At 72.7% G+C, this 81,546-nt stretch carries 81 protein-coding genes and 5 tRNA genes (1 of these 86 only partly in view); 34 read left to right on the forward strand and 52 right to left on the reverse strand.

Annotation, left to right across the window (positions count from 1 at the left end; genetic code table 11):
• Positions 1-230 precede the first annotated feature (230 nt).
• From H9640_RS03205 to H9640_RS03215, 3 genes are all read left to right on the forward strand, one after another.
• The gene (locus H9640_RS03205; protein ID WP_191789288.1) at positions 231-398 is read left to right on the forward strand and encodes a hypothetical protein; all 168 of its coding nucleotides are present in this window, start codon (positions 231-233) and stop codon (positions 396-398) included.
• 7 nt (positions 399-405) lie between these two features.
• Positions 406-1,518 carry a PH domain-containing protein gene (locus H9640_RS03210; RefSeq protein WP_318243620.1) on the forward strand — a complete coding sequence of 371 codons (1,113 nt, stop codon included), beginning with the start codon at positions 406-408 and terminating at the stop codon, positions 1,516-1,518.
• A gap of 212 nt (positions 1,519-1,730) precedes the next feature.
• Positions 1,731-3,200, forward strand: a complete 1,470-nt coding sequence (locus tag H9640_RS03215) for a beta/alpha barrel domain-containing protein (protein ID WP_318243621.1) — start codon at positions 1,731-1,733, stop codon at positions 3,198-3,200.
• A 5-nt stretch (positions 3,201-3,205) separates the two neighbouring features.
• Here H9640_RS03215 and H9640_RS03220 read toward each other — a convergent pair whose 3' ends face one another.
• The 4 genes from H9640_RS03220 to H9640_RS03235 form a co-directional block, all read right to left on the reverse strand.
• Positions 3,206-3,481 (reverse strand): hypothetical protein, encoded by a 276-nt coding sequence (locus tag H9640_RS03220; protein WP_191789289.1) that lies wholly within the window; start codon positions 3,479-3,481, stop codon positions 3,206-3,208.
• 108 nt (positions 3,482-3,589) lie between these two features.
• A tRNA-Glu gene (locus H9640_RS03225) sits at positions 3,590-3,665 on the reverse strand.
• A gap of 78 nt (positions 3,666-3,743) precedes the next feature.
• Positions 3,744-3,816 (reverse strand) — tRNA-Glu (locus H9640_RS03230).
• Between the two features lie 94 nt (positions 3,817-3,910).
• Positions 3,911-3,982, reverse strand: a tRNA-Gln gene (locus H9640_RS03235).
• A 286-nt stretch (positions 3,983-4,268) separates the two neighbouring features.
• On the opposite strand from H9640_RS03235, the gene H9640_RS03240 reads away from it, so the two are divergent.
• Both H9640_RS03240 and H9640_RS03245 read left to right on the forward strand, forming a co-directional pair.
• Positions 4,269-5,078 carry a class I SAM-dependent methyltransferase gene (locus tag H9640_RS03240; RefSeq protein WP_191789290.1) on the forward strand — a complete coding sequence of 270 codons (810 nt, stop codon included), beginning with the start codon at positions 4,269-4,271 and terminating at the stop codon, positions 5,076-5,078.
• A complete protein-coding gene (locus H9640_RS03245; RefSeq protein WP_191789291.1) occupies positions 5,075-5,731 on the forward strand; it encodes a hypothetical protein in 657 nt (218 codons plus the stop codon). The genes H9640_RS03240 and H9640_RS03245 overlap by 4 nt, the downstream gene beginning before the upstream one ends.
• A gap of 45 nt (positions 5,732-5,776) precedes the next feature.
• Here H9640_RS03245 and H9640_RS03250 read toward each other — a convergent pair whose 3' ends face one another.
• A complete protein-coding gene (locus H9640_RS03250; protein ID WP_191789292.1) occupies positions 5,777-6,979 on the reverse strand; it encodes a YeiH family protein in 1,203 nt (400 codons plus the stop codon).
• Between the two features lie 69 nt (positions 6,980-7,048).
• Here H9640_RS03250 and H9640_RS03255 point away from each other — a divergent pair, with 69 nt between their 5' ends.
• Entirely contained in the window at positions 7,049-8,056 is a 1,008-nt protein-coding gene (locus H9640_RS03255) for a LysR family transcriptional regulator (RefSeq protein WP_191789293.1), read from the forward strand.
• A 75-nt stretch (positions 8,057-8,131) separates the two neighbouring features.
• Here the strand turns inward: H9640_RS03255 and H9640_RS03260 are convergent, their stop codons facing one another.
• The 3 genes from H9640_RS03260 to pdxR are packed head-to-tail and all read right to left on the reverse strand — an operon-like array spanning position 8,132 to position 11,878.
• Positions 8,132-8,938 (reverse strand): HAD family hydrolase, encoded by an 807-nt coding sequence (locus H9640_RS03260; protein ID WP_318243622.1) that lies wholly within the window; start codon positions 8,936-8,938, stop codon positions 8,132-8,134.
• Positions 8,935-10,434 (reverse strand): glutamate--tRNA ligase, encoded by a 1,500-nt coding sequence (gltX, locus tag H9640_RS03265; protein WP_191789294.1) that lies wholly within the window; start codon positions 10,432-10,434, stop codon positions 8,935-8,937. The genes H9640_RS03260 and gltX overlap by 4 nt, the downstream gene beginning before the upstream one ends.
• Positions 10,435-10,444: 10 nt before the next feature.
• Complete coding sequence (pdxR, locus tag H9640_RS03270) at positions 10,445-11,878, reverse strand: MocR-like pyridoxine biosynthesis transcription factor PdxR (RefSeq protein ID WP_318243623.1); 1,434 nt, start codon at positions 11,876-11,878, stop codon at positions 10,445-10,447.
• A 74-nt stretch (positions 11,879-11,952) separates the two neighbouring features.
• Between pdxR and H9640_RS03275 the strand changes: the two genes are divergently transcribed.
• Together H9640_RS03275 and glsA are read left to right on the forward strand one after the other, a co-directional pair.
• The gene (locus H9640_RS03275) at positions 11,953-12,456 is read left to right on the forward strand and encodes a carboxymuconolactone decarboxylase family protein (RefSeq protein WP_191789296.1); all 504 of its coding nucleotides are present in this window, start codon (positions 11,953-11,955) and stop codon (positions 12,454-12,456) included.
• Between the two features lie 66 nt (positions 12,457-12,522).
• A complete protein-coding gene (gene glsA, locus H9640_RS03280; RefSeq protein WP_191789297.1) occupies positions 12,523-13,971 on the forward strand; it encodes a glutaminase A in 1,449 nt (482 codons plus the stop codon).
• Between the two features lie 11 nt (positions 13,972-13,982).
• On the opposite strand, the gene H9640_RS03285 is transcribed toward glsA, so the two are convergent.
• Together H9640_RS03285 and H9640_RS03290 are read right to left on the reverse strand one after the other, a co-directional pair.
• Positions 13,983-14,765, reverse strand: coding sequence for a fumarylacetoacetate hydrolase family protein (locus tag H9640_RS03285; RefSeq protein ID WP_030150808.1), 783 nt, complete (start codon positions 14,763-14,765; stop codon positions 13,983-13,985).
• A gap of 99 nt (positions 14,766-14,864) precedes the next feature.
• Positions 14,865-15,674 carry a methyltransferase domain-containing protein gene (locus tag H9640_RS03290; RefSeq protein WP_225226688.1) on the reverse strand — a complete coding sequence of 270 codons (810 nt, stop codon included), beginning with the start codon at positions 15,672-15,674 and terminating at the stop codon, positions 14,865-14,867.
• A gap of 237 nt (positions 15,675-15,911) precedes the next feature.
• On the opposite strand from H9640_RS03290, the gene H9640_RS03295 reads away from it, so the two are divergent.
• The 5 genes from H9640_RS03295 (at position 15,912) to crcB (ending at position 19,654) form a co-directional block, all read left to right on the forward strand.
• Complete coding sequence (locus H9640_RS03295; protein ID WP_318243624.1) at positions 15,912-17,237, forward strand: heparan-alpha-glucosaminide N-acetyltransferase domain-containing protein; 1,326 nt, start codon at positions 15,912-15,914, stop codon at positions 17,235-17,237.
• Positions 17,234-18,241 carry an aldo/keto reductase gene (locus H9640_RS03300; RefSeq protein WP_191789300.1) on the forward strand — a complete coding sequence of 336 codons (1,008 nt, stop codon included), beginning with the start codon at positions 17,234-17,236 and terminating at the stop codon, positions 18,239-18,241. The genes H9640_RS03295 and H9640_RS03300 overlap by 4 nt, the downstream gene beginning before the upstream one ends.
• A 71-nt stretch (positions 18,242-18,312) precedes the next feature.
• The gene (locus H9640_RS03305; protein ID WP_191789301.1) at positions 18,313-18,831 is read left to right on the forward strand and encodes a universal stress protein; all 519 of its coding nucleotides are present in this window, start codon (positions 18,313-18,315) and stop codon (positions 18,829-18,831) included.
• Positions 18,831-19,280 carry a fluoride efflux transporter FluC gene (locus H9640_RS03310; RefSeq protein WP_191789302.1) on the forward strand — a complete coding sequence of 150 codons (450 nt, stop codon included), beginning with the start codon at positions 18,831-18,833 and terminating at the stop codon, positions 19,278-19,280. Before H9640_RS03305 ends, H9640_RS03310 begins: the two co-directional genes overlap by 1 nt.
• Complete coding sequence (gene crcB, locus H9640_RS03315; protein ID WP_191789303.1) at positions 19,277-19,654, forward strand: fluoride efflux transporter CrcB; 378 nt, start codon at positions 19,277-19,279, stop codon at positions 19,652-19,654. The genes H9640_RS03310 and crcB overlap by 4 nt, the downstream gene beginning before the upstream one ends.
• 134 nt (positions 19,655-19,788) lie before the next feature.
• Here the strand turns inward: crcB and H9640_RS03320 are convergent, their stop codons facing one another.
• The 9 genes from H9640_RS03320 to H9640_RS03360 all read right to left on the reverse strand — a co-directional run bounded on the left by H9640_RS03320 (position 19,789) and on the right by H9640_RS03360 (position 27,993).
• A complete protein-coding gene (locus tag H9640_RS03320) occupies positions 19,789-20,724 on the reverse strand; it encodes an urea transporter (RefSeq protein ID WP_191789304.1) in 936 nt (311 codons plus the stop codon).
• Position 20,725: 1 nt separating this feature from the next.
• A complete protein-coding gene (locus H9640_RS03325) occupies positions 20,726-21,937 on the reverse strand; it encodes a HoxN/HupN/NixA family nickel/cobalt transporter (protein ID WP_191789305.1) in 1,212 nt (403 codons plus the stop codon).
• 5 nt (positions 21,938-21,942) lie between these two features.
• A complete protein-coding gene (locus tag H9640_RS03330; RefSeq protein ID WP_191789306.1) occupies positions 21,943-23,046 on the reverse strand; it encodes an urease accessory protein UreD in 1,104 nt (367 codons plus the stop codon).
• Complete coding sequence (gene ureG / locus H9640_RS03335) at positions 23,043-23,678, reverse strand: urease accessory protein UreG (RefSeq protein ID WP_191789307.1); 636 nt, start codon at positions 23,676-23,678, stop codon at positions 23,043-23,045. Before ureG ends, H9640_RS03330 begins: the two co-directional genes overlap by 4 nt.
• 66 nt (positions 23,679-23,744) lie before the next feature.
• On the reverse strand, positions 23,745-24,455 hold the full coding sequence (locus H9640_RS03340) for an urease accessory protein UreF (protein WP_191789308.1): 711 nt from the start codon (positions 24,453-24,455) through the stop codon (positions 23,745-23,747).
• 8 nt (positions 24,456-24,463) lie between these two features.
• The gene (gene ureC / locus H9640_RS03345) at positions 24,464-26,188 is read right to left on the reverse strand and encodes an urease subunit alpha (RefSeq protein ID WP_191789309.1); all 1,725 of its coding nucleotides are present in this window, start codon (positions 26,186-26,188) and stop codon (positions 24,464-24,466) included.
• On the reverse strand, positions 26,188-26,604 hold the full coding sequence (locus H9640_RS03350; RefSeq protein WP_191789310.1) for an urease subunit beta: 417 nt from the start codon (positions 26,602-26,604) through the stop codon (positions 26,188-26,190). Before H9640_RS03350 ends, ureC begins: the two co-directional genes overlap by 1 nt.
• A gap of 69 nt (positions 26,605-26,673) precedes the next feature.
• Entirely contained in the window at positions 26,674-27,684 is a 1,011-nt protein-coding gene (locus H9640_RS03355; RefSeq protein WP_191789311.1) for a sirohydrochlorin chelatase, read from the reverse strand.
• 3 nt (positions 27,685-27,687) lie between these two features.
• Positions 27,688-27,993 (reverse strand): urease subunit gamma, encoded by a 306-nt coding sequence (locus H9640_RS03360; RefSeq protein ID WP_191789312.1) that lies wholly within the window; start codon positions 27,991-27,993, stop codon positions 27,688-27,690.
• A 274-nt stretch (positions 27,994-28,267) separates the two neighbouring features.
• Between H9640_RS03360 and H9640_RS03365 the strand changes: the two genes are divergently transcribed.
• On the forward strand, positions 28,268-31,735 hold the full coding sequence (locus H9640_RS03365) for an FUSC family protein (protein WP_191789313.1): 3,468 nt from the start codon (positions 28,268-28,270) through the stop codon (positions 31,733-31,735).
• Positions 31,736-31,773: 38 nt separating this feature from the next.
• On the forward strand, positions 31,774-32,154 hold the full coding sequence (locus tag H9640_RS03370) for an MmcQ/YjbR family DNA-binding protein (protein ID WP_191789314.1): 381 nt from the start codon (positions 31,774-31,776) through the stop codon (positions 32,152-32,154).
• A gap of 12 nt (positions 32,155-32,166) precedes the next feature.
• Here H9640_RS03370 and H9640_RS03375 read toward each other — a convergent pair whose 3' ends face one another.
• Positions 32,167-32,469: a helix-turn-helix transcriptional regulator gene (locus tag H9640_RS03375; RefSeq protein ID WP_191789315.1), complete on the reverse strand. Its 303-nt coding sequence runs from the start codon at positions 32,467-32,469 to the stop codon at positions 32,167-32,169.
• 66 nt (positions 32,470-32,535) lie between these two features.
• Between H9640_RS03375 and map the strand changes: the two genes are divergently transcribed.
• Together map and H9640_RS03385 are read left to right on the forward strand one after the other, a co-directional pair.
• Positions 32,536-33,312: a type I methionyl aminopeptidase gene (map, locus tag H9640_RS03380; protein ID WP_191789316.1), complete on the forward strand. Its 777-nt coding sequence runs from the start codon at positions 32,536-32,538 to the stop codon at positions 33,310-33,312.
• An 89-nt stretch (positions 33,313-33,401) separates the two neighbouring features.
• Positions 33,402-33,785, forward strand: a complete 384-nt coding sequence (locus H9640_RS03385) for a DUF1622 domain-containing protein (RefSeq protein ID WP_191789317.1) — start codon at positions 33,402-33,404, stop codon at positions 33,783-33,785.
• A 19-nt stretch (positions 33,786-33,804) separates the two neighbouring features.
• On the opposite strand, the gene H9640_RS03390 is transcribed toward H9640_RS03385, so the two are convergent.
• Positions 33,805-34,749, reverse strand: a complete 945-nt coding sequence (locus tag H9640_RS03390; protein WP_191789318.1) for a DUF4190 domain-containing protein — start codon at positions 34,747-34,749, stop codon at positions 33,805-33,807.
• A 201-nt stretch (positions 34,750-34,950) separates the two neighbouring features.
• Here H9640_RS03390 and H9640_RS03395 point away from each other — a divergent pair, with 201 nt between their 5' ends.
• The 3 genes from H9640_RS03395 to H9640_RS03405 all read left to right on the forward strand — a co-directional run bounded on the left by H9640_RS03395 (position 34,951) and on the right by H9640_RS03405 (position 37,207).
• Entirely contained in the window at positions 34,951-35,907 is a 957-nt protein-coding gene (locus tag H9640_RS03395; RefSeq protein ID WP_225226644.1) for a 3-methyladenine DNA glycosylase, read from the forward strand.
• A gap of 20 nt (positions 35,908-35,927) precedes the next feature.
• Positions 35,928-36,266, forward strand: a complete 339-nt coding sequence (locus H9640_RS03400; protein ID WP_204808237.1) for a hypothetical protein — start codon at positions 35,928-35,930, stop codon at positions 36,264-36,266.
• A 131-nt stretch (positions 36,267-36,397) separates the two neighbouring features.
• Positions 36,398-37,207 carry an aminoglycoside 3'-phosphotransferase gene (locus tag H9640_RS03405; protein WP_191789319.1) on the forward strand — a complete coding sequence of 270 codons (810 nt, stop codon included), beginning with the start codon at positions 36,398-36,400 and terminating at the stop codon, positions 37,205-37,207.
• A gap of 40 nt (positions 37,208-37,247) precedes the next feature.
• Here the strand turns inward: H9640_RS03405 and H9640_RS03410 are convergent, their stop codons facing one another.
• The gene (locus tag H9640_RS03410) at positions 37,248-38,699 is read right to left on the reverse strand and encodes an alanine/glycine:cation symporter family protein (RefSeq protein ID WP_191789320.1); all 1,452 of its coding nucleotides are present in this window, start codon (positions 38,697-38,699) and stop codon (positions 37,248-37,250) included.
• Positions 38,700-38,780: 81 nt separating this feature from the next.
• Positions 38,781-39,377 (reverse strand): YdeI/OmpD-associated family protein, encoded by a 597-nt coding sequence (locus H9640_RS03415; RefSeq protein WP_191789321.1) that lies wholly within the window; start codon positions 39,375-39,377, stop codon positions 38,781-38,783.
• 97 nt (positions 39,378-39,474) lie between these two features.
• On the opposite strand from H9640_RS03415, the gene H9640_RS03420 reads away from it, so the two are divergent.
• Entirely contained in the window at positions 39,475-42,129 is a 2,655-nt protein-coding gene (locus tag H9640_RS03420; protein WP_191789322.1) for a DEAD/DEAH box helicase, read from the forward strand.
• A 6-nt stretch (positions 42,130-42,135) separates the two neighbouring features.
• On the opposite strand, the gene H9640_RS03425 is transcribed toward H9640_RS03420, so the two are convergent.
• Entirely contained in the window at positions 42,136-43,086 is a 951-nt protein-coding gene (locus tag H9640_RS03425) for an Acg family FMN-binding oxidoreductase (protein ID WP_191789323.1), read from the reverse strand.
• Between the two features lie 219 nt (positions 43,087-43,305).
• On the opposite strand from H9640_RS03425, the gene H9640_RS03430 reads away from it, so the two are divergent.
• The 3 genes from H9640_RS03430 to H9640_RS03440 all read left to right on the forward strand — a co-directional run bounded on the left by H9640_RS03430 (position 43,306) and on the right by H9640_RS03440 (position 45,682).
• Positions 43,306-44,034, forward strand: coding sequence for a VIT1/CCC1 transporter family protein (locus tag H9640_RS03430; protein ID WP_191789324.1), 729 nt, complete (start codon positions 43,306-43,308; stop codon positions 44,032-44,034).
• Positions 44,035-44,049: 15 nt separating this feature from the next.
• Complete coding sequence (gene ybaK, locus H9640_RS03435) at positions 44,050-44,553, forward strand: Cys-tRNA(Pro) deacylase (protein ID WP_191789325.1); 504 nt, start codon at positions 44,050-44,052, stop codon at positions 44,551-44,553.
• A gap of 220 nt (positions 44,554-44,773) precedes the next feature.
• Positions 44,774-45,682: a sulfurtransferase gene (locus H9640_RS03440; RefSeq protein WP_191789326.1), complete on the forward strand. Its 909-nt coding sequence runs from the start codon at positions 44,774-44,776 to the stop codon at positions 45,680-45,682.
• A gap of 110 nt (positions 45,683-45,792) precedes the next feature.
• Here the strand turns inward: H9640_RS03440 and H9640_RS03445 are convergent, their stop codons facing one another.
• The gene (locus tag H9640_RS03445; RefSeq protein WP_191789327.1) at positions 45,793-47,121 is read right to left on the reverse strand and encodes a DUF1254 domain-containing protein; all 1,329 of its coding nucleotides are present in this window, start codon (positions 47,119-47,121) and stop codon (positions 45,793-45,795) included.
• 209 nt (positions 47,122-47,330) lie between these two features.
• On the opposite strand from H9640_RS03445, the gene H9640_RS03450 reads away from it, so the two are divergent.
• Positions 47,331-47,789, forward strand: a complete 459-nt coding sequence (locus tag H9640_RS03450) for a SufE family protein (protein WP_191789328.1) — start codon at positions 47,331-47,333, stop codon at positions 47,787-47,789.
• Positions 47,790-47,959: 170 nt separating this feature from the next.
• On the opposite strand, the gene H9640_RS03455 is transcribed toward H9640_RS03450, so the two are convergent.
• From H9640_RS03455 to eda, 13 genes are all read right to left on the reverse strand, one after another.
• Positions 47,960-48,928 (reverse strand): bile acid:sodium symporter family protein, encoded by a 969-nt coding sequence (locus tag H9640_RS03455; protein WP_191789329.1) that lies wholly within the window; start codon positions 48,926-48,928, stop codon positions 47,960-47,962.
• A gap of 111 nt (positions 48,929-49,039) precedes the next feature.
• Complete coding sequence (locus tag H9640_RS03460) at positions 49,040-50,065, reverse strand: multicopper oxidase domain-containing protein (RefSeq protein ID WP_225226645.1); 1,026 nt, start codon at positions 50,063-50,065, stop codon at positions 49,040-49,042.
• Positions 50,066-50,427: 362 nt separating this feature from the next.
• Positions 50,428-51,198, reverse strand: coding sequence for an SDR family NAD(P)-dependent oxidoreductase (locus H9640_RS03465; protein ID WP_191789330.1), 771 nt, complete (start codon positions 51,196-51,198; stop codon positions 50,428-50,430).
• Between the two features lie 106 nt (positions 51,199-51,304).
• Complete coding sequence (locus H9640_RS03470) at positions 51,305-51,745, reverse strand: TFIIB-type zinc ribbon-containing protein (protein ID WP_191789331.1); 441 nt, start codon at positions 51,743-51,745, stop codon at positions 51,305-51,307.
• Positions 51,746-51,856: 111 nt separating this feature from the next.
• On the reverse strand, positions 51,857-52,546 hold the full coding sequence (locus H9640_RS03475) for a response regulator (RefSeq protein WP_191789332.1): 690 nt from the start codon (positions 52,544-52,546) through the stop codon (positions 51,857-51,859).
• Complete coding sequence (locus H9640_RS03480) at positions 52,543-55,197, reverse strand: DUF4118 domain-containing protein (RefSeq protein WP_318243635.1); 2,655 nt, start codon at positions 55,195-55,197, stop codon at positions 52,543-52,545. Before H9640_RS03480 ends, H9640_RS03475 begins: the two co-directional genes overlap by 4 nt.
• 138 nt (positions 55,198-55,335) lie before the next feature.
• Positions 55,336-56,058 carry a potassium-transporting ATPase subunit KdpC gene (gene kdpC, locus H9640_RS03485; protein ID WP_191789333.1) on the reverse strand — a complete coding sequence of 241 codons (723 nt, stop codon included), beginning with the start codon at positions 56,056-56,058 and terminating at the stop codon, positions 55,336-55,338.
• A gap of 1 nt (position 56,059) precedes the next feature.
• On the reverse strand, positions 56,060-58,282 hold the full coding sequence (gene kdpB, locus H9640_RS03490) for a potassium-transporting ATPase subunit KdpB (protein ID WP_404821881.1): 2,223 nt from the start codon (positions 58,280-58,282) through the stop codon (positions 56,060-56,062).
• A gap of 152 nt (positions 58,283-58,434) precedes the next feature.
• Positions 58,435-60,090 (reverse strand): potassium-transporting ATPase subunit KdpA, encoded by a 1,656-nt coding sequence (kdpA, locus tag H9640_RS03495; RefSeq protein WP_191789472.1) that lies wholly within the window; start codon positions 60,088-60,090, stop codon positions 58,435-58,437.
• Between the two features lie 89 nt (positions 60,091-60,179).
• Positions 60,180-60,272, reverse strand: a complete 93-nt coding sequence (locus H9640_RS03500) for a potassium-transporting ATPase subunit F (protein WP_129429396.1) — start codon at positions 60,270-60,272, stop codon at positions 60,180-60,182.
• 309 nt (positions 60,273-60,581) lie between these two features.
• Positions 60,582-60,950: a hypothetical protein gene (locus H9640_RS03505; protein WP_138825193.1), complete on the reverse strand. Its 369-nt coding sequence runs from the start codon at positions 60,948-60,950 to the stop codon at positions 60,582-60,584.
• A gap of 240 nt (positions 60,951-61,190) precedes the next feature.
• Positions 61,191-62,306, reverse strand: coding sequence for a sugar kinase (locus H9640_RS03510; RefSeq protein WP_191789335.1), 1,116 nt, complete (start codon positions 62,304-62,306; stop codon positions 61,191-61,193).
• A 6-nt stretch (positions 62,307-62,312) separates the two neighbouring features.
• Positions 62,313-63,011: a bifunctional 4-hydroxy-2-oxoglutarate aldolase/2-dehydro-3-deoxy-phosphogluconate aldolase gene (eda, locus tag H9640_RS03515; protein ID WP_191789336.1), complete on the reverse strand. Its 699-nt coding sequence runs from the start codon at positions 63,009-63,011 to the stop codon at positions 62,313-62,315.
• 73 nt (positions 63,012-63,084) lie between these two features.
• Between eda and H9640_RS03520 the strand changes: the two genes are divergently transcribed.
• From H9640_RS03520 to H9640_RS03530, 3 genes are all read left to right on the forward strand, one after another.
• Entirely contained in the window at positions 63,085-63,915 is an 831-nt protein-coding gene (locus H9640_RS03520) for an IclR family transcriptional regulator (RefSeq protein WP_191789337.1), read from the forward strand.
• Between the two features lie 161 nt (positions 63,916-64,076).
• The gene (locus H9640_RS03525) at positions 64,077-64,472 is read left to right on the forward strand and encodes a universal stress protein (RefSeq protein WP_191789338.1); all 396 of its coding nucleotides are present in this window, start codon (positions 64,077-64,079) and stop codon (positions 64,470-64,472) included.
• Positions 64,473-64,496: 24 nt separating this feature from the next.
• Positions 64,497-65,096 (forward strand): DUF4203 domain-containing protein, encoded by a 600-nt coding sequence (locus H9640_RS03530; RefSeq protein WP_191789339.1) that lies wholly within the window; start codon positions 64,497-64,499, stop codon positions 65,094-65,096.
• Between the two features lie 73 nt (positions 65,097-65,169).
• Here the strand turns inward: H9640_RS03530 and H9640_RS03535 are convergent, their stop codons facing one another.
• Together H9640_RS03535 and H9640_RS03540 are read right to left on the reverse strand one after the other, a co-directional pair.
• On the reverse strand, positions 65,170-66,138 hold the full coding sequence (locus H9640_RS03535) for a VOC family protein (protein ID WP_191789340.1): 969 nt from the start codon (positions 66,136-66,138) through the stop codon (positions 65,170-65,172).
• Between the two features lie 186 nt (positions 66,139-66,324).
• Entirely contained in the window at positions 66,325-67,206 is an 882-nt protein-coding gene (locus H9640_RS03540; RefSeq protein WP_191789341.1) for an SDR family oxidoreductase, read from the reverse strand.
• Between the two features lie 127 nt (positions 67,207-67,333).
• Between H9640_RS03540 and H9640_RS03545 the strand changes: the two genes are divergently transcribed.
• From H9640_RS03545 to H9640_RS03555, 3 genes are all read left to right on the forward strand, one after another.
• Positions 67,334-67,744 carry a winged helix-turn-helix transcriptional regulator gene (locus H9640_RS03545; protein ID WP_307824017.1) on the forward strand — a complete coding sequence of 137 codons (411 nt, stop codon included), beginning with the start codon at positions 67,334-67,336 and terminating at the stop codon, positions 67,742-67,744.
• Positions 67,745-67,813: 69 nt separating this feature from the next.
• Positions 67,814-68,980, forward strand: a complete 1,167-nt coding sequence (moaA, locus tag H9640_RS03550; protein WP_191789342.1) for a GTP 3',8-cyclase MoaA — start codon at positions 67,814-67,816, stop codon at positions 68,978-68,980.
• Positions 68,981-69,099: 119 nt separating this feature from the next.
• On the forward strand, positions 69,100-69,336 hold the full coding sequence (locus H9640_RS03555) for a hypothetical protein (protein ID WP_191789343.1): 237 nt from the start codon (positions 69,100-69,102) through the stop codon (positions 69,334-69,336).
• An 18-nt stretch (positions 69,337-69,354) separates the two neighbouring features.
• Here the strand turns inward: H9640_RS03555 and H9640_RS03560 are convergent, their stop codons facing one another.
• The gene (locus H9640_RS03560; RefSeq protein WP_191789344.1) at positions 69,355-69,807 is read right to left on the reverse strand and encodes a molybdenum cofactor biosynthesis protein MoaE; all 453 of its coding nucleotides are present in this window, start codon (positions 69,805-69,807) and stop codon (positions 69,355-69,357) included.
• Positions 69,808-69,836: 29 nt separating this feature from the next.
• Positions 69,837-71,186, reverse strand: coding sequence for a molybdopterin molybdotransferase MoeA (locus H9640_RS19545; RefSeq protein ID WP_318243625.1), 1,350 nt, complete (start codon positions 71,184-71,186; stop codon positions 69,837-69,839).
• A gap of 131 nt (positions 71,187-71,317) precedes the next feature.
• Here H9640_RS19545 and nhaA point away from each other — a divergent pair, with 131 nt between their 5' ends.
• Together nhaA and H9640_RS03575 are read left to right on the forward strand one after the other, a co-directional pair.
• Positions 71,318-72,766: a Na+/H+ antiporter NhaA gene (gene nhaA, locus H9640_RS03570; RefSeq protein ID WP_191789345.1), complete on the forward strand. Its 1,449-nt coding sequence runs from the start codon at positions 71,318-71,320 to the stop codon at positions 72,764-72,766.
• A gap of 129 nt (positions 72,767-72,895) precedes the next feature.
• Positions 72,896-74,536 (forward strand): MFS transporter, encoded by a 1,641-nt coding sequence (locus H9640_RS03575; protein ID WP_307824015.1) that lies wholly within the window; start codon positions 72,896-72,898, stop codon positions 74,534-74,536.
• On the opposite strand, the gene H9640_RS03580 is transcribed toward H9640_RS03575, so the two are convergent.
• The 8 genes from H9640_RS03580 to H9640_RS03615 form a co-directional block, all read right to left on the reverse strand.
• Entirely contained in the window at positions 74,524-75,120 is a 597-nt protein-coding gene (locus H9640_RS03580; protein ID WP_191789347.1) for a DsbA family protein, read from the reverse strand. The genes H9640_RS03575 and H9640_RS03580 overlap by 13 nt on opposite strands.
• A gap of 10 nt (positions 75,121-75,130) precedes the next feature.
• Complete coding sequence (locus H9640_RS03585; protein ID WP_204808194.1) at positions 75,131-75,415, reverse strand: acylphosphatase; 285 nt, start codon at positions 75,413-75,415, stop codon at positions 75,131-75,133.
• On the reverse strand, positions 75,412-76,551 hold the full coding sequence (locus H9640_RS03590) for a DUF2235 domain-containing protein (RefSeq protein ID WP_191789348.1): 1,140 nt from the start codon (positions 76,549-76,551) through the stop codon (positions 75,412-75,414). The genes H9640_RS03585 and H9640_RS03590 overlap by 4 nt, the downstream gene beginning before the upstream one ends.
• Before the next feature lie 113 nt (positions 76,552-76,664).
• Positions 76,665-77,150: a dsRBD fold-containing protein gene (locus H9640_RS03595; protein WP_191789349.1), complete on the reverse strand. Its 486-nt coding sequence runs from the start codon at positions 77,148-77,150 to the stop codon at positions 76,665-76,667.
• Between the two features lie 92 nt (positions 77,151-77,242).
• Positions 77,243-77,974, reverse strand: coding sequence for an amino acid ABC transporter ATP-binding protein (locus H9640_RS03600; protein WP_191789350.1), 732 nt, complete (start codon positions 77,972-77,974; stop codon positions 77,243-77,245).
• Positions 77,971-78,909: an amino acid ABC transporter permease gene (locus tag H9640_RS03605; protein WP_191789351.1), complete on the reverse strand. Its 939-nt coding sequence runs from the start codon at positions 78,907-78,909 to the stop codon at positions 77,971-77,973. Before H9640_RS03605 ends, H9640_RS03600 begins: the two co-directional genes overlap by 4 nt.
• 1 nt (position 78,910) lies before the next feature.
• The gene (locus H9640_RS03610) at positions 78,911-79,765 is read right to left on the reverse strand and encodes an ABC transporter substrate-binding protein (RefSeq protein WP_191789352.1); all 855 of its coding nucleotides are present in this window, start codon (positions 79,763-79,765) and stop codon (positions 78,911-78,913) included.
• A gap of 175 nt (positions 79,766-79,940) precedes the next feature.
• Entirely contained in the window at positions 79,941-80,435 is a 495-nt protein-coding gene (locus H9640_RS03615; protein ID WP_191789353.1) for a MarR family winged helix-turn-helix transcriptional regulator, read from the reverse strand.
• Positions 80,436-80,453: 18 nt separating this feature from the next.
• Between H9640_RS03615 and H9640_RS03620 the strand changes: the two genes are divergently transcribed.
• Complete coding sequence (locus H9640_RS03620) at positions 80,454-81,170, forward strand: NADPH-dependent F420 reductase (RefSeq protein WP_318243626.1); 717 nt, start codon at positions 80,454-80,456, stop codon at positions 81,168-81,170.
• A gap of 82 nt (positions 81,171-81,252) precedes the next feature.
• Here the strand turns inward: H9640_RS03620 and H9640_RS03625 are convergent.
• Together H9640_RS03625 and H9640_RS03630 are read right to left on the reverse strand one after the other, a co-directional pair.
• Positions 81,253-81,326 (reverse strand) — tRNA-Met (locus H9640_RS03625).
• 166 nt (positions 81,327-81,492) lie between these two features.
• Positions 81,493-81,546, reverse strand: a tRNA-Met gene (locus H9640_RS03630) (it continues 120 nt past the right edge of the window).

Below are 81,546 nucleotides of genomic sequence, written 5' to 3' on the forward strand. Positions count from 1 at the left end.
CCCCCCCCCCCCCCCCCCCCCCCCCCCCCCGCGTCCGGCGTCCAACCACTCCCCGGCGCACTCGCGGGACGCCGCGCCCGACCCGCCATGTCCGGACACGGGACCCACGACCGATTCGGGCGAAACGCTAGACTCGGCCGCGGCGCGCCTCCGACGGCGCTCCGCCTGTTCGCTCCACCATGGCGGGCAGAGCCGAGAACCGCCCCGATCGACGACGTGAGGACCACACGATGCCCGGCAAGGCCAAGACCATCCTGATGTGGGTCGTCATCGTCTTCCTGCTGTACGCGGTCGTCCAGAGCCCCGACCGCGCAGCGGACATCGTCCAGGCGATCTGGGACGTCATCCTGGGCGCCTTCAAGAGCTTCGGGCAGTTCGTCCAGTCGCTCATGAAGTAGGCGCACGGTGGCGCAGGACCTCCCCTCGCAGGCGTACGAGACCGCGCCGCGCCTGAGCGCGCGCCACCTGCGGCGCTACATCCTGCCCGGCGAGCGCGTGGTCCTGGCCACGCGTGCCCACTGGGGCAAGCTCGCCGAGCCCGTCGCCACGACGTTCGCCGCGTTCCTGCTCGCGGCCTGGCTCGTCAGCGTCCTGGCTCCGGCCGTGGGCGAGGGCTCGCTGCTGCTCTGGTGGGCGTGGGTGCTGGTCGCGCTCCGCCTGCTGTGGAAGGTGCTCGACTGGCGCAACGAGTGGTTCGTCGCGACCGACAAGCGCATGCTCCTGATGTTCGGGCTCGTGACCCACAAGGTCGCGATGATGCCCCTCGGCAAGGTCACCGACATGAGCTACAGCCGCTCGATCCTCGGGCGGATCCTCGGCTACGGCCAGTTCATCCTCGAGTCGGCCGGGCAGGACCAGGCCATGAGCCGGATCAACTGGGTCGCCAACCCGGACGTCACGTACCGCAGGCTGTGCGACACGATCTTCATCCCCGGCGGGCGCGGCGGGCCGTGGGGTCAGCAGCCGCAGGGCGGCGCACCCCTGGGTGGCGCGGCTCCCCCACCCGCCGCCCAGGCCGAGTTCATGGCACCACAGGCACCCACGCCCGTCCCCGGCCGGTTGGCCTGGGCACCGACGGCCGACGGGCCGGAGGGCGACCTGTCGGCCGCCGCGACGCAGCCCATCGCCGTGCGCTCGGTGCAGGCGGGCGGGCAGGGACACCTGTTCGTCGCGCCTCGCGGCAGCTCGCCCCGGCTGGCGGGGGCGGACCGGCCGGTCATGGCTCCGCCGCCCGCGTCCTCCACGTCCACGTCCACGGACCGGCCGGCGGGGCCGGGCGGGCCCCAGGAGCAGGCCAGCGAGCGGCCGGGTGGGACCGACAAGGGTCTCGACGACGGGACCGAGGGCGAGTCCGACGGTCCGGCCTGGGAGGTCTCCCACGACGACCGTGGCCGGTTCGTGCCCGTCACACCGTGGGACCCGCAGACCGGGTGGCAGGCCACGGACCCGTGGTCGCGCCCCGAGGACCCCGCGGGCTCGTCGACGGCAGGTCCGCCCGTCCCGCCGCCGCCGGGCTGACACGCCGCCCGGCCGACCTGCGGGCCGCGCCCGGCCGCACCCTGCTCGGCCCTGGCGCACCCTGCTCGGCCCAGCCGAACCCGGGTGAGCCCCACGCCGGGGGAACCGTCCCACGCCCCCCGTGATCTTCGGGCCCTTCGACCCTGTCGCGGACGCGCTCGCCAACCTACGGTGCAGTAACCACCCGCACCAGGCCTGAGAAGGGTCCACCTGTGACCACGCTGTCCCTGCCCGTCTCGTCGTTCCCGCCTCTCCCTCGTGTCATCCAGGGCGGGATGGGGATGGCGGTCTCGTCCTGGCGTCTCGCCTCGGCCGTCGCCCGCACCGGGCAGCTCGGCCTGGTCTCCGGTACCGCGCTGGACCTGGTGCTGGCGCGCAGGCTGCAGAACGGCGACCGCGACGGCGCGGTCCGCAGGGCGCTCGACGCCTTCCCGGTGCCCCGCTTCGCCCACCGGGTGCTCACGCGCTACTTCCGCCCCGAGGGGCGCGGCGAGGGCCAGCCCTACGCTCCCGTCCCGCGGCTCGCCCTGCGCCAGACCCGTCTCGCGCAGGAGCTCATGATCCTGGGCAGCTTCGTCGAGGTGTGGCTCGCCAAGGAGGGCCACGAGGGGCGGGTGGGCATCAACTTCCTCGAGAAGATCCAGATGGCTGCGCCCGCGGCCGCGTACGGGTCGATGCTCGCCGGGGCCGACTACGTCGTGACCGGGGCGGGTATCCCGCGCGACATCCCGCACCTGCTGGACCGGCTCGCGGTGCACGAGGCGGTCCAGTTCCCCGTCACGGTGGTGGGCGGCAGCCACCACACGGTCGATCTCGACCCCGACACGCTCCTCGGCGAGTCGCTGCCACCCGTCGCGCGGCCGACGTTCCTTGCCGTCGTCTCCGCGCACGCCCTGGCCGAGCACCTGGTGCGCGAGGACCGCACGCGGCCCGACGGCTTCGTGGTCGAAGGACCGCCCGCGGGCGGCCACAACGCCCCTCCCCGCGGGCGCCTGACGCTCGACGACGCCGGGCAGCCGGTGTTCGGCCCGCGCGACGAGGCCGACCTGTCGAAGGTCGCCGCGATCGGCCTGCCGTTCTGGCTCGCGGGGGCGCAGGGCACCCCCGAGTCCCTGGCTGCCGCGCGCGAGGCCGGGGCGACCGGCGTGCAGGTGGGCACGCTCTTCGCGCTCTCGACCGACTCGGGGCTCGATCCCACCCTGCGCGAGGACGTCCTGGCGCGGCTGCGCGCCGGGACCCTCGACGTCCGTACCGAGGCGCTCACCTCACCGACGGGCTTCCCGTTCAAGGTCGCCCAGCTTCCGGGCACCCTCGCGGACGTGGGCGTCGCGGCGGCGCGGCCCCGGCTGTGCGATCTGGGCTATCTCCGCACGCCGGTCGAGAAGGACGACGGCAAGGTCACCTATCGCTGCCCGGCGGAACCCGCCCACATGTTCGAGCGCAAGGGCGGGCAGGAGGCCGACACGCAGGGTCGGCTCTGCCTGTGCAACTCGCTCGCGGCCGACGTCGGGCTCGGTCAGACGCGCGCGGACGGGTACGTCGAGCTGCCGCTCGTCACGCTCGGGGCGGACGTCGCCGGGGCCGCACGGCTCGCGGCGAGGCACGACGGCGCGTGGTCGGCCGGCGACGTGCTCGACTGGCTCCTCGACGAGGGGACGACGACCGCCACGGAGAGAGCCTGAGGGGCTCAGCCCACGTCCGGGTGACGGCGGGACCTGACGCGCTGGAGCTGCGCCACGAGGTCCCAGTCCGCCGGGCGCGCTTCGGGGGCGAACCAGCGTGCGCCCTCGTTGACCCAGGCCTTGCGGGCGCGCAGGGCGGTGCGCCAGGAGACGTCCTCCACGCCGCTCTCGGATCCGCAGCAGTCGCAGATGGCGCGGAGAGGGACTCCCCCGTGCCAGTATTCCTCGGTGCCTGCCGGGTCGGACCAGCCGCAGACCCTGCACGTCTCGTCGATGAGCATCGCAGGAAACTAGCATCTTCGTCCGCCGCTCGTCGGACGGGTCGCTGACCGGATACTCCCCCGGAGACGACGAGAGCTCGATCATCTTCCGATGATCGAGCTCTGCGTTGGTACCCCCAACGGGATTTGAACCCGTGTTACCGCCGTGAGAGGGCGGCGTCCTAGGCCGCTAGACGATGGGGGCCAGGACCGCTCACCCACCCCGAAGAGCGAGAGAGCGTCATCGAGGCCCGGCCATCTGACGATGGCCAGGCCTCGTACGTACCCCCAACGGGATTTGAACCCGTGTTACCGCCGTGAGAGGGCGGCGTCCTAGGCCGCTAGACGATGGGGGCCTAAGCTCGTCACCCCGAGGGGCGCCGTGCCGTTGAGAACTCTACTGCACGTTTCGTATCGGTTTGACCGACTCGATGCGCTGCATGCTCTGCGCTGGGGTACCAGGACTCGAACCTAGAATGACGGTACCAGAAACCGTTGTGTTGCCAATTACACCATACCCCAAGGAGGTATCAGCGCCGCGCCCTCGTCCCGTTCCCGGGCCGCGGGTGAGCGCCTCACCGAGAGAAAACACTACCGGACAGTTCCGGCCCGGCCAAATCGCCTCCGACGCCCGCCTCACACCGCCCTCGACGCCCCCTCGACCGGTCCGCGCCCGCCCGACCCCACCCGGCCCCGCCAGAGCCCCACCCGACGTCCCGACGTCCCGACGGTGTGACCGCACGCCGACCAGGAACACGGCGCGCACCAGGTGTGGACCTCGCTGCCCGCACGTGGCACCGTCGGAGAGATGAGCACCGACGACGCCTCGCCCCCCGACACCCTGCGCGCCTCGCACGCCGAACGCGCCTCCTCGTTCGGCGCCGGAGCGGGCGAGTACCGCGCCGTCCGGCCGTCCTACCCGGACGCGGCGATCGACTGGATGCTCCCCGCGGGTGCACGACACGTGCTCGACCTCGCAGCGGGCACCGGCAAGCTCACCGAGCGGCTCGTGGCGCGCGGGCTCCACGTGACCGCCGTCGAGCCCTCCGCGGGCATGCGTGCAGAGCTCCAGGACGCCGTGCCGGGGGCCCACGTCCTGCCCGGCACCGCCGAGCGCATCCCGCTCGAGGACGGGAGCGTCGACGCGGTCCTCGTCGGGCAGGCGTGGCACTGGTTCGACGTCGAGACGGCAGTCCCGGAGATCGCACGCGTCCTGCGCCCCGGAGGACGCCTGGGTGTCGTGTGGAACGTCCGGGACCACAGGGTCGACTGGGTCGAGAGCTTCACCGAGATCATCCATCGGGGCGACTCGCTCGAGCCGGTCCACCGGACCCCTGTCGTCGACGGGGCCGACGGGGCCTTCACGCCGCTCGAGCACGCGACGTTCTCGTGGGAGGACCGCCTGCCGGCCACGTCGCTCCGTACGCTCGCGTCCACGCGTAGCCACCTCCTGACCCTGCCCCCGGCCGTGCGTGACGAGCTTCTCGACGCCGTCGACCGGCTCGTGGCCACGCACCCGGCCCTCGCCGGCCGCTCCGAGATCGACCTCCCGTACCGCGCCGAGTGCTGGCGCGCGGACCGCGTCCGCGGCACCGACCTCGACGCGGTCGACGCATGAGCGCCCAGCCGGAGGACGTCGCGACCACGCTGGCACCGGGCCCCGTCACGCCCGACGACGTCCGGACGGCCTCCCGTTGGCTCGCCGACGGCGTCGCCGGGCACCCCGACGCGGCCTTCGACGCGCAGGCGGGCCCGGTGCGGTGGTCGTGCTGGGCGACCGCCGAGCACGTCGTCGACGACCTGCTGGCCTACGCGCTCCAGGTCGCGGGTCTCCCGCTGCTCGACTACCTGCCGCTGGCGGGCCCCAAGGGCGAGGACGAGATCGCGCACGTCAAGCGCGAGGCAGGCCCGGCGGGCCTGGCCGAGGTGATCATCGCGGGGGGCGAGCTGCTCGCCGCCCAGGTCTCGGTCCGCCCGCCCACGGCCCGCGCCTATCACCCGTACGGGCTCTCGGACCCCGAGGGGTTCGCGGCCATGGGCGTCGTGGAGATCCTCGTCCACGGCCGGGACGTCTTCCAGGGGCTCACGGGCACGTCTCCGACGCTGCCCCAGGGCCTGAGCGCCCGGGTGCTCGCCCGGCTCTTCCCCGACCTGCCGTCGGTCGCGCTCGACCTTCCCCCGGACGACGCCCTCGTGTGGGCGACGGGCCGCAGCGACCTGCCCGGGCTGCCGCGACGGACCCGGTGGCGCTGGGACGCGAGCGTCCGGTAGCCGCACGGCTCGTGAGCCCGCTCGTCGGCGGGCCCACGAGCACGGTCACGTCAGGAGCAGCACCGCGACGAGCGAGGTCCCGGTCACGACCGCGGCCGACGCGGTGCCGAGCACGAGCGCGCGCCGCCCCGTACGGACCAGGTGCGCGGCGTCGACGCCGAGGCCCATCGCGAACATCGCGGCGGTGAACAGCAGCGTGGTGACCATGGTCGTCACCTCGACGACGGATGCGGGCAGCAGCCCGGTGCTGCGCACCAGCACGGCCACGAGGAAGCCCACGACGAACAGCGGCACGGGCGGGGTCCGACGGGTCCCCGGGGCCACCGAGGCCCCGGCGGCGACCTCGACGTCCGCGGGCCGCGCCACGCGCTCACGCCGAGCCTTCAGCACCCCGGCCCCGGCCACGAGCGGGGCGAGGAGCACGACGCGGGCCAGCTTGCTCACGGTCGCGGTCGCGAGCGCGGCGGCCGAGACGGCGCCACCTGCGGTCACGACCTGCGCGACCTCCTGGACGCTCGCGCCGACCCACAGCCCGGCGCGGTCGTCGGCGAGCCCCAGCAGCCCGGCGAGCCACGGCAGCACGAAGATCGCGAGCGACCCGAAGATCGTCACGAGGGCGAGCGCGGTCGCCACGGCGTCGTCGGCCTCGCGGCGCGACTCCTCGTCGTCGCCGCTCCCGACGACTCCCTGCATCGCGGAGATGGCGGCGGCACCGCAGATCGAGAACCCGGTCGCGACGAGCAGCGAGGTCACGCGCGGCACGCGCAGGGCCCGTCCGAGCGCGAGCGTCGCGCTGAACGTCACGGCGACCGTGATCCCGACGACCGCGAGCCCGCGCCACCCGAGCGCGAGGACCTCGGGAAGCGAGAGCTGGAGCCCCAGCAGCACGACTCCGGCGCGCAGGACGCGCGTCGCGGTCCACCGCGCGCCCTCCTGGGTGCGGGAGGTGAGCGCCGTGGCCCACCGTGCGGCACTCGTCCCCTGCCCGACGGCGTCGCTCGCCCCGCCCGCGCGCCGCAGGCTCCCGAGCAGCGAGCCGACGACGGCCCCCACCAGGAGGGAGAGCACGAGCGGCGAGAGCGGGATCACCTGCGCGAGCAGGTAGGCGACGACGGTCGCGACGGCACAGAAGGCGAGCCCGGGGGCGGCGCGCCGGATCCACGGCGTGGGAGGGGCGCCCGGTCCGGGTCGGTCGGGGGCGCGCGTCGCGCCCGGGGTGGGGGCTGCGAGGTCGTTGGTGGGGGTCATGCTTCCACCATGCCGCGGCCGTCCCCGCGCCAGAAGGCCCACTTCCCGACCTAGCCATAGGATGAGGCTATGACTGAGGCCGACCGGCTCGCTTCCACGAGCACCCCGACCCCGCGCCGTGAACGCACCTCGCTGGCCCTGCTCGAGCTGCTCGTCGCGACCGACCGGCACGGGTCCATCAGCGCGGCCGCACGAGCGCTGGGGGTGTCGCAGCCCAGTGCCTCGGCGGGGATGCGGCGGCTCGAGACGCACCTGGACCTCGAGCTCGTGACCCGCTCGACCCGCGGGGCCCGCCTGACCGAGACGGGGCGCGCGACCGCGACCTGGGCCCGGGAGGTCATCGAGGCCTCGGACCGGTTCGAGACCTCGGCCGCGGCGCTGCGCGAGGCCCCCTCGGCCCGCATCCGGATCGCGGCCAGCCTCACGATCGCCGAGTACCTCGCGCCCCGGTGGCTCGCGACGCTCGCGGCGTCGGCCCCGTCGGCCTCGCTGGGGCGACCGGGCGCGCCAGGCAACCCCGGCGGGGTCGGTACCAGGACGCCGCCCCCCGACGTCGAGCTGCTCGTGCGCAACTCGCGCACCGTCATGGACCTCGTGCTCGCGGACGAGGCGGACCTGGGGTTCATCGAGAGCTCGACCATGCGGCGGGGGCTGCGCAGCCGCACCCTCGCCCGCGACGAGCTGCTCGTCGTCGTCGCCCCCGCGCACCCGTGGGCGTCCCGCAGGCGGCGCACCGCGACCGTCGACGAGCTCCTGGGCGGCGGCCTCGTGGTCCGCGAACGCGGGTCGGGCACGCGCGAGACGCTCGAGAAGTCGCTGGTGGCGGCAGGCGCCCGGTTGCCCGAGCACCTGCCCTACCTGGGGTCGACCGCGTCGCTCAAGACCGCCGTGCAGTACGGCGGGGCCGTCGCGGTGCTGTCCCGGCTCACCGTGGCGGACGACCTCGCACGAGGGTCGCTCGTGCAGGTCGACGTCCCCGGCCTGGACCTGTCCCGGCGACTGCGCATGGTGTGGAAGGACGGCACGGACCTGCCCGCCGCGGCACGGCGCATCGCGGCCGTCGCGACCGCGAGGTAGAACGGACTGCGCGAGGTAGGACGCGCCGCGCACTACCTCGATGCGGCACGTTCTACCTCACCGACCACCGAGCGGTCAGCGACCGTCGAGCACCAGGTCCCCGACCTCGTCGAGGCTCGCCACGACGTGCACCCCGGCCGCGCGAGCCGCCTCGGGGTCCTCCTCCGCCGGACCGCCGCGCCGGGTCCCCGGCCGGTCGATCCACACGCCCGTCAACCCTGCCGCGGCCGCGGCCCGGGCGTCGACGTCGAGCTCGTCGCCCACGTAGACCGTACGGGCCGGGTCGGTGCCCAGGCGCGCGCACGCCTCGACGAAGACCCGCGGGTCCGGCTTGCCGAAGCCCAGGGTGTCGACGCCCACGAGCATGGGCACCTCGGACAGCCCCGAACGGGACAGCTTGTCCGTCTGGAGCGCGACGGCCGCGTTCGACAGGGCGCCCACCCGTACCCCCGCGGCAGCGAGCCGCTTGAGGACCGGAGCGGCGTCGTCGTGCGCGCGCCAACCCTCCTCGAACGTGCCCCAGAAGACCGACCTCCAGCCCGCGTAGCCGTCCTCGTCGAGGACCGCACCGCCGAACGTCTCCTGGAGCTCGTTCGCGCGCAGCATGCGCTGCCCGTCGAACGTCAGCTCGCCGCGCGTGTACGCCCGGTACCAGCCGTGCGGGTCGCTGCGCCACAGCGCCAGGACCTCGCCGTACCGCTCGACCGGCAGGTGCGGCAGGTACACCGCGCACACCGCGTCGATCGCGAGCGAGAACGCGCCGCGCGTGTCGACGAGCGTGTCGTCGACGTCGAACAGCACCCCGTCGACGGCACCGCCGGGCGCCGCTCCCCCGCCGGGGTGAGCCGCGCCGTCGGGCAGGAAGGGCTCAGGGGTGCTCACAGCGACGCGCGCAGCGCACGCAGGCGCGCGAGGGTCGACTCCTTGCCGAGGATCTCCATCGACTCGAACAGCGGCGGCGACACGCGACGGCCCGTCACGGCCACGCGCAGCGGCGTGAACGCGAAGCGCGGCTTGATACCCATCTCCTCGACCAGGACGGCCTTGAGGGCCTCCTGGACCGGGTCGGTCGAGAAGTCGTCCAGGGCGTCGAGCACGCGGATCGCGGCGTCGAGCACGGCCGGGGCCTCCTCGCGCAGCGCGGCGCGCGCCTCGTCCTCGACGGGCACGGCGTCGTCGGCCACGAACAGGAAGCCCAGCATGCCCTTGGCCTCGCCGAGCAGGACCATGCGCTCCTGCACGAGCGGGGCACCCGCCGTGACGAGCGCCTGGTGCTCGGCCGACAGGTCCGCGAACGAGTCCGCCGGGACGAAACCGCCCTGGTGCAGGTACGGGACCAGGCGGTCGCGGAAGTCCTCCGGAGCCAGCATGCGCAGGTGCGTCGCGTTGATCGCCTCGGCCTTCTTCAGGTCGAAGCGGGCCGGGTTCGGGTTGACGTCGGCGACGTCGAACGCCGCGACCATCTCCTCGACCGTGAAGATGTCGTTGTCCGCGGAGATGCTCCAGCCCAGCAGCGCGAGGTAGTTCAGCAGGCCCTCGGGCGTGAAGCCCCGCTCCTTGTGCAGGAACAGGTTGGACTCGGGGTCGCGCTTGGAGAGCTTCTTGTTGCCCTCGCCCATGACGTACGGCAGGTGACCGAACTCGGGCATGACCTGCGCGACACCCAGCTCGAGCAGCGCGCGGTACAGCACGACCTGGCGCGGCGTCGAGGACAGCAGGTCCTCGCCACGCAGCACGTGCGTGATGCCCATGAGTGCGTCGTCGACCGGGTTGACGAGCGTGTACAGGGGCTGGCCGTTGCCGCGCACGATCACGTAGTCCGGGACCGAGCCCGCGCCGAACGAGATCTCGCCGCGCACCAGGTCCGTGAACGACACGTCGGTGTCGGGCATGCGCATGCGCAGCACGGGCTCGCGGCCCTCGGCGCGGAACGCGGCCTTCTGCTCGTCCGTCAGGGTGCGGTCGAACCCGTCGTAGCCCATGGCCTTGGGACGACCGGCCGCGACGTTGCGCGCCTCGATCTCCTCGGGCGTCGAGAACGACTCGTACGCGTACCCGCCCTCGACGAGCCGGCGGATGACGTCCTGGTAGATGTCACCGCGCTGCGACTGACGGTAGGGCTCGTGCGGGCCACCGACCTCGACGCCCTCGTCCCAGTCCATGCCGAGCCAGCGCAGCGCCTCGAGGAGCTGCTGGTAGCTCTCCTCGGAGTCGCGCGCGGCGTCCGTGTCCTCGATGCGGAAGACGAACGTCCCGCCCACGTGCCGGGCGTAGGCCCAGTTGAACAGGGCCGTGCGGATGAGGCCGACGTGCGGCGTCCCCGTGGGCGAGGGGCAGAAGCGGACGCGGACGGGCGAGGAACCAGGTGCAGGGATCACGTCCCACAGCCTATCGCCGCTCGGTCGGGCGGGCCGTGCGCGGTTTCCCGGCGGGACCCGTGTCGGACAGGGCACGGCTCAGTGCGGCGAGAGCCCGGGGGTACTCGGCCTCGCTGGGCGTGCCGAACCCGACGACGATCCCGGGCTCCCCGTCCGCCGGTACGTGCCGATGCTCGCCGAGCCCCGTGACCTCCAGGCCGAGGGCGGCCGCGCGCCGGATCACCGCGGCCTCGTCCGCCTCCGCTCCGCGCAACCCGACCAGCGCGTGCAGCCCGGCGGAGACGCCCGTGACCTCGACGGCGCCGCGCGCCACGGCAGCGGCGAGCCGGTCGACCAGCAGGTCCCGGCGACGGCGGTACCTGGCCCGCACCGCCCGGACGTGCCGGTCGTATCCGTGGGACGCGACCAGGTGCGCCAGCGCGAGCTGGTCGACGGTCCCGGTCCGGTGGTCCGCGTACGTCTTGGCCGCCACGACGGGGTCCAGCCAGCGCTCGGGCAGGACCATCCACCCCAGGCGCACGCCCGGACCGATCGTCTTGGACACGCTGCCCACGTACACCACCTCGTCGGGCCCGATCCCCTGCACGGCGCCGACCGGCTGCCGGTCGTAGCGGAACTCGCCGTCGTAGTCGTCCTCGACCACGAGCGCGCCGTTCGCGCGCGCCCAGTCGAGCAGGGCGCGCCGGCGGCCGGGCGCGAGCGTCGCTCCGGTCGGGTACTGGTGCGCCGGGGTCACGACGACGGCGCTCACGTCAGCGAGCCCCGCGCCTCCCAGCAGGTCGGTGCGAGCCCCGTCCCGGTCGACCGGGAGGGGGACGACGTCGAGCCCCGTCCGGCGGACGATCTCGCGGTGGAACCCGAGGCCCGGGTCCTCCATCGCCACCCGGCGCGCCCCCGCGGCGTGCAGGGCCTGCGCGACGAGCGCGAGCGCCTGGGCGTACCCGCTCGTGACGACGATGCGTGCCGGGTCGGCGAGGACGCCTCGGGTGCGGGCGAGGTGCTCGGCGAGGGCGGTGCGCAGCTCCAGGAGCCCGCGCGGGTCGCCGTAGCCGAACGCCGCGACCGGTGCCGCCGCGAGCGCCGCGCGCGACGCCCGGGACCAGGCCGCGACGGGGAAGGTCGTGACGTCGGGGCTGCCCGGCACGAGCCGCAGCGTGGGGCCAGGACGGGACGCCGGCTCCCGGCCGGGGACCGCGACCGCGGCGCCGGTGGCCGCGACCAGGGTGCCCGAGCCGGGACGCGCCTCCAGGTACCCCTCCGCGACGAGCTGGTCGTACGTCGCGGTGACCGTGCCGCGCGCCAGCCCGAGGTCCGTCGCCAGGGCGCGCGTCGACGGCAGCCGCGTGCCCGCCACGAGGCGTCCCGCACGGATGGCTTCCCGGAGGGCACCCTCGAGCCTGGCGCGGCGGCCGGCACCGGCACCGGTCTCCAGATGCAGGTCCACCCCAGAAGTGGACCAGTCAGGGGTCATGCGACTGGACCTTACCGGTGGTCCGACCAGTCCGTAGCGTCGATCGCATGACGACTCCAGCCGCCGCACCCACCACGACCGCCCCCACCACCGAGACCCCCGCCCAGACCGTCGCCGTCCGGGTCGCGGTCGACGACCTCGCTCCCGCCATGAGCCGCGCGATGGCCTCTTTCGCCGCCGCGACCCGGCGGTCCTCGATCGAGGCCTCCCTGCTCGACCTGGTCAGCGCACGCGTCTCGCAGGTCAACGGCTGCGCCTACTGCGTCGACACGCACAGCGCCGACGCCCTCGCCGAAGGCGAGGACACCCGGCGCGTCCTGAGCCTGTCCGTGTGGCGGGAGACCCCGTTCTTCACGCCCCGCGAGCGCGCAGCGCTCGCGCTGGCCGAGGCTGCCACGCGCTGCGCGCTGGGCCCGGTGCCCGCCGAGGTCGTCGAGGAGGCCGCCGCGCACTTCTCCCCGACCGAGCTCGCCGAGCTCCTCTGGGTCGTCGCGGCGATCAACGCGTGGAACGTGGTCGGGGCAACCGCCCACCCCTGGCCGCTGGACTGACCGGCCCGCCTGCCGGAGCCAAGGCTCGCCGGGCACCGGGCGCACCGCGCGGGCACAATCACGTACATGGCAGGTTTCTCGCAGCCCCCGACCACGGCCCCCGGCGACCCGAACCTCCCGGGCCCCCCTGTCGGTACGGCCAGCACCGGCCGCACCGGTGCGAGCGAGCTCATCGCGGACGCCCTCGCCGCGGTGCACGCGGCGTTCCGCGACCTCGACGAGGGCACGGTCGCGACCTACATCCCCGAGCTCGCGACGGCCGACCGCTCGTTGTTCGGCGTCGCGCTCGCGGGCGTCACGGGCAGCATCTACACCGCGGGCGACGCCGACGTCCCGTTCACCATCCAGTCCTTGTCGAAGCCGTTCGTGTTCGCTCTGGCGCTCATGGACCGGGGGCTCGCCGAGGTGCTGGCGAGCGTCGGCGCCGAGCCCAGCGGCGAGGGCTTCAGCTCGATCCGCCTCGACCCCGTCACGGGGCGGCCACCGAACCCCATGGTCAACGCGGGCGCGATCGTCACGACGTCGCTCGTGCGCGGGGACTCCGAGGAGGAACGGTTCGCGCGCATCCTGCATCTGCTCGGCGCGTTCGCGGGGCGCCCGCTCGAGGTCGACGGCCGGGTCTACGTGAGCGAGTCGGAGACCGGGGACCGCAACCGTGCGATCGCCCACCTCATGCACAGCACGGGGGCCCTGACCGCCGACGTCGAGGGCACGCTCGACACGTACTTCCGCCAGTGCTCGGTCCTCGTCACGGCCCGTGACCTCGCGCGCATGTCGGCGACGCTCGCGAACGGCGGCGTCAACCCCGTCACGGGCGAGCGCGTGGTCGACGAGGTCGTGACCGAGTGGGTGCTCGCGGTCATGGCGACGAGCGGCATGTACGACTACGCGGGCGAATGGCTCCTGCGTGCGGGGCTGCCCGCGAAGAGCGGCGTCTCGGGCGGCCTGGTCTCGGTGGGCGTGGGCCAGTTCGGCCTGGGCCTGTTCAGCCCGCCGCTCGACGCGCGCGGCAACAGCGTGCGCTCGGTCGCGGCCGCGCAGGAGATCTCGCGACAGTTCGACCTGCACCTCATGCACCGCCCCGACCGCGACGTGCCCACGCTCTACCGCTCGACGCGCGCCGACCGCCTGCGCCACCTCGCGCACCGGACGCCCGCCCAGCTCCTGCGGCTGCGGGAGCTGGGCGCGGCGATCTCGGTGCGCGCGGTGCAGGGCACGGTCGAGTTCGCGGCCGCGGAGACGATCCTGCGCTCGGTCGACGACCTTCCCTCGCCGCTGCCGAGCGGTGAGCGGTGGCTGATCCTCGACCTGCACCGCACGTCGCGCGTGGTGACGCTCGGGGCCCAGCTCCTGCGCGGCCTGGTGTCACGCCTGCGGGGTCAGGGGGTGCACGTGGTCGTCGTCGACCCGTTCGAGCGTCGACTGATCGCGGGCGTCGACCACGAGTTCACGACGTTCGAGAACGCGCAGCGCTGGTGCGAGGACCGCCTGCTGGAGGCGGCCCAACGCGGCTGACCCGGGCGGCGTCAGCCCCGGCGGACGACCGGGTTCGCCAAGACGCCCAGACCCTCGACCTCGCACTCGACGCGGTCGCCCGCGTCGATGCGTCCCACGCCCGCGGGCGTGCCCGTGAGGATGACGTCGCCGGGCAGCAGCGTGAACGCCTCGGAGATGTACGACACCAGGTACGGGACGTCGAAGATCATGTCGCGCGTGCGCCCGTCCTGGCGGGTCTCGCCGTTGACGCGCGAGGTCACGGCGAGGTCGTCGACGTCGAGGTCGGTGTCGATCCACGGGCCCAGCGGGCACGCGGAGTCGAAGCCCTTGGCGCGGGCCCACTGGCCGTCGGTGCGCTGGGCGTCACGGGCGGTCACGTCGTTGGCCACGGTGTACCCGAGGATGTAGGACGCCGCGTCCTCGGGACGCACGTCCTTGGCGATGCGCCCGATCACGACCGCGAGCTCGGCCTCGTAGCTGACCTCCTCGGTGAAGTCGGGCAGCACGATGGGGTCGTCCGGGCCCACGACCGAGGTGTTGGGCTTGAAGAAGATGAGCGGCGTCGTCGGGACGTCGTTGCCCATCTCCGCGGCGTGGGCCGCGTAGTTGCGGCCGACCGCGACGACCTTGGAACGCGGGATCACGGGGGCGAGGAGGCGGACGCCGTCCCCGAGCTCGATCCGCTCGCCCGTCGGCAGGACGGGCATGTAGAGGGGGTCGCCGTTGAGGACGGCGAGATAGGTCTTGCCCGCCTCCTCCTGCACGAGGGCGTAGCGGGGGTCTTCTCCGGTGGTGAATCTGGCGATGCGCACGGGACCAGCCTACCGACGCGCGAGGCCGCGGCCCCCTGGGCAGGGGGCCGCGGCCTCGTCTCGAGCAGCGCCGGGCTCACCTTCAGCCCGACGGCGGCGCTAGGCCCGGGCGAGCACCTCGCCGTTGAGGACGGCGAACCATCCGGCGGGCTCCTCGGCCCAGCGCAGCCACTCCTGCGCGAGCTGTTCGAGCGCGACGTCGTCCGCGAGCGCCGACTCCTTGGCCTGGACGGCGAAGTTGGACGCGATGCAGCGCTCGGCCCAGAGCCCGCCCCACCAGGCGCGGTCGGCGGGGGTCGAGTAGCACCAGACCCCGGCCGAGGGCACGATCTGGGCGGGGTCGAAGCCTGCTTCCTGGACCCAGGCGAGGAGGCGTCGGCCGGCGTCGGCCTGGTAGCCGTAGGCGTGCGTGACCTCGTGGTAGAGCTCGTTCCACTCGGCGAGGCCCGCGGACTCGGGGTACCAGGTCATGGCGGCGTAGTCGGCGTCGCGCACGGCGACGATGCCGCCGGGCTTGGCGACGCGCTTCATCTCGCGCAGCGCGGCGAGGGGGTCGGACAGGTGTTGGAGGAGCTGGTGCGCGAACACGACGTCGAACGTGTCGTCGGCGAAGGGCAGCTCGTAGGCGTTGGCCTGCTGGAACGAGACGTTGCTCAGGCCCGAGCCTGCGGCGAGCTCGCGCGCGCTCTCGAGCACGGCGGCCGAGGCGTCGACCCCGATCACGGTGCCCCCGGGCACGTGGCGGGCCAGGTCGACCGTGAGGGTCGCGGGCCCGCAGCCGACGTCGAGGACCTGGTGGTCGCTGCGGAGGTGCGGCAGGAGGAAGCCTGCGGAGTTCTCCGCGGTGCGCCACCGGTGCGAGCGGAGGACGGACTCGTGGTGGCCGTGGGTGTACGACTCGGACTCCATGCTGGGCGTGCTGCCCAGGGCCCCGGTGGGGGCGTCGGGCGCATGGGCGTCGGGCGTGGCGTCGGCGGTGACGTCCTGGTCCGGCGTGGGGGTGTGGGTCATGCTTGCACGGTAGAACGCTTCCACCCTTCCCACAGCCCCGTTCTCACATCATGGGCGGGGAAGGGTCGGGGTGCGGTTCGTCTCGGCGCGCGCGCCGTGCGGCCGGGGTGCGCGTGCACCCGGGACAATCGCTGCGTGACCACCGCCCCGGCCGCCCCTGCCCGCCCTGCCCCTGCGACGTCGTCGGGCGGGTTCTGGCGACGGCACGCCGCGCTGCTGCTGCCCGCGGGCGACCGTGTGCCCGGCGTCGACCTGGCCCGGGGGCTCGCGATCCTGGGCATGTTCGCCGCGCACGTCGGCGTGACGTCGGACGACTTCTCGACGGGGGACGGCTGGCTCTCGCTCGTGCACGGGCGGTCCTCGATCCTGTTCGCGGTGATCGCGGGGGTCTCGCTCGCGCTCGTCTCGGGGCGCCACACTCCCCTGACGGGCGTCCCGGCTCTCCAGGCGCGCACGCGCATCCTGGTGCGGGCCGTGCTGCTGCTCGCGCTCGCGGGTGTGCTGGACCTGCTCGGCACGCCAGTGGCCCTGATCCTCGGCTTCTACGCGGCGTACTTCGTGCTCGCGCTGCCGTTCCTGCGGTGGGCGCCGCGGCGGCTGTTCGGGCTGGCGCTCGTGATCGCGGTCGTGGGGCCGGTCCTGGTGCACTGGTTGCCCGAGGTCCTGCTGCGGGCCGAGCTCTCGATCCCCTTCGACGGTTCGGGGGCGCTCACGGACTTCCTGCTCACGGGGCACTACCCGGCGCTCGTGTGGATGGCGTACGTGCTCGTGGGGCTCGGGGTGGGGCGGCTCGACCTGACGTCGCAGCGTCTCCAGCGCCGTCTCCTCGGGCTCGGCGCGGGGCTCGCCCTGGGCGCATACCTGCTCTCCGCGCTGTTCACGGGCACGACGCTGACCCAGGTCCTCGCCGGGTCCGGTCGGGCCGCGCTGATCCAGGAGCGGGCCATGGACGCGTCGGGCCTCTACCAGCTCGAGCCGTTGCCGTGGACGGCTCCGCTGCCGACGTCGGACTACCTGTGGCTCGCCGGGCCGCACACCGACACGACGCTCGAGGTGCTGGGCTCGGGCGGGTTCGCGCTCGCGGTCCTGGGGCTGTGCCTGCTGCTGGGCGCTCGGCGCCCCGTCCTGCGGGTGCTGGCCCCGCTCGCGGCCGTGGGGTCCATGGCGCTGACGGTCTACTGCCTGCAGATCGTCGCGATCTGGGCCTGGGAGGACCCGCTCATGACGGGCACGGGCAACGGGGAGGTGCTGCTGCTCGTCGTGGCGAGCCTGGTGTTCGCGACGGTGTGGCGGTGGTCGTTCGGACGCGGTCCGCTCGAACGGTTCGTGGGCTGGGTCGCGGGTCGTGCGGCGTCGATCACGCCGTCCGCCGCACCTCCGGACGACCCGTCGCCCACCAGGCGAGACGCCGCCCCGACGGCGCAGCCCACCCCGGGCGGGGACGTACAGTCGGGCGCATGACGACTTCTTCACCCTCCGCCCCCGTCCGCCCCGAGGTCCGTCGCCTGGGTTCGTCCGGCCTCGCGGTGTCCGCGATCGGCCTGGGCTGCAACAACCTGGGGCGCCCGCGCACCGCGACCGAGTCCCTCGACGGGACCCGCGCGCTGATCGACGCCGCGCTCGACGCCGGCATCACGTTCTTCGACGTCGCGGACGTGTACGGCGCCCGGCCCGGCCTGAGCGAGGAGCTGCTCGGCAAGGCGCTGGGCTCGCGCCGCGACGACGTCGTGGTCGCCACGAAGTTCGGCATGCCCCTGCACGGCGCGAACGGCGAGGACTTCCGTGCCCGCGGCTCGCGCCGCTACGTCGTCAAGGCGGTCGAGGCGTCGCTGCGTCGCCTCGGGACCGACTGGATCGACCTCTACCAGTTCCACACCCCGGACAGGCGCACCCCGGTCGAGGAGACGCTGTCCGCGCTCGACGACCTGGTCCGCGCGGGCAAGGTCCGCTACGTGGGTCACTCGAACCGTGCGGGCTGGCAGATCGCCGACGCCGAGTACCAGGCGCGTCTGAGCGGCACCGTCCGCTTCGTGTCGGCGCAGAACCAGTACAACCTGATCGACCGCGAGGCCGAGCTCGAGGTCCTGCCCGCGGCGAAGGCCTACGGGCTGGGCGTGCTGCCCTTCTTCCCGCTCGCGAACGGCCTGCTCACGGGCAAGTACGCGGACGGGAAGGGCCCCGACGACGGTCGCCTGGTCCACTCCAAGCCGCACCTCCTCGAGTCCGCGCCCTGGCACGCGCTGACGGCGCTCCACACGTTCGCGCGCGAGCGCGGGGTGACCGAGGTCGAGGTCGCGTTCGGGTGGCTGCTCGCCCAGCCGCAGGTGTCGAGCGTCATCGCGGGCGCCACGAGGCCCGAGCAGATCCGCCAGAACGCCGCGGCCGGGGCCTGGGTGCCGACCACCGAGGACCTCGCGGCCCTGGACGAGATCTTCCCGCCGGCACGCAAGGTCGCCCCGTTCTGACCTGACTGCCCTGGACCTGGCCTGACCCGGACCGCCGGGCGCAGCCTCTGGTTGCGTCCTACGCTCGACGTATGGGAGAGAACAGAGGGCTCGACCCGCAACCCGTCGTCCTGGGCGTGTCCCCCGGGCAGCCCGACCACGTCGTCCACGACGCGGCCCGCTTCGCAGCACAGTTCGGCGCCGAGCTGATCTGCGCGCACGTGAACGCGGGCCGCTTCGCGGTCGCGGAGGACTCTGCCGGGGCGGTGACGTCGGCCCCGATCGACCCGGACTACCACGACGAGCGCGAGGACGAGTTCGACCCCGCGCTCGCGGCCCGGCTCGCGGCGGTGCTCGACCCGAGCGGGGTGCGGTGGAGCACGCGGCTCCTGGTCGGGGACACGGCCGACGCCCTGGGTCACCTCGCCGAGACGGTCGACGCCGCGATGATCGTGGTCGGGACGCACGAGCGCGGGTTCGGCGGTGGTGTCCAGGAGTTCTTCAACCGCTCGATCGCGGTCCACCTCGCGCACCGGCAGAACCGCCCCGTGGTCGTCGTCCCTGCACGGGCCCCCGGCGTCGAGTCGCCGCTGCCCTGGGTGACGCGCTGATGGCCGCCGCGACCAGGCCCAGCTACCTGCGCTGGGCCTCCATCGGTCTCGTCATGATCGGCGGAGCGTTCGGCGCCGCGGGGCGCGAGGGCGTCTCGCTCGCGGTCCCTGACATCGACCAGATGCCGATCGCGATCCCGATCGTCAACATCGTCGGGGCGTTCCTGCTGGGCTACCTCTACGAGGCCGTGGCCCGCCGCCTGCCGGGCGACCCGCGTGGCCCCCGGCTCAAGCTGCTCCTCGGTACCGGATTCTGCGGCGGCTTCACGACCTACAGCTCGCTGGCCACCGACACGGCCGTCCTGCTCGTCAAGGACCGCGCCGACCTCGCCCTCGTCTACGTCCTGGCGACCGTGCTCGTCGGTGCGGTCGCGACGTTCGCGGGCATCGTGGTGGCGACCAAGGTGAACGCGCAGAAGCAGCCGACGAGCGAGGGGGCACCGCGATGACCCTCGGCATCTTCCTCCTCCTCGCGATCGCAGGCGGCCTGGGCGCGGGCACGCGCTTCGTGGTCGACGGACTGATCCGCTCGAAGGTCAAGACGGCCTTCCCCTGGCCCACCGCGATCATCAACATGTCGGGCTCGCTCGTCCTGGGCGTCCTGACCGGCCTGGTCGTCAGCAAGATCGCCTCGACCGACGTCAGCGCCGTGATCGGGACGGGCTTCCTCGGGGGCTACACGACGTTCAGCACCGCGAGCTACGAGGCCGTCCAGCTCGTCAGGCAGAAGCGCTACGGGACGGCGTTCGCCTACTCGATCGGCATCCTCGTGGTGTGCGTCGCGCTGGCCTACGTGGGCTACCGCTGGGGCGCCTCGCTCTGACCCCGGCCCCGGGTGGGCCGGGCTCCCCCGGGCGGGCGCCGCCGTCGGCCCTCCCCCGGACCACGCCCGACGGCGGCGCTCCCCTCCTCGGGAGCGCCGCCGTCGGGCTGTGCGGGCCGTGGCAGGAACGACGCTCAGGGACGCTTGAGCGCCGGGACGAAGGTCGCGATGATCAGGAAGACCCACGTCGTGAGGATGTACGGCCAGGTGTAGACGGGGCCGCTCGTGAGGTCGTGCATGAGGATCGTCACGGCGGCGGTCGCGATCGTGCCGACGAGCGCGTACACCCACGACGCGGTCGTGCTGCGCAGGAACACGACCGCGAGCGCGATCGCCGTCAGGACCCCGGAGTAGCCGTTGAGGCCGTTGGCCGTGTTCTGGAGGTTCTCGCCGAACGCGAGCGCGCACAGGCTCCCGACCACGCTGCCCATGACGGCCGCCAGGCCTACCTTCCACGACGCGACGAACAGGCCCAGCAGGATCAGCGCGCCGGCCCACACGCTGTTGACCAGGACGACCTCCGACACGTTGGTCAGCAGGGAGCGGAAGAAGGCCGTCGTGGTGTCGTCGGCCACGTGCGTGCCCGCCGAGGACACGTGCAGGCTCGTGGTCGTGACGTACATGATCCCGGCGACCGTGCAGAACGGGGCCGTCGTCGCGGGCAGCGCGAAACGCTTGAGCGGCTCGGTGCCGAACAACCACACGAAGAACCACGTCACCGGTGCGCACAGGAGGCCGCCGACCAGGGCGACCACGTACGACCAGGCCTGGTCGCCGCCCATCGCCGCGTAGACCGCAGCACCGACCAGGGCGCCGCAGAAGCCCTGCATGCCCATCTCGACGTTGTCCGCACCGACCCTCATGAGGTAGCCCGCGGCGGTCGACGCGACGGTGCCCACGACCACGAGCAGGGCCATGCGCCAGTCCGCGACCACGAACGCCGCGAGGATCAGCAAGCCCGTCCAGACGTTCTTCTGGAAGAAGATCTGGGACAGGCCGTGCGCGAGGGAAGCTCCCGTCACGGCGGAGGCGTTCGAGGACGCCCTCGACGAGGCGTTCGTCGCAGTCATGTCATCTCCCTGCTGTTCCGGTGTCCGGCCGACGGTTCGTCGGACGGTCGAGGGCCGGGTGACCCTCGGGCGGGGCGAGCGGTGGCGGCTGGGTCGGCGAGGGGAGCACGGGCCCGGAGACCGAGGGACCCGGGCCACCGGCGCCGACAGCACCCGTGGCAGGCACAGGGCGCCCCCAGCGTTCCTCGACCCGGCCGAGCTTCCAGTAGGCGGTCGAGGCCAACCACGCCACGACGAGCGTGCTCACGACGACGTAGCCGACGTTCTCGAGCTCGATGCCCGCGACCCAGTCGGTGACCGGGTCGTGCAGGCCCAGCTTCTCGTTGAGAAGCCCCACGAGCTCGATCCCGCCGATCACGACCGCGACCATGACGGAGATCCCCGTCACGGTCAGGCTGTAGTAGACCTTGCGGATCGGGTTGACCGTGGCCCACGAGTACGCCTTGACCATGACGGCGGAGTCCATGGTGTCGAAGAGACTCATGCCCGCCGCGAAGATCAATGGCAGGCACAGGACCGCGTACCAGGGCAGTCCCGTCGCGGCCCCTGTGCCCGCGAGGACCAGCAGCGCGATCTCGCTCGCGGTGTCGAAGCCCAGGCCGAACAGGAATCCGACCAGGTACATCTTGCGGGGGCGGTCGACCGACTTCACGATCGGCTGGATCATGCGGTTGACGAACCCGCGGCTCGCGAGCTGTCTCTCGAGCTGCTCCTCGTTCAGCGGCGCGACCTTGGTCCGCTGCCACACCTTCCAGATCCCGACGAAGGTCACCGCGTTGATGAGCCCGATGAGGATCAGGAAGCTCCCGGAGATCGCCGTACCAAAGACACCCAGGGCGTTCCGTACCCCGCTGCCGTCGGACGTGAGGCCCACGGCCCAGCTCACTCCCCCGGCGAGCAGGACCGCCATGAGGAACACGACCGTGGAGTGCCCCAGCGAGAAGAAGAGTCCGACGCCCGCGGCGGGCTTCCTGAGATCGACGAGCTTGCGCGTCGTGTTGTCGATCGCCGCGATGTGGTCCGCGTCGAACGCGTGCTTGACGCCCAGCACGTAGGCCGTGACCGCGATACCGACACCGAAGACGGCGGAGCCCATCTGAAGGTGCTGAGGGGCCACGAACGCGAAGAAGACGCCGAAGCCTACGACGTGGAGCAGCAGGACCGGCACGAAGACCTTGACCAGCTGCCAGGCGTAGGAGGATCGAGCGCCCATGGGTCTCAGCTCTTCCGGATCAGCGGTGCTTCGATCCCCGTGAGGACCTGGTGCACCGCACGCCAGGCCACCGTGTTGGCGCTCGCGACGGCGCCCGTGTCGTCGCCCACGATGCGTACCCAGACACCGGCGTCCCCCGGCAGGGCGCTGACACCGATGAAGAGGTCCTCCTCGAACCGTTCGGCGAGCACCGAGTGCAGCAGGTCGGCAAGCTGCGTGGGGGGCACGAGCGGGGTGAGGACGTAGAGCATCGCCAGGACGTCCCGGTCGCCCAGCACCGCGAGCCCCCCGGTCCGCCCGTCCTCGGGGACGAGGCGGACGCGGTCGAGCGCGACGATCCGCCCGTCCGGGCGGCGCACCTCGAAGTCCGAGGCGAAGACCGCGTACCGGTGCCTCTCGTCGCGGGCCAGGCGACCCGCGAAAACCGTCTCCCCTGCGACGAGGGTGCCCGACTCGTGCAGCGTGACGCACGTGCGCTGGTAGAACCGCGAGTCGGCGAACGGGATCACGGGCTCGGGCAGGTACTCGACGTAGGCGTCCTCAGCGACGACGACGTTCGTCTGGGCCACCGCGTAGTCGTGCTCCATCCGGTAGACCTTGCTGTGCGCCGACGTCGTGACGTGGGCCGAGCTGCCGGGCCCGAACAGCAGGTCGGTCCGGAGCCGGTCCGCCTGCAGGATGCCGCCCCCCGTCGACATCAGGTACGTGTAGGGCATGTCGGGCCGCAGCGGGTCGTAGTACAGCGGACGCATGATCTGCAGCGGCGACTTCTGGTAGTGGTGGACCAGCTCGGTGCCGCGATCGTTCCTGGCGAACTCCAGCTCCAGGAGGCCGACCTTGCCCGGGCTGCCCGCTGCCAGCGTGTCGGGCGTGCTGCTGTGGCGCAGCACCTCCTGGGGGACGCGCTCCGGCTCGTAGTGCGGGGGCTCCAGGCGGTAGCCGCCGTAGCCCGACCCACTGCCACGCCACGAGATGCCTCCCGGACGACCCGCCCCGGTCGTGGAAGCGGCGCTCGACGCTCTGCCGTCGCTGGTCGCACCCCCGGGGTCACCCGGCACCGCGCGCAGCGGCGCGGCGTCGGGCACGTCGGTCACGAGCTCCGCGCTCATCCGACGAGAGCGTCTCGACGGCCGTTCCAGAGCACGAAGATCTGCTCGTACAGCTCGTCGAGCCCCTCGCCCGTCAACGAGTTGGTGAGCACGACGGGCTTGCCGTCGCGCACGCGGCGCGCGTCCGCCTCCATGGTCACCAGGTTCGTCCGCACGTACTGCGCGATGTCGATCTTGTTGATCACCAGGATGTCCGACTCGGTGATGCCCGGACCTCGTTTGCGCGGCATCTTCTCGCCCTCCGAGGTGTCGAGCACGAAGATGAACACGTCCGCGAGAGACGGCGAGAAGGTGAGCGTCAGGTTGTCGCCCCCCGACTCGTAGATCAGCGTGTCGACCTCGGGGAACTTCTCGAGCATCTCCGCGCCCGCCGCCAGGTTCATGGTCGGGTCGTCGCGCACCGCCGTGTGCGGGCAGGCTCCCGTCTCGACGCCCACGACCCGCTCGGGGTCGAGGATCCCCGCGAGCTCACGTCGCACGTGCTGCGCATCCTCCTGCGTGTAGATGTCGTTGGTGATGACGGCCGGCTGACGGCCGGCCGCGAACAGCTTGGGCACCAGCGCCTCCGTGAGCGCGGTCTTGCCCGAACCCACCGGTCCGCCGATGCCGATCCTCAGGACGTTCTCGCTCATTCGACTGCCTCGTCTCTCTCGTCGTGCTTCTTCTGGCTACGTCTCGTGCAGGGTCCTCGGCTGCCCTCAGCTCGCGAACAGTCGCGCCTCGGCCCGCTCGTGCTGTGCCGACATCACGTCGGCGAGCGGCACGCACCCGCCCAGGTCGGACAGGTCGCGCGCCACCGCGTCGGCGGTCACGTCGGCGATCACGGGCCCGACGGCGTGGAGCACCACCTGCGCGTGCCGGTGGTCCGTGAGCCGCAGCCGCAGGGCCGCCCCCACGAAGCTCACCGCGAACGCGAACAGGTCCGACGCCACCGCCTGCTCGGCACCGACGCCGGTCGTGGCGTACGCGACGGCCGTGGCGACGGGCTGGCATCCCGGGGTCTCCTTGGCCGTGATCCGCCTGCCCCACTCCTCGAGCCCCGGGCCACCGATCGCCTCGCGCGCGAGGTCCGTGACCTGGTGGCCGCTGCGCACCGAGGCCTTGCGCATCTCGGCGTTGAGCTTCGAGGCGAACAGCACCTGGTCCACCTCCTGGACCTGGTCCCAGTCGGCGGCCACCGCCGCGTCGTGGGCCCGGGCGAGCGCCGTCGCGTCGCCCGGACCCACCGAGTGCCGCAGCAGGCCCGTCAGCAACCCCTCGACGTCGCCCCGGTCGACCAGGCGCGCCTGGCTGAACCCCTCCAACCCGTGCGACATCGTGTAGAAGCCGCTCGGGAAGGCGGAGTCGGAGAGCTGGAGGCTCACCAGGAGCGCCCCGACGTCGGTCCTCCCGCTGGTCGTGTCCCGCATGGCCGTCCTCAGGCGAGGAAGAAGAGCTGGGTCATGGGCAGGGACTCGGCCGGCTCGATGTGCGCGGGCTTGCCGTCGAACGTCACCTTGTACGTCTCGGGATCGACGTCGATGACGGGCGTGCGGTCGTTGCGGACCATGTGCTCCTTCCCGATGCCCCGGCAACGACGCACCGGCAGGACCTGGCTCTTGAGGCCGAGCTGCTCGGGAACTCCCTTGTCGATCGCGGCCTGCGACATGAACGTGATGCGGGTCGCCTGCTGCGCCTGTCCGAAGGCGCCGAACATGGGCCGGTAGTACACGGGCTGGGGCGTGGGCAGCGACGCGTTCGGGTCACCCATGAGGGCCCAGTTGATGAGACCGCCCTTGACGACGACCTTGGGCTTCGCAGCGAACGAGTCGACGGGCCACAGCACGATGTCGGCCATCTTGCCGGGCTCGAGCGAGCCGACGTAGTCGGAGACGCCCTGCGTGATCGCCGGGTTGATCGTCACCTTCGCCAGGTAGCGCAGCACGCGGAAGTTGTCGTTGTCCCCGGTCTCCTCGGGCAACGGGCCGCGCACGGCCTTGTTGTGGTGCGCGGTCTGGAAGGCCCGCGTCACCGACTCGCCGATACGGCCCATGGCCTGGGAGTCGGACGAGAACATGGACAGCACGCCCTCGTCGTGGAGCACGGTCTCCGCGGAGATCGTCTCGGCGCGGACACGGGAGTCCGCGAAGGCGACGTCCTCGGGGATGTCGTGCGAGAGGTGGTGGCACACCATGACCATGTCGAGCAGCTCGTCGACGGAGTTGACCGTGTACGGCAGGGTCGGGTTGGTCGAGGAGGGCAGGATGTTCGGGAACCCGGCGGCCTTCATGATGTCCGGTGCGTGCCCTCCTCCAGCCCCCTCCGTGTGGTACGTGTGGATCGTGCGGCCGTCGATCGCCGAGAGCGTGTCCTCGACGAACCCCGCCTCGTTGAGGCTGTCGGTGTGGATCGAGACCTGGACGTCGAACTCGTCGGCCACGCTCAGTGCGTTGCGGATCACCGCGGGCGTCGCCCCGAAGTCCTCATGGACCTTGAGCGACGAGGCTCCGGCCTCGATCTGCTCCACGAGCGGCGCGGGCAGCGACCCGTTGCCCTTGCCGTGGAAGCCCATGTTGACGGGCATGTCCTCCGCGGCCTGGATCATGCGGTGCAGGTGCCACGCGCCCGGCGTCGTCGTGACACCGTTCGTCGCGTCGGTCGGGCCGGTCCCACCACCGAAGAGCGTCGTGATGCCGTTCGACAGGGCAGCCTGCGCCTGCTGCGGGGAGATGTAGTGCACGTGGCTGTCGAACGCCCCAGCGGTGGCGATGCAGTGCTCGCCCGCCAGGATCTCGGTGGTCGCACCCACCACGAGACGCGGGTCGACCCCGCTCTGCAGATGGGGGTTGCCCGACTTGCCGATGCCGGCGATCTTGCCGTCCTTGACGCCGATGTCCCCCTTCACGACGCCGAGGATCGGGTCCAGGATGATGGCGTTGGTGATCACGAGGTCGAGTGCGCCCTGCGCGCTGGTGGCCTCCGGGTCGGCCGCCATGCCGTCGCGGGCGGTCTTCCCACCGCCGTAGACGACCTCGTCGCCGTAGTGGCCCTCGTTGTAGTCCTTCTCGATCTCGATCACGAGGTTCGAGTCCGCGAGGTGCACCTTGTCGCCGGTGGTCGGACCGAACAGGTCCGTGTACTGCTTGCGGGAGATGATGGCCATTACTTCTTCCCCTTCTTCGCAGCTCCGGTGGTCCGCGCCGTCGGCTTGCCGTCCTTGAACTGTCCCTCGGTCATGCGCGCGAGCGAGTCGATCCGGGTCTGACGCGAGTCGAGCCCGCCGTCGACCAGGTTGTTGAAGCCGACGAGGTGACGCGAACCGGAGAAGGCGGTCAGCGTGACGTCGCGGGAGTCTCCAGGCTCGATGCGGACCCCTGTCCCGGCAGGGATGTCCAGGTGCATGCCGTACGCCTTCTCCCGCTCGAAGAGCAGCGCGCGGTTCACCTCGAAGAAGTGGAAGTGCGACCCGATCTGCACGGCGCGGTCGCCGGTGTTGCTCACCCTGAGCGTCACCTTCTCTCGGCCCGCGTTGATCTCGATGTCCTCATCGGTGTGGTGGTACTTGGGGCTACCTAGCATCGTTCTTCCCTCCGCTGCTGCTTCGCGTCGTGGTGCTTCTCGATGGATCGGTGACGGTCTGGCGACCGCTCAGTGACGACGGGCGAGGACCTCGTCGTGGGAGACGCCGCGCGCTGCCGGCGGCTCGAGCTCGTCGGCGTCCCGCCGCGCGGCGTCGACTGTGTCGTGGATGACGTGGGTGTCGTGGGTGTCGTGGGTGTGCGCCCCGCCGCCGTGAGGTGACGGATGCGGCGGGGCGCTCGGGCGGGGGTGCGGATGAGGATGGGGGTGCGGGTGCTGGTGACCCGCCGCGCCGTGCTCGCCGCTCTCCTCGAAGGCGTGCGAGTGGGCGTACCCGTGGCCGTGGTCCGCGAGCAGACCGGTCTCGATCCCGTCGTGGCCGTGGCTCAGGCTGTGCTCGGCCGCGGCGAGCCGCTGCCGGACGACCTGGAGGATCGCCTGCTCCGACATCAGCGGCCCGTAGAACGTCGCCCGGGCGAGCTCGCCGATCCCCCAGGGGGCGGCGCTCGTCCGTGCGAAGCCTGCGGGGACGACGACGGCCTCGGTGGACCCCAGGAGCCGCGCACGACGGACCGCCTCGGCGACCTCCGCGTCCTCCTCGACGCACGCGACCTCGACCGGGAGCCCGGCGCCGTGCGTCCGTACGAGGTGCGCGACCCGGTGAAGCTCCGCGTCGTCGAACGGGTTCGACGACGTCGCCGTGATCACCAGGGCCGCCCCCGGCCGCCGCTCGGCGGTCTCGGTCGCGGCCCTGCGCAGCCAGGCGACCAGGTGGTCGATCGTGCCGAAGTCGTCGCACAGGACCACCCGACCCGTCCCTGCCCCCACGCTCAGCCACTTGAGCGTCTTGGCCGTGTCGGCGACCATCGTGGGGTTCCGGCCGAACGTCATCGGCAGGACCGCCACGGGCCCGTCGCCCGTCGCGAGCAGCGCGCTCACGGCGTTGTGGAGCGTCCGGCCCGGCGGGCTGACGGTCACGCCCGGGAGCGCGTCCGCCACGAACCGCACGTCCGCCCCGTCGGCGCTCTCGTGCCCGCCGACCAGGACGAGCCGCGTCTGCCCCGGCCCCCCCGACCCCATACCTCAGGCCGCCACGGGGTCGTGACAGGAGACGAGCTTGCTGCCGTCGACGAACGTCGCCTCGACCTGGAGCAGCGCGAGCCGCTCACGGACTCCCGGGAGACAGTCCTTCTCCGACACGATCGTCTTTCCGAGCTCCATGCACTCGGCGACCGACTTCCCGTCGCGGGCTCCTTCGAGAATTGCTTCCGAGATCAGCGCCTGGGCCTCGCTGAGATTGAGCTTGGTGCCCCTTTCCCGACGCCTGCGTGCCAGGTCGGCGACCTGGTAGACATACAGCTTGTCCATTTCTCGTGGGGTGAGATTCATTGCCTGCACGACCTTTCGCCAGTGCGACCGGCAGCCGGAACGAACCGGTCTCGCGTCTGATGTCTCGACACTACGCGGGCGCCGCAGGAGTGCAACCGGAGCACCGGCAACCCTCCGGCCAGCGCTTTCACGCGCCTCGCCGCCTCGCATTCCTGGCGGCAAGCTGCGACATTGTCGCAACAAGAAGCCCCGACAAATCAGCAGATAAACCACCGCCCGGTTCGCCCGACATTTCCACCAGGCCGGATCGAGGAGCCGAAGATAGCCTGAACGCGTGGAAACAGTGTGGCTCGTCCTCGGAATCGTCATTCTCGCCCTGACCCTGCTCGACGTGTTCCTCACCGCGCTCAACTACGACGAGTCCGGTTTCATCGCGGGGCCGCTCGCCGCAGGCCAGTGGCGTCTGCTGCGCCGTGTCACCCGACGCATGTCGAGGCGGTGGCGCCCGCTCGCGCTGCGCCAGGTCACGGGCCTGCAGATCATGGTCACGGTCGTCGCCTGGCTGTTCGGCGTGATCCTCGGGTTCGGGCTGATCTACTACGGCCAGATGACCAAGACCGCGTTCTCGGTGTCCGGCACGGGCGCGAGCCTCGACTTCTTCAACGCGATGTACTTCAGCGCGGCCCAGCTCTCGACCGTCGGCGGGTCCTCGCTCACGGCCGAGACGGACGTGCTGCGCTTCCTCAGCATCGCCGAGACGCTCACGGGCGTGGTCCTCGTGTCGTTGATCCTGACCTTCCTCCTGGGCGTCTACGACGTGATCCGCGACCTGCGCGCGCTCTCGGCGCAGTTCTTCAGCGCGGAGCGCGGTGCAGGTTCCCCGGTCGCGAGCCTGGCGCCGTTCTTCCAGCAGGGCGAGCCGAGCGGGCTCGACGGGCACGTCGACGGCATCGCGGACTCGTTCTCGTCGTACACCGACGGCCTGCGGCTGCACCATGCGGCGTACTACTTCCAGAGCGGGCGCGACCAGTTCGCCCTCCCCTACGCGATCCGGATGCTCGGCGGGACCCTCGGCGCGCTCCGGTGGGGGCTGCCGGCCGGTCACCCGGCGACAGCCACACCGGGTCTCGTCCCCCTGACCTTCCAGTTCCTCGAGTTCGGCGAGTACCTGCAGAAGAGGCTGCGCTGGACGAGTCACGCGGTCCCCGAGGTGGTCAGCTCCGACGAGTTCGCCGGCCTCGCCCGGAGCGGGCACCACCGCGGGCGGCAGGACGAGTGGGTCGCGCGCTTCGTCGAGCTCGATCGCGACATGGCCGACCTCGCCGGGATCGAACCGCTCACCGACCTCGACGACGCCTACCGCCGCTACACCCAGTGGCTGCCGTTCGCCTACCGCGCCCAGCAGATCACGTTCGCCGTGAGCCGGGACCTGGACTACCAGCCGATCATCGTGACCGACAAGCCGGTCTCGATCCTGCACACCGACGACGCGCTCGTGCTCCGGTTCCTCGAGGAGGACGTCCCCGGACCCGTCGTCGGACCCGGGGCGGGCCCCGTCGCCGACCCGTCCGAACCGGCGGAGCGGTCGGCGCGCAGCCGGATCTCGCGGTGGGAGACCTTCGTCGACCAGCACGTGTCCCTCGTCGACCCGGGCTACGCCCGCCTGCGCGGGGCCGGGCGCGCCGTGCTCGCGGCGAGCGCCGCCGTCGTCTCGTTGTACGTCCTCTTCGAGGCGACCGGACGTGACGGGCTCCAGCCCGCGATGTTCGGCGGCTTCGTCGCCATGCTCAGCACAGGCATCTCGGTCGACAAGACGCAGCGGGGTCGCAAGGTCACGAGCATCCTGCTCATCGCCCCTGTCAGCCTCGTGGTCGTGCTCGGGGCGCTGGTCTCGAGATCCCCCGTCTGGACCGCCGTGCTCGTCGTGGCCGTCGCGGGACTCGGCGTATGGGTCGGACGGTTCGGGCCTCGCTGGGCGGCGCTCGGCCAGGTCACGTTCGTCGCGTACTACTTCGCGCTCATCCTGCGGCTGCACCTCACGGAAGTGCTCCTCTACATCACCGCGGCCGCGCTCGGAGTCGTGTGGGCCTGGGTCCTGAACTACGTGATCCTCCCGGAACGGCCCCTCAAGGTGCTGCGCGGTGGGATCGACGGGTTCGGACGCCGCCTGGTCACGTCGATGGACGCGCTCGTCGACGCCGTCTCCTGGGCTCGGTGGGACCCGGACATCGTCAAGCGGGTCCGGCTCGACATGCGGGAGCTGCACCGCGGGGCGGCGTTCCTCGCGGGGCAGCTCACGGGCGGGGAGAACGCGACCGGGATCGAGCCCGCCCGTAGCGCCGAGGTCCGGTTACACCTGTTCGACACGGAGCTCGCCGCGGTCAACCTCATGACCGCCGCGCGCAACGTCACGGGCACCGCGATCCCCCTGGAGCTGCGCGGACGGCTCGCGGGACGGATCGAGCTGCTGCAGGCGCACCTCGCGGAGATCGCTGCTCGCCCCGTCGACGGCTCACCTCCCGCGGCCCCGGCCACGCAGCTCGCCCCCTGGCAGGGCGACCGCCCCCCGGCGGAGTGGCCGCAGGCCGCCCGTCTGCTCTACCAGGCCTGCACCGAGCTCTACCGGGCGGCCGACGTCCTGCGGACCGCCGAGGTCTCGAGCCTCGACCCCGATGCGCCCCCGCTCGCCACGGTCGATCCCGACGGCACGCAGGACGACGAGGCGGCCCTCGACGAGCTCGTCGCCCCCTCGGCCCCGCCGCAGGACGGCAAGGTGCCGATGTCGCCCGTGACGAAGCGTGCCGTGCAGGCGGCGGTCGCGACCGGCGCGGCGCTCGGCATCGGCGAGGCCGTCTCCACGACGCACCAGTACTGGGCGACCATCTCGGCCTACCAGGTGCTGGGCGGCACCGACGGCGAGACATTCGTCAAGGGAGCCCAGCGCATCGCGGGCACGGTCCTCGGCGCGGCCGTCGGTTTCGGTGTCGCGATCTGGACGGGCGCGGACCCTGCGATCGTCCTCCCGCTGATCGCCGTGGCGATCTTCGCCTCGAGGTACTACCAGCAGGTCTCGCCCGCCGTGTCGAGCTTCTGGATGACCATGTTCTTCGCGCTCCTGTACGAGTTCCTCGGACGCCTGACGACGCTCGCGGTCGAGGTCAGGATCCTGGAGACCCTCTTCGGGGCCGCGGTCGCCCTGGCCGTCGCATGGTTCGTCTTCCCCACACGTACCCGCACCAAGCTCAACAAGGACGTCGCGACCCTCCTCCGGGACGTCGAGATCGTGATCACCGCGGGGCTCGAACGCCTCGCGGGAGGCACCAAGATCTCGCGGAAGGCGATCGAGAAGCACCTCCTCGTGATCACCCAGGACGTCCGCCGGGTCAACGCCACCGCCGCCCCCCTGCGGCGTGCCGCGGGCGCGCTCGAGGTCGGTGGCATCGAGGGACGCCTCACGGCGGTGTGGTCGCTGACCTACTACACGCGGCACCTCGCCCGGGCGGTCGAGCGCATGATCGAGGCGGGGGCCGACGTGTCGTCCGAGGACTGGGACCGGCTGCGCAGGACCACGAGCGCGAACATCTCGGCCCTGCGAGCCGTGCTGGCGGACCGCCTCCCCGGCACGGTCGAGGAGACCCTCGACTTCGGCAGCGAGTACGACCCGACCGGCCCTCCGACGCGCCCGCAGGACGTCGTCCTGCGTCAGGTCGAGCGCATCAACCAGACGCTCGTCGTGCTCATCGAGAGCATCGCCCCAGGGGCGACGGGCAAGGGCGAGGAAGCGGCGAGCGCACCGCTCTGACGCGAGCGGTCACGGCACGCGAGGCGTAGCGTCGAAGCATGGCCACGTGGGAGGACGTCGGGCGGATCGCGGCGGTGCTGCCGGACACGGCCGAGCACCGCCCGCGCGAGTGGGCCGTGCACGGACGGAACTTCGCCTGGGAACGTCCGCTGCGCCGTCGGGACCTGGACGAGCTGGGCGTCTCCGCGCCGGACACCGCGCCGCTCGGGTTCTACGTCGCCGACGAGGGCGAGAAGCTCGCGCTCGTGGGCGACGAGCCGAGCACCTTCTTCACGACGGCCCACTTCGCGGGCTATCCGATCGTTCTTGCGCGCCTCGACCGCGTCGCCGTCCCCGAGCTCGAGGAGCTCCTCGAGGACGCATGGCTCGCGCGGGCGCCCCGGCGCCTCGCGCAGGCGTTCCTCGACGCGACCGAGTAGGGCCCTCGCCGCCTAGGAGGCCAGCCGCTCGCGCGCGCCCTGGCCGACACGTTGTCCGGGACGGTCGCCCTCCGGCCGCGTGACCTCGGCCCAGACCTCGTCGAGGGAGAGGCCCAGGACGTCGGCGATCGCGGCGACGGTCGGGAAGGCAGGGGTGGCGACCCTGCCCGTCTCGATCTTCCGGAGGGTCTCGGGCGAGACGCGCGCGTCGAGCGCGACCTCGAGCATCGAGCGGTCCCCCCTGGCCCGACGCAGCAGAGCACCGAGGCGCTGCCCGCGTTCGACCTCGGCGGGGGTGAGCGGCAACCTGACCATGGACCCGATTCTAGTACCGGGATAACATGGCCGGTATAGTTATTGGAACCACGAGGAAGACACCGCATGATCGAGATACTGAACCCCACCGAGCTGTCCCGAGCACGAGAGACGGGAGCCCTGGTCGCTCACGTCCTGCACACGCTCAAGGGCCGCAGCACCGTCGGGACGAACCTCCTGGACATCGACCGGTGGGCGAAGGAGCTGATCCTCCAGGCCGGCGCGCTGTCCTGCTACGTCGACTACGCCCCGTCGTTCGGGCGTGGGCCCTTCGGCCACTACGTATGCACGGCCGTCAACGACGCCGTGCTGCACGGACGTCCGCACGACTACACGCTTGCCGACGGCGACCTGCTGACGCTCGACCTCGCCGTCTCCCTGGGGGGCGTCGCGGCAGACGCCGCTCTCAGCTTCGTCGTGGGGGACGCACGCCCCCCGGAGAGCCTCGCCATGATCGACGCGACCGAGCGCGCCCTCGCGGCGGGCATCGCGGCCGCACGACCCGGCGCCCGCGTCGGCGACCTCTCCCACGCCATCGGCACGGTCCTCGGCGACGCGGGATACCTGATCAACACCGAGTTCGGAGGCCACGGGATCGGCTCGACCATGCACCAGGACCCCCACGTCTCGAACACGGGACGCCCCGGACGCGGATACCGGCTGCGGCCCGGGCTGCTGCTCGCCCTGGAACCCTGGGTCATGCAGGACACCGCCGAGCTCGTCACCGATGCCGACGGATGGACTCTCCGCAGTGCGACGGGCTGCCGGACCGCGCACAGCGAGCACACGATCGCGATCACGCACGACGGGGCCGAGATCCTCACGCTGCCGCGGCCCTCGTGAGGTCGGCACGGCACGTGCGTCTGCTCGCCTGACTCGACGGCCGCTCGTCCCGCCCGGCCCGCACGGCCGTTCCGTCCTACGCTCGGCTCATGACGTTCGCCGAGGTGATCGAGGTCGTCGGCAAGGTGGTCGACGCGGCAGGGGTCGCCGCGATCGTGGTCGGCGCCCTGTACGCGGCATTCCTGTCCCTGACCCGACGCCGGGAGGGCAACGTCTACCGCCTCTTCCGGCGGCGGCTCGGTCGCTCGATCCTGCTCGGGCTCGAGCTCCTGGTCGCCGCCGACATCATCCGTACGGTCGCGATCACACCGACGCTCGAGAGCGTCGGTGTGCTCGCCGCGATCGTCCTCATCCGGACGTTCCTCAGCTTCTCGCTCGAGCTCGAGATCACGGGCCGCTGGCCCTGGCAGCAGGCCCCCGAGCCGGACCCGACGCCCGCCGAGGACGCGGCGGCGGGGCCCACGCGCACGTAGGCCCCGCCACCTGCGCGCGTCAGCTCGTCGTGGAGAACAGGACCGCGTCGTACTCCCATGCCCCGACGTTGACCTCCATGGTCACGTCGGCGGGGTCCGTGACCCCGAAGACCACGGGGAACGTCAGCGACTGGCCCGGGAGCAGGGGCGTGCTCGGGGTGCTGCTGATCTGGTTCGCCGCGTCGAAGACCTGGGAGCCCTCGACACCGCCCGACGAGAGCGTGACGTACGTGAACGTGGGGTCGAACGTCTCCGCGGTCCCGTTCGTCAGGGTGAGGTCGATCCGCACGAACTGCGTGAACCCCTCGTCGCCCGCCGCAGTGTCGCTGGGCGTGAACGCGGCCGGGGCGCTCGCACCGACCTCGAGGCCGTCCTCGTAGACGGCGGCGTCACCGAAGACGAGGGCCGGCGAGGAGTCGCCGACCGCGCCGTCAGCGGGAACGTCCTCGCCCGTCGTGTCCGCGGGCGTCTCTGCTCCCGCGGGCTCCTCGGGGGCCGAGCTCGAGATGCTCGTCGACCCGAGGCTCGTGGAAAGCTCGTCGAGGGCTGCGACGAACACGACCTGGGAGATCACCGCACCGATCCCGGCGACGACCGAGATGACGATCGCGGCGATCGACATACCCTTGCCGCTCCCGAGCGCCCCTGCCTTGACGAGCCCGATGATGCCCAGGACGAGGCCTGCGAGCGCCAGGACCGCCGCGAAGAGGTTGATGATCGGGATCAGGCAGAGCACGAGAGCGACGATCGCGAGCACGAGGCCCGTGACCGCGAGCACGTTGGACTTCTTGGGCGGGACGACGCCGTAGGGCGGCGGGTAGCCGCCCTGCTCCGGCCCCCACGCGCCGGGCTGGCCGGGCAGGGCGGGCTGGCCGGGCTGCTGGTACGGCGAGGGCTGCGGCGCTCCGGGATAGCCGAGCGACGGCGGGGTCGGCTCTGCGGGTCCGGGAGGGGGGTACGTCATTCGTCTGCTCGTCTTCTTGTCGTGCACGGCACGGCGACGCCGGAGTGTGCGGAGGAGGGAGGCGCGCGCGCTCGGCGCGCACTCCGGCACAAGTGTTCCATGTGTGGAGATGCCGTGGAGAGGACTTTCGGGTGAAAACCACCGGAACCACGCACCTGCCGCCACGACGGGCCACCACCGACCGACATCTACCCTGGAACCATGCCCACGCTTCCCGATCCCCACCGCACGCGCCCTCCCGAGCCGCGCGACGCCGTCGGGCCGGACATCCTCGCCGGTGACGCGTGGCTCCCCCTCGCGACGGCGCACGCCGAGCGCGCCGACGCCCTGACCGCGGGCTGGCGCGAGCGCAAGGCGCGCGGCGAGAAGCACGCCGTCGAGGACTTCCTCTTCACCTACTACCCCACGCGCCCCGCCCAGCTCCGGCGCTGGCACCCCGGCGCGGGCGTCACGCTCTCCGGTGACAGCAGCACGCCCGACGGCGCCGCGCCCCTCCTCGCCGAGCGCGCCACCTGGCGGTGGTACCGGACCGACACCACCGGCGGCGTGACGCTCGACGTCGACGCGTTCCTCGCAGACCGCGGCGACACCGTGCGCTATGCCCGCGACCTGCTCGCGGCCACGGCCTCCCGGCCGGCGAGCCTCGGGTGCTTCGGGCTGCACGAGTGGGCCATGGTCTACCGCGACCACGCCCAGGGCCGCGACCACCGCCACCCCCTGCCGCTGCGGCTCGGGGCCCAGGGCACCGACGACGTCGTGACCTCGCACCCCGTGCGCTGCTCGCACTTCGACGCGTTCCGCTTCTTCACCCCCGAGGCCGTGGGCCTCAACCGGCTCCAGCCCACGCGCGACACGCAGCCCGCGCTCGAGCAGCCCGGCTGCCTGCACGCCAACATGGACCTCTACAAGTGGGCGACCAAGCTGTCCCCCGCCGTGCCGAGCGGGCTCGTGCTCGACGCGTTCGAGCTCTCCCGCGACATCCGCTGGGTCGACATGCGGGCCAGCCCCTACGACGTGTCGTCGTACGGCGAGGCGCCCGTCGCGATCGAGACCCCCGCAGGCAAGGCCGAGTACGTGCGGCTCCAGCGGGGCTTCGCCGAGCGGTCCGCGACGCTGCGCGAACGGCTCGTCGAGGTCTGCGAGCGCCTGCCGGCCTGACGCGTGCGACAGTTGCCCGCATGACCCGCACGACCCGCATGCCCCGGCCGCTGACGGACCGCGAGCGCAGCGTGCTCGACGCCCTGCTCTCGATCGACGTGGACGGGGTCTCAGGGCTCCGCCGACAGGCCCGGAGCGCGGTGGTGACCGGCACGTGCGGTTGTGGCTGCCCGTCGATCGACTTCCGGACCGGCACCGGGATGCAGGTCGTGGTGGACGCGAGGGTGATCGGCTCCCCCGACGGGCTGTTCCTCTACCTCCTCGACGGCGAGCTCGGCGGCATCGAGTGGGTCAGCGTCGCCGAGGAACGACCGACGGAGCTTCCCGAACCTGCGCAGCTCGAGATCGTTCCGGCCTGACGGACCTGTGGCCGCGGGGCACGAGGTGGGTGGTCCGGCGCGAGACGGGTGGTCCGGGCCGTGGCGCGGGCACCCGTCTCGTGCGGGACCACCCGTCTCGGCGGTGCTGGGCGGCCTGGCAGGATCGGGGCATGACCCGACCGCCGCTCGCCGAGATCCCGACGGGCCCCGTGCCCGTCCCGCCCGCCGTCCGATCGCTCGTCGACACCGCAGGGGGCGGGGACCTCGTGCCGGTGTGGAAGAACGACCTCGGCGGCCTCACGTTCCGGTGGGGTACCGACCGCTACGTCAAGTGGGTCGCGGCCGGGACGCCGGAGATCGACCTGCTCGCCGAGGCCGAGCGGCTCGCGTGGGCCTCCCGCTTCGCCACCGTGCCGCAGGTGCTCGACGCCGGGCAGGACGAGATCGGCGCTTGGCTCGTCACCGAGGCGATCGACGCGGCCTCGGCCGTCGACCCGCGCTGGATCGCCGAACCGGCGACCGCCGCGGCGGCGATCGGCCACGGCCTGCGCGTCCTGCACGACGCCCTGCCCGTCGAGGACTGCCCGTTCACGTGGAGCGTCGAGCAGCGCGTCGCGCGCGCCGACGAGCGGATCGCCGACGGCGAGGGCCCGACCGAGTGGTTCCCCGAGCACGCGCAGCTCTCGGTCGCCGAGGCGCGCCCCCTGCTCGACCTCGCACCCCCCATGGACAGGTTGGTCGTGTGCCACGGCGACGCGTGCGCACCCAACACCCTGCTGGCCGCCGACGGCACGTTCGCGGCGCACGTCGACCTCGGGTCGCTCGGGGTCGCGGACCGCTGGGCGGATCTCGCGGTCGCGGCGTGGAGCACCGAGTGGAACTACGGGCCCGGCTACGACGGGATCGTGTACGAGGCCTACGGGACAGAGCCGGACAAGGAACGCATCGCCTACTACCGACTGCTCTGGGACCTGGGCTGACCGCGCCCCTGCGATGACCGGCGCCGGCGCCGAGCGGGTGCTACGCCGTCGAGTCCTGCGGGACCGGTGCCCACACGTCGCCCGGGACGTCCCCGGGCAGGTCCGGGTTCCCGGTCCCGACGAACCGGGCGTCCGTCCCGTCCTTGCGACCACGCTCGAAGTCCCTGAGCGCACCGAACGCCCAGCGTCCCAGCAGCACGATCGCGACGAGGTTCACGAGCGCCATGAGTGCCATCGCGACGTCCGCGACGGCCCACACCGCCTCGAGCTCGATGAGCGAGCCGATCCCGATCGCCGCGAGCACGAGCGTGCGCAGCGCCGTGAGCGCCTTGGCGCGGATACCGAGGAACGTCAGGTTGACCTCGGCGTACGAGTAGTTGCCGAGCACCGAGGAGAACGCGAAGACGAACACGAGGATCGTCATGGGCCACACGGTCCACGTCCCGAGCTGGGCCGCGACGGCCTGCTGCGTGAGCGAGGCCCCGGCGGCGTCGGTCGTGGTTCCCGGGTCGAAGACCGCGGGCCCGGCCATGAGGATGATGAAGGCCGTCGCCGAGCACACCACGATCGTGTCGACGAACACCCCGAGCGACTGGATGAGCCCCTGCTTGGCGGGGTGCGAGACCGTCGCGGTCGCGGCGGCGTTCGGGGCGCTGCCCATGCCCGCCTCGTTCGAGAACAGGCCGCGCTTGACCCCGTTGAGCAGCGCGGCGAGGATGCCGCCCGCGGTGCCCGCGACGGCCTGGTCGAGCCCGAACGCGCCCTCGACGATCTGCCGGACCACGCCCGGCACGGCGCCGAGGTTCATGAGGATGATGGTCGCCGCGAGCAGGACGTAGACCCCCGCCATGATCGGCAGCACGATCCCCGCGACCTTCGCGACGCGCTTGACGCCGCCGAACAGCACGGGGGCCGCGAGGACCATGAGGAGCACCGCGGTCCAGCCGGGCGAGACCGCGTGGCCGTTGTCGAGCGCCTCGCTGATGGTGTTGGCCTGCACCATGTTGAACGCGAACCCGAACGCGAAGATCAGCAGGATCGCGAACACGATCCCCCACCGCCGCGAGCCCAGGCCACGCTGGATGTAGTACGCGGGGCCGCCGCGGTAGGAGCCGTCGTCGGCGCGGACCTTGAAGATCTGGCCGAGCGTCGCCTCGACGAACGCGGTCGCCATCCCGATGAGCGCGACGCACCACATCCAGAAGATGGCCCCCGGGCCGCCGAGCGTCAGCGCGATCGCGACGCCCGCGATGTTCCCGGTCCCCACGCGGGACGCGAGCCCCACGCAGAACGCCTGGAAGGACGAGATGCCGCCCTCGGCCGAGCCGGTCGAGCCGCCCACGAGCCGGAACATGAGCCCGAAGAGCCGCACCTGGACGGCGCGCGTGCGGACCGTGAAGTAGACGCCCGCGCCGATGAGGACGTAGATCAGGACGTACGAGTACAGGGCGTTGCTCAACGGGTCGATCAGCGCCTCTTGCAAGACGTCCATGCTTCATTCCTCCAGCCCGACGGCGGTGCAGCCGTCGCCAGGACGCTAACCTCCCGCAGTGCCTCGTGTCGCGGCGGCCCCTCAGCGGGGCTGGGAGTGCGCACGCTCCCCGCGCTGCGCCTTCTCGGCCGTCTCGGCGATCCGGGCCGCGCGCGTCGGGGCCCGCTTGGCGTCCGCGATCCATCCCAGGATCAGCCGGCGCACGCCCGGCGGGAAGGCGTCCCAGTGCTCTCGAGCGGGCGGCGCGGCGGCGAACGCCGAGGCCAGGTCGTCGGGGACGACGAGCGCCTCGGCGTCGTCGTACCTCGTCCACGAGCCGTCGGCGCGGGCAGCGTCGATCACCGCGCGACCCGCGTCGGTCATCCTGCCGTCCGCCTCGGCGCGCGCGACCCGTTCCTTGCTCAGCCGCGTCCAGCGGCTCCCCGGCCGCCGCCGTGTGAGCCACATCATGGAGCGCTCGTCGTCGATCGTCTGCACGGTCCCGTCGATCCACCCGAAGCTCAACGCCTCCTCGATGAGCGCGTCGTAGTCGATCGGGGAACGGCCGCTCGCCCGCCGCCACTGCACGACCCAGACGCCGGGCACCTCGTCGTCGTGGTGCTCGGTGAGCCACGCACGCCACTGCGCCGCGGTCTCGGGGTGGAAGCGGGGCGCGTCCGCGCGCCGGTCGGTCACCATCCGCACAGACTTCCACGGGCAGCCGCGGACGCGCGCGGCGAGGGCTCCCGAGGCCCGGGACCCCCCGGGGGACAACGCCTCTGCGACAATGGCCACGATGAGCACCACGACCCCCACCACCCGTCCCGAGCCCGGCCTGGTTCGTCACCTGCCGGCACCGGACGGCTCGGGCACCCCGGACCCTGACGCCCTCTACGAAGGGTTCACCGAGTGGGCCACCGAGACGGGGATCGACCTCTACGCGCACCAGGACGAGGCCGTCATCGAGATCTTCTCGGGCGCGCACGTCATCCTGGCCACGCCCACGGGCTCGGGGAAGTCGCTCGTGGCAGTCGGCGCGCACTACGCGGCCCTCGCCGCGCACCGCGCAGGAGTCCCCGGCCGCAGCTACTACACGGCGCCGCTCAAGGCGCTCGTGAGCGAGAAGTTCTTCGCGCTCGTCGCGGTGTTCGGCTCCGCGAACGTGGGCATGATGACGGGCGACTCGTCGGTCAACCCGACCGCGCCCATCATCTGCTGCACCGCGGAGATCCTCGCGAACATCGCGCTGCGCGACGGTGCCGACGCGGACGTCGCGCAGGTCGTCATGGACGAGTTCCACTACTACGCGGACCCGCAGCGCGGCTGGGCGTGGCAGGTCCCGCTGCTCGAGCTGCCGCAGGCGCAGTTCGTCCTGATGTCCGCGACGCTGGGCGACACCTCGACGTTCACCGAGGACCTCGAGTCCCGCACGGGACGTCCCGTCGCCGAGGTCACGAGCGCCGAGCGCCCCGTGCCGCTCACGTTCGCCTACGTCGTCGAGCCGCTGGGCGAGGTGATCGAGGAGCTCGTCACGACGCACCGCGCGCCCGTCTACGTCGTGCACTTCACGCAGAAGGACGCGGTCGACCGCGCCCAGTCCCTGCTGAGCATCAACGTCGCGAGCCGTTCGGAAAAGGACGCGATCGCGGCCGAGCTGGGTGACTTCCGCTTCACGTCGGGGTTCGGCAGGACGCTCAGCAAGTTCCTGCGGCACGGCGTGGGCGTGCACCACGCGGGCATGCTGCCCAAGTACCGGCGCGTGGTCGAGCGCCTGACCCAGGCGGGGCTGCTCAAGGTCGTGTGCGGCACCGACACCCTGGGCGTGGGCATCAACGTCCCCATCCGCACGGTCCTCATGACGAGCCTCGTGAAGTTCGACGGCGAGCGCATGCGTCACCTCACGGCGCGCGAGTTCCACCAGATCGCGGGCCGGGCAGGCCGGGCAGGCTACGACACGCTCGGCGAGGTCCTCGTCATGGCCCCCGAGCACGTGATCGAGAACCGCAAGCTGCTGGCCAAGGCCGGGGACGACCCCAAGAAGCTCAAGAAGATCGTGCGCAAGAAGGCTCCTGCCGGTGCGGTCAACTGGACCGACGCGACGTTCGAGCGCCTGCGCGACGCCGACCCCGAGGCCCTGACCAGCCACTTCACGGTCAACCACGCCATGGTGCTCAACGTGCTCGCGCGCGGTGACCGCGGGGTCGATCCAGTCCAGGCGATGAAGCACCTGCTCACTGCCAACCACGACACCGACGCCCAGCGCGAGCGCCACGTGCGCCAGGTGTTCCGCATCTACCGCTCGCTGCGCGTCGCGGGCATCGTCGAGCGCGTGCGCGTGCCCGACCCGACGTACCCGAGCGGGCAGCGCCCCACCGTGCGCCTCACGGTCGACCTGCCGCGCGAGTTCGCGCTCAACCAGCCGTTGTCGCCCTTCGCGCTCGCGGCGCTCGACCTGCTCGACGTCGAGTCCCCCACGCACGCGCTCGACGTCGTCTCGGTCCTGGAGGCCACGCTGTCCGACCCGCGCCAGGTGCTCGTCGCGCAGCAGCACCGGGCCCGCGGCGAGGCAGTGGCGGCCATGAAGGCCGAGGGGTACGAATACGAGGAGCGCATGGCGCTGCTCGAGACCATCACGTGGCCCAAGCCGCTCGCGGACCTGCTCGAGCCTGCGTTCGTGACGTACAAGCACTCGAACCCGTGGGTCTCGGACGCCGAGCTCTCGCCCAAGTCGGTCGTGCGCGACATGGTCGAGCGGGCCATGACGTTCGCCGAGTTCGTCTCGGTGTACGGCCTGGACCGTACCGAGGGTGTGGTGCTGCGCTACCTCGCCGACGCGTACCGCTCGATGCGCCAGACGATCTCCGAGGAGCACCGCACCGAGGAGGTCCAGGACATCACCGAGTGGCTGGGCGAGCTGGTGCGCGGCACCGACTCGTCGCTGCTCGACGAGTGGGAGCGCCTGGCCAACCCTGTCGACGACGATGCGGACGACGAGGTCGGCGACGGCCCGCTGTCCGGCACGGGCGCCGAGGCCCCGGCCCGTCCCGTCACGGGCAACGCGCGCTCGTTCCGCGTCCTGGTCCGCAACGCACTGTTCCGCCGGGTCGAGCTCGCGGCGCGCGAGAACTACGACGCGCTCGAGGCCCTCGACAAGGCGAGCGGCTGGGACGGCGACGCGTGGGCCGACGCCCTCGACCCGATGTTCGAGCTGCACGGCAACGACGCGATCGGCGTGGACGCCGCGGCGCGCTCGTCGGCCCTCGTGCAGATCGTCGAGAACGGCGTGCGCCCCGACGGCGAGCGCGTCGAACCCGGCACGTGGTTCGTCCGCCAGGTGCTCGACGACCCGGCCGGCGACCACGACTGGGCGATCAGCGCCGTCGTCGACCTCGCGGCGAGCGACGAGGCAGGCGCCGTGGTGCTGAGCGTCGTGGCGGTCGGGACGATCTGACGCGGCCTACCGCAGCACGTCGTCGGCCGGGCGGCGGGGCGTGCGGGGGGACGTCGGGCTGTAGCCCAGCCGCATGACCATCTGCGGGACGCCCGCGTCGAGCACCGCGGTGAGCTCGGCCCGCGTGGCGGGGTTCTCGAGGACGGTGGTCGCGAACGAGGCGTGCACGAAGTACGTGGTCGCGGTCAGCAGGACGCGTTCGAGCGCCTGCCCGGCCACGAGCCAGTCCTGCAAGGTGTCACCCGGTGTCGTGAGGACCGCGAGCGTCGAACGGTGCTCGAACGCGGCCCGGTCGCTCGTGGAGTCCCCACCGAAGTGGCGCACGGGTGCCAGGGCGTCGTCGCTCGCGGGGCCGAGCGCAGAGACGGGGATCCCGTCGGGGCGGTCGGGGTCGTTCGTGACCCAGCGCGCCTGCTCGACGCGACCGGTGTGGTCCTTGCCGGCGGCCTCCTCGGCCCGCCGGACGAGGTCCAGCAGGACGGTCCGCTCAGGAGCCTGCGGCGCGAGGCTCACGAGGCGCGCGCCCTCGGAGGTGGCCGCCCTGTCGAGGTCGTCGACGACGTCGGCGTCGAGCGGCTGGTCCTCGAACGGGACGCGGGACGTCGAGCGCCGATCGATCGCGACCGCGAGGTCGAGCTCGTCGGCGTCGGGCAGGACACCGGGGACCAGGTCGACGCGCGCGACGAGCGCGGGGTCGCCGTCGTCCGGGACCAGCGAGAGCACCGGACGGAAGGACTCGCGGCGGGCCGCGACCCGCAGGTTCGCCAGGAACGCCCCGCAGCTAATGAACATCTCCCGGCCTGCGGGGTCCGCGTGGGTCAGGCGGCGCGAGTCGTCGGCGCGCACGTCGAGCGTCGTGCCGTGCACGTGGACGGACCACGGCTGGGTGTTGTGCACGCTGGGAGCGCGGGACGCGGCCGCGAGGATCCGTTCGATTCTGGGGTCGTCGATGCTCATGTGCGTTCTCCCTGCTTCCGATGCGCCCCTGACGCATCCCCTGCCGGCGGTCACCTCTGCCACTCCGAGCGTCCCAGGAGGTGCCCGGGTCGGCCAGTGCCAAAGGTCCCGGCGGGGCCGAGGTGCAGGTCACGGGCCCGGCCGACCAGAAGGCGAGATCCGTCGTGGCGCACTCCGGCCCGCCACGACAGGCCCGCTCCCCCGTCCTACGGTGGCCTCATGAGCACACCGGGACCGCACACGACTCCGCACGAGGGCGAGCAGCACCGCCGCGAGGGGACCGGTGCACGGCTCAACCGCCTCCGCGCCGGGGTCCTCGGCGCGAACGACGGCATCGTGTCGACCGCGGGCGTGGTCGTGGGCGTCGCCGCGACCAGCACGTCGATCCCGGTCATCGCGACCGCGGGCGCCGCGGCGCTGCTCGCGGGGGCGCTGTCGATGGCCGCGGGCGAGTACGTCTCGGTGAGCACGCAGCGCGACACCGAGGAGGCCATGCTCGCCAAGGAGCGCCAGGAGCTCGCGACCATGCCCGACGAGGAGCTCGCCGAGCTCGCGGGGATCTACCGGGCCAAGGGGCTCACGCCCGAGCTCGCGCACGAGGTCGCGGTCCAGCTCACCGCGAACGACCCGCTCGCGGCCCATGCGGACGCCGAGCTGAACATCGACCCCGACGACCTGACGTCGCCGTGGGAGGCAGCGGTCGCCTCGATCGTGTCGTTCACGGTCGGTGGTCTGCTGCCCATGGCGGCGATCCTGCTCGCGCCGACCGCCGCACGGATCCCGGTCACGTTCGTCGCGGTCGTCCTGGCGCTGGTCCTCACCGGCTGGGGCAGCGCACGGCTGGGGCAGGCGCCGACCCGGCGCGCGACGATCCGCACGGTCCTGGGTGGCGCGATCGCCATGGCCGTCACGTACGGGATCGGGTCGCTCGTCGACGTGAACGTCTAGGGGCACAATCGTCCTGTGGCCAAGAAGCAGAAGTCCTCGCCCCACGCCGGCACGCCCGCGCTCGTCGCGCTCGAGAAGGCTGGTGTGCCGCACACCGTGCACCCCTACGAGCACGACCCGTCCTCCGACCTGAGCTACGGGCTCGAGGCCGCCGCGGCGATCGGCATCCCGGCCGAGCAGGTGTTCAAGACCCTGGTGACCTCGGTCGACGGGACGCTCGTGGTGGGTGTCGTGCCCGTGGACCGCAAGCTCGACCTCAAGGCCCTCGCGCACGCGGCGGGCGGCAAGAAGGCGGCGATGGCCGAGCAGGCCGCGGCCGAGCGCGCGACCGGGTACGTGGTGGGCGGCATCTCGCCGCTCGGCCAGCGTCAGCGGCTGCGCACCGTGGTCGACGAGTCGGCCCTCGGGTTCGACGCGGTGTACGTCTCGGGCGGGCGCCGCGGTCTCGACGTGGGGCTGGCGCCCGCCGACCTGGTCTCGCTCACGGGCGCGGTGACGGCGCCGATCTCGCGAGACTGACGTCTCCTGCGACGGCTTCGCGGCCGCTACGGACCAGCGGGTAACACTGTCTCAGCATGCGCGACGGGCCTTCCGGTCCGTGGACCCCGTTCCTAGAGTGGCGAGCGTGCCCGAGCGGTACCCACCGCGCCGGCACGCTCCGCTCGACCCCGCCTGCGCCGTCCTGCCCGCATCCCCGCCACCCGTCTCTGCCAGTCCCACGAGCCCTCAGGAGGACACCATGTCCGCTCCCCTCGACACGACCGAGAAGATCGCCGCCTACGCCCACCCGGACCGCCTCGTCTCCACGGACTGGCTCGCCGAGCACCTGCACGACGAGAACGTGGTCGTCGTCGAGTCCGACGAGGACGTGCTGCTCTACGAGACCGGGCACATCCCGGGCGCGGTCAAGGTCGACTGGCACACCGACCTCAACGACCCCGACCTGCGCGACTACCTCGACGGCAAGGGCTTCGCCCAGCTCCTCGGGTCCAAGGGCATCTCGCGCGACACCACGGTCGTGCTGTACGGCGACAAGAACAACTGGTGGGCCGCGTACTCGGCGTGGGTCTTCACGCTGTTCGGTCACGAGGACGTCCGCCTCCTCGACGGCGGACGTGGCAAGTGGATCGCGGAGGGCCGCGAGACGACGACCGACGTCCCCACCCCGGAGCCCGTCGAGTACCCCGTCGTCGAGCGGGACGACGAGACGATCCGCGCCTTCAAGGAGGACGTGCTCGCGCACCTCGGCAACGGCCCGCTCGTCGACATCCGTTCGCCCCAGGAGTTCACGGGCGAGCGCCTGCACATCCCCGACTACCCCGAGGAGGGCGTGCTGCGCGGGGGCCACATCCCCACGGCGCGCAACGTCCCGTGGGCGACCGCGGTCGCAGCCGACGGCACGTACAAGTCGCGCGAGGAGCTCGAGGCGATCTACCAGGAGGGCGGCCTGGGCCTGTCGACCGACGACGACGTCATCACGTACTGCCGCATCGGTGAGCGCTCGAGCCACACGTGGTTCGCGCTGACGTACCTGCTGGGCTTCGACAAGGTCCGCAACTACGACGGCTCGTGGACCGAGTGGGGCAACGCGGTCCGCGTCCCGATCGTCAAGGGAGCCGAGCCGGGCGAGGTCCCCGCGCGCGTCTGACGTCCACCCGCTGATGCCTGACGGCGGTGGGCCGGGTCACGTACCCGGCCCACCGCCGTCGGGCATCCGTCGCGCGCCCGCGGCACGGCGTGCGCGGAGGTTCCGGCGACTCAGACCCTGCGCACGACCGGCGGGACCCAGCGCCCGTCGAGCGCCTCCGGGAGCGGGGCGTAGAGCCGCATCGTCACGCCCAGCGGACCGCGCGGCGCGGGGAGCCAGTTGGGCTCGCGGTCCGCGCCCGGGCTCTCGTGCTGCAGGTAGAGGTCGAGCGACCCGTCCTCGCCGTACCGCAGGTCGTCGCGGTCGCCGATCGCGAACCGGTCGAGAGCGTTCGCCACCTGGTAGCCCTCGGCGTCGTACATCGTGACCGACCAGAAGGCCGCGGCGGGCGGGAGCTGGTCCGCGTCGAAGTGCAGCACGTAGTCGTGGTCCCCGTCCAGGGCCTGGCCGTCCGCGTCGGTCGCGAGGAGCGGGTAGATCGCGTCCTCGACCGGGTTGGCCCCCAGCCCGACGAGCGTGACGACGGCCCGCTTGAGGTAGAAGTTCCCGTAGACGCCCATGGTGTCGCGGTAGAGCATCCACCCGTTGGCCACGCTCCCGAGCGTCGCGCGTGACGTGTCCAGCAGCGCGCGGGCGCTCGCCGCCCCGGCCTCGATCTCGGCGATCTCGGCGTCGTCGAACTGCCCGGCGTCGAAGTCCTCGCCCGGGACGATGCCCAGCGCACCGATGCGCGCGAGCACCGAGAAGTCGGTCAGGTGCGGCGGGTTCGTGTCGAGCAGCCTGGTCGCGTACGTGAAGAAGTCGACCGCGCCGAGGGCGTCGACCAGGTGCAGCGGCTCGGTCCGGGTGTCCGCCGTCGGGTCGATCTCGAACGGTGGCCGCTCCCCCAGCTCCTCCACCGACAGGCCGTCCTGCACCGCGTGGACCGCCGGGTAGTCCGCGACGCCGTTGGTCTGGATGCGCCCGATGACCCACACCTGCGGGGTCGGCGCGACGATCAGCGCGGCGTCCTCCGGGAGGTCGTCGTAGAACTCCGTGAGGTCGCCCTCGTAGTCCGGTCCGACGATCAGGTAGTCCCCCGCACCCGTCCCGGTGGTCCGCTTGCCGATCGTCGCGAAGACCTCGGTCCACATGTCCAGCAGGGGCAGCATGTAGTAGCGGTCGTCGGTGTCGGGGACGTGGAGCAGCACGGGGCCGTCGGTCAGGTCGAGCCACAGGTTCGCGTACAGCGTGTCGAAGTTGGGGCGGACCACGGCCCGGAAGTCCGCGGGCGGGAACTCCCGCAGGTGGTGGAACTCGTTGGGCGGCCCGAACCCGGGCCGGACGCCCGCCGGCACGTTCGTGGCCTGACGCCGGCTGAGGTCCATGGTGACCAGCGGGTACAGGTAGACGTACGCCTCGTGGCTCAGCGTGCGCAGGTCGTTCGACAGGGTTCCCATGACGCTCCGTCCGTCCGCGCCGTGCGTCGGCGCACTCGTGGCTCAACGTATCCACGGGCAGCGGGCCGTGCGCGTCGAGCGCGGTGCCTGACCGGGCCCGGGTGGGCCTCGCGGCCGGTCCCCGGTCCCCCGCCACCGGCCCGACGGCGGGCCCGTCCGCTGAGCGGTCCGGCGCTGCCCGGGCGCGCCGCGGGTGGGAAGATCGACGGATGACCGACGACGACGCGACCGCCCTGCCCCCGGTCCTCACCGAGATCCGCGACGACTTCCTCGCGCTCGGCGAGCGCGACCGCCTCCAGCTCCTCCTCGAGTTCTCGCGCGAGCTCCCGGACCTGCCCGCGCGCTACCAGAACGCCCCCGGGCTGCTCGAGCGCGTCGAGGAGTGCCAGTCGCCCGTGCGGGCCTTCGCCGAGGTCGAGGCCGACGGCGTCCACCTGTACGCGACCGCACCGGCCGAGGCTCCCACCACGCGCGGCTTCGCCTCGATCCTGGCGCAGGGGCTCGACGGGCTGACGCCCGAGCAGGCGCTCGCCGTGCCCGACGACTACCCGTTCATGATCGGGCTGACGAACGCGGTGAGCCCTCTGCGGCTCAACGGCATGACGGGCATCCTGCTGCGCGCCAAGCGGCAGATCCGCGAGCAGACCGTACCCTCCGCCGAGAAGTGAGTTGATGCCCCTGAAACGCAGGAATCAGGGGCATCAACTCACTTCTCGGCGGGAACGCCTCGGCGCCTCAGCTCATCACGCCCCTCGCGCCCGAGCGGCAATGCTCGACGTGCCGAACCCGCCGTCCGGGGACGCTGAGCCGCCCGTCGCGCACCCCGCGGCGAGGGCCCTCAGCCCTCGTCGCGTAGCGCCAACCGGCGCGCCAGGACCGCGCACACGATGAGCTGGAGCTGGTGGAAGACGATGACCGGGACGGCGATCGTGCCCGCGACCGCGACCGGGAAGAGCACCGCGGCCATGGGCAGCCCCGTCGCCAGGCTCTTCTTGGACCCGCACATGAGCAGCGCGATGCGGTCCTCGACGTCGAGCCGCAGCCCCGCCCCGCCCCACCACGTCACCGCGAGCATGACCGCGAGGATCACCGCGCTGATCCCGACGAGCGCGAGGATCGTCCACCCCGAGATCCCCGCCCACACGCCCGCGCTCGTCGCGGCGGCGACCGCGCCGAAGACCACGATCAGGATCGTGCCGCGGTCCACGGACAGCGTGAGCCACCGCCTGGCCCGGACCCACCGGCCCACCAACGGCTGCAGGAGCTGGCCCACGACGAACGGGGCGAGCAGGTGCAGCAGAACGTCTCGCAGGCCGCTCAAGCCTCCCGTCGCGCCGCTCGACGACATGAACCACAGGACCAGCAGCGGCGTCACGACCATGCCCACGACGTTCGAGACCGTCGCACCGCAGATCGCGCCCGCGATGTTGCCTCGCGCGACCGACGTGAACGCGACCGACGACTGCACGGTCGAGGGCAGCAGCGACAGGAACAGGATCCCCGCCGCGAGCGGCGCCCCGACCACGGGCGTCACGGCCCACGAGACCCCGAGCCCGACGAGGGGGAAGACCACGTACGTCGAGGCGAGGATGCCGCCCTGGAGACGGACGTTCCTGAGCCCGGCCCAGACCTCGGTCGTCGACAGACGCATCCCGTAGACCAGGAACAGCACCGCGACCGCGACGTCCGCGACCGTGTCCACGACCCGCTGGACATCCGCCGGGACGGGCACCACGAGGCCCAGGACCATGGTCGCGACCAGCGCCACGATGAACGGGTCGACCCACTGCTTGAGAACCTGGCGCACGGGACCCGAGTCTAGGTGCCCGGCCGACGAACGGGCCCGGCCCGCCGCCCGGCGGAAGGACCGGCGAGCCCTGAGGCATCGCCGGTCCTGCCGCGTCGCACGCAGGTGCGGCTACAGGTGCGCGTGGCCCTGGTAGCGGTGGAGCGCGGCCTGCGCATGGTCGGGCACGCTGCCGTCCTTGTTCGTGACGAGGAAGATCCCACCCATGCCCATGTCGGAGTGCGACTGCACGTGGCAGTGGACCATCCAGGCGCCCGGTCCGACGTTCTCCCCCGCGACGACCTGGAACCCGAACGAGTCGCCCGGGTTGAGGTCACGCGTGTCGACGACCTGGGTCGGGTCGTTCGGTCCCGTGAGATAGCCCGTCCGGTTGTTCGCCCACCGGTGCGCGTGCAGGTGGAAGGTGTGGAACGCGTTGCCGTGACCGATCGCCACGAACTCGACCCGCTCGCCCTGCCTCGCCTCGAACACGGGCACGTTCGGCGCGACCTGGTTGTTGATCGACATGCCGTTGAAGGCGACGGTGAACTGGCGGTCGGGCAGCACGTCGCCCTTGCGGCGGACGATCAGGGCCCCGTACATGCCCACCTTGACGCCTTCGGTGCCGTGATCGGTGCCCAGCGCATGGTCGTGATAGTGCCAGTAGCCCGCGCTGCCGGGCATCCACTGGCCGCCCTTGGTCGTGTACGCGGCGTGGGTGCGCCACACGTACGTCCGTGACTGGCCGGGTTCGTTGAACGAGGCGTTGAGCGGGCTTCCGTCGGAGTCGTAGCTGTAGCTCACGCCGTGCGCGTGCAGCGACAGGCGCTTGTCCGTGGTGTTGACCAGGGTGATCTCGAACGTCTCGCCCTCCCACATCTCGAGGGTCGGCCCGGGGACCGTCGCCTGTCCGGGAGCGAGCCCGTAGCCGATCAGCCCGCCGGGCAGCGCCTCGGCGTACATCGTCAGGCGGCGGACCTTGTCCTTGTCCGGCTTGCCGTGGCCCTTGTCCGGCTTGCCGTTGCCGTGCGCCGCGGCGGGCCCTCCGAGACCGAGCACGGCCGGTGCCACGAGGCCCGCGACGGTGCCGGTCAGCATCGATCGTCGCGAGATCTGTCGCTTGAGCAGTCCGTCGGGGGCGGCGGTGTCCTGCGTCATGGTTCTCCCTCTCTTCTGCCGCCCGCGGTTCGTGGGGATCCGGTGGCGGTCAGGTCTTCGTCGTCGAATCCCTGCGTGCTCGGGTCGAGGGGCCACCTGCGTGCTGGACGGCTCGGCCGAGCGTGGGCTGCACGCGGAGTGCATGCACCGCCCTGTGGCCGACGACGTCGTGGGCCTGGCTTCGGTGCGGCGCCCGTGGTGACGGGGTCCGGTGCACGCCCGACCCTAGGGAGACTTCTGCTGGTGGTCAAGCATAAGTTGCTTGGTGTACCTTTTTGTTTATCCTCTCATCAGCCAGAAGCGGTCGAGTCAGACGCGGTCCGCGAGACCTCAACCCCACCGCAGACCGCGCGGACGTCAGCTCAGAAGAGCGTGTACCCGCCGTCGACCGTCACGACGGCCCCCGTCATGAAGCTCGACGCCTCGCTCGCGAGCATGACCACGACCGGCCCCAGCTCGGCCGGCGTCCCCCACCGCTTCATCGCCGCGGGCGCCACGCAGTCGTCGTAGTACTCCGGCTGGTCGACCGGCGACGCCTCGGTGAGGATGTACCCGGGCGCGATCGCGTTGACCCGGATCCCGTGCGGCGCCCACTCTGCCGCCAGCCCCTTGGTGAGCTGGTGCACCGCAGCCTTCGACGCCAGGTACGCGGGCTGCCAGCGGGGGCGGTTCACGATCTGCGCGGACATCGAACCGACGTTGACGATCGCCCCGCCCCGCCCGTCCGCGACCATCTGCCGGGCCACGGCCCGCGAGCAGTACCAGACGCCGTCGAGGTTCGTCGCGAGCGTGCGGTGCCACACGTCGTCCTCGATCTCCAGGGCCGCGCCCCCGATCGAGATCCCCGCGTTGTTGACGAGCACGTCCACCCCGCCGCCCTCGCGCCCGACCTGCGCGACGACGTCGTCCACCTGCTCGCGGTCCGTCACGTCGAGCTCGTAGCCGTGCGCGTCGAGGCCCAGCGCGCGCAGCTCGTCGGCCGCGGACCCCGCGGCCTCGAGCGTGGTCGCGGTCAGCGCGACGCGCGCGCCCGCCTCGCCCAGGGCCTGGGCGAGGCCGCGGCCGATGCCCCGGCTCCCGCCCGTGATCAGGGCCGTGCGGCCGGCGAGCGAGAACGAGTCCAGGACGGGCATGGGTCTTCCGATCAGGAGCGAGGTGAGGGGCAGGCCTGGCGTGCGCCCGCGGCCCGGAGGTACGACGACGGCGCCGACCCCGCCTGGGGGCCGGCGCCGCGGCGGCTCAGAAGTCGAACAGGTCCTCGAGCCAGGACTCCTTCTTCTTGCGCTTGCGGTAGCGCGGGTCGTCGCTGCGGTACTGGTCGGAGCCGCGGTAGCGGTCGTCCCCGCGGTACTCGTCACGGCGACGGTCGTCACCCCGGTAGTCGTCGCGGCGACGGTCGTCGGCGTACCCGTAGGGCGCCGGCTGCGGCGGGACCGGGAGCTGCTGCGTCGGCGGGTACTGCACGGGCGGCGGTGTCGCGGCGCGGGGCGCACCGTGCGGCGCGGCGGCCGCGGCGGGGCCACCGGCCTCGGCGGCGATCTCGGCCTCGAGGCTGCGGTCGATGATCTTGTCGAGCTCACCCCGGTCGAGCCACACGCCGCGGCACGTGGGGCAGTAGTCGATCTCCACGCCCTTGCGGTCGGACATCACGAGCACGGTCTGGTCGAGAGGGCACAGCATGACGGGTCTCCTTCGTCGGGTCGAACGCTCAACGGTCGGCGCGCGGCGGTGGTTCCCGCGCGCCCGGACAGGCCGCGCGGCGGGGCCGTGCCACAGGGTACGACGGGCGGGTCAGACCTCGAAGAGGTAGCCCATGCCCGGCTGGGTGATGATGTGCCGCGGGTTCGCGGGGTCGTCCTCGAGCTTTCGCCGCAGCTGCGCGGTGTACACGCGCAGGTAGTTGGTCTCGGCCGAGTACGCGGGCCCCCACACGTCGTGCAGGAGCTGGAGCCGCCCGACCATGCGGCCCCGGTGGCGCACCAGGACCTCGAGCAGCGACCACTCGGTCGGGCTGAGGCGCACCTCCTGCCCGCCGCGCAGCACGCGGCGCCGGGCCAGGTCGATCCGCAGGTCGCCCGCCTCCACGACGGGCTCGGACGCCTCGGCCGGCTGGGCGCGGCGCACCGCGGCCCGCAGCCGCGCGAGCAGCTCGTTCATCGCGAACGGCTTGGTCACGTAGTCGTCCGCGCCCGCGTCGAGCGCGTCGACCTTGTCGTCGCCGAGCTGGCGGGCCGAGAGCACCACGATGGGCACGGCGCTCCAGCCGCGGACCCCCTCGATGACCTCGAGGCCCGAGAGGTCCGGCAGGCCCAGGTCGAGCAGGATCACGTCGGGGCGGGCGCTCGCTGCCGCGTCGAGCGCCTCGGCACCGGTCGTGGCCACGGTCACGTCCCACCCGTGCGCGCGCAGGTTGATGGCGAGGGCGCGCACGAGCCCGGCGTCGTCGTCGACGACCAGCACCCTGTTGCCGTCGACGCTCATCCGCGCACCTCGCCCTTCTCGTCGTCCGTCATGCCCGCCGTGCCTGCCGGGCCACCGCTGTCAGTGCTCACGGCGTCATCCTCCCGTGCGTCGCGCGGCACGGTGACCACCATGGTCAGTCCGCCGCCCGGCGTGTCCTCGGGCGTGATGGTCGCGCCCACGGCCCGCGCGAGCCCGTCCGCGACGGCCAGGCCCAGTCCCAGCCCCTCGCCGGTCGTGTCGCCGAGACGCTGGAAGGGCTCGAACATGCGGACCTTGGACTCGTCGGACAGGCCACGACCCGTGTCGACGATGCGCAGCTCGATCTCGCGCGGGCCGGCCGACGCCGTGATCCGTACGGGCTCGCCGGGTGGGCTGTGCCGCACGGCGTTCGACGTGAGGTTCGCGACCGCACGCTCGAGCAGCCCGGGGTCGGTGCGCACGAGGGGCAGGTCGTCGGGCACGTCGAGACGGACGGCGCCCGGCCCGTAGGGCTCGACCGCGAGAGGCACGACCTCGTCGACCGACGCCGCGCGCAGGACAGGCCGCACGCTGCCCGTCTGGAGCCGGGAGAGGTCCAGCAGGTTGTCGATGAGCTTCTCGAGCCGCCCCGTCGAGTCCTGGATGGTCCGGGTCAGGGTCTCGGTGTCCTCGGCGTCGAGGTCGACGTCCGGGGAGGCCAGCCCGTCGACAGCCGTGCGGATCGAGGCGAGCGGGGTACGAAGGTCGTGCGAGACGGCCGCGAGGAGCGCGGTGCGGGTCGCGTCGGCCTCCTCGAGGACGGCGGCCTGGGCGGCCTGCTCACGCAGCCGCCGGTACTCCAGGACGAGCCCTGCCTGGGCAGCGAAGGCCTCGAGGACCTGCCGGTCGCTCGCGGGCAGCGCCCGCCCCCACAGTGACAGCCGGTGCGAGTCGTCGACGCGCAGCTCTGTCCGCTCGGCGTCGTCCAGGTGCCCGACGGCGGAGCGCGCCCCGGTGCGCCCGTCACCGTCGGCGGCCGGCGCGTCGCCCGCGGCGCGGCCCGTGGTCGCGACCGTCCGCCAGGGGCTGCGCTCCCCCGCACGGGACTCGAGCTCGACCCGTGACAGGCCGAACGTCTCGGCGAGCCGCGTGACGATCGCCTGTGCGGTGTCCTCGCCCGAGAGGACCGACCGCGAGAGCGCGGCGAGGGTCGAGGCCTCGGCCCTCGCCCGGTACGCCTGCACGGTCCGCCGGGCCGCGAGGTCCACGACCGAGGCGACGGCGGCCGCGACGAGCACGAACACCAGCAGCGCCAGGAGGTTCTCCGGGTCCTGGACCGTGAGGAACCCCGTCGGGGGGGTGAAGAACCAGTTGAGGCACAGGAACGACACGACGGCCGCGGCGACGGCGGGCCAGAGCCCGCCCACGAGCGCCACGCCCACCGACCCGGCGAGGAACAGCATGAGCTCGGTCGAGAGCGACACGTCGTCGCGCAGCAGCCAGAAGACCCCGGTGAGGACGGCGGGGACGACGAAGGCCAGGGCCCACCCGGCGGCCCTGCGCCGCCGGGACAGCGCCGACCAGCGCCCCCGCAGGAGCCTGCCCGTGCGGGCCTTCTCGTGCGTCACGAGGTGGACGTCGATCGTCCCGGCGAGGCGCGCGATCTCCGTGCTGGACGAGCCCAGCAGCGCCTCGCGCCAGCGCGAGTGCCGAGAGACGCCCACGACGATCATGGTCGCGTTGACGCCTTGCGCGAAGTCGACGACCGCCGACGCGACGTCCTCCCCCACGACCGTGTGGAACGTCCCGCCGAGCGACTCGACGAGCTCACGCGACGCCGCGATGGCCGCCGGCGGGGCGCTGGGCAGCCCGTCGGTCGCGAGCACGTGCACCGCGACGAGCTCGGAGCCCGCGGCACGCTGGGCGATGCGGGCCCCTCGCCGCAGCAGCGTCTCGCCCTCAGGACCGCCCGTCACGGCGACCACGATGCGCTCGCGCGCGGGCCACGTACCGACGATCGCGTGGTCGGCCCGGTAACGGGTCAGGGCGTCGTCGACGCGGTCGGCGAGCCACAGGAGCGCGAGCTCGCGCAGGGCCGTGAGGTTGCCCGTGCGGAAGTACGACGAGAGGGAGGCGTCGATCTGCTCGGCGCGGTACACGTTGCCGTGCGCGAGACGGCGGCGCAACGCCTGGGGCGAGAGGTCGACGAGCTGGATCTGGTCGGCGTCGCGCACGACCTGGTCGGGCACGGTCTCGCGCTGGCGCACGCCCGTGATGGCCTCGACGTCTCCCGTGAGCGACTCGAGGTGCTGCACGTTGACCGTGGTCACCACGTCGATGCCCGCGGCCAGGAGGTCCTGCACGTCCTGCCAGCGCTTGCGGTGCCGCGAGCCGGGCGCGTTGGTGTGCGCGAGCTCGTCGACCAGCGCCACCTGGGGCGCGCGGGCGATCACGGCGTCCACGTCGAGCTCGGTCAGCTCGACGTCGCGGTGGCTCACGACGCGACGCGGCACCACCTCGAGGTCCCCGATCTGCGTGATCGTCGCCGACCGCCCGTGGGTCTCGACGAGCCCCACGACCACGTCCGTGCCGCGTGCTCGCCGCCGCTGCGCCTCGCCGAGCATCGCGTACGTCTTGCCCACGCCCGGGGCCGCCCCGAGGTACACGGTGAGCAGCCCGGGGCGGCGAGCGGCGCCGTCGGGCCGCGGGATGCTCTCTGCCGGGGACGCGCCCGGGTCCGGGCGCCCCTCCTGGGGGCTCCCGGACCCTGCGGCCTCCTGACCGCCGCGCGTCTCAGGCACGGGGCACCCGCGCCGTCCGGTCCACGGCGGAGGGCCTCGCGCTCGTCGTCATGGGTTCATCTTCTCCGAGTTCTCGAGCGCGAGGTTGAGCTCGAGCACGTTGACACGCGGTTCGCCCAGGACCCCGAGGTCCCGGCCCGCGGTGTGCTGTGCCACGAGGTCCGCGACCACGGCCTCGTCGACGCCCCTCGCCTCGGCCACGCGCTCGACCTGCAGCGCCGCGTACGCGGGGCTGATCTGCGGGTCGAGGCCCGACGCCGAGGCCGTGAGCGCGTCGGCCGGCAGCGACGCGGGGTCCACGCCGTTGAGGTCCGCGAGCGCCGCGCGGCGCTCGTCGATCGAGGCGACGAGCTCCGGGTTGAGCGGGCCGAGGTTGGTGCCCGCCGAGGCGAGCGTGTCGTACCCGTCGCCCGCGGCCGAGGGTCGCCCGTGGAACCAGCGCTCGGCGTCGTCGGCCGCCGCGAAGTCCTGCCCGATCAGCGCGGACCCGACGACGGGGGCCCCGTCCGCACCGGTGTCGGTGATCGACGTGGCGTGCGTGCCGTCGCTGCGCACGAGCGAGCCGTTCGCCTGCCACGGCAGGGCGAGCTGCCCGACGCCCCACACCGCGAGCGGGTACGCCACGCCGAGGAGCAGCGTGAGGACGATCAGGACGCGCAGGCCCGCGAGCGTCTGCCGGAACAGCGAGGCGGCACCTGCCGAGGCCGAGGGGCGTGCGAGGGGGGCGGGGCGTCCGGGGACGCCCGCAGGGGTCGAGAGAGTTCCAGGCATGTCAGCCAATCCCGGGGATGAGGGAGATCACGAGGTCGATGAGCTTGATCCCGACGAACGGGGCCACGAGGCCGCCCACGCCGTAGACCAGGAGGTTGCGGCGCAGCATCACCGACGCCGACGACGGCCGGTACCGCACGCCCTTGAGCGAGAGCGGGATGAGCACCAGGATGATGAGCGCGTTGAACACCACGGCCGACAGGATGGCCGACTCGGGGCTCGACAGGCGCATGACGTTGAGCACCGCGAGCTGCGGGAACACGACCATGAACATCGCGGGCAGGATCGCGAAGTACTTCGCGATGTCGTTCGCGATCGAGAAGGTCGTCAGGGCCCCGCGCGTGATGAGGAGCTGCTTGCCGATCTCGACGATCTCGATGAGCTTGGTCGGGTCGGAGTCGAGGTCCACCATGTTGCCCGCCTCCTTGGCGGCGGTGGTCCCGGTGTTCATCGCGACGCCCACGTCGGCCTGCGCCAGTGCGGGGGCGTCGTTGGTGCCGTCGCCCGCCATGGCGACGAGCCGCCCCCCGGCCTGCTCGCGCCGGATGAGCGCGAGCTTGTCCTCGGGCGTCGCCTCGGCCAGGACGTCGTCGACGCCCGCCTCGGCGGCGATGGCCCGCGCGGTCACGGCGTTGTCGCCCGTGACCATGACGGTGCGGATGCCCATGGCGCGCAGCTCGTCGAACCGTTCGCGCATGCCCGCCTTGACGACGTCCTTGAGGTGGACGACGCCCAGCACGCGCGCGGGTCCCTCGCCGACCTGCTCGGCCACGACGAGCGGCGTACCGCCCGAGGAGCTCACGGCGTCGACGTGGGCCGCGAGCTGTTCGGCAACCCCGTCACCGGGCCCGCCGCTCGCGGCCCCGGTCGAGTGCACCCAGCGCTGGACCGCGCTGCCGGCACCCTTGCGGATGCGGCGCACGCGCCCGTCGGGCAGCGCCAGGTCGATCCCGCTCATACGCGTCTGCGCGGTGAAGGGCACCATCTCGGCGCCGGCGATGGCCTCCGGCTGGTCGACGTGCGCGGCACCCAGCCCGAACCGCTCGCGCACGAGCACCACGATGCTCTTGCCCTCGGGCGTCTCGTCCGCGAGCGAGGAGAGCCGGGCAGCCTCGGCGAGCTGCGCCGTCGTGACACCGCCGACCGTCAGGAGGTCGGCCGCCTGACGGTTGCCGTACGTGATGGTGCCGGTCTTGTCGAGCAGCAGGACGTCGACGTCGCCCGCGGCCTCGACCGCACGTCCCGACATCGCGAGCACGTTGCGCTGGACGAGCCGGTCCATGCCCGCGATGCCGATCGCGGACAGCAGCGCCCCGATGGTCGTGGGGATGAGGCACACGAGCAGGGAGATCAGGACGATCATCGACTGCTTGGACCCCGAGTACACCGCGAACGGCTGGAGCGTCACGACGGCCAGCAGGAAGATGATCGTGAGCGAGGTCAGCAGGATGTTGAGCGCGATCTCGTTGGGCGTGCGCTGGCGCTCCGACCCCTCGACGAGCGCGATCATGCGATCGACGAACGTGTGACCCGCGGGGGCCGTGATCCGCACGACGATCGTGTCGGACAGGACGACGGTCCCGCCCGTGACCGCCGACCGGTCGCCGCCCGACTCGCGGATCACGGGGGCGGACTCGCCCGTGATCGCGGACTCGTCGACCGACGCGACACCCTCGATCACGTCGCCGTCACCGGGGACGATCTCGCCCGCCCGGACGACCACCACGTCCCCGACGCCCAGCGTCGAGGAGGGGACCTCCGCCGTCGGGAGGGCAGCGAGGCCCGTGCCAGACGCCAGGGTGTCGGACGGAGCCATGACGCGCCGCGCGGTCGTCTGCTGCTGGGTCGCGCGCAGGCTCGACGCCTGCGCCTTGCCGCGGCTCTCCGCGATCGACTCGGCGAGCGTCGCGAACAGCACGGTCGCCCACAGCCACACCGCGATGGCCCACGCGAACACGCTGGGCTCGAACGCGGCCAGCAGCGTCGTGGCCACGGCCCCGAGCTCGACGACGAACAGCACGGGCGACGTGTACAGCTCGCGCGGGTCGAGCTTGCGGAACGCCCCGGGCAGCGCGGCCCGGACCTGCGGCCACGAGAGCGACGCCCCCCGCCCGGGCCCGGCCTTGCGGCCGCCAGAGCTGCCAGCCGAGCCAGCAGACGCCGACGAACCAGCCTCACCATCACTGACAGCACCTGCTGGGCCCCCAGCGACAGGAAGCAACACCGCATCGGACACCCCAGCAGGCGCGTCCCCGCGGGGGGTGGGACGGGTCGTGGCGGGTCTGGCGGAGGACCGAGGAACGAGGTCCTCTGGAAGACCCGTCCCACCCCCCGCGGGGACACGCCCCGAGGGAGCGACAGAGCGAGAAGAACGATTCATGAGAGCGACTCCACGATGGGACCGAGCGACAGCACGGGGACGAAGGTGAGCCCGACGACGACCAGGGCGACGGTCCCCAGGACGCCCACGAAGAGCGGCTGGTGCGTCGGGAGGGTGCCCGCGGTGGCGGGGACCGTCTTCTGGGAGGCGAAGCGTCCGGCGAGGGCCAGGACGAGGGCCATGGGGATGAAGCGGCCGGCGAGCATCGCGATGCCGAGGGCCGTGTTGTAGAAGGGCGTGCCGGACGTGAGGCCGCCGAACGCCGAACCGTTGTTGTTGGCCGCCGACGTGAACGCGTACAGGACCTCGGAGAGCCCGTGCGGGCCCGCCTCCTGGATGCCTGCCTGTCCGGCGGGCAGCGCGATCGCGAGGGCCGTGCCGACGAGCACGAGGAACGGGACGGTGAGGATGTAGAGCGCGACGAGCGTGATCTCCTGGCGGCCGATCTTCTTGCCGAGGTACTCGGGCGTGCGCCCGACCATGAGCCCCGAGACGAAGACCGCGACGATCGCGAGCATGAGCATCCCGTACAGGCCCGAGCCCACGCCGCCCGGCGCGATCTCGCCGAGCATCATGGTGAACATCGTGACGCCGCCGCCCGGGGCGGTCAGGGAGTCGTGCATCGCGTTGACCGCGCCGGTCGAGGTGCCCGTGGTGGACGCGGCGAACAGGGCGCTCGCGGCGAGGCCGAAACGGGTCTCCTTGCCCTCCATCGCCCCGCCCGCGGCGAGGGGCGCGGCTCCGGGCCCGGCCATCTCGGCCCACGTGATGAGTGCGACGGCGACGAACCACAGCGCACCCATGGCCCCGAGGATCGCCCAGCCCTGGCGCTTGTCGCCGACCATGAGGCCGAACGTGCGGGGCAGCGTGAAGGGGATGACGAGGATGAGGAAGATCTCGAAGAGGTTGGAGAAGGGGCTGGGGTTCTCGAGGGGGTGCGCCGAGTTGGCGTTGAAGAACCCGCCGCCGTTGGTGCCGAGCTCCTTGATGACCTCCTGCGACGCGACGGGGCCGCCGAGCACGTGCTGCGTGCCGCCCGCGACCGTGTCGATCGCGGTGTGCGCGTCGAAGTTCTGGATGACACCGGTGGCGAGCAGCACGAGCGCGCCGACGAACGCCATGGGCAGCAGGATGCGCACGCACGTGCGGGTCAGGTCGGACCAGAAGTTGCCGACGCGCCCGTCGGTGCCGGAGCGCATGAAGCCGCGGATCAGGGCGACCGCGACCGAGATCCCGACGGCTGCGGACACGAAGTTCTGCACGGCGAGCCCGGCCATCTGGAGCAGGTGTCCTGCGGCGGCCTCGCCCGAGTACCACTGCCAGTTCGTGTTGGCCACGAACGAGACCGCGGTGTTCCAGGCGCCGGCCGGGTCGAACGCCGAGAACCCGAGGTTCATCGGCAGGTGCGCCTGGAGGCGCGCGAGCCCGTACAGGACCAGGAGCGAGGCCATCGAGAAGCCGAGGAGCGAGAGCAGGTAGGTGCTCCACCTCTGCTCGGCGTCGGGGTCGACGCGCATGATCCGGTACCCGGCCCGTTCGACCCGCAGGTGCCGGGGCGAGGTGAAGACGCGCGCCATGTAGGCGCCGAGCGGGGCGTGGACCGCGGCGAGCGCGAGGAGCAGCAGGGCGACCTGCCCGACGGCGAGCCACACGCTGGGCGTCTGTGTCGCCGACTGCGTGGCCGTCTGGGTCAGGACGGCGGCCTGGGCCGTCACGGTGGTCTGGGTCAGCACGGCCGCGCTCACCGGACCTTGTCGCTGCGGAGCAGGGCGACGAACAGGTAGCCGAGGAGCACCACGACGGTGCCGAGCCCGACCCAGTCGAGGACCGTCATGACGAGGACCCCCCGGAGGAGCCGTGGCGGCGTGCCATGAGGCCGACGGCGGTGAAGAACACCACGGTCAGCAGGATGTAGGCCAGGTCGGCCATCTGAGCTCTGCCTTCGAACGTCGTGCGGCGGGCGGCTGCGGTCGAGGCGGGCGGTTGCCCGGGGTCGACGCGGAGGCGCGATGCCGGTGCGCAGCTCCTGCGCACACCTCAGGTCTAGGGCCTGGGCGGGTGCCGGGAGGTCGGCGTTGACGGGTTCTTGACGGGGCTCGGGCGGGTGTTGACGCAACCCTGACGGCGGCGGGCGCGGGGCGGGTCAGTCGGCGTCGAGGCGCTCGCGCAGCTCCTCGGCGAGGTGCAGGTCGTCGTCGAGCGCTGCGAGGGCGTCCGCGAGCAGGGGCAGCGACTCGGCGCCGGCGAGGAACCGGGCGGCCGCGACGTCGTCGTGCAGCTGGAGCGCGAGGTCAGCCCGCAGGACGAGGGCCCGGAAGCGCAGGCGCTCGGACACGGTCCGGGTCCGCACGCCCTCGGCGTCGAAGGCTCGGTCGAGGACGCGGGCAGCTCCCGTGGGATCGCCCGCTCCGCGCAGGATGCGTGCGTGCTCGACGGCCCGGGCGATGTCGGCCGGCGCGTCGACGGTGCGCCGTGGGAGGCGGCCCAGCGGGACCTCACCACGCTGCACCACGTGTGCCTCCTCGCACTCGTCGGGCCGCGGGGGCTACCGACGGGCTGTGTCCGATCTGTCCGTCCTCGTCCACCCTAGCCGCGACGTGTGGCCTGCGCGCGGGATGCCGCCCGGCGCGCCGTCAGGAGGTGCGGACCGGGCGGAGGGCGGACGACTGCCGGTCGCAAGCCGTGCCGAGATGCGGCGAACGGGGGTCCGCAACGTCTCTGGACCCCCGTTCGCCGCATCTCGGCGGGCGACTCAGCGCTGGACGCGCGCGCTCCCGCCCGAGGCGAGCTTGCGGACCTCGGCGAGCGACGCCGTCGACGTGTCGCCCGGCGTGGTCATCGCGATGGCACCGTGCGCGGCGCCGTACTCGACGGCCTCCTGGATCGAGCCGAGCTCCATGAGCCCGTACGCGAGGCCCGAGGCGAACGAGTCGCCGCCGCCCACGCGGTCGAGGATCTCGAGGTCCGCGCGGTGCGTGGCCTCGGCGAACCCCTGGACGCGGGACCACGCGATGGCGCCCCAGTCGTTGCGGGTCGCGGAGTGCACGGCGCGCAGCGTGGTGCCGATGACCTGGAAGTTCGGGTAGGCGGCCGCCGCGGTCTCGATCATGGCCCGGAACGCCGCGGTGTCGAGGTCGGTCAGGTTCTCGTCGACGCCCTCGATCTCGAACCCGAGGCTCGCGGTGAAGTCCTCCTCGTTGCCGATCATGACGTCGACGTACTGCGCGAGGTGGCGGTTGACCTCCTGGGCACGCGCCGGGCCGCCGATGCCCTGCCACAGCGACGGCCGGTAGTTGAGGTCGTAGGACACGATCGTGCCGTGCTTGCGCGCGGCCTTCATCGCGGCCTCGGCGACGTCCGCCGACGACTCGGAGAGCGCAGCGAAGATGCCGCCCGTGTGGAGCCAGCGCACGCCGCGCCCGAACAGCTCGTCCCAGTCCACGTCCCCGGGCCGCATCTGCGCGATCGCGGTGTTGCCGCGGTCGCTCACGCCCACGGCGCCGCGCACGCCGAAGCCGCGCTCGGTGAAGTTGAGGCCGTTGCGGACCGTGCGGCCGATCCCGTCGTAGGGCACCCACTGGACGTAGCTCGTGTCGAGGCCGCCCGTGAGCATGAGGTCCTCGACCAGCCGGCCGACCTCGTTGTCCGCGAGCGCCGTCACGATCGCGCCACGCAGGCCGAAGCAGCGGCGCAGGCCGCGCGCGACGTTGTACTCGCCGCCGCCCTCCCAGGCGTCGAACGAGCGCGTGGTCTTGATGCGCCGCTCGCCCGGGTCGAGGCGGAGCATGACCTCGCCGAGGGAGACGACGTCGTAGGTGCAGTCCGCGGCCGGGCGGAGGTCCAGGGGGGCCTGTGTCGTGTCGGTCATGTCAGCTCACTTTCCTGCGGCAGCGGAGGCGGAGGTGGCGGCGGGGGCTGCGGACACCGCAGGCGCCGCGAGCGCGACGGCCTGTGCGGAGCGGCGCGTGACCTCGGTGAAGTCGCCCGCCTCGACGAGGGCCTTCTCGACCATCCACGAGCCGCCCACCGCGAGGACCGAGGGCACCGCGAGGTACTCGGTCGCGTTCGCGGCGCTCACGCCGCCCGTGGGGACGAAGCGCAGCCCGGGGAAAGGCGCGGACAGGGCCTTGATCGCGGGCACACCACCGTTGATCCCGGCGGGGAAGAACTTCACGACGTCGAGCCCCAGGGCGAGGGCGGCCATGATGTCCGACGGCGTCGCGACCCCCGGGAAGATCGGCAGGCCGTGGTGCTGGGCGCGGCGCACGACGTCGGCGCTCAGGCCGGGCGAGACGACGAAGCGGGCGCCGGCGTCGACGGCCTGGTCGACCTGCTCGGCGTTGATGACGGTCCCGGCACCGGTCACGAGCTCGGGGAGCTCGCGCGTGACGGCGGCGATCGCGGCGCGTGCACCGGCGGTGCGGAAGGTGATCTCGGCGATGGGCAGGCCGCCGTCGAGCAGGGCGGCGCCGAGGGCGAGCGCCTGGGCCTCGTCCTCCACGACGACCACGGGGACGACCCGGACCCTGGCGAAGAGCTCGTGGAGGTCGGTCGGGGGCGCTGCGGGTGACATGGGGCCTCGCGTTTCGTTATAGTGAACGGATGTTCTGGAATGCGAAATCACTCTACGCGAACGGCCCCAGCCCGTGGTAGTCCGGCCGCCCGCCGAGACGGACGCTCCCGAGGCCGGGCTCGCACCGGCCGCCAGCCCCCTCGGCTCGGTCGACAAGGCGCTGCTCGCGCTCGAGCGCCTCGCGGCCGCCGGACCGCACGGCACCCCGCTGGGCACCCTCGCGACGGACCTCGGCCTGAACAAGACCTCGCTGCACCGCACCCTCGCCGCACTGCGCTACCGCGGCTACGCCGAGCAGGATCCCGCGACGGGCAGCTACCGCCTCGGACCCGCCGCGACCGCGCTCGGGAACGTCTTCCTCGGCGAGGAGCACCTGCCAGCCCTGCTGACCCCGGCGCTCACCGCGGTGTGCGAGGCGTCGGGCGAGCTCATCCACCTGGGCGTGCTGTCCGGGCCGGAGATCGTCTACCTCGACAAGGTCGAGCCCGCGCGAGCCGTCCGCGTGTGGTCCGCGATCGGACGCCGCCGCCCCGCAGCCACCACCGCGCTCGGCCGTGCCCTGCTCGCGTTCCGCGCGACCGACCGGTCCGCGATGGGCTGGTACACCGCCGCGGCGGGCGACGCGAGCCCCGTGACCGACGACGCGCTGTGGGCCACTCTGGGCGCGACCCGTGAGCGCGGCTACGCGACCGAGACCGAGGAGAACGAACCCGGCATCAGCTGCCTCGCGGTCCCCCTCCTGCGCGCCGGGCAGGCCGTCGCGGCACTGTCGGTGACCGCCCCGGCGGACCGCATGGACGCGAGCCGGCACGTCGAGCTCGCCCGGACGATCGACACCGTCGCCCGCCCCCTGCTCCCCGCCTCGCTGAGCCTGCCCGCCGACCTCGCGAACCCGGGCCCCTGACCCGGTCGCGCCGGGACGCCGACGGCGGGCGGCGTCGTCGGGCACCGCGCCCCACGACGCGCTCCTGCGTTCGCTGCGCGGCCCCGTGCGGTGTGAGAGAGTTCAGAGCACACGCGATCTGCCCGTCGACCCGGGCACGACGAACGAGGAGCACCGCGGCGATGACCGTACTTGTGGCCTACAACGACTCGCCACAGGGTGAGGCGGCACTGCGAGCCGGAGCCGCCGAGGCGCTCCGCCGAGCACTTCCCCTCGCCGTCTTCGTGCTCACCCCCCTCGAGGGACCGCCGCAGGACGACCCGCCGCTCCCGCCAGACCTCGCCCACCTCCTCGACGCCCTGCCCCCCGGAACCCCGGCCGCGACCGTCACCTACCGCGAGGCCCGCGTGGACCCGCCCGTCGCGATCCTCGACGAGGCCGAGCGCCTCGCCGCGAGCCTCGTCGTGATCGGCTCGCGCAAGCGCTCCCCCGTCGGCAAGTTCCTCCTCGGCAGCACCACCCAGCGCGTCCTGCTCGACGCCCATGCCCCCGTGCTCGTCATCAAGGCCAAGCACTAGCCCACCTCACGCCAGGAGGTCCCCATGGACCCGGTCGTCGCTGGTCTCGTCATCGTCGCCGTCGGCCTGCTCCTGTGCTTCCTGGGCGTCGGCTCGGTCCACCTCGCGGTCATCGCGTCAGGGTTCGGCCTCGGCTGGATGCTCGGCGACCTGTTCGGCGCCAGCCAGTCGACCGCGCTGCTGGTCGGGGTCCTGGGCGCGCTCGTCGCGTGGATCGCGGTCGCGTTCGTGTTCAAGCTCGCGGCGTTCTTCATCGGGATCGTGACCGGCGCCGTGATCGGCGCCAAGCTCTACGGCACGGTCTCGGGCGACTCGGGGAACTGGGTCCTCGCGGCGATCATCGTCATCGCGGTCGCGGCGGCCTGCGGCTTCCTCGCAGACAGGTACCGGCGACGGGCGCTGTTGTGGCTCACGACGATCGGCGGTGCGGGCATCGTGCTCGGCGGCCTCGCGCGCGTGGCCCCCGACCCCCTGGGATTCCTGCGCGACCCGTCACCGGGCTGGGAGCAGGTCGTGTCGTTCCTCGCGTGGGCCGCGCTGGCGCTCGCCGGCTGGCTCGTCCAGCGACGGCTGTTCGCCAAGCGCCTGGGCATCGACCGCGACGAGCAGCCCTCGAAGCGCTGAGTGCGGAGCAGCTGCTGCCGAGACGGCCTGCTGACGACAAGTACTCCGCACTCAGCGGTCGAGGCCGGGCGGGCTAGCGCACCGCGACCTCGATGAGGTTCTTCCACGGGTCGTCGAAGCGCAGCGTCGCGCCGTCGTGACGCATCTGGATCCCGCGCCGGGACAGGCGGTCGGCCAGCGCCGTGACGTCGTCCTCGGAAGGCACCGAGATGGCCACCTGCCCCAGGCCCAGCGTCGAGGCGCGCGGACCGGCCCCCTGGCTGTTCCACGTGTTCATGGCCATGTGGTGGTGGTACCCGCCCGCCGAGACGAACAGCGCGCTGGGCAGCGAGGCCGTGGCCTCGAAGCCCAGCGTGTCGACGTAGAACTCACGGGCCGTGGGGATGTCGCCCACCTGGAGGTGCACGTGTCCCACCACGGTGTCGTCCGGCCCCACGACGTCGGTCGAGAGGGCGCGCTCGAGCGCCGCGTCGGTGAGGTGCTCCTGCATGAACGCGTTGGGGTCGATGTAGAGGGTGTCCATCGCGACCTGGCCGTCCTGCCAGGTCCAGGTCTCGCGCGGGCGGTCGTGGTAGAGCTCGACGCCGTTGCCCTCCGGGTCGGTGAAGTAGAACGCCTCGGACACCAGGTGGTCGCCGCTGCCGACGAACGTGCTGGGCGCGGTGCGCGCGACCGAGGCGACGGCCGCGGCGAGCGCGGGAGCGTCGTCGAACAGCAGGGCCGTGTGGAACAGGCCCGCCTCGCCGCGGCGTGCGCGCGGCAGGTCCGTGCCGCGGCGCAGGACCACGAGCGGCGTCGCGCCGCGTCCGAGGACGACGGTCTCGTCGCGCGAGCCGGTCCCGGCGCCGGGGATCGACGCGAGCAGGGCGTCCGACGGCGTCAGCACGGCCAGGGAGAGCGCGTCGCGGTAGTAGCGGGTCATCAGGTCGAGGTCGGCGACGTGCAGCGTCACGGCGTCCATCGAGGTGTCGGCCGAGAGCAGGTCCTTGGTCGCGAAGCCGGTGGCGTCGGCGCCGGGAAGGCTCGTCGTGCGGTCAGTCATGGTGTCCTCCGTCCAGGGCCGGGTCCCGACCTCTTGGGTCCCAGAATAGTTGATGCTTCAACCAAAAGGAAGCCTGAGGTGTTCCCGACACCTGCCGGTCGGCGGCGAGTGCCGGTGAGTGCGTGGTTGCGCTGCGACACGCCCGGCATGTCGCAGCACAACCACGCACTCACCGGGAGTCAGTCGTCACGCGGCCGACGTCACGCCCACCGCAGCCCGCAGACCCTCGGCGAGCGGCGTCGTCGGGCGCCCGATGAGCCGCGACAGCTCGTCCGACGTCGCCGCGAGCAGACCGTCACGCGTGTTGCCGTCGAGCGCGACCACGAAGCCTGCGGTCCCCTCGTCGAGGCCCGCGTCGAGCAGGGCCTGGGTGTGCACCTCGGGGGTCACGTCCTGGTAGACGACCTCGCGACCGACGATCTCACCGATGGTCGCGGCGAGGAACGGGTGGTCCCACGCGACGTCGCCCGAGAGCTCGTGGACGCCTCCCTCGAAGGCCGGGTCGGCGTCGGCCGCCGCGAGGACGACGGCCGCTGCCTCGGCGTAGTCCTTGCGGCTCGCCGAGGCGACGAGCCCCTCGCCGACACTGCCGAGCACCACTCCGGTCTCGCGCGCCTGCTCGACCACTCCGAGGTAGTTCTCGGTGTACCAGCCGTTGCGCAGGATCGTGGCGGGCAGCCCCGAGGCCGCGATGATCTCCTCGGTGGCCTTGTGCTCGGGAGCGAGGACCAGCGCAGACGTCGTGGCCCGCGGTGCGCTCGTGTAGACGAGGTGGCGGACACCTGCGGCCTTGGCGGCCTCGACCACGTTGGCGTGCTGCTGGACACGCTGCCCGACCTCGGAGCCGGAGACCAGCAGAAGCACGTCGACCCCGTCGAGCGCCGTCGTCAAGGTCTCGGGGCGCGAGTAGTCGGCCTCGCGGACGACGACGCCGCGCTCGGCGAGGTCGGCAGCCTTGGCCGGGGTGCGGACGGCGGCGACGATCCGCTCGGGGGCGACACCGCGCTCGAGCAGCGAGTCGACGACGAGGTGTCCGAGGTGTCCGGTGGCGGCGGTGACGGCGATCATGGGGGTCCTCCTGAGGGGGTGGTGGGTACCGCGACAGCCTGGCACTAACTTTTCGTCAGTGCAATCTTCTGGATAGTGCCGACTGTGTCACAGTGCTCACGATCGGCCTGCGCGCTAGGCTGGCCTCGTGACCGACCTCCACGCCGCCCTCGACACCACGGGACCGTCCGACGAGATGATCGCCGACGTGTTCCAGCGCGGCTGCACGTCCCGCCACGCGCTCGAGACCGTGACGGGCCGCTGGGGCGTCCTGACCGTCGCCGGCCTGCGCGACGGGGCCGTCCGCTTCAACGCCCTGCGCCGACGTATCGACGGCGTGAGCGAGAAGATGCTCGCCCAGACGCTCCAGGGGCTCGAGCGCGACGGACTGGTCGTGCGCGAGGTCCGCGCGACCATCCCCCCGCACGTCGAGTACTCGCTCACCGAGCTCGGGCAGGTCGTGGCCGACAAGCTCGTCGGCCTCCTGGACGTGCTCGAAGCGGCGGTCCCCCAGGTCGCCGCCGCACAGGAGGCGTACGACGCCCGGGCCGCGCGCTGACCGTCGGCACGCGTCCGTCGCGCTGGGCAGGCCCCGCCCCAGCACCGACCGCTGCGTAGACTCGCGAGCATGACCGCCGTCGCCCTCGGGCTCCCGCGCGTGCGCCCGACCGGGGCGCCGAGCACCCTGGGGCGCCCGGACACCGAGGCGCTCGTCGACCGCTACGGGCGCGTCGCCCACGACCTGCGCGTGTCCGTCACGGAGAAGTGCTCGCTGCGCTGCACCTACTGCATGCCCGCCGAGGGACTCCCCGCGATCCCCCGCGACGACCTGCTGACGCCGAGCGAGATCGGACGGCTCGTCGGGATCGGCTACCGGCTCGGGATCCGCGACGTGCGCTTCACGGGCGGCGAGCCCCTCATGCGCCCCGACCTCGCCGAGATCGTCCGGCGCACGCGCGCGGCGGCCCCCGGCGTCCGGATCTCGATGACGACGAACGCGATCGGCCTCGACAAGCGCGTCGGCGAGCTCGTCGAGGCCGGGCTCGACCGCGTCAACGTCTCGCTCGACACGGTCGACCGCACGCACTTCGCCGAGCTCACGCGCCGCGACCGGCTCCCGCAGGTGCTCGCGGGCATCCGGGCCGCGCTCGACGCAGGCCTGTCCCCCGTCAAGCTCAACGCGGTCCTCATGCCCGAGACCCTCGCGGGCGCGACCGACCTGCTCGCGTGGGCCGTCGAGCACGGGTGCCGCCTGCGCTTCATCGAGCAGATGCCCCTCGACGCCGACCAGAACTGGGCCCGCGACCAGCTCGTCTCGGCCGAGCGGCTGCTCGACGTCCTGGGTGAGCGCTTCTCCCTGACCCCGGTGGGGCGCGAGGACCCGTCGGCCCCGGCCGAGGAGTGGGCCGTCGACGGCGGACCCGCGACCGTCGGGATCATCGCGTCGGTCACACGCTCGTTCTGCGGCGACTGCGACCGCACGCGCCTGACCGCGGAGGGCACCGTGCGCTCGTGCCTGTTCGGGAACGAGGAGGTGGACCTGCGCTCGCTCCTGCGGTCCGGCCGGGCCGCGGGCTCGCCCGGCGAGGTCCCCGGCGCCGGACCCGACGTCCGACCCGACGACGCAGCCACCGACGCCGCGATCGTCGCCGCCTGGCAGGGTGCCATGTGGGCCAAGCCGTTCGCGCACGGCCTCGACCGTGGCGCCCCCGACACCCGCGCGGTCGGCGGCCCGGCAGACGATCCCGAGGCCTTCGCACGCACCGAGCGCAGCATGGGCGCGATCGGGGGCTGACGGAGCTGCTGACACGTTCTGCACCGAGCCCGGGCGACGTGTCCAAGATCATCCTCCGTGCAGGCGCACGAGCCGCAGGATCCCGCGCCTGGAAGCACCCCGAGACCTACCATGGAGGGGTGGCCCTCCTCGACCTTCCTCACGACAGCCGTACCTCCGACGAGCCCGCTCCACGAGCCGACTCGCTCCCCGTCCACCGGCCGGGTCCGAGCCGTCTGACGGCGGGCCCGAGCACCGTCCTCGGCACCCTGATCGGCGTCACGGTGGGCACGTCCCTGCTCGCCGGGCCCGGTCTGATCCTGGGGGCGCTCGTCGGCATCGGGTTCGGTCTCCTCAAGGACAACCCGCGCGACTGACCCTGGGCCCGGCCACCTCTACAGCCCGACCCACTCCGAGTGGCCGTCGGTGAAGTGCTGCCGCTTCCAGATCGGCACCTCGGCCTTGATGCGCTCGACGAGGAGCGAGCACGCCGCGAACGCCTCGGCCCGGTGCCCCGAGGCGACGCTCGCGACGAGCGCCACGTCCCCGATCGTCAGCACGCCGTAGCGGTGCACGGCCGCGACGCGCAGTCCCGTCTCGGCGGACACGGCCGTGCAGCAGCGCCGGAGCACCTCGGTAGCGTCGGGGTGCGCCTCGTAGTCGAGGCCAGTGACGTCGCGCCCGCCGTCGACGTCGCGCACGACACCACGGAAGGTCACGACGGCGCCGTACTCGCGCGAGGTCACCGCACCTTCCACGGATCGCACCACGGCGTCGTCGAGCACGTCGCGCGTCACGCGCGACACGTCGCCGGGGGTGGTCGGGGGCTGCTGGTCGTCGGCCGTCATCGTCTCGTCCTCTGCTCTCGGAGCACCGCTCACAGCCGTACCACCCGCACGCTCTCGCCCTCCTCGACCCGGACCACGCCCTCGGGCACCTCGATCAGCACGTCGGCGGCCGCCATGGTCGCCACGAGGTGCGACCCCGCGCCGCCGACGACCTCGACCGCGCCACCGGGCACCGTCCGTCCTCGCAGCATCTGCTGCTTGGCCGCCGGGGAGTCGATCGCCGCTGTCACGGTGCGCGTCTCGTCCTCACGGTCGGGGAGCCCCGCCGCGCGCTCGAGGACGGGGCGCGCGAAGACCGCGAACGAGACCTGGGCGCTCACGGGGTTGCCGGGGAAGGTGAGGATCGGGGTCCCGTGGTGGGTCCCGAACCCCTGCGGGCCGCCAGGCTGCATCGCGACCGACCGGAACGTCACGCCGTCCCCCAGGGTGTCCTTGACGACCTCGTAGGCACCCTGGCTCACGCCGCCCGACGTGAGGACCAGGTCCGCCACCTCGGCGGCCCGTGCCAGGAGAGCGGCCAGCTCGCGCGGGTCGTCGCCGGTGCGCCCCGTGAGCACGACGTCGGCCCCGGCGCGTCGGGCGGCGGCCACGAGCCCGGGCAGGTTCGCGTCGTACACCTGGCCGGTCGCGGCGGCCTCGCCCGGCTCGACGACCTCGGTGCCGGTCGAGACGACCGCGACGCGCACCCGCGCCCGGACCTCGAGCACGGGCACGCCGCACGACGCCGCGGCGGCCAGGTGCTGCGGCCCGAGCAGCGTGCCCGCGGCGAGCACCCGGTCTCCGCCGCGCACGTCCGTCCCGACGTCCCGCACGAGCTCGCCCGGGCCGCGCGACGCCAGCACCCCGACGTCCGTCCCGACGGACCCGCGCGGGGTCTCGGTCGTGTGCGCGCCGAACCGCTCCGCGTCGGTGTCCTCCACGGGCACGACGGCGTCGCTCCCCTCCGGCACGACGGCACCGGTCATGATCCGGGCCGCCGTCCCCGGGGCGAGGACCGCCGGCGTGCCGGGACCCGCGGGGATCTCGGCCACGACGGGCAGCACGACGGGCGAGGCTCCCGAGGCACCGTCGACGTCCGCGGACCGCACCGCGTAGCCGTCCATCTGCGAGCTGCGGAACGCAGGCTGGTCGACGGGGGCGGACAGGTCCGCCGCGAGCACCCGGTCGAGCGCGTCGACCAGCGCCACGCGCTCGACGCCCCGAGCCGCGAGCGCCGGTCGGAGCAGCGCCTCGACCTCGCGGCGGTGCTGGTCGACGCTCACGCGGCGGGCACCCGCGGCCTGCTGGTGCCGCGCCCCGGGTGCGGGCGGCGCGGCGGTGGGCGGCGCCGTCGGGCCGCTTCTCGCCTCTCCGGTCCACGCTGCCTGCTCTGCCGTCACGTCTGCTCCTCACCACGCCCGGGCGGGCCGCCCGCCCGGCGGCCACAGGTCCCAGCCTGTCACGATCCGCGGGCCGCGGGCGCGCCCGTCCGACGGTTGCGTCGTGCGCCGCGCGCTGCGACCTTGGAGCGGTGACGTCCACTCCCCCGGTCCCGCCGGCGCAGCCCGGCGGGCGTCCGCTCCTCCCGACGCTCGAGCAACGGCCGGGGCCACCGCTGCGCTTCCCCGTGAGACCGGTCGCGCCCGCGGTCCGGCAGTTCCTCGCGACCGAGGCGGGCGGTGCGGTGCTGCTGCTCGCCGCGACCGTGGTCGCGCTCGTGTGGGCGAACTCGCCCTGGTCCGCGTCGTACGACGACCTGTGGGCCACGACGGCCGGGATCCACCTGGGCGGCTGGTCGCTCGACATGGACCTGCACCACTGGGTCAACGACGCCGCGATGGCGGTCTTCTTCCTCGTGATCGGCCTCGAGATCAACCGCGAGGTCACGAGCGGTGAGCTGCGCAACCGGCGGACGGTCGCGGTCCCGGCGCTCGGTGCCCTGGGCGGGCTCCTGGTGCCCGCGCTCGTCTACCTGGCGTTCAACGCGGGCACCGACGCGCAGCACGGCTGGGGCGTCGTCATGTCGACCGACACGGCGTTCCTCGTGGGGGTCCTCGCGCTGTTCGGCCCGCGCTGCCCCGACCGGCTCCGGCTGTTCCTGCTGACGCTCGCGGTCGTCGACGACATCGGCGCCATCACGGTCATGGCCGTCTTCTACAACGACGGCGTGTGGCTGCCCGGTCTCGCGATCGCGGGGGTCCTCGTCGCGGGCATGCTCGTGCTGCGCTGGCTCGGCGTCTGGCGCCTCGCGCCCTACGTGGGCGTGGGCGTCGCGCTGTGGCTCGCCGTCTACTCCTCGGGCGTGCACGCGACGCTCGCGGGCGTCCTGGTCGGGCTGCTCGTCCCCTCCCGCCGGGCCCGTCCCGACCAGGTCGACGACGTCCCGGGGTACGCCCAGCGTCTGCGCGAGGAGACGACGGCGGAGCGCGAGCACCTGACCGAGCTCGCCGCACGCGCGGCCGTGCCCGCGAGCGACCGGCTCCAGCGTGTCCTGCACCCGTGGAGCGCCTACGTCGTCGTGCCCGTCTTCGGCCTGGCGAACGCGGGCGTGCAGCTCGACGCCGAGTCGCTGTCGGCCGCGATGACGTCGCGGCTCACGATCGGCGTCGCGGTCGCGCTCGTGGTGGGCAACGCCGTCGGGATCTTCGGCGCCTCGGCCCTGGCCCTGCGGCTGAACCTGGGCGACCTGCCCGGCCGGGTGCGCTACTCGCACCTGCTGGGCGGCGCGATGCTCGCAGGCATCGGGTTCACCATCTCCCTGTTCATCGCCGAGCTCGCGTTCGACGACGAGGCGCTCGTCGAGCAGGCCAAGATCGGGATCCTCGCGGGGTCGCTGGTCGCGGCCGTCGCCGGGTCCGTGACGCTGCGCATCCTGGGCGAGCGGCTCCCCCTGTGCTCGCCCGAGTCCACGGGACCGCCGCCCGGGCTGCCCCCGCGGCCGTGGCGCGCGCCCGAGGCGGTCGAGGACGCCGAGGAGTAGGCAGGTCGTGCGGTGGCCCGTCCGCCCCCCGGGCGACACACTGAGACTCACGGCGGGCCGCCGACGACCCGCCGCCGCGACGCAGACGACCGGGGGCGACCATGGGCTCGTGCAGCACCGGAGCAGACCGTGGCTCGAACCGCTGAGCGCGCCACGGGCGTCGTCCTGCTGACGCTCGCCTCGGGCCAGTTCGTCATGACGCTCGACAGCTCGGTCATGAACGTGTCGATCGCGCAGGTCGCGCAGGACGTGGGCACCACGGTCACGGGCATCCAGACCGCCATCACGCTCTACACGCTCGTCATGGCCACGCTCATGATCCCGGGCGGCAAGGTCGGCGGGCTGATCGGGCGCCGTCGGGCATTCGTGCTCGGGTGCATCATCTACGCGTGCGGTTCCTTCACGACCGCCCTCGCGCCGAACCTCGGGGTGCTGATCCTCGGCTGGTCGGTGCTCGAGGGGATCGGCGCGGCGCTCATCATGCCCGCGATCGTCGCGCTCGTCGCCTCGAACTTCGCGGCCCCCGACCGGCCGCGCGCCTACGGGCTGGTCGCGTCCGCGGGCGCCATCGCGGTGGCCGCAGGGCCGCTCGTGGGCGGGCTCGTCACGACGTACTGGACGTGGCGCTACGTGTTCGTCGGCGAGGTCGTGATCGTCGCGGTGATCCTGCTGCTCACGCGCCGGATCGCCGACGCGCCGCTCGGGCCGCGGTTCCGGCTCGACCTGGTCGGCGCGGCTCTGTCCGCGGTCGGCCTCGGTATCGCGGTGTTCGGCGTCCTGCGCTCGGGCGAGTGGGGCTGGGTCCAGACCCGGCCGGGCGGGCCGTCGTGGCTCGGCCTGTCCCCGACCATCTGGCTGATCCTGGCCGGGATGCTGGTCGTGCGGCTGTTCTTCGCGTGGGAGCACCGCGTCGTCGCCGCGGGCAAGGAACCGCTCGTGCGGCCCGAGATGCTGCGCAACGCACAGCTCAACGGCGGGCTGACGATGTTCTTCTTCCAGTTCATGCTCCAGGCGGGGCTGTTCTTCACGGTCCCCCTGTACCTGTCGGTCGCCCTCGGGCTCTCCGCGCTCGACACCGGCATCCGCCTCCTGCCCCTGTCCGTGACGCTCCTGCTCGCGGCGGTGGGGATACCGCGCTTCTTCCCGCGCGCCTCGCCCCGCACGGTCGTGCGGTGGGGCGTGGCCGCGCTGCTCGCGGGCATCGTGAGCCTGCTCGCCGGGCTCGAGGTCGGTGCCGGGCCCGAGGTCGTCACGGTCCCGCTCGCCCTCGCGGGGCTCGGCGTCGGGGCGCTGGCCTCGCAGCTCGGGGCCGTGACCGTCTCGGCCGTGCCCGACGAGGAGAGCGGCGACGTCGGCGGGTTGCAGAACACCCTGACCAACCTGGGCGCGTCGCTCGGGACCGCGCTCGCAGGCTCGGTCCTCATCGCGGGACTCACGGCGACCTTCCTCACCGGGGTCGCCGACAACCCCGCGGTGCGGGCCGAGATCGCCGCGACGGCACAGGTCGAGCTCGCGGGCGGCGTCCCGTTCATCTCCGACGCGCAGGTCGAGGAGGCGCTCACGAGCGCAGGGCTCCCGCCCGAGGAGATCGCCGCCCTGACCGAGGAGAACGAGGCCGCCCGCATCACGGGCCTGCGGGCGAGCCTCGCGGTGCTCGCCCTCGTGGCGCTGACGGCGCTGTTCTTCGCGCGACTGATACCGACCGCGCCCGTGGGCGGTCCGGCGGCCCCGAGGAAGGACTCGGACGCCCCCTCGGCTCAGGCGCCCTGACCGGTCGCCGGCCCCGCCGCCCGTCCCGCGTCCGCGAGCGCGGCGGCCACGGCCGACCGGACGCCGTCCTCGGTCACCCGGCCCCGGTACCGCACGCCCTCGACGTACAGCGTGGGGGTCCCCCGCACACCGAGCGCCGTCCCGGCCAGGTAGTCACGCTCGACGGCGTCACCGTGCTGCTGCGCGGCGTCACCGACGACGCTCGCACCGTCCAGCCCCAGCTTCTGCGCCCAGTGCGCGAGCCCGACGTCGTCGAGCCTGTCCTGGTGCGCGAACAGGAGGTCGTGCATCTCCCAGAACCGTCCCTGCGCCCCGGCCGCCTCGGCCGCGAGCGCCGCCGTGAGCGCGTACGGGTGGACCTCGAACAGCGGGAAGTGACGGAAGACGAGCCGGACCTGGCCGCCCGACTCCTCGACGACCGTCCGCAGGACGGGGGCCGCGTCGTGGCAGTACGGGCACTCGAAGTCGCCGAACTCGACGATCGTCACGAGGGCGTCGAGGGCGCCGAAGACGTGGGCGTCGGGCGGCACGAGCGCGGCTCCGGGGCGGGTCGTCGGATCAGGACGTTCTGCGGGCGAGGTCATGTCCCCAGCATCACACCGGGTCCTCGTCGATGCGCGCCACCTCTCCGGGCGTCCGGCCGCCGCGGAGCCAGTCCCGCAGCGTCGCGACGGCAGCGGCCTCGCCGCGCGCCGTCACGAGCACGGTCCCGTCGGGGAGGTTCTGCGCGTCGCACGCCAGCCCCAGCGCGGCGGCCTGGCGGGTCGTCGCCCACCGGAAGCCGACGCCCTGGACGTGCCCGTGCACGACGACGCGCAGCGTGGTCTCCCGACGGCCGTCCCGCGGCCGGTCGTCGCCTGCCCTGCCTGCGCCGGTCACGTCAGCACGAGCCGCCGGGGGACGTCCGTGAGCGTCGGGACGGGCTCGACGGCGAGGTCGCCGCCCGCCGCGTCCTTCCACCAGGCGATGTTCGCGGCGTGCTCCGCGTAGGTGGACGTGGGGTCGGCGCTGAGCGCGAGGGCGAGGTCGGAGAGCCGCACGTCGTCGACGTACCCCTCGTCGAGAGGCACGCCGGCGAGCAGGCGTCGTGTCCCCCTGAACCGTGGCCGGCGCTTCCACCGCTTGGCCGTGTTGAGCAGGCGGTAGGCCATCCGCGGCGTGAAGCTGCCGACGAGCTCGGTGTCGTCGCCGAGCTGGGCGAGGACCCGGTCGGGGTAGAACGTGAGCCCGCACGCCGCGGCCTCGCCCATCATCCACAGGAGTGCGACGTCGGACAGCCCGGGCGAGGCGTTCCCACCGCCCACGTCGCTGTGCGCTCCCGGGAACCAGACCTGCTTGACGCCGCCCGGCCGGTCGTCGTCGGCCGGGACGTCCCACAGGCACGGCTCGAACGTGAGCCGCCGTTCGTCGATGGCCAGTGCCTGACGCGCGCACTGCACCATGCTCGACAGGCGCACGTCGTGGAACCGGCTCCTGCGGCGGGTGATCCCTGGCACGCCCAACGCCCCCACGGTGTCGAAGACCCCGAGGAACGTGATGGGCACCTGGGGGTAGCAGTACTTCTCGCGGAACTGCGAGACCCGGGCACGCCTGCCGGGCGAGTGGTCGCGATACAGCGACTCGGCGTCCGCCAGCAGGTTGCCCGCGCCGCGGTCGGCGAGCGCGTCCGCCGTGAGCAGGCCGACGCTCGCGATCATCCCGGCCACGCTGCGCGCGGTGTACGCGCCGCGGCTGAACCCGAACACGTAGACCTCGTCGTCGGGCTCGTAGTTGAGCGCGAGGTCCCGGTAGCCCGCGACGACGTTGCGACTGAGCCCGTAGCCGAACGCCCCGCCCAGCAGCGCGTCGACCCGGTAGCCCCGGGCGCCGACGCCCTCGACCGAGAACACCATCTGCTGGACCCCGTCGGGCCCGATCCCCGTGTGGACCGACCGGGCGATCTTCTCGATGTTCGACACGCTCGCACGGACCGGCGAGTTCCACGTGCCGTCGCAGCAGAGCACCAGGCGCTTCATGGCTCCTCCTCGAACCCTCCCGTCGCCGTCGGCGGGCCTACCTGGAGGGAGCGCGCAGCGGCCCCTGTTGATGCGTCGCCACGGGCGCGGACGACGAGCCCCGCGGCCCACGCTCAGTGGTGCACGTGCGCGGGAACGCCCGTCGAGCCCTCGATCTCCGTCTCCGCGATGCCGAGCAACCGGTCCGCGAGCGCGCGCAGCGCGCGGGCCGCCGCGACGTGGTCGCCGATCGCCTCGATCTCCGTGTCACCGGGGTCCTTGCGGGCCCTGCCCACGGCGTGGAGCTCGGACGGGACGTCGCCGACCAGGATGGCCTCCGCCGTCGTGCGCCCCTCGCTCTCGACGAGGCTCACCTGGACGTGCCAGGACTTCGCGTGCACCGGGACGACGACCTCGTGCGCCTCGGCGCCCTCGACGGGGGCGCGGACCATGGTGTCGGGCCCCGGGTAGACGAGCGTCCGTTCACCCGTGTCGGCCCACTCGACCAGGTAGGGCGGCGAGCCGTCCTCGTGCTGGACCTCGACGACCATGCCGTCGCGGACCGCGCCGCCGACGACCCCCGAGGCCCGGATGATCCTGTCTCCGACCGCTGCCAACATGTCGCGCCTCCCCGCTGAGGAACCTGCTTCCATGATGCGCGCCGCGCGGCCCGCACGGAAGGGCGGCGTCCCCGTGGCCGGCCCAGTCGCGGTCAGCGCAGCCGGCGCAGGAACTCCCGGGTCCGCTCGCGCTGCGGGTCGCCGAGGACCTGCTCGGGCGTGCCGCGCTCGTGCACGCGCCCCTGGTGCAGGAAGCAGACCTCGTCGGCGACCTCGCGCGCGAAGCCCATCTCGTGGGTCGCGACGAGCATCGTCACGCCCTCGGCGCGCAGGTCCGCGAGCAGGTCGAGGACCTCGCCCACGAGCTCGGGGTCGAGCGCCGAGGTGACCTCGTCGAGCAGCAGGAGCTCGGGCGAGGACACGAGCGCCCGCGCGATCGCGGCCCGCTGCTGCTCTCCCCCGCTGAGCTGGTCGGGGTAGGCCGTCATGCGGTGCGCGAGGCCGACCCGGCGCAGCATGGCCTCGGCCGCGGCCTCGGCCTCGGCGCGACCCCGCTTGTGCACGAGGCGCGGGGCGAGGGTCACGTTGTCCATGACCTTCATGTGCGGGAAGAGGTTGTAGGACTGGAACACCAGGCCCATGCGCGCCCGGACGACGTTCGCGTCCAGACGCGGGTCGGCGACGTCCTGCCCGTCGAGCAGGATCTCGCCGTCGTCGATCTCCTCCAGGAGGTTCACGACGCGCAGCAGCGTCGACTTGCCCGAGCCCGACGCCCCGACGAGCACGACGCAGCGGTGCTCGTCGACGTCGAGGTCGATCTCGTCGAGCACGAGGCGCTCGCCGTACGTCTTGCGGATCCCGCGCAGGGACAGCAGGTGGCTCATCGGATGGCCCCCGCCCCGCTCACGGTCGCGAGCGACCCGCGCCAGCCTTGGCGGGCCGAGTACACGTCGACGACGCGCGTGAGCGGGATCGACACGAGCAGGAACAGGACGCCCGCCACCACGTAGGGCGTGAAGTTGTAGCTGCCCGACGCCGCGATCTGCGCGGCCCGGATCGCGTCCACGGCGCCCAGGATCGAGATGAGCCCCGAGTCCTTCTGGAGCGAGACGAGGTTGCTCGCGAGCGGCGCGGTCACGTGGCGCACGGCCTGCGGCAGCACGACCTTGCGGGTCGTCTGCGCGCGGGTCAGCCCGAGCGAGCGCGCGGCCGAGACCTGGGACGGGTGCACCGACTCGATCCCTGCCCGGAACACCTCAGCGAGGTACGCGGTGTACGTGAGGATGATCGCGAGCGCACCGAGGAACGCCCCCGACGTCGGCAACCACTCGAGGCGCAGCGCCGGCAGCCCGAACCCGACGAGCAGCAGGACCAGCAGCAGCGGCACGCCGCGGAACACGTCGACGTACGCGACCGCGAACGCGCGCAGCGGGAACAGCGCCGGGATGCGGCTCGTGCGGATCACGGCGAGCGCCATGCCGAGCACCATCCCGACGACCGACGCCACGACCCACACCCGCAGGTTGAGCCACAGGCCCTCGGCGATCGCGGGGAGCGAGTCCCACGCGCTGGCCGGGGAGAAGAACGCGTCGCGCGTGCGCTCCCACCCGGGGGCCGTGGTCACCACGACGTACAGGACCGCGACCACGACCACGGTCGAGAGCGTGGACACCCACGCTGCCCGACGGCGCCGCGCACGCCGGTAGGAGTCCCTCGCCACCGCGAGCGGGGACGGGGTCCAGGCTGCGGTCCCGGGGCGAGCGCCGCCGTCGGGCTTGCTGTCCTCGGGCGGTGCGACGCCCGGAGCGCCCCCGCTCACCTCAGCCCAGCTCGGGGATGTCGTCCGACTTGAGCCACGTGGTGCGCAGCTCGGCGAGCGTGCCGTCCTCCTCGAGCGAGTCGACCGCGGCCGAGACGCAGTCCGTGAGCACGGAGCCCAGGTCCAGGACCAGGCCGTACTGCTCGACCGTGCCCTGGTCCGGCAGGGTGCCGATGACCACGGAGTCGGGGAAGTACTCGGTCGAGGCCGCGACGCCCTGGTCGACGTCCATGACCATGACGTCGATCGTGCCCGACTGCAGGGCCGTCATGCCGTCGCCCGCACCGTTGAACGGGACGATGTTCGCGTCGTCGCCGAACGCGGCCTTCGCGAGCGTGAGGCTCGTCTGGGCGGCCGTGACGCCGATGCGCAGGTCCTTGAGCTCGTCGAGCGTCGTGGCCGAGGCGTACGGGCCGGCCTCCTGCACGATCACGCCCTGGCGGGTCGTGAGGTAGGGGCTCGAGAAGTCGACGGCCTTGCGCCGCTCGTCCGAGATGGACGTCTGCCACGCGGCGAAGTCGAACTCCTTGATGCTCGGGCTGACGATCTGCTCGAACGTCACGAGCTCCCACTCGACGTCGTCCTCGGCGTAGCCGAGCCGGTCGGCGACCTCGTAGACGAGCGCGGACTCGAAGCCCTCGCCGCTGTCGTGCTCGCCGATGTACCAGGGCGAGTACGCCTCGCCCGCGGCGACGGTCAGCTTGCCGTCGGTGTGCGTGGGCAGCGCGCCCGGCTCGCACGTGGGCGTCGAGCCGGCCGAGCCGGCGTCGTTCGAGGAGTCGTCGGCGGAGCAGCCCGCGAGGAGCAGGGCGGTCGAGACGGCTGCGACGGGCAGCACGGCGTTCAGGCGGCGCATGAGGACCTTCCAGGGTCAGGAGGGTGACGAGGCGGCTCCGGACGGCCGCGGGTGACGCGCGCTGCCGGGACTCACCGGAGGACGACTCTACGCCGGTCCCATGCGGTGAGACAGGGGCGTGGCGCACGGTGAGACGGTGGGTCGCGTCACACCGTCGCGCCGCCCCTGCGTCGACTCAGTCCTCGGGGAGGTGGAGCGCGTCGAGCCGCCCCTCGGTGTCGAGCGACTCGAGGATCGAGCGCGCGATCTGGTCGAGCTGGTCGACCTGCTCCGGGGTGAGGCGGTCGATGATGTGCTCGCGGACCGTGCCGACGTGGCCGGGGGCCGTCGCGACGACCTTGTCCCACCCGGCGTCGGTCAGGACCGCGAGCGTGGCCCGGCGGTCCTCGGGGCAGGGCGAGCGCTCGACGTAGCCGCGACCCTCGAGGCGCTTCACCACGTGCGACAGGCGCGGCAGGGTCGCGTTGGTCTTGAGCGCGAGGTCCGTCATGCGCAGCGTGTGGTCGGGTGCCTCGGAGAGCATCGCGAGCACGAGGTACTCGAAGTGGGTGAGCTGCGCGTCGCGCTGGAGCTGGGCGTCGAGCACGCCGGGGAGGAGCTCGGAGACGGCCTGGAGGCGCATCCAGGTCCGCAGCTCGCGGGGGGAGAGCCATCGCACGTCGTCGGTCATGGGACCAGTCTACCGGCAATGGTTGACACGACAACTAAGCGGGTCTACGTTAGTTGTATCAACAACCAATCACGCCGGTCCGGTATCGGCGTCGCAGCCCCGGAGGACTTCATGACCAGCATCACGATCATCGGCGCAGGGAACATCGCAGCAGGCGTGGCACGCATCGGACTCGACGCCGGCGCACAGGTCCAGGTCCTGGCGCGCGACGCCGAGAAGGCCGCAGCACTCGGCTCGGGCGACTCGTTCACCTCGGGCGTCGTGGGTGACGAGATCACGGGCGACCTCGTGGTCCTCGCGCTCCCCTACCCCGCCGTGCCCGAGGTCCTCGCGCAGTACGCCGGCCGGCTCGACGGCAAGGTCCTCGTCGACCCGACCAACCCCGTCGACTTCGCGACGTTCGACTCGCTCGTCGTGCCCGCCGACTCCTCGGCCGCCGCCCAGATCGCCGCGCTCGCCCCGACCGCCACGGTCATCAAGGCGTTCAACACGAACTTCGCCTCGACCCTCGCGAGCGGCAAGGTCGCCGACCAGTCGACCACCGTGCTCGTCGCGGGCGACGACAACGACGCCAAGGCCACGCTCGTCGACCTCGTCCGCGCAGGCGGCCTCAAGGGAGTCGACGCCGGGTCGCTCAAGCGCGCCCGCGAGCTCGAAGCCCTCGGGTTCGTCCAGATGACGCTCGCCGGCTCCGGCGCGACCCAGTGGACGACCGGCTTCACGCTCTCCGACTGACGCGGCGCCCAGAACCCTGGGCGAGACCCCGGGAATGACGAAGGCCCGGTCCAGCATGTCTGCTGGACCGGGCCTTCCTTTGTAGCGGGGGCAGGATTTGAACCTGCGACCTCTGGGTTATGAGCCCAGCGAGCTACCGAGCTGCTCCACCCCGCGTCGGTGAACACCACTCTACGCGACCTTTCGCCCCTGCCGTGACCAGGGCACCTGTCGGGCACGTCACACGCGGACGGCGCATGGGTCCGGCGTTCATTCTCCACGGGTCATCCCGGGAATGACGAAGGCCCGGTCCAGCATTCCTGCTGGACCGGGCCTTCCTTTGTAGCGGGGGCAGGATTTGAACCTGCGACCTCTGGGTTATGAGCCCAGCGAGCTA

It is taken from the genome of Oerskovia gallyi, from assembly GCF_014836745.1.
Taxonomy (GTDB): Bacteria; Actinomycetota; Actinomycetes; order Actinomycetales; family Cellulomonadaceae; genus Oerskovia; species Oerskovia paurometabola.

What these genes read in the sequence shown, in the direction of transcription:
- H9640_RS03205 (WP_191789288.1), top strand. Translation starts at nt 231, where the DNA reads ATGCCCGGCAAGGCCAAGACCATCCTGATGTGGGTCGTCATCGTCTTC.
- H9640_RS03220 (WP_191789289.1), bottom strand. Translation starts at nt 3,481, where the DNA reads ATGCTCATCGACGAGACGTGCAGGGTCTGCGGCTGGTCCGACCCGGCA.
- H9640_RS03240 (WP_191789290.1), top strand. Translation starts at nt 4,269, where the DNA reads ATGAGCACCGACGACGCCTCGCCCCCCGACACCCTGCGCGCCTCGCAC.
- H9640_RS03245 (WP_191789291.1), top strand. Translation starts at nt 5,075, where the DNA reads ATGAGCGCCCAGCCGGAGGACGTCGCGACCACGCTGGCACCGGGCCCC.
- H9640_RS03250 (WP_191789292.1), bottom strand. Translation starts at nt 6,979, where the DNA reads ATGACCCCCACCAACGACCTCGCAGCCCCCACCCCGGGCGCGACGCGC.
- H9640_RS03255 (WP_191789293.1), top strand. Translation starts at nt 7,049, where the DNA reads ATGACTGAGGCCGACCGGCTCGCTTCCACGAGCACCCCGACCCCGCGC.
- H9640_RS03275 (WP_191789296.1), top strand. Translation starts at nt 11,953, where the DNA reads ATGACGACTCCAGCCGCCGCACCCACCACGACCGCCCCCACCACCGAG.
- glsA (WP_191789297.1), top strand. Translation starts at nt 12,523, where the DNA reads ATGGCAGGTTTCTCGCAGCCCCCGACCACGGCCCCCGGCGACCCGAAC.
- H9640_RS03290 (WP_225226688.1), bottom strand. Translation starts at nt 15,674, where the DNA reads ATGGAGTCCGAGTCGTACACCCACGGCCACCACGAGTCCGTCCTCCGC.
- H9640_RS03300 (WP_191789300.1), top strand. Translation starts at nt 17,234, where the DNA reads ATGACGACTTCTTCACCCTCCGCCCCCGTCCGCCCCGAGGTCCGTCGC.
- H9640_RS03305 (WP_191789301.1), top strand. Translation starts at nt 18,313, where the DNA reads ATGGGAGAGAACAGAGGGCTCGACCCGCAACCCGTCGTCCTGGGCGTG.
- H9640_RS03310 (WP_191789302.1), top strand. Translation starts at nt 18,831, where the DNA reads ATGGCCGCCGCGACCAGGCCCAGCTACCTGCGCTGGGCCTCCATCGGT.
- crcB (WP_191789303.1), top strand. Translation starts at nt 19,277, where the DNA reads ATGACCCTCGGCATCTTCCTCCTCCTCGCGATCGCAGGCGGCCTGGGC.
- H9640_RS03320 (WP_191789304.1), bottom strand. Translation starts at nt 20,724, where the DNA reads ATGACTGCGACGAACGCCTCGTCGAGGGCGTCCTCGAACGCCTCCGCC.
- H9640_RS03325 (WP_191789305.1), bottom strand. Translation starts at nt 21,937, where the DNA reads ATGGGCGCTCGATCCTCCTACGCCTGGCAGCTGGTCAAGGTCTTCGTG.
- H9640_RS03330 (WP_191789306.1), bottom strand. Translation starts at nt 23,046, where the DNA reads ATGAGCGCGGAGCTCGTGACCGACGTGCCCGACGCCGCGCCGCTGCGC.
- ureG (WP_191789307.1), bottom strand. Translation starts at nt 23,678, where the DNA reads ATGAGCGAGAACGTCCTGAGGATCGGCATCGGCGGACCGGTGGGTTCG.
- H9640_RS03340 (WP_191789308.1), bottom strand. Translation starts at nt 24,455, where the DNA reads ATGCGGGACACGACCAGCGGGAGGACCGACGTCGGGGCGCTCCTGGTG.
- ureC (WP_191789309.1), bottom strand. Translation starts at nt 26,188, where the DNA reads ATGGCCATCATCTCCCGCAAGCAGTACACGGACCTGTTCGGTCCGACC.
- H9640_RS03350 (WP_191789310.1), bottom strand. Translation starts at nt 26,604, where the DNA reads ATGCTAGGTAGCCCCAAGTACCACCACACCGATGAGGACATCGAGATC.
- H9640_RS03355 (WP_191789311.1), bottom strand. Translation starts at nt 27,684, where the DNA reads ATGGGGTCGGGGGGGCCGGGGCAGACGCGGCTCGTCCTGGTCGGCGGG.
- H9640_RS03360 (WP_191789312.1), bottom strand. Translation starts at nt 27,993, where the DNA reads ATGAATCTCACCCCACGAGAAATGGACAAGCTGTATGTCTACCAGGTC.
- H9640_RS03370 (WP_191789314.1), top strand. Translation starts at nt 31,774, where the DNA reads ATGGCCACGTGGGAGGACGTCGGGCGGATCGCGGCGGTGCTGCCGGAC.
- H9640_RS03375 (WP_191789315.1), bottom strand. Translation starts at nt 32,469, where the DNA reads ATGGTCAGGTTGCCGCTCACCCCCGCCGAGGTCGAACGCGGGCAGCGC.
- map (WP_191789316.1), top strand. Translation starts at nt 32,536, where the DNA reads ATGATCGAGATACTGAACCCCACCGAGCTGTCCCGAGCACGAGAGACG.
- H9640_RS03385 (WP_191789317.1), top strand. Translation starts at nt 33,402, where the DNA reads ATGACGTTCGCCGAGGTGATCGAGGTCGTCGGCAAGGTGGTCGACGCG.
- H9640_RS03390 (WP_191789318.1), bottom strand. Translation starts at nt 34,749, where the DNA reads ATGACGTACCCCCCTCCCGGACCCGCAGAGCCGACCCCGCCGTCGCTC.
- H9640_RS03395 (WP_225226644.1), top strand. Translation starts at nt 34,951, where the DNA reads ATGCCCACGCTTCCCGATCCCCACCGCACGCGCCCTCCCGAGCCGCGC.
- H9640_RS03400 (WP_204808237.1), top strand. Translation starts at nt 35,928, where the DNA reads ATGACCCGCACGACCCGCATGCCCCGGCCGCTGACGGACCGCGAGCGC.
- H9640_RS03405 (WP_191789319.1), top strand. Translation starts at nt 36,398, where the DNA reads ATGACCCGACCGCCGCTCGCCGAGATCCCGACGGGCCCCGTGCCCGTC.
- H9640_RS03410 (WP_191789320.1), bottom strand. Translation starts at nt 38,699, where the DNA reads ATGGACGTCTTGCAAGAGGCGCTGATCGACCCGTTGAGCAACGCCCTG.
- H9640_RS03415 (WP_191789321.1), bottom strand. Translation starts at nt 39,377, where the DNA reads ATGGTGACCGACCGGCGCGCGGACGCGCCCCGCTTCCACCCCGAGACC.
- H9640_RS03420 (WP_191789322.1), top strand. Translation starts at nt 39,475, where the DNA reads ATGAGCACCACGACCCCCACCACCCGTCCCGAGCCCGGCCTGGTTCGT.
- H9640_RS03425 (WP_191789323.1), bottom strand. Translation starts at nt 43,086, where the DNA reads ATGAGCATCGACGACCCCAGAATCGAACGGATCCTCGCGGCCGCGTCC.
- H9640_RS03430 (WP_191789324.1), top strand. Translation starts at nt 43,306, where the DNA reads ATGAGCACACCGGGACCGCACACGACTCCGCACGAGGGCGAGCAGCAC.
- H9640_RS03440 (WP_191789326.1), top strand. Translation starts at nt 44,774, where the DNA reads ATGTCCGCTCCCCTCGACACGACCGAGAAGATCGCCGCCTACGCCCAC.
- H9640_RS03445 (WP_191789327.1), bottom strand. Translation starts at nt 47,121, where the DNA reads ATGGGAACCCTGTCGAACGACCTGCGCACGCTGAGCCACGAGGCGTAC.
- H9640_RS03450 (WP_191789328.1), top strand. Translation starts at nt 47,331, where the DNA reads ATGACCGACGACGACGCGACCGCCCTGCCCCCGGTCCTCACCGAGATC.
- H9640_RS03460 (WP_225226645.1), bottom strand. Translation starts at nt 50,065, where the DNA reads ATGACGCAGGACACCGCCGCCCCCGACGGACTGCTCAAGCGACAGATC.
- H9640_RS03465 (WP_191789330.1), bottom strand. Translation starts at nt 51,198, where the DNA reads ATGCCCGTCCTGGACTCGTTCTCGCTCGCCGGCCGCACGGCCCTGATC.
- H9640_RS03470 (WP_191789331.1), bottom strand. Translation starts at nt 51,745, where the DNA reads ATGCTGTGCCCTCTCGACCAGACCGTGCTCGTGATGTCCGACCGCAAG.
- H9640_RS03475 (WP_191789332.1), bottom strand. Translation starts at nt 52,546, where the DNA reads ATGAGCGTCGACGGCAACAGGGTGCTGGTCGTCGACGACGACGCCGGG.
- kdpC (WP_191789333.1), bottom strand. Translation starts at nt 56,058, where the DNA reads ATGCCTGGAACTCTCTCGACCCCTGCGGGCGTCCCCGGACGCCCCGCC.
- H9640_RS03500 (WP_129429396.1), bottom strand. Translation starts at nt 60,272, where the DNA reads ATGACGGTCCTCGACTGGGTCGGGCTCGGCACCGTCGTGGTGCTCCTC.
- H9640_RS03510 (WP_191789335.1), bottom strand. Translation starts at nt 62,306, where the DNA reads ATGACCGACACGACACAGGCCCCCCTGGACCTCCGCCCGGCCGCGGAC.
- eda (WP_191789336.1), bottom strand. Translation starts at nt 63,011, where the DNA reads ATGTCACCCGCAGCGCCCCCGACCGACCTCCACGAGCTCTTCGCCAGG.
- H9640_RS03525 (WP_191789338.1), top strand. Translation starts at nt 64,077, where the DNA reads ATGACCGTACTTGTGGCCTACAACGACTCGCCACAGGGTGAGGCGGCA.
- H9640_RS03530 (WP_191789339.1), top strand. Translation starts at nt 64,497, where the DNA reads ATGGACCCGGTCGTCGCTGGTCTCGTCATCGTCGCCGTCGGCCTGCTC.
- H9640_RS03535 (WP_191789340.1), bottom strand. Translation starts at nt 66,138, where the DNA reads ATGACTGACCGCACGACGAGCCTTCCCGGCGCCGACGCCACCGGCTTC.
- H9640_RS03540 (WP_191789341.1), bottom strand. Translation starts at nt 67,206, where the DNA reads ATGATCGCCGTCACCGCCGCCACCGGACACCTCGGACACCTCGTCGTC.
- moaA (WP_191789342.1), top strand. Translation starts at nt 67,814, where the DNA reads ATGACCGCCGTCGCCCTCGGGCTCCCGCGCGTGCGCCCGACCGGGGCG.
- H9640_RS03560 (WP_191789344.1), bottom strand. Translation starts at nt 69,807, where the DNA reads ATGACGGCCGACGACCAGCAGCCCCCGACCACCCCCGGCGACGTGTCG.
- H9640_RS03580 (WP_191789347.1), bottom strand. Translation starts at nt 75,120, where the DNA reads ATGACCTCGCCCGCAGAACGTCCTGATCCGACGACCCGCCCCGGAGCC.
- H9640_RS03590 (WP_191789348.1), bottom strand. Translation starts at nt 76,551, where the DNA reads ATGAAGCGCCTGGTGCTCTGCTGCGACGGCACGTGGAACTCGCCGGTC.
- H9640_RS03595 (WP_191789349.1), bottom strand. Translation starts at nt 77,150, where the DNA reads ATGTTGGCAGCGGTCGGAGACAGGATCATCCGGGCCTCGGGGGTCGTC.
- H9640_RS03600 (WP_191789350.1), bottom strand. Translation starts at nt 77,974, where the DNA reads ATGAGCCACCTGCTGTCCCTGCGCGGGATCCGCAAGACGTACGGCGAG.
- H9640_RS03610 (WP_191789352.1), bottom strand. Translation starts at nt 79,765, where the DNA reads ATGCGCCGCCTGAACGCCGTGCTGCCCGTCGCAGCCGTCTCGACCGCC.
- H9640_RS03615 (WP_191789353.1), bottom strand. Translation starts at nt 80,435, where the DNA reads ATGACCGACGACGTGCGATGGCTCTCCCCCCGCGAGCTGCGGACCTGG.
- H9640_RS03620 (WP_318243626.1), top strand. Translation starts at nt 80,454, where the DNA reads ATGGTTGACACGACAACTAAGCGGGTCTACGTTAGTTGTATCAACAAC.